The organism is Winogradskyella undariae (assembly GCF_013285155.1).
Taxonomy (GTDB): domain Bacteria; phylum Bacteroidota; class Bacteroidia; order Flavobacteriales; family Flavobacteriaceae; genus Winogradskyella; species Winogradskyella undariae.
In genome coordinates this window covers 171,807-261,864 of the sequence record NZ_JABTEL010000005.1, presented here as the reverse complement: position 1 = coordinate 261,864, position 90,058 = coordinate 171,807, and the positions used below count along the sequence as shown (strand labels likewise).

Below are 90,058 nucleotides of genomic sequence, written 5' to 3'. Positions count from 1 at the left end.
AACGGAAATTATTTCACAGCAACAAATGGTGGTGGAACTCAATTAAACCCTGGTGCTTCAATCACAACTTCACAAACCATTTATATTTATAACGAAATCGGTACGGCTCCTAATAACTGTGATAACGAATCAAGCTTTAGTGTAACTGTAAGCGGAACTCCTAATGTTGATACGATTACAAATCAAACCGTATGTTCTGAGTACATTTTACCGACTTTAACTAACGGAAATTATTTCACAGCAACAAATGGTGGTGGAACTCAATTAAACCCTGGTGCTTCAATCACAACTTCACAAACTATTTATATTTATAATGAAATCGGTACGGCTCCTAATAACTGTGATAACGAATCAAGCTTTACTGTAACTGTAAGCGGAACACCTAATGTTGATACGATTGCAAATCAAACCGTATGTTCTGAGTACATTTTACCGACTTTAACTAACGGGAATTATTTTACTGCAACAAATGGTGGTGGAACTCAATTAAACGCTGGTGCTTCAATCACAACTTCACAAACCATTTATATTTATAATGAAATCGGTACGGCTCCTAATAACTGTGATAATGAATCTAGTTTTGAGGTTACAATTTCATCAACACCAAACGTAGATACACTTTCTAACCAAACGGTATGTTCAGAATATATACTGCCTGCACTTACGGATGGAAATTATTTTACAGGAACTAACGGAACAGGAACTCCACTTTTTGCGAATGATTCAATTTCTTCTTCACAAACCATTTATATTTATAATGAAGTTGGTACGGCACCAAATAACTGCTCTAATCAATCTAGTTTTTCGGTTACTATTTCATCTACATTAAATGTAGACACAATGCCAGACCAAATAGCATGTTCTAAGTATATTTTACCAGAACTCACCAACGGAAATTATTTTACAGGAACTAACGGAACAGGATCACCGCTTTACGCTAATAATACCATTTCAGCTTCTCAGACTATTTATATTTATAATGAAATTGGGACCACTCCTAATATTTGCTCTAACGAATCTAGTTTTTATGTTACCGTAAACGATGCTATAGATTTCACCTTAGACCAATCTAATATTTCTATAAGTAACGCAACTTTAATTGTTACTATGTTAGACCAAAGTATAGATTATAACTACGCTGTAGATTACTCTAACATCCAGACTTCAAATATTTTTAGTGATCTTTCACAAGGTAGTCACACATTATATGTTACGGGTGAGAATAGCTGTATTATTAAATCACTTTCTTTTGAAATTGAATCTGAACTCTTTATTCCATTATTTTTCACGCCTAATGGAGACAGAATGAATGATTCATGGACTGTTATTGACAAAAATAATATGGTAGAAAAAATTCTTATTTTTAACCGTTATGGTAAACTTTTAAAACAATTAATCCCAAATAATTATTCATGGGACGGGTTTTATAACGGACATCTATTAGAATCTAATGACTACTGGTATCTTATCACCCTAAAAAACTCAAAGGAAATAAAAGGACATTTTGCTTTAAAACATTAAACACTTGGTGTAATTAACTTGTATCAATCTTTTGTTTTTAACATCATTGTAACGCTTACAGCATTTAAAGTCTAAGTACATTATTGTAACTTTGCTTTATGCGATTTAAAATTGAGTCAGAATTTAAACCAACAGGTGATCAGCCACAAGCTATTAAAAAACTAGCAAAAGGCATCACAGATAAAGAAAAGTACCAAACACTTTTAGGTGTTACAGGTTCTGGTAAAACATTTACCGTTGCCAATGTTATTGAAGAAGTGCAACGACCAACATTAATCTTAGCACATAATAAAACCTTAGCAGCACAACTTTACTCTGAGTTTAAGCAATTTTTTCCAGAAAATGCCGTTGAGTATTTTGTATCTTACTATGATTATTACCAACCTGAAGCATACATTCCTGTTTCTGGTGTTTATATAGAAAAAGATTTATCTATCAACGAAGAAATTGAGAAGATGCGTTTAAGTACCACATCTTCCCTACTTTCTGGTCGTCGTGATGTTATTGTTATTGCATCTGTATCTTGTTTATATGGTATTGGGAATCCTGTGGAATTTCAAAAAAATGTAATTTCTATAGAACGAGATCAAGTTATTTCTAGGACTAAATTATTACATCAATTGGTTCAAAGTTTGTACTCTAGGACAGAAGCTGAGTTTAAAAATGGTAATTTTAGAATAAAAGGAGATACTGTGGATATTTTTCCTGGTTATGCTGATCACGCTTTTAGAGTTCACTTTTTCGGAGATGAAATTGAAGAAATTGAAGCTTTTGATGCGCGTACAAATGAGATTATAGAACGCTACGATCGTTTAAACATCTATCCTGCTAACATGTTTGTAACATCACCCGATGTTTTAAATGGAGCAATAAAAGATATTCAAGACGATTTAGTAAAACAGTTTGATTATTTTAAAGAAATAGGAAAACATCTTGAAGCCAAGCGACTTAAAGAACGTACAGAATTCGATTTAGAAATGATTCGCGAATTAGGTTATTGTTCAGGAATTGAAAATTACTCTAGATATTTAGACGGAAGGTCTTCAGGAACTAGACCATTCTGTTTACTTGATTATTTTCCTAATGATTTTTTAATGGTCATTGACGAAAGTCACGTAACGGTTTCTCAAGTTCATGCCATGTATGGTGGTGATAGAAGCCGAAAAGTGAATCTTGTAGATTACGGTTTTCGTTTACCTGCGGCCATGGATAACAGACCTTTAAAATTTGAAGAGTTTGAAGCACTTCAAAATCAAGTTATCTATGTTTCGGCTACTCCAGCAGATTACGAAATGCAAAAAACAGATGGAGTTTATGTTGAACAAATAATTCGTCCTACAGGCTTATTAGACCCAATTATTGAAGTTAGACCAAGCTTAAATCAAATTGATGATTTAATTGAAGAAATTCAAAATCGTGTTGAAAAAGACGAACGTACTTTAGTAACTACCTTAACCAAAAGAATGGCTGAGGAGTTAACAAAGTACTTAACTCGTATTTCAGTCCGAACAAGGTATATACATAGTGATGTAGACACTTTAGAACGTGTAGAAATCATGCAGGATTTACGAAAAGGAGTCTTTGATGTTTTAGTTGGAGTAAACTTACTGCGTGAAGGTTTAGATTTGCCAGAAGTTTCTTTAGTTGCTATATTAGATGCCGATAAAGAAGGTTTTCTACGTTCTGCACGCTCATTAACACAAACCGTTGGTAGAGCAGCAAGAAACCTTAACGGAAAGGCTATTATGTATGCTGACAAAATTACCAAAAGCATGCAAAAAACAATAGACGAGACTAATTACCGTCGCGAAAAACAAATTGCATATAACACCAAACATAACCAAGTACCAAAAGCTTTAAATAAGAGTTTAAATAGTGCTCTAACCCAAAATTCTGTGAGTACTTACAGAACAGAATTAGATGCAAAAATAGCTGCAGAACCAGAAAGTGATTATTTAACTAAAGGTGAACTCGAAAAGAAAATTAGAGAAAACCGAAAACTTATGGAGCAAGCCGCAAAAGCTTTAGATTTTTTAGAAGCAGCACATTTTAGAGATCAAATTACAGCTTATCAGGGTAAGTTAGAGAAGGTGAAATAGTTACGCAACATTTGAAAAAAGAAAAGGAAAAAGAAAAAGAAAACGAAGATGATACGAAATTACTGGAATGAAGAATGGAAAGAAATCGAATTTGATGACAAAATTTCGGAAAAAGAAAAATTTAAAATATCAAATTACGGTAGAATTATAAACTGTAAAACAGATGAGGAATTTATTGTCAAAGAATATTTTATAAACGGATATCAAAATTTACCTCTTAAACAAAAAAAGAACGGAAAACAGACTAGTAGATACGTTCACAAACTTGTTGCGGAACATTTCCTAGAAAAAAATAATGGAATCTGTGTTATTCATTTAAATTATGACAAAACCGATAATCGAATTGAAAACCTAAAATGGGCTACTAAAAGAGAAAAAGAACTTCATCAATTTAACAATCCAAAATGGGAAGGAATTGTTAAAAAAAGAAGTAAAAATATTGGAAAATTAAGTGAAGGAAAAGTAAAGATCATTAAACGTCAATTAAAAAACAATAGAACAAGAATCAACATTATTGCAAAACGTTTTGGAGTATCTAATACGCAAATTAATAGAATTAAAACAGGAGAAAATTGGAGTTCTGTAACTGAATAAAACACTGATAAAGACATTCTTAATCAAAGTATTAAGCTGATAAGTTATCATATATTTAATTAGAATTTTTAGATGTAAATTATAATATTGATAAGAAAATATGATTGAAAAAGATCATATAATGCGACTTATTCAAACATTTTTTGATGTTATCAATAGAATTGTAAACAGTATTGATAATGATGATATTGAAGGAGCCAAAATACAGTTAAATAATTTGTATGGATTATTAGGGAACAAAGAAGATTACTTTCTTAATACGAAATATGAAGAAGTAATTGAGTTTTTAAATTAAAAGATGGAAATTATTTAAGTTGAGTTTTAGCTGAATTAATTTATTTAGATGCCACAATTGAATCTAAAAAAAATCACAAAATTGAAAAATTAGAAAAATCACAAAAACTATTTCAGCATTGCATTGACTATTCAAACGAATACTCTTTTGAAATAAATAATAAATTAATTTTAATTAATAATGAACTTGAAAAAATAGAATGATTAACTTCACTCAAACAGCATAGACATTAAACAATTAAATATCAATATCCTATATATTAATTTACTATTTTAGATTAAAGATTAAAACAACTTCAGCTCAGTAATTAAATTATAAAGAAATATGGAAAACATTATTATAGGTGCAATTATATTAGTAATCATTTTTTCAAATTTATTCAACACATAAAAACGTTAATAAATTAGTCAAACAAACAGAAGAGTTAAAAGAAAAATAGGTGATTAAAAAAATAACATCTAAAATCATTAGTTCAAAACCGAATAAAATGAACAAATTATCAACAAATAGAAACTTAATAATTGCGAATTTTACAGTTGTATCTTACTTTATATTAATTGGGCTCATTAGTATGTATAAAATAGATGCTGTTTTAATTAGCGTTTTTAAAGAGATATTTACGATACCCTTTTTAATTGCACAAATAATATTATTAGTAATTGGAACACTATTTTTAATTAAAAACAAAAAAAGTACATTAACAATAGTTAGCTTTTTGTCATTAGTAATTTGCTCTATTATAACAATCAATAGTTTCTTCTAAATAAGACTTAAAAAGTTACTGAATTAAAAAAATAGAGATCTAGTACTAATTATACTGTACCTTAAAAATATCAATTAAAAAATCTGCTGGTACCATTTTATTTGGAAAGCTCTCCATTAAATCAAGAACTCTATTTATAGAATCATGGCTTAACCCCATACGTAATCCAAAATTATGAATTTTAACCAATTGCTTAGGTGCTACTTTATGATCTAGATTCATTAAAAGAACCAATCTATGAAACTGTACAATACGCTCACTATGCGATTTAAGATGCAAATAAGTTACAGGATGCTCAAATAAATATTGAAAATCTTCTTTAGAAATATCTAATTGCTTCGCGATACTATATAAAAAATTATATTCAATAGAATTTACACTATCTTCTGTCTGTGCAAATGCAATCATCTCAGAAAGTAAACTCAATTTCTCAACGCGATTCGTCATAATTATAAGGGATTAAATTATACTGTAAAGTTACAGAGGTCCATTATTTTATTGTCGTTGATATAATGTATCTTGTCGAAAAATTAAACGTACTTAGTCGATTTTATTAAACGTTTATCAAATTAAAACAGTAATTATACAATAAAAAAACAGTTTATTTTTACTATATGATTAGTGTTTAAACAAAATAAACAACACAACCTAAAATACTGAAAAACAATTATTTAACCAAAAAACTAACTAACTATAAATTCAATATTTTTAATCAAAATCATTTAACTATATTTACTTATATTATGCGAGAATTATAAAAAAGCAGATTTCGCCTAGCTTGAGATAAATATTTATAATGGTAATAATCTAAATATGATTTCTATAATAGTTAGAAATCAAAATTAAAATTTATGACAAATAACGACATATTTAAAAAACTAAGAGTAGCTCATAAGCTAAGAGATGATGATATAGTAAAAATCTTAGAATTAGTAGATTTTAGAATTTCTAAAAGTGAATTAAACGCTATGTTTAGAAACGAAGACCACCCGAAATACATGGAATGTGGAGATCAAATTTTAAGAAATTTCCTTAATGGATTAATTATTCATTTAAGAGGTCCAATGCCTAAAAAGAAAGATTCTAATAAACCTAAATAAAAAAAGAGCAACATTAAAATGTTGCTCTTTTTTATTTATATATCTACAAGGTTAAAAACCTTTTAGAAAATAGCTTATGCTAATACTTCTTGCACTTTATCTGCAGCTTCTTGGAATTCAGTTGCACTCATTACATCTAAACCAGAATTATCAATTAATTCTTTAGCGATGTCTGCATTTGTTCCTTGTAAACGTACAATGATTGGTACACTAATGTTACCCATGTTTTTGTAAGCATCTATTACACCTTGTGCCACACGGTCACAACGTACAATACCTCCAAAGATGTTAATTAAAATAGCTTTAACTGCAGGATCTTTTAAAATAATTTTAAAAGCTGCTTCTACTCTAGCTGCATCAGCAGTACCACCAACATCTAAAAAGTTAGCTGGCTCACCACCTGCTTGCTTAATTAAATCCATAGTTGCCATAGCTAAACCAGCACCATTAACCATACAACCAACATTTCCGTCTAAATCAACATAGTTTAAACCTAAAGCACCTGCTTCAACTTCAATTTGATTTTCTTCACGTAAGTCACGTAATGCAGCTAAATCTTTATGTCTGTATAATGCATTAGCATCTAAAGTTACTTTAGCATCTACAGCCATTATTTTACTATCACTTGTTTTTAAAACAGGATTGATTTCAAATAAAGAAGCATCAGATTTATCGTAAGCAGTATATAATGCTGTAACAAATTTTGTCATTTCTTTAAAAGCAAGTCCAGATAAGCCTAAGTTAAAAGCTATACGACGCGCTTGAAAAGGTAAAATACCTGTAGCAGGATCTATTTCTTCGTTATGTATTAATTCTGGTGTTTCTTCAGCAACAGTCTCAATATCCATTCCTCCTTCAGTAGAATATACAATCATATTTCTACCTGTAGCACGGTTTAATAATACAGACATGTAATATTCGTTTGGCTCAGATTCACCTGGATAATAAACATCCTCAGCAACTAAAACTTGGTGCACACGCTTTCCTTCCGCAGAAGTTTGAGGTGTAACCAAATCCATTCCTATAATTTGTCCTGCAATTTCTTCAACTTCTTTAAGGTTTTTGGCTAATTTTACTCCACCACCTTTTCCACGTCCACCTGCATGAACCTGTGCTTTAATCACATGCCATCCTGTTTCTGTTTCAGCTGTTAATTGCTTAGCTGCTTCAACAGCTTCTTTAGCACTTTGAGCTACAATACCGCGTTGAATACGTACTCCAAAACTGCTTAATAATTCTTTTCCTTGATATTCGTGTAAATTCATTTTAATCAGAAATTTATTGGTCGCACAAAAATAAGCATACTAATAGTTTTTAGCAATAGTTTTTATTATTGATTTAAACTACTGTAAATTTGCAACATAGCAGTACATTTATTTTTATCTAACTAAGTTAAACTTTATATTTTTAAGTCTTTTATCACAGAAAATGCTTTATCTACTAAATAATCCTCAACAACTACCGTAAATTCATTTGTTGTAGATACCACTTCATATAATGTTATATTTTCCCAAGCCAAACGCTTAAAAATTTGATAATACAAACCTACGATTTTAGAATTACCATTGGGCAGATAAATACTAATTGCAGATAACTTATCTTGTAATCCTATTTGTGTTTCATTTTTAAATATCTTTAAAATACTTTCTTTTTCGGTAGTAGAAATAATAATATTACTTTCAAACATTCCGCGAGTAAAGGCGTAAAATATTTGATTATTAGCACCTATTCTATCTAATATTTTAGAATGACTTTCAATAAGTGTTTTTGAATTTTGAAATGTAAAATCACTTAAATTTGAACGTACCGTAATATCTCCTAATTGATTAAAAATCTTTTGTAAACGACTCTTATTTTCAAAATTTAAGGGTTGTTGAAACCTTCTAAGTGCCATCATTATAGCACCATCTTTAACCGGTTTTCGTAACATTTTTGAAATTGGCTCATTTAAATCTTTAGCTAAAGCCGAAAAATTAATAATCTCTCGAGATAAGCCTTCTTCTAAAAATGGACTAGAGACAATAATCTCTTGAACACAGGATGCAATTGTTTTCATTTGTTAAATATATAACATTTTGTGTAAAAATAGATATTTTTTTACATTTATATGTTTTAAATAAGGATTACATTTACTTTTGTCCAACTAAAATCAATAATATCTAATAAAAAGATGGAACAAAACACCTTATTACAAATTGCGAAGGATTTCGGAAGTCCGGTATATGTATATGACGCTGAAAAAATCGAATTTCAATACAAACGATTAACTAATGCATTTAGTAAGGTAAAGCACTTAAAGCTAAACTACGCTGTTAAAGCACTTTCTAATATTTCAATCTTAAAGTTATTTAATTCTTTTGGTTCTGGTATAGATACCGTTTCTATACAAGAAGTTCTATTAGGACTTAAAGCAGGTTTTAAACCTGAGAAAATTATTTTTACACCAAACGGTGTTTCTTTAGAAGAAATTGAAGAAGTTGCTAAACTTGGCGTTCAAATAAACATAGACAATCTATCTATATTAGAACAATTTGGGACTAAGCATCCTAAAACTCCTGTCTGTATTCGTATTAACCCGCATGTTATGGCTGGTGGAAACACTAATATTTCTGTTGGACATATTGATAGTAAATTTGGAATTTCTATTCACCAAATTCCACTTTTACTTCGTATTATAGAGAATACCCAAATGAATATTAATGGTATTCACATGCATACAGGAAGTGATATTTTAGATATTGATGTATTTTTATATGCAAGTGAAATTTTATTTGAAACTGCTAAAAATTTCAAAACCTTAGAATTTATTGATTTTGGATCAGGATTTAAAGTACCCTATAAAGATGGTGATATTGAAACTAATATTGAAGAATTAGGTGATAAATTATCGAAACGTTTTAACCAATTCTGTAAAGAATACGGAAAACAATTAACCTTAGCTTTTGAACCAGGTAAGTTTTTAGTCAGTGAATCTGGTGTCTTTTTAGCAAAAGTAAATGTGGTTAAACAAACAACCTCTACTGTTTTTGCTCAGATAGATTCAGGATTCAACCATTTAATAAGACCAATGCTTTACGGTTCTCAGCACGAAATAGAAAACATCTCTAACCCAAAAGGACGCGAACGTTTTTATTCTGTAGTTGGTTACATATGCGAAACAGATACTTTTGCCAATAATAGACGAATCCCAGAAATAAACGAAGGCGATATTATTTCCTTTAAAAACGCTGGTGCTTATTGTTACTCAATGGCTAGTAACTATAATTCACGTTACAGACCTGCAGAAGTTTTATTATATAAAGGAAAACCTCATCTTATAAGAAAGCGTGAAACTTTTGATGACATTTTAAATAACCAAGTTGAAATCACTATTTAAATAATATGAATAACGTTAATATTAATTGCGTTAATTTTTTCTTTTTTTAGAGCATAAGAGTAGGTCGTTTACAACTATATTTGATTAGTTATAAAACCCTATACACATGAAACAAATTGCGCCTAAAATTATCCGTCAAATATTCATTTTACTATTAATCATCCTCTCCGGAAGTTTAATCTTTAGTGAAATGCTACCCTATTTGAGTGGTGTTTTAGGCGCAATTACATTTTATATTTTACTCAGAAAACCAATGAAAAGCCTTGTAGATAAGTATAACTGGAAGTCTTCATTAGCAGCACTAATGCTGATGACGGGATCTTTTTTTCTTATTTTAATTCCGCTTTCTGGATTTGGTATTATGTTAGGTAATAAAATATCTGAACTCTCTAAAAATAGTGGAAAAGTAATTGATGCTTTTAAAGAACAAATTGGACGATTTAAATTTAAAACAGGTATTGATATTAACTCTCAAATAGATACCGAAGGAATAACGACATGGCTATCTGATGGATTACAAAATATGGCTGGTAATACATTTAACTTGTTTATTGCCATTGGTATCATGTATTTTATACTTTATTTTATGCTAACGAATCGGAAAGAATTAAGACAATCACTGCGTGATTATATTCCTATGAACACAGATAATTTAAGTGAGATTGGCACTGAAATACAAGCTATGATTAGATCTAATGCCATAGGTATTCCGCTAGTAGCCATTGCTCAAGGTGTCATTGCTTTAATAGGATTTTTAATATTTGGCATTGAAGATCCTTTCTTTTGGTTTGTAATTGTTACTATTGGATCTATGATTCCTTTTATCGGAACTTTTGTAGGTATTATACCCGTATTTATATTAAGTCTTTCTTCTGGTGACACATTTCAAGCATGGGGTGTATTACTTTACGGAATTATTGTCGTGGGTACTACAGATAATATTATTAGATTATATGTACTACAAAAACTAGATGATGTTCACCCTTTAATCACATTAATCGGTGTTATTATTGGTGTGCCTTTATTTGGATTTATAGGTCTAATTTTCGGACCACTTTTAATCAGCATATTTATGGCTTTAGTTAAAATTTACACCAAAGAATATGGCAAATCTGTTGAGGGTCAAACCAAAGAGCAGCTATAAAAAAATTAATCCCTTAGTTTACCTGTAAAATGGTTCACTTTTTCATTTATTGGATTACCAGTAATTCTTCTGTAAACGACCAATTGGCCACAATGCCAAATAGAATCTGCTATTGGACCATTAACTTGGTTCCAAAATGGAATTTCTCGTTCGCCAAAAATGATTTTGTATTGAGAAATGTCTTCACTTGTTTTTAAAATATCAGAAGCTATTTTTAGATTGTTTAATATTCTAGTACGTAATTCGATATAAGATAATTCTTCTTTTTCATTAGAATTAGACTTCTTTAATGTTGAATTTACTATACGTTGAGATAAACTATAAATATGTTCTATAGTCTCTTTTGCAGACATACAATCTTCATTTGCCCTATAAGACAAATCTTTTACTGATAAATTATCTGTAGCCCAATAAAACCGAAACCCTAAAGCATCAACCATACGCGCAGCCATTGTTCCTGCTGTAAATTTATCAGCATATTCTGGCATTTCTGAATATGGAAGTTCTTCTTTGTTTTTACTCATTTTCTAATCTCGCTTTATAGTCATCTATTTTAGCTTTTTCTTTTACTGGTAATTCGGGCTCTTTAATATCTGTATATTCTTTAAGTGTATCATAGAGAATTTTAGCTACAATATATCTTGCCGTTGGCTTATTGTCAGCAGGAAGATTATACCAAGGCGCATGTGGCTTTGATGTTTTATTAATAGCATCTTGATAACAACTTTGGTAACTATCCCAGCAGGCACGTTCTTCTAAATCATCTGGTGAAAATTTCCAGTTTTTATTGGGTTTGTTTAAACGTCTTAACAAGCGACTCTTTTGCTCTTCTTTTGAAATATTTATAAAAAATTTAAAAATGATAGTGCCGTTGTCAGCAATATGCTTTTCGAAATTATTAATTTGATCGAATCGTTTCTCCCAAAAAGAATCATCTACATCCTTAACAGATGTTATATTAGGAAGATTCTCTGACATTAAATATTCTGGATGTACTCTTGTAACCAGTACATTTTCGTAATGCGTTCTATTAAAAATCCCGAATTTACCTCTTGCAGGCAAAGCCTTGACGTGTCTCCAAAGATAATCGTGTTTTAACTCTAAATCTGTTGGCTTTTTAAAACTATGAGCAATAATTCCTCTAACATTAAATTCTTTAAATACTTCACGAATTAAACTGTCTTTACCCGCAGTATCCATTCCCTGAATACAAAATAGAACAGAATACTTACCATGCGCATACATTGCATTCTGAATTTCAGCTAAATCTTCGCTTACTTTTCTTAATTTCTTTTCTATCTTTTTTTCACTTGACTCTAAATCAAATGTTGTGGGTAAATCTTCAATCTTAATTTGAGATGATATTTTAAAATCTTCAATCTTAATATCCTTCATAATCAGTATGTTTTATTTTGAAGCAAAAGCTTTTACATCACTTTCACTAACTTCATTTCCTCCTAAAATAATGAGACGTTCAATAACATTTCTCAACTCCCTAATATTACCTGTCCAATCATAATTTTGAAGTAATTTAATGGCTTTATCAGAAAATGATTTTTCAATATTTCCGTGTTCTTTAGAAATCTTTTTAGCAAAATAATTTATTAATAAAGGAATATCTTCTCTTCTTTCATTAAGAGAAGGAACTTCAATTAAAATAACAGCTAATCGGTGGTATAAATCTTCTCTAAAGTTACCTTCTTCAATTTCCTTTTTAAGATTCTTATTAGTTGCTGCTACAACTCTAACATTGACTTTAATGTCTTTATCGCTTCCTACACGTTGAATACGACTTTCTTGTAAAGCACGTAAAACTTTAGCTTGTGCAGACAAACTCATATCGCCAATTTCATCTAAAAATATAGTTCCACCATTTGCTGCTTCAAATTTACCTGCTCTATCTTTTGCCGCCGATGTAAACGCTCCTTTAACATGGCCAAACAATTCACTTTCTATAAGTTCGCTTGGTATTGCAGCACAATTAACCTCAATCATAGCGCCTTTAGAACGGTCACTTTTTTGATGTAACCAGTGTGCAACGAGTTCTTTTCCTGTTCCGTTTGGACCTGTAATTAAAACACGTGCATCAGTTGGTGCTACTTTATCAATCATGTCCTTAATACGCGCTATCTTATCACTCTCACCAATCATCTCGTAGTTTTTGCTGACTTTTTTCTTTAGCATTTTATTTTCTACTACAAGCTCTTTTCGATCTAAAGCGATACGAACAGTATTTAATAATCTATTAAGATCTGGTGGTTTAGAAATATAATCAAAAGCACCCAAGCGCATTGTATTTACTGCCGTGTCTAAATCACCATGACCAGAAATCATAACCATCGGAATTTCAGGCTTTATTTTTTTTGCTGCCTCTAAAACTTCAACACCATCCATTTTTGGCATTTTGATATCGCATAACACAAGGTCGTAATCGTTCTTTTTTATTTTCTCAATTCCTACTAAACCGTCTTCTGCTTCTTCTACTTGATAGGTGTCATTTTCTTCAGATAAAATTTTAACTAATACACGACGTATTGCTGCTTCATCTTCAATTATCAATATTTTTGGCATAATTATATTTTAAATTTTATTCCTGTTCTTAAGTAAAATGAATTTGAATCATTTAACGGATAGACTTCATCCCTATCTTCATTTCTAAGTACATTTTTAAACCTAAATGTGTGTCCACTGTATACATAAAGAACTAAATGTTTTGAAAAACAATATTCATATCCCAAACCAGATAAGGCAACAGACATTGATATATTATCTACTTTTTTTCCATTAATTTCTAAAGGGCTTTGTAAATGTGCTAAGTAACCGTCTAAGCCAACAAAAACTTGAGTCATACTTTTTTCACTAAAATAATGCTTTAAATTAGATTTTGGAACACCTAGATTAAAAGACCAAGACTCATTAACACGTCTAAAATAACTAACAAAAGGCAATGGAAAAGGCGTTCCCGCAGTTGAATTATAGGTTATTCCTAGAATTAAACGATATGGTTTCTCTGCCGTTTCGTCTCTTCTTCTATCATTAATGGTAAAAATACCTCCATTAAGAAAAATATCTTCATTAGTGATCTGATGCGTTAATGTTGATGCTATACGTGGATTAAATTTAATTCCATACCTCCAAAACTCACTTGTTTTAAAGGTATAAGCGATATTTAAATCTATAACATTGAGTGTTTGAAATAAAGAACTATCAAACGGATAATTATCTTCAAGGTTTAAAATAATTCTATTATACTCTGCTCCAAATACCAAATAATTATCTTTCTTAATTTCAATTGGATAATTAACTAAAGCCCTCAATCGTGTGTACTGATCTTGAGATTTACTTTTAGGAATAAATGAATATTCTAACCGAGCTAAATCAGTAACCTGACCTATAACAAGTTTTGAAAAACTTAAGGTTAATACTATAATTAAAATCTTAAAAGACTTCATACTCATGAATTAAATGTTTCTTTTTCTATGATTCATTACTGCTATTAATAATATGAATATCTCGCTGAGGAAATGGAATAGCAATATTATTTTCTCTAAAAAGACGATCAATTTCAAAACGAATATCACTTTTAGGAATCTGTGCTGTAAAACTATCTCCTAATGTAAAAACTAATTTAAAATCTAAAGAACTATCTCCAAAATTTGTAAAAACGACCGTCGGTGGTGGACTAGGTAAAATTTTAGGGTGTGTACTTGCGGCCTCTAATAACAACTTTTTTACCAACTGCACATCACTTCCATAAGCAACGCCAACCTCTACACTTTCGCGAGTTGTAGTTCCATTTTGTGTCCAATTATAGAGTGAATTGGTTAAATAAAGATGATTTGGTATTATTAATACTTTATTATCTATGGTTACTGCTCTTGTAGTTCTTAGTTTAATTTCTATAATTCTACCGACTTTACCTTCAATTTCTATAATATCATCTACATGAACAGATTGATCTATTAAAATAAAAATACCAGAAATAATATCTTGAAATAAAGTCTCTAACGCTAACCCAATCCCGATTAATAAGGCTGCAGATGCTGCAAAAACAGCAGTAACATTAACACCAACACTACTTAATGTTACAAAGAGAATTATTACATATACTAACCAACGAAAATAACCGTAAACGACATTAAACTTTCCTTTGTTCTCACTAGGAATGTTTCTAGTAATGATTTTAAGAACAATTCTTAAAACAATTGTAGTGATAAAAATAGCGGTAATAACAATGATAACATCAAGTATTGAAATACTGATATTTTCACCAATTGTCATATTTTTATTGAGAAATGCCTTAGTCGTTTCCCAAGCGCTACTCTCCGTAATCGTTTCACCAATATGTTCTAAATCTTGAATCATAGATTAATATTTCAACCATTTAAAAAGTTCTTTGTAGGTTGGTTTTTTTCCGTACATCAAAATTCCTACTCTATAAATTTTAGCTGCAAACCAAACGGCAAAAACAAAGCTTGCTAGTAATAGCACTAATGACAAAGCTTGTTGCCAAAGTGGCACACCAAACGGAATACGCATTAACATAACGACAGGTGACGTTAATGGAATAAAAGAAAAAACCGTAGATACTGTTCCATGAGGATCTTCTATAACTGTAAACACACCAACATAAACAGCCAACATAAGAGGCATTAAAATTGGTAACATAAATTGTTGTGTATCTGTTTCGTTATCAACAGCAGCGCCAATAGCAGCGTATAATGAACTGTATAATAAATATCCACCTATAAAGAAAAACAAAAAGGCAATAACCAAGTTTGCTAATGGAAGATTACTAATGGCATTAATTAAATTTTCTGCCATAACTTGTGGGTCACTAGCCTGCATAGCTTGATTTACCATTTCTTGTTGCGGTGACTGCACTTGCGCTAAATCTATACCGAAAATAGCAGAAACAACAAACATTAAAACGGCTCCTAAAATGACCCAAATTACAAATTGCGTAATTCCGGCTAATGAGGTTCCTATAATTTTCCCCATCATTAATTGAATTGGTTTTACAGACGAAATAATAACTTCTATAATTCTACTTGTTTTTTCTTCAATAACACTACGCATAATCATGTTACCATAAATAATGATAAACATAAAAAGTAAATATCCTGCAGCACCACCAAAAGCTAGCTTTACAACATTGTCTATTTTAGAACTTTTTTCTCCATCAAAACTTTCTTGTGCAATATCAATATTAATTTGAGAAGCTTCTATTTGTGCTAAAGAAACTCCGTCTAACTCCAATTTCTTTTCTTTAAGTCGTTTTTCAATCTGACGTTCTAAACCAGATATAACACTTAATGAAGGTGAATCTTCAGAATAAAAATTTACATGCCCTGTAACATCATCTAGAGAATTTGTTTTAGAGATATATAAAAGTCCATAATCTTCCTTCTCTTTCACTAAAACAATAGCGTCTTCTAGACTTAACCCATTAAGATTGGTATAATTTGTATGTTCTGAATCTATAAATACATCTTTTAAATATCCTGTTTCATCTAAAACCGAAATGGTACGTTCCTTTTCATTATTTAGCTGTGATAAATAAGCTACAACTGCAATAAGCGCAATCATTATTAAAGGACTTAAAAACGTCATTACAATAAATGATTTGTTTTTCACTTTTGTAAAATACTCGCGTTTTATAATTAATGGTAAATGATTCATTATTGATTGTTGTTTACAGTTTGAATAAAAATATCACTAGCAGATGGAATCACTTCAACAAAGTGATGCACTTCTGATTTTGAGGTTAAAAATGACAATAAATCATTTGGTGATGTTTGTTCATTTATTTTAATATTCAATTTTATATCATCATTCAAGTTTTTAAAAGTTGCCGGAAGCACTTCAAATTTATCTTGAATTTCTAATAACACTTTTTCTTTATTTAAAGACTCTAATCCAACTTCGAATGTATTGGTTTTATACTGACGTTTAATATCGTTTAACTTTCCGTCTAAAACTTTATTAGATTTATGAATTAATGCTATATGATCGCATAGCTCCTCTACAGACTCCATTCTATGCGTCGAAAAAATTACGGTAGCTCCTTCGTCTCTAAGTTGTAAAATTTCGTCTTTAATTAAATTGGCATTTATAGGATCGAAACCTGAAAATGGCTCATCAAAAATCAATAGCTTAGGTTGATGAAGCACCGTAACAATAAATTGTATTTTTTGTGCTTGACCTTTACTTAACTCTTGAATTTTCTTATTCCACCAGTCTCCAATTTCTAGCTTATCGAACCAATATTTTAACCGGTCTTTTGCTTCCGTTTTAGTTAAGCCTTTTAATTGTGCTAAATACAAACACTGCTCGCCTACTTTCATTGATTTATATAAGCCACGTTCTTCTGGCAAATAACCAATATCTCTAACATGGTCTCCTTTTAGCGGTTGGCCATCTAATAAAACAGAACCAGTATCTGGCATTGTAATTTGATTTATAATACGTATCAAAGTGGTTTTACCTGCCCCGTTTGGGCCAAGTAAACCAAAAATGCTGCCTTTTGGCACAGCGATAGACACTTCATTTAGTGCTTTAAAACTTCCGAAACTCTTAGACACGGAATTAGCAACTAATAAGTCATTCATATTAATCTAAATTTTAGAGGTATGGTTAGTCTGTAAATATATTAAATGTTAGAGATTCTAAAATAAGAAAGTGCTACTATTTATTTAAAGTACTAATAATTCTTTCACTCCTATAAAAGTGAAGCTATAATTTAAACAATATATTTTAGATCTAACGAAAAAAGCTTTCTGAATAAAAAGAACTCATAAAACACGATAAATCGCTAGTTCGATTTAGAATCGAATTGGTAAAAAAACAAAACCCACCCTCATGGTTAGATAAGGATGGGAAAAAATTGCTATGAAAAAGAAAAATTACCGCTAATAAGATTAGCGATAATCAAATATACTAATTTTTATTCAATAGAAGTAGTTTAAGAAAACATATCTTTCACCTTTTCAAAAAAAGACTTATCAGTGCTTTCTGGCTTAGGCTCAAAATGCTCATCATCCTTCATACTTTCAAAAAAGGCTTTTTGCTTCTTATTTAAAGTCTTTGGTGTCCAAACATTTACATGCACTAGTAAATCTCCACCTCCATAGCCATTAATGCTAGGAATACCTTTACCACGTAATCTTAATATTTTACCAGACTGCACACCTGGCTCTATCTTAATTCTAACTTTACCTGTAACAGTATCGATCTCTTTAGAGTTACCTAAAACGGCATCTGGCAAACTAACATACATATCGTAATGTAGATTATCACCTTCTCGTTTTAAAGTAGGATGCTCTTCTTCTTGAATTGCTACTAATAAATCTCCTGCTATACCATTTCCGGGTGCATCATTACCTTTTCCGGTAACTTTAAGCTGCATTCCATCAACAACACCTGCTGGTATTTTAACTGTAACCGTTTCTTCTGAAACTTTTAAACCATGTGCATCTGCATCTGCTGGTTTTTTGTCTATAGACTGTCCTGCTCCTCCACAAGTAGGACAAGCAGAAGCTGTTTGCATTCTACCTAAAATAGTATTGGTTACTCTAGTAACTTGACCAGAACCACCACAAGTACTACAAGTTTTATAAGTAGTCCCTGGTGCTTGTATTTTACGTTTTACTTTAATTTTCTTTTCAACACCGTTAGCGATATCTTCTAATGATAATGTAACACGGATTCTTAAGTTACTTCCTTTAACAACGCGTTGTCTTCCGCCACCGCCAAAGCCGCTACCGCCTCCAAAGCCACCGCCTCCAAAAATATCACCAAATTGACTAAAGATATCATCCATATTCATACCTCCTCCACCGAAGCCTCCTCCGAAACCTCCGCCGCCACCGCCGCCATCAAAAGCTTGGTGTCCAAATTGGTCATAACGCGCTTTCTTATCTGCGTTACTTAAAATCTCATAGGCTTCTGCTGCTTTTTTAAACTTTTCTTCAGCTTCATTATCATCTGGATTTTTATCTGGATGATATTTTAAGGCCATTTTACGATAAGCTTTTTTTATTTCGGCATCAGATGCTCCTTTACTTATTCCTAATATGTCGTAATAATCTTCTTTCATCAACTAATTTATTCTTGATATTTTGTAAAAAAACGGTGAACCTTGTTATTCTCTATTATTGTCCGATTACAACTTTAGGAAAACGAATTATTTTATCACCTAATTTATAACCATGCTCTACAACATCAATAATTTTACCTTTTAAATCTTTTGAAGGTGCTGCTATTTGAGTTATAGCTTCATGAATATCTGCATTAAAAGTATCGCCTTGTCTTACTTCTATTTTAGTTAACCCTTTATTCTCTAAAGTATTAACCAATTTATTATAAATTAACAAAACTCCTTTTCTTAATTCTTCTGCTTCTTTATCTTCCTCTATATGAGATAAAGCACGTTCAAAATCGTCTAATACAGGAAGCATAGCCACTACGACTTCTTGACTTGCTGTCTTAAACAGTTCAATACGCTCTTTGTTAGTTCGTTTTTTATAATTTTCAAACTCAGCAAATAATCGCATAAACTTATCTTTTTCTGCGACTAACTGATCTTGAAGTTGCTCTTCTACCGATCTAACTTCATTTTGCTCTACTGAATCTGCTTCTGCAGTAGTAGAATTTTGATCCTCTACATTAGGATCTTCAATATTTGTATTTTTATCTTCTTTACTCATTTTGAGTTCGTTTTTTGCTTTCAATAGTATTGGCAAAAGTACTGCCATTATTATAATAATGTCAAAATGTCATTAACATTTCTTTATCTCACTTTAACCTTTGTTTTTATATCTTCGTATTTTTAAACGAAATCAAATAAACACAAAAGATGAAGACTAATTTTTTAAGGATTTTTACATTAATTACTTTTATTGCATTTACAAGTTGTGGTGATAAAGCAAAAGAAGCCGACACCAAACAGGCTGAGGATGTTGCAGGTTCTAAATCCGATATTGTTACTTATAAAGTAGATACCGACAAATCTGTAATTGAATGGAAAGGTTTTAAACCTACAGGTTCTCACAATGGAACAATTGCAATTAAAGGTGGAAAAATAAGCACTAGTGAAGGTATTGTAAAAGGCGGGAAATTTGTTATTGAAATGAATGGTATTATTGTTAAAGATATACCCGTTGAAGAAGAGGGGAATGCAAAATTAAAATCTCATCTTGAGAGTGCTGATTTTTTTGATGTTCAAACATACCCAAATTCAATGTTTGTAATCACAGGCTTCAAAACAAATAATGAAAGCGTGATGATGCTTTCAGGTAATTTAACGTTAAAAGAAACGACAAAAAACATAAGTTTCCCTATAAAAATAAAATCTATTGATGACAATTCAATTATGATCCTTAGTGACTCATTCACAATAGACCGTTCTAAATGGAATATCAAACATGGATCAAAATCATTTTTCGATAATTTAGGTGATAAATTTATTAATGATGAAATTGAATTAAAAATAAATTTGACAGCTACAAAATAGTAGTGTAAAGAAAATAAGTTTTAGTAAAAATGCAATCATTAAAATGATTGCATTTTTTATTCTTAATAACTTATTCTATTTAATAATTATTTAAAACTTCTATTAAAAAAAGAAAAACACCTATTTCTAGGTGTTTTTTTTCACTTACTGATTATAAGCTTTTAAATTCCCCTAAAATTTATAGACTATCAGTAAGACTAACAAAAATATAATTGTATTAATCTTCAACTAAAAATTTAGTAGCAAATAATATCTTCTCGTTAATTTGTTGGCTTAAATAAATTGATATTATTCCATTTTATAAATCTACTAACTATACTTAATCAAAAAAATACCCAATAACGGGTATTTTTTTATTCAACTATAAAATGAATTATTATCTATATAATGGAATTTTAAGACCAACATACACATCTGTAGTTTTAGAGCTACTAGATAAAAGATTTGTAAATACAGAACCAGAACCCACAGTTAAAGGTCCTAAACGAAGACCTCCACCAAAAGACACATCTCCATACTGTCTAAAACTAAGTGGTGCATAAAAACTAAACCATCTTGTTTCTAATCTTGGAGCTAACGTTGCAGTATTAAGAACAGATGTACTTAACTCCGATCCTTTTTCTACCATAGATAAATCTGCTTGAGCACTTACAAACCATTTTTTTGATAACCTATAATCTACAAGTAAATGAAGTGCCGTTGGTAATTTTATTTTTGCAGTTTCGGTTGTTTCCACTCCTAAGTAATTATTATCTAAGAACTCTTCTATATCCTCCTCATAATTTGCTGTACTTGCTGAGGCATCTAAATTATATCTACTTACTTTAGCTTCATCATAACTAATAGATCCAATATCTGTAATAGAAACTCCCACCTTAAGTTTATATTGGTTTTCATTAATTGAAAAATTATTATTAATTTTCTCTTTATACCACTGGTATGTAAAACCAATATCTAGACCTACACCTGATGTTAAATTACTAAAATCTAAATCGTCTGCTTCAAAATCTTGACTTGTACCATAATTAAAGTTCCCTTGAGTTACCAATGTTTCTGAATTTGCAGAGAATTGACCTTGCAAGCCTGGACTACTCATAAACGCACTACCTGCACCTTGTAAGTATTTTAAAGTAACACCACCTTTTAAAACATGATTTGGTTTTTCAATTAAGATTCTTCCATAAGCCAAACCTATCTCTGACCAAGCGTGTATCGTACCATTTAAGTTTTTTGAATCGAAATTAAAATCATCATTAACATCAAAATCATCAACAACAGCCTCATATAATTCACCGTTTATATGATTTATATTCATATTAGCTCTAACTCTAGTAACTAAACCAATACTATTTTTTTTATTTATGTTAAACATAAAGGAAGGTCCTAAAACATCTACATTAAAAAAGAAATTATTAGCATTACTTGGAAACTTTTCACTGTCTTCTTCAAAATCGAAGCCACCATCAGAACTCATGATATCGCTAAGATTAATTCCGAAATAATCACTACCTCCAAAGACACTTGCAGATAATAAATTAACGTCGGCTCTTAAATTAGAACCAACAATACTAGATGGATTGTAAATAATACCGTGAACACCAGAATAATTATCTATAGAATGGCCAACATAGCTTTGTCCATAAGATAAACTCATAGTTAATAGAAAAACCGACAAAGTTAATAATTTTGTGTATTTCATAATTTAGTTTAGGTTGATTGACGGCGAAGTTAGAATTATAATTGATTTTAAAAAATATTATTTTTAACATGTAACACACACGTTATCAAAAATCCAACAATTATATAAAATAAAAAATACCCGATATTGGGTATTTTAATGATATACAAAAAGAAATAAAAAAAGGCTTAAAATTTATATTTTTTTTCTATTGCAAAACGCATCAATTCTCCTTTGCCTTGAAGTCCTAAAATTTTAATCATATTTTTTCGATGTGTATCTACGGTATATATACCTATAAACAATTCGGTTGCAATTTCCCTAGAGGTTTTACCTTGTGCCACTAAATTTAAAATTTCAATTTGTCTTTTTGTTAATAATCCTTTTGTCTTTTTATTACTGTTGTTTTCTGCTTCAATTTGAATATTTGAATCAAAATAAGTTTCTCCATTATAAACTGCACGTATCGCCTTTAAAACCTCATCTAAAGGTGAACTTTTCAACAAATACCCTGAAGCACCAGCATCTATCATTTGTTTAATTGCTGCTTTTTGATCGAACATGCTAAAACCTAAAATTTTAGTATGTGGCAATATTTTTTTTATTTTATTAGTTACAGCAATACCATCCATTTTAGGCATTCTGATATCAGTAATAACAACACTAGGTTCTTTTAATTGTACTAATTTTAATAGTTCTTCTCCATCATTTGTAGTCCCTACGATTTCGATATCCTTTTCCCTTTCTAAAAGTAATTCAATCCCATCAATAAAAGATTGATGATCTTCTGCTATTGCAATTCTTATCATACTGGTATATCTATTATTATTGTAGTACCATTATTAATTTCTGACTCAATTGTTAATTGTCCTTCTAAATGCTCTACACGCCTATCAATACTACTAATCCCCATACCTTTTGTAGTTTTTGATAATTGTTTGGAATCAAACCCAACTCCATCATCTTCAACCATAATATTAAGATTATTTTCGTAATTAGTTAAATGTATAATAGCATGAGTTGCCCTAGCATGTTTTATAATATTTGTTACCAATTCTTGAATAATCCTAAATATCAAAATTTCTATTGCATTCTCTAAACGTTGATCTAGACCAAAACTTTGAACTTCAAATTTTAATTCATTTTTACTTGATGCATTTTTTGCTAATTTTTCTACAGCAGGAAGAAGTCCATCTTTAGCCATCACACCTGAATTCTTTAAATGTGCCATAGCTCGAGTTTCATTGTAGGCGTTATCTAAAAGTAGACTTATCTTTTTTTCTAAATCTTTAGAATCTTCATCATTAATTTGATGTTTCATTAAATATTCGAACTGTAATCTTGCCGCTGCTAAAGTAGCACCTACACTATCATGCAAATCAGAAGCAATACGCTGTCTTTCCTTTTCTTGACCTCTAATCATTGCATTAATTGATGAGATCTCTAAACCTTTTAAAAGTTTTTCTTTTTCTGCAATTTGTTGTTGTCGTTCTTCTTTTGCCTTGTGTTGTTTTCGTTTCGAATTTCTATAAACTATAAACGTTAAAACAGAAAGGATCAATAAACTAACTCCCCAAGCTAATACTAAATTTGTTTTCTCATTTTTGTGCTTAATCCCTAATTTTAAAGTATTGTTTATATTAATTAGACTGTCTTGTGTTCTATGATTATCAATTTTTATTTTCTCTAAGGTTTGCACAGTACTAATATCATCAATAGTCGTTCTTTGATCACTTCTTAAATCTTGATATTTAATAGTTAAATCAAAATCTCGTTTTCCTTTATAAGCCTGAAAAAGGAAAAAATAAGCACCATCTATCATAGCAAGGCTAGATATTTTTTCAGCATAAAAAAGAGATTCATTAGCTGCTAAGATGATATTATCGTAATCTTTCTGCTTATAATAACCAAGAGCTAAAACATTATTTGCATGAGCTAAAATATTATAATTCCCAATAGAGTTCCCTATTCTTATTGCATCTTCGGTATATGATCTAGCTTTTTCAAATTCTTTTTTTTGAATGTAAGAATTACTGATATTAATTAATGCTAAAGCTTCTTTTTGTTCATTTTTAATCGCTCTAGACAATTTTAAACTTTCCTCATAATAAGTGATCGCTTTATCAGACTTGTAACGCCAACCATAAATATTCCCAATATTAACTAAAGTCTGAGCTATTAGAATAGTGTCTTTAATTGATTCACTTAACTCTAATGAGTGTTCGTAATATTTTTTTGCTTCATCAAGGTTATAAATCTTCCTATAAGAAACGCCTAAATTATTGATAGCATTTGCCTGACCTCTAATATCATTTAATTCTTTATAAAGCTTTAAACTCAATCCAAAATTCTTAGAAGCTTTGGTATTATCTCCAAAAATATGCTCTATTCCCCCTAAAAGTATTAACGCATCTGCTTTTTGTTTTTTTAAGTTTCTAGCTTCTGAAAAATCAAATAAATCTAATGCCATAGCATAAGCACTATCTGTTTTGCTTTCAAAATAATTTTCAGTTATAAAATCATTGTAAGCATCTGCTCTTACAGCGTCCTCTAGCTTGGTGTTTTCCCAAATAATTAATAAAGAATCCTTTGATTGTATTTGACTAAAACAAAAAAAAGGAAATAGAATAAGACAGAGGCTAATCTTGATATTAGTGACGTTTACTTGCATTAAATCTGTAGGGTTTTAGAATTTCCTCAGTTAAAAACTTTAATTATTTAGTTTGAATAAAGATATAATAAAACTTTATCTCAAAAAATAAATCACTAAAAACCAGATAGTTTTATAACAAAAAAAAATTACAACACAAATATCCAATATAAATACACAGCATAATATACCCAATAAAAGGTATATTTTTAGAAAAGAAATTATAAACAAGAATTGAATTAAAGCGCAATCCAATCCACGAGTTCTGACTACATAAAAATAAACTTAATAGCTGAAATCATACCTATAAACCCAAGAAAAGCAAGAAGAATCCAAATGGTACCTTTATAATATTTTTTATGAAGTTGAAAGTCTTTACGATATTGAAAAACAATAACAATCACAAATGCAATAAAAAATAATATTCCAAAAATCAATTGACCAGTCGTAAACATCTTCTTATTTTTATGCAAAAATAAGGATTAGTATACTAATAAACCACAACTATGCAAGACAAAATAGATGCAGTAAAAGCATTTCATACCGCCTTTAAAATAGGACATCGCGAAACACCTAAAGCTGACTTAGGTCTAGACAAAAACGTACTGCGCCATGAGCTAATGCGCGAAGAAAATGAAGAGTACCTTGAAGCAGCAAAAAACAATGATTTAGTGGAAGTAGCGGATGCCTTAGGTGATATGCTTTATATTTTATGTGGCACAATTATAGAACATGGCATGCAACATAAAATTGAGGAAGTTTTTGATGAAATACAACGTAGTAATATGAGTAAGCTAGGAGCTGATGGACAACCAATTTACCGTGAAGATGGCAAAGTACTAAAAGGCCCCAACTACTTTAAACCACATATAAAAGAGATTTTAGAATCATAAAAAAAGCAGCCAATTGGCTGCTTTTTTATTTATTTTGTTTGAAGTTTATTTTACTTCATATCTCCAACCATGTTTATCTTCAGATAAATTATGTTGAATATCTAATAATGTTTTCTTAAATAATTTAGCATAAGAATCTTCAATTTCAGGGATTTCAAATAACTCATCCTTATGTTCAAATGCAGAGATTACACTAATAATTGCTGCTGTACCAGTTCCAAAAACTTCTTTAAGACTTCCATCTTTAGATGCTGTTTTAATTTCTTCAACAGTAATACGTCTTACTTCACAAGTAATCCCCATATCTTCAGCTAACTGAAGCATCGTTTTACGTGTAACTCCATCTAAAATTCTATCACTTGTAGGCGCAGTAACTAATTTATCACCTATTCTAAAAAACACATTCATTGTTCCTGCTTCTTCCAAATAAGTGTGAGTACTAGCGTCTGTCCAGATAATTTGTTGAAAACCTTTTTCTTGTGCTAAACTTGTTGGGTAAAACTGAGCTGCATAATTTCCTGCTGCTTTTGCAAAACCTACACCACCATCTGCAGAACGACTATATTCTTCAGCAATTAAAACACGTATTGGCGTGTTATAATAAGATTTTGCTGGCGAACAAATAATCATAAATCTGTAATTATTTGCTGGTGAAGCAGAAATTGCAGGTTCTGTAGCAATTACAAACGGACGTAAGTATAACGAGTTTCCAACGCCTGGCTTAATCCAATCGCTATCTAATTTTAATAAAGTTTCTAATCCTTCAAAGAAATAGTTTTCAGGAAAAGCTGGCATTGCCAAACGAGCTGATGATTTATTAATTCTTTCAAAATTTTGCTTTGGTCTAAATAGAAAAACTTTACCGTCTTCATCTTTATAAGCTTTCATACCTTCAAAAACAGCTTGCCCATAATGAAAAACACGAGCTGAAGGTTCATAAGACATTGCTTGATATGGCATCACTTTTGGAGTTTGCCACTTGCCGTCTTCATAATCACAGACAAACATGTGGTCTGTAAACAAACGACCGAAGTCTAAGTTGCTGAAATCTACCGTGTCAATTTTAGAAGTTTTAGCTGTTTCAATGCTAATCTTTTCTGTGTGCTGAGCCATAATTATATATGATTTTCAAACAAAAGTACATAATCAGCACCTTTAATAAAAGGTTATATTCCCTTAAATTGACTAAATTTGTAATTCGATAACAATTCAATTCAAAATCTATTAATAATGAAAAAAATCATTTTACTTTTAACGATTTGCTTAACTATTTTTTCTTGCAAAAACGAATCTAAGACCGTGAAACCTACCGCTGAAGACACAAAACCTGAAATTACTTATGCTTCTTTTGGTAAAGAAATTACAGATACAGATGCCTTAACTGCAGAGCGTATGATGGAACATTATAAGAACTTAAAAGCTGGAGATACTGTTAATTCTAAAGTAAAAGGAAAAATCATTGAAGTTTGTTCTAAAAAAGGATGTTGGATGACTTTAGATATGGACGGAGAAAACCAAGTCATGGTTAAATTTAAAGACTACGGATTTTTTATGCCATTAAATGCTGAAGGAGATGTTGTAATTAACGGTAAAGCTTTTGTTAGCGAAACGTCTGTTGAAGAATTAAGACATTACGCAGAAGATGCAGGTAAAACTGAAGATGAAATTGCGGCAATTACAGATCCTAAGTTTGAATATGGTTTTGAAGCTGATGGCGTTTTACTTAAAAAATAAATACATCTGTTTTTTATTTCTTTCCCTTTTTATACTGTCAAGCTGTAAAAATGAAGAAAAAATAACAGAAGAACCTATTAAAAAGAACGTTGAATACGAAATGTATCAGCGTTCTGAAATGGCAGGTTTTATGAATGCCATGTACGCTTACAATGTACAATTAAAAGCACAAATTATCGCAGGAGAAACACCAAGCGCTTTACCTTTAGACTTAATGAAATTGCACTCAGCAGAAATGAGCAAGGGCACATCTAGAACTAAAAATTGGCAAAGCTTTGTAAATGTTTTTATAGAATCTCAACAAGCTGTTGTAGATACAATTTCAAACCTTGAAGTGAAAGAACGTTACAATGCAGCGATTAGCAATTGTCTTAATTGTCATAAAACGGAGTGCGTAGGACCTATCCCGAAGATTAAAAGATTACTGATTCAATAATTTTGAAACATTTAAATACAGTATCATTAAAACACTGTATATGTTACATGTGATTGAAAAGAAATACACATAACGAAAACACATGAAACGTAATATTATTACCACATCAGACGGTTCTAAAACCATACAGATAGAAGAATGGAATGAACAATATCATTCTATTCATGGTGCCATACAAGAAGCAAACCACGTTTTTATGAAACATGGTTTGCTTTATTATTCTGAAAAATCAGATAATAAGCTTACAGAAACCAATACTGAAGAAATCGGTATTTTAGAAATAGGTTTTGGTACGGGGCTCAATACTTTTCTAACACTAATTGAAGCTGAAAAATTAAAATTAAACATTAATTATGTTGGTGTAGAAGCTTACCCTGTTCAATTAGAAGAGATTCAACAACTTAATTATATTGAACTTATTTCGGAAACCCATAAAGCTGTTTTTGAGAAATTACACGAAACACCATGGGAAGAACCTCATCTTATTACTTCTAATTTCAAATTAGAAAAACAACAAAAATTCTTTAAAGATATAAATGCAGAAAATAGATTTGATCTTATTTATTTTGATGCTTTTGGTGCTCGTGTACAACCAGAATTATGGACTGAAGACATTTTTAAAATCATGTACAAAGCCTTAAAAGAAAATGGTGTATTAGTGACTTATTGTGCCAAAGGAAGCGTAAGACGTGCCATGCAAGCTGTTGGCTTAACAGTAGAACGCCTCCCTGGACCTCCAGGCAAACGTGAAATGTTGAGAGCAACGAAACCATTCAGTGAATGAGTAATGAACTAAATGTTGAGAGCAACGAAACATTCAGCGAAATGAACAATGAACTAAATGCTAAGAGCAACGAAAATAACTTCAACATATAAATCACAAGCCTATACTTAATTTTACGTCACTTCGAGTGAAATTCTTTTTTTAGAATTTTGTATCGAGAAGTTTTCAAAGTAAAAAAGTCTTGATTTTAATAATACCTTAAAGCAATTCAACCTCTCTAAAGTGTTCCTATATATTACCATATAAAGTATATACTACTGATTACCCAAACGTTAAATCAAAACTAAACTCCATACACAAAGGAGATAGCTTTTGTACCTTTACAAAAAAAGGAGAATGACGGTTTTAATAACAGGAGCCACAGGTTTAATAGGACAAGAAATTGTAACACAATGCCACGAAGCGGGTATTGATGTTCATTATCTTACAACTTCAAAATCTAAAATTAGCAAAGAATCAAACTATAAAGGTTTTTACTGGAAGCCAAAAGACAACGAAATTGACCATCTTTGTTTTCAAGGTGTTGACGCTATTATAAATTTGGTTGGTGCTTCTATTTCCAAACGCTGGACAGACAGTTACAAAACGGAAATTCTAGAAAGTAGAACAAAAACAGCACAACTTTTACAAAACACTATAAAATTACACAATTACACGATTAAGCAAGTTGTTTCTGCGAGTGCTATTGGTATTTACCCAACAAGTTTAGTTCATTATTACGAAGAAACTAATACCGAAATTTCAGAAACATTTTTGGGTAAAATAGTCCACCAATGGGAAGCGGCAGTAGATGGTTTTGAATCTTTAGGTAGTAAGGTCGCAAAAATTAGAATTGGCTTAGTTTTAGCAAAAGATGGAGGTGCATTACCCGAAATAACAAAACCAATAAAGTTTGGAGCTGGTGCAGCCTTTGGAAGTGGAAAACAATGGCAAAGCTGGATCCATGTTGAAGATTTAGCCGCATTATTTGTATTTGCAGTACAACAAAATTTTGAAGGAATTTATAATGGTGTAGCACCAAACCCTGTAAGCAATAAAGAATTTACAAAAGCAGCTGCACGTGTTATGGAATGTCCCTTAATATTACCAAATATTCCGAAATTTGTTATGAAAACCATATTAGGGGAAATGCATATTTTATTATTTGAAAGCCAACGTGTCAGTTCTCAAAAAATAGAGGCTGAAGGTTTTGATTTTAATTTTCCGAATCTAAAACCTGCTTTAGAAGATTTATTATGATCTTTCAGAATTAAAAAATATCACTTCACTTTTATTTTCATCATATTACTCTGTAAATTTCTAAAAAGATAATTTCTACTTTGAAATAATTTTATATATTTACATCATTTTAACATATGTGCTATTTCACATGTGTAAAACATAGAACATGGATAATTATATTAAAACCTTTAAAGCTTTATCAGACCCAACAAGATTAAAAATTGTTTGGTTGCTTACTAATATAAACGAAAAAATTTGTGTTTCAGAAATTGTAGAGGTATTAGAAGAATATCAATATAATGTATCTCGCCATCTAAAAGTTTTAAAGAAGGCCAATTTAATTGAAGAAGTAAAAGAAGGTAAGTGGGTTTTTTACTACTTATCACCTATTAAAGATGAGTTTAGTCATATCATAAAAAATTCCATTAGCTCTATACCCGAAAAAGAAATGATTAAAGAAATGACGAAATGTAAAGCACTACTATCACATCGAGAAAAAAAATAAACTAATTTAAATAAGAATTGCTTTTTTTTACAATATCATATGTGATTTAACACATATGTTAAATATAACCTTTAATTAAACTTAATATTATGAATGAGAAATTTAATTTAGCTTTAAATGAATTTATGCACGTGGGCATAGCACTATTATTAATAATAGCCTTGGTATCTGTACTTACTGGTTTGGTAAGGGCATTTATTCCGCAAGAGAAACTACAAAAAAGATTAGCAAAAACAGGAAAGTATAGCGGGCTAATGGGAGCTTTATTAGGTATACCAACTCCATTTTGTAGTGCATCAATGGTACCTGTATCTATGGGTATGATAGAAATGGGAGCTCCATTTGCAATGGTTTTCTCTTTCTTACTTTCGGCACCGTTAGCAAACTTTGTCGTTGTCGGTTTTATTTTAGGGGTTTTTGGGTGGAAAATTGCCTTAGTCTATTTCCTTATTGTATTTATAGGCTCTGTATTAATTGGAACACTGGTAGGTAAAACATCTATAAAAAATGAAGTAAAATTAATTAATATAAATTCTAAGAAATTTAGTTCTAAACCAACAGTAACCAACTGTAGTTCTACCATTATTGAAGAAGAAAAACAAAATGAATGTAGTAATAACACAAAAGAAAAGCACAAATCCTCATCGTGTTCAACTTCAACTTGTAATGAAATAAATGAAAAAAAATCAAAATATAAAGAAGCATTAAAATTTGGATGGTCTTTATTTAAACGCATATTCCCTTACGTTTTAATTGGTGCTTTAATTAGTGCTGTTTCAACAATTTTTGTAACGGATACATGGGTTCAAAAATACTTAGGTAATGATAGTCCATTTGCTATTCCTATTGCTGCAGCTGTAGGAGTACCATTATATCTACGTATTGAAATGGCAATACCAATATTAAAAGCACTGATTCTAAAAGGGATGAGTATGGGAGCTGCAATGGCATTAATCATAGGTGGAACTGGTGCTAGTTTACCAGAAATAGCCATCATTTCTTCAATGTTAAAACCAAAAGCAATAATAGCATTTATACTTTCAGTAATGCTTATGGCAATTGTAGGTGGGTATATATTTTATTTTTTCTTTTAACGCAAACAGATACAATGAATACTATTTCAAAATTAATTAAGCAGGTACTTAATAACTGCCCTTATACCATAGCTGGTAAAAAATGTATTAGATTAATTAACGGAAATAAAAATGTTTCTAAAAAATATCTAACAAAAACATTGAAATATAGAAACGGTATAAAAACTGGTCGTAATATTTCCTTAGTTGGTATTTTTTGTCCTTTTTTTTGGTATGCTCTATTAACAGGAATGAATCAAAAAATTATAATATTAAATGCAATACATTCCTCTATTGTTATAACAATTGGGATTATAATTGTAATTATAAATTATTCGATACTACTTTATCATAAAAGAAGTGCTTAACTTTTTAAATTATACTACACCTTAAATTTTTAAAATTTAAAGTGTAGTATTTTAAAGTATATAATTTTCGCCAAGTGTAATTGAATAATCTACAATACGTTTCACTATTTTATTAGGATCTTTAAGACGCCAATTAATAAACAAATCGACATTATTAGGTAACTCTATAAATCTTACGTTTTGATTATTGGCAAACTTAAAAGAATAAGGCAAAATAGAAATGCCTAGATTTTTAGCAACGAGATTTAAAATTACACTTCCAAAATCGGATTCAATTGTTGTCTTAGGTTCAAAGTCACTCGCACTAAAAACACTACGCAATAAAGTTGAAAAATAGGTGTTATTATGCAATGCTGAAATGATAAAGTTTTCATTCTCAACCATTTTTAAATCCGTAAAATTATCTTGAGTTAACCAATGATTTATAGGAACTACTAGACAAATTGATTCTGAATATAACTTTTTTGACATGATGGTCGGGTTCAATATTTCATCCCGACTTATAGCAATATCAATATGGTAATCTAAAATTAATTTTTCGTGATTTAAATCGGTAGGCTCTGTTAATTCAATTTTTAAATCAGGCATTTCTTCAGTTAAAACATTCATCAACCGAGGTAAGAAACCCGATGAAATAGAACCTGGGTAAGCAATTGATATACTGCCCGAAGCCCCAATATCTATTTTTTTTGCTTGTATATGAATTCGGTCTAATTCATTAATTGAATCCGTCCAATGTTCTCTAAGAAATTTACCCGCAGCTGTAAGTTTTACATTTCTTTTATCGCGTTCAAAAAGTTGAATTCCTAATTCATCTTCTAAAGCTTGAATTTGTCTACTTAAGGTCGATTGTGAAATTGAAATCTTCTCTGCTGTTTTCCAGAAATGTAACTCGTTAGCAAGTTCTAAGAAATATTTTATTTGTTGAATCGTCATGATTAATGCATTTATCGCATTAGTTAATCAAAAATATGTATTTTTTAAGTTGTACCAAAGCATTTCCTTTGTCGAAACTTAATGTTTGATTCTAAATAATTTTGATCATGGGAATAGAAAACTTTATCACTTTTATATTTACAGCTTTTATTTTTGTAATAACACCAGGTATTGACACAGTTTTTGTACTAAACAAATCTATAAGTCAGGGTAAGAAATCGGGAATACATGCAGCACTTGGCATTAACTCAGGTGTATTAGCTCACACGTTATTTGCAGCATTAGGCTTATCTGTTTTAATTTCCAAATCAGACTATGCGTTTACAATTATTAAATATTCAGGAGCTGTTTATTTATTATACATGGGGATTTCTAGCCTTATAAATAATAAATCACTTATCACTTCTGAATCAAATAAAAACCTACAAACTAAGAGAAAAAGTGATTTTTGGTCTGGATTTATAACCAACTTATTAAATCCGAAAGTTGCATTATTCTTTTTAGCTTTATTTCCTCAGTTTATAAACCCTAATGACTTAGAGAATCCTATTCCTTTCATTCTTTTAGGGATTACTTTCTCTGCTATTGGAATTATTTGGTATTTATCTTTAACCTTATTTGCTGGACTATTTTCTCAAAAATTTCAAGAAAATCCTAAAGCTGGTTTATGGCTTAATAAAATTTCGGGTTGTATATTTATTTTAATGGGACTTATGATTGCTTTAACCTAATAACGGAACTTTAGTTTTTATGAATCACATTATCAATCGCATAAGAATTATCCTTAACATGATGAATGATATAAGCAACAAAACCAATATGTATAAATTGTGCTGTTATGGCACCCCAGTTTTCAACGAGTGTAGAACCAAAAACAAGTGACAACAAAACAATGCCAATAGCAATTGCTGAGATTCTCGTAAATAAGCCTAACAAAACACCTAATCCAAAAATCAATTCTGCTATCGGTAAAACATAGCTAAATGGTACCGTTAATAGTTCAGGAAGCATAGAATTTTCAAAAGAGGTTACTAAGCCTTCACTAAATTCCTGAAGTTTAGGCATACGAACTAATCCGTGACCGAACATGCTTAATCCTAAGGCTAATCTTATTATTAAATAGGAAGTTTTATTATGCATTATTTAGTTTTTTTGATTAAAACAACTTATTAAAACTCTTGTTTTAATAGTGAAGCCTCTAATTTAGTAATAAAAAAAATCGAATACAAAATTCGATTCTTAAGTTATTAGAAAATGAATTAATTGGTCTGTTTATTGCTCACTTTTCAATAGTTGAATAATTTCATCATTGCCTTGCATTTCTGCATGATTTAACGCTGTTTTTCCTCTGCCATCTTGGATAGATAGATCAGCATTTTTATTCAATAATAATTTAGCAATTTCTGTATGACCAAAAGTACTTACATAAATAAGTGCTGTAGCTCCATTATAATTTTGTTGGTTAATTGCAGCTCCATTTTCAACTAGAATTTCTGCAATATTTAAATATCCTTTAAAGCAAACTCCCATTAAAGCTGTGTTTCCGGATAAATCTTTAGCATTAACATCACTTCCGTTTTCTAATAAATAAGTAACAATTTCGTCATGTTCATTATATGCAGCAAGAATTAAAGGTGTAAAACCTTTGCTATCTGCAGTGTTGATAATTGCATTATTTGAAGTATATAATGCTTTAAGTTTTTCTAAATCCCCATTTCTAGAAACTTCAAAAACAGTTTGTCCGTAACTCCCTAAAGTAAAAATTAATGTAAGAGCGAGTAAAATATTTTTCATTGTATTTTTTTTAAAATAAATAGAGAGGTCGCACTGGCAGCTCCCCCTCTACTCACCAATCATGTACTGTTATTTCTTCATAAAATCTTTAGCAGAAAAACCCAATGCTTCTGCAATACGCATTCCATAATCTCTATCTGCCTGATAGAAATAACCAATCATTGTCATCTGGATATTTTTATCTGTAACCTGACCTAAATCACCACTTAAGTTTTTAATCAAATTGTTTTGTTCTTTCTTAGTAAGCGATCTGTAAAAATCACCTGCTTGAGCAAAATCATTTGTTTTAGTAATTTTCTTTTGCGTGATGGTTACATTAGTAAGCGTCGTTTCTGATTGCTTATATTGAGTATCTTCAGATAAAGATGCTTTACTACTTGGTTGGTAGTTAACATCTGGATTTTCAAATCTTTTATTACCGGCACTATTCCAGCTATCTGAATTATAGTTTTTAGGATCTTCTAGCGGTTGGTTAATTTTTAATTGTTGAAAATTTGGTCCTAATCTGTGTCTTTGTGTATCAAAATAAGAGAATAAACGACCTTGTAGCAACTTATCTTCTGATGGCTCGACTCCTGGAATTAAAGCTCCTGGTGAAAAAGCAATACTTTCAACTTGCTCAAAATAATTTACCGGATTTTGATTTAAAGTCATGGTACCAATCTTAATTTTTTCAATTTTATCTGCTGGCCAATCTTTGGTAGCATCTAAAGGCCAAAAATCAAAAGAATGAATATCTTCAGGCTTTATCATTTGCACATATAAATCCCATTGTGGGTAATTTTTATCAGCAATATCTTTTCTTAAGCTAACTGTTGCATGTTGCCAATCTTTTCCTTGTTGAATTGATGCTTCTTCAGCAGTAAGATTTTTTTCACCTTGTTTAGATATCCAAGAGTACTTTACATAAGTTACTTTTCCTGCTTTATTAATCCATTTATAGCCATGTACGCTACTTCCGTTCATAAATTGGTAGCCTTTAGGAATTCCTAAATCAGTCCACAATCGTGTAATCATATGTGTCGCTTCTGGTACATGAGAAAAGAAATCGAAAAAACGATTTGGATCTTGTTTATTTGTTTCAGGTGAAGGCTTTAAAGAATGCACCATATCTGGAAACTTAATTGCATCTCTAATAAAAAAGATAGGCAGGTTGTTACCAACAATGTCATAATTACCTTGTTCTGTATAAAACTTTACTGCAAAACCTCTTGGGTCTCTTGCAGTTTCAGGTGAACCTTTTCCGTGTATTACAGTAGAAAAACGTACTGCTAAATCTGTCTTTTTTCCTGCTTCAGCAAATAATACAGCTCTAGTATAATCTGACATGTCTTTTGTTGCTTCAAAATACCCAGATGCTCCAGCTCCTCTTGGGTGCACAACACGTTCTGGTATACGTTCTCTATCAAAAGCGGCTAATTTTTCTACTAAATGAATATCTTCTAATAAAACGGGACCATATTCTCCAACTGTTTTAGAGTTTTGGTTGTCTCCAACTGGTGCACCATTATTAGTTGTCATTTTCTTCTCACTTTGCGAGAAACTTACCAATCCTATTGATAAGATGACTAAGGTTGTAATTATTCTTTTCATCAATTCTTTTTTATTTGTTAATGCAAAAATGGACAGAATCACGATATTAATCAAATTAATAATTTATATATTTACATTAATAAAATCTATATAATGACACTTCAACAATTAGAATACATCATCGCTTTAGACACCTATCGGCATTTTGTAACTGCGGCAGAAAAATGTTTTGTAACGCAACCTACTATTACTATTCAAGTTAAAAAGCTAGAAGATGAAATTGGATTTTTAATATTCGATAAGAGTAAGTCACCTTTTAAACCTTCAGCTTTAGGCGAATTATTTATTAATAAGTCTAAAATAATTTTACGAGAAGTTAATGAGTTAAAAAATATGGTGAGTACCGAATTAGATAGCTTAGTGGGCGAATATAAAATAGGCGTTTTACCAACGGTTTCACCTTATCTAATTCCTTTAATTTCAGGATCTTTTGCTGAAAAACATCCAGATACGATACTTATTATTGAAGAAATGCAGTCCGATCAAATTATCTCGGCATTACAAAAAAAAGAAATTGATATTGGTATTTTAGTAACACCACTTAATGAACCTTTCATCAGAGAGATTAAATTGTACAATGAACCTTTTGTATTTTACGGACAGAAAGGAACATTTAATGACAAGAAAGCGGTTTCTGCCAGTGAAATTGAAAACTTAGATAATTTGTGGCTTTTAAAAAATGGGCACTGTTTTAGAAACCAAGTTTTAAATATTTGTTCTCAAAGTACAAACCCACAGAATATTCAATTTCAGAGTGGATCTATAGAAGCTTTAAAGAAAATGGTAGATAATTATGGTGGATTTACTTTAGTCCCTGAAATGGCCATTAATAAAAACGACAGCGGACGCAATATTAATTTTACAGAGCCAAAACCGATACGCGAAGTAAGTTTAGCAGTGCATCATTCGTTTGCAAAGGATAGTTTAATTGATGCGATACGTTTAGAGGTTTTAGACAAAATACCTAAAGGATTTGTGAAGAATGATCGCTTTATTAAAATTAATTGGCGTTAAGATTTCATATAAAATATGAATACCTATTAGAAACTATTGTCTAGGCAAAAATCTTATAGTATGGTTTACTACGTGAAACATCCTTTTTGGTAATGAATAAAAAAATCCCCATAAATTCTATTAAAGAATCATGGGGATAATAAACTTTATAATTCTAATTATTAATTCTCAATAATTAGTTTTGATAATGCTTCAGGATAACCACGCTCAATAGTTAATTGCGAAGCTAATTGATCAATGTCTTCTTTAGAAACTTGATCTAATAAAGCGTTTTGATTTGTTCTTTTAGCAATTACAGGAATAATTTTTTCTTCTTGAATCTTAGTTATAATTTGATTGGCAACAGTCAATGCAGAAGATGCTTTAACAATTTCGCTTCGAGCATAAGATTTATAAGGAAAACTAACTTCCCCTACTCTTAAGCTTGGGTCATCTCCCGGTATTTGCTGTGCACCAAAAAGAGGCGGACCACCAACAGTAGCAGATTTAAACGACGGAACAAATTTTGAAACAGACTCGATTGCATTTTCTGTTCTAGTATTGATATCATCTGTTTTCCAACCACGAAATAATTTCTGATTAATGTCTTCTCCAAACTGAGGCTGTGCTTCATTAGTCTTAGACTGTATTAATCCATCTTTAAATAGCGTGATATTTTCTGTCATGCCATGAATTTGATAATAATCATCACTATAAGGTGTTAACTGCACCATACCATGTGGTGTACCACGTTCTCCATGAAAAATAAGTTCAGGTATTAATCCGGGTATCGGCTGCCATTTAGATACATAGGCCGCTTTAAATTCAATTAAACGCTCTGTGTTAATATGTAACGATTCATCAAATTTACCCGTTTTAAATCCACAAGAATTCACCAAATAATTTACTCTATAAACTTCATCTTTTGTGTAAATTTCCCAATTATAATCTACATTTTCATTTCTGACATCTTTAATATCAATTACTGAAGTATTAAGCTTTAAATTACAATTTTCGGTTTTATTTAAAGCCAATTGAGCTTGAGCTGCTAACCTAAAAAGATTCCACCCATATTCTTGAACTAAAGTTATTGGAGTCTTTAATTTTTCGTAATCAACTAATTTAATTGTATTAGAAATCCACTCGTCAGGAGTGTTCGGTCTTTCAACATTAGGTTGTTCTGCTAATTCAATTAAATCTTGTTTAGAATAAATTTTATAATAATCATCTGGGCTACCAAGAATTTCATTTAATGGATCTTCATCTATTAATGTTTTGTAGTACGCTACCAACATGTCTAGACGATTTTGAATGATATCTACAGCATATTTTTCTGATTTAGGAATGCTAATAAATGTAGGTCTTTTGTCTATAGATTCTGGAAATAAGCGTGCCATATCGATGGATTGCTTCATTAATATTCTACATTGCTCATCAGAAATATCGGGATAGAGGTTTCCACCTGCATGCAAGTGGCAAAACGGAGGTCCGTTTACAACACTTTTTTCTTGTTCAAATAAAATATTATCTATTCCGTATTTGGCCAACTCTAAAGCTGTAACTACACCCGAAACACCTCCACCTATAACACCAACATTATAAATTTTATTCATCTTAAAAAAGTTCTTGTAAATCTGCAAAACTATCGACCACTATTGTTGGGTTATAATCTGCAATATTTTCGTTATAATTATAGCCATAGCTAACACCAATACTTTGCATGTCTGCATTTTGAGCTGCAAGAATATCATTTTTAGAATCGCCAACCATTATGGTTTTCTCTATACTTGTGTTATTCTCTTTAATTAAGTGAATGAGAGGTAGTGCACTTGGTTTCTTTTCAGATAAAGAATCTTCACCAATCCAATTCTTGAAGAATTTTCTAATTTCTAATTTATCTAAAATAGGCTGAATAAAATCGAAAGGTTTATTAGTACATATCGCCATTTTATAGCCTTTTTCATCTAAATAATTCAAAGTCTCTAAAACACCAGGATACATAAAAGTATCTATACAAGTTACTTCTTTATAAGCCGATAAATAAATATCAAAAGCTTCTTCTAACAAAGTTTCTGAGAGCTCTTTGTTCTGAATTGAATGCTCTAGAGATCTACGCACCAAAGGTTTTGCTCCATTACCAATAAAAGGAGTCACTTGTTCAATTGTTAATGGCGAATAATTATAATATGCTAACATTTTATTTATGGCCAAAGTAAGATCTGGAATACTATTAATTAGTGTTCCATCAAAATCGAATATAATAAGTTCTTTTTCTTTAAAATTCACGATGCTAATTTTAAGACAAAGATGCGGAAGTTTTAATATACTTTTGAGTATTTATGTTAATATTAGGAACTATATTTTCATTGATTACTATTACAAAGGAATCAAAAAAGCAAAGCGATATAAAATAAATTTTATATCGCTTCTGTTATTTATAGATAATTCTATCAATTAAAATTACACTGTAAAAAGGCCATCTATAGAAAGGTAGCGTTCTCCTGTATCGTAATTCATTGTCAATATTATTTTTTCGTTAGGTATTGTTTCTAATTGTTTTCTAACAGCAGCTAAAGATGCTCCTGTAGAAATACCAACCAGAATACCTTCTGTTTTTGCTATATTTTGAACTTCAGAAAAGGCTTCTTCTTTTGTTATTTTAATAGCTCCATCAATTAAATCTCTATTAAACGTTTCTGGAAAAAATCCTGGACCAATGCCTTGTAAAGCATGTGGCCCTGGTTCTCCACCCGAAATGACTGGTGAATCGCTAGGTTCTACAGCAAATACTTGTAAGCCTGTAAATTTTTCTTTCAACACTTTAGACATACCTGATATATGCCCACCAGTACCAACACCTGTAATTAAATAATCAATACCTTCTGGGAAATCGTTAGCAATTTCTAAGGCGGTTGTTGTTTCGTGTATTTTTGGATTTACCATATTTGTAAATTGAGAAGGCATCCACGCATTTTTGTTATTTTCAACAAGCTCTTTCGCTTTTGCAATCGTGCCTCCTAAACCTAACTCTTTTGGTGTTAATACTAATTTCGCCCCGTATGCAGCCATTAAAGCTCTACGCTCAACAGACATAGATTCTGGCATGACTAACGTAAGCTTATATCCCTTTACTGCGGCTACCATAGCTAAACCAATACCTGTATTTCCTGATGTAGGTTCAATGATTTCCGTATCTTTTGTTAAAATATTTCTTTTTTCTGCATCTTCAATCATTGCTAATGCAATCCTATCTTTTATGCTACCGCCTGGATTAGATTTTTCAACTTTCATCCAAACATTTGCATTCGGAAATAATTTATTTAATTTCACTACAGGAGTGTTACCAATACCTTCTAAAATATTATTGATTTTCATAATTAATTATTTTTATTTTTTAAATAATTCAAAATGAGTTTAGTCTGATAAATAACATCTTTTTAAACTCATAATTTTTAGAGTTATAAAATTAATGCTTTTAAGTGGTAACAAGTAGTGATTGGGAATATCTTAAGATTTTTAGAAGTAGATTTTAAAGGAGAAAACTTAATTATTAAGATGTATTAAATCAAAAATTCACCAACCTACATTTATAGTATTGCAACTCTGTGTTTTTAATCTGTATCTGTAATATTGATGACGATAACCTCATTTGTTCTTTTATCAAATAATACTATAGAGTAATCTCAAGGAACATGAAAAAACCATGCTGAATCCTCTAAGTGATATGTGAATCTGTTTATCTCATTAAACCTATCATCATACTCATCTTTCACAAAATTTATGGCCGTTTTCCAAGCGTCTTTTACTTTTAAATTTCCATAAGCACCACCGTGGTGTAGTAATCTAGAAATGATTCCTGATAAATCAAAAATATCACTAGACCATTCCTTTTCTTCACAATTAGGTTGATCGTTTTCAATTTCTAAATCAGCTCGGCAATTAGCTAATTCTGGTCTATTAAAAAATCTTTTGATAAAAAATATTTCACTTAGCCTATTTCTAGAAGCAAACCATTGGAAGCAATAATGGTCTGATATTGAATATTTGCGAAGCTGGATACCGCCATTAATATGTGTTTTAGAAAATTTAGCTCTCATTTCTTCAGCACTTTTAGACCAATCATTTAATTCGGTAATAGTAATGTCTTCCCACATTTGAACAATTTCTAGATCCGTAGGAACTTCAGAAGTGTAATTTACTTTTAGTCTATTTGTCATATGGATTGCGCTGAAGCGGTATGTACTATTTATTTTAATACTATTTTACTCTTCGCATTTATTTCGATCCCAATGTTCTTTTAAGAACTTATTAAACACTTGTTCTTTCTGTAAGTTATCACTTGCAATAAACTCGCCACCATAAGGATTTTCTATATGCCCACAACCAATCATCGTTTCTCCGCTTAATTCATATTCTGTTTGTCCTTCGAACATTATTATTTTCAATATACCAGGGTCCATTCCGCCACGGCACATTAAAGCATATGTCATCGTTATTTCAGTTATTCCGTCATTGTCTAAATCCGTGATTGTTGTTGCTTTTGGTGTAAAACCGACAGAGAAATCTTCACCAAAACACTCGATATAATCATAAACTCTCCACTTTTTTTTAAACACTTTTTTAGAATTACTTTTTTCAAATAAATAGACGTATAATTCAGATTTGTCATGAAGCTTAAATTCAGTTGAATTTTTATTATAATCTTTCCATTTGAAACTTCCAAAGACTGTTTGAATTAAAATATTTTCTCCGTTAGAATCTGTCCATTTAAAGGCTTCTACAACGGTTCCTCTAAAATCAAGAGATTTAGGTATTTCATCATAATCGAGATGATCAATTTTAATTGATTTATCTGAGTTCTGTTTGTCCAAAATTCCTAACCCAATGTAAGGTTCTAATGTTTTGACTTTTTCTTTATTAATTTCAGTTTGACCAAATACAGAGTTTGAGATTATGAAAAATAATAAGATTATTAATGTGTGTTTTTTCATTTTTAGTTGTTATTTACAGCTATAAATATTACTCGTTTATTATTTTATTTCTATGAGATAAGCCCCATTCTCTCATTGTTTCAATTACTTTATCTAAAGATTTTCCATAATCTGTAAGACTGTATTCAATTGAAGCAGGTATTGTATCAAACACTTTTCTGTTTACTAAACCATTTGTTTCTAATTCTTTGAGTTCTTTAGATAACATTCGAGGTGTTATTCCTTCAATTTGACGTTCTAATTCTTTAAATCTATGAATTTTAAAAGAAAGTGCTATAATGATAGGTAACCTCCATTTTCCGCCAACGATATCTATAACATCGCGAACAGGAAGGATGAATTTTTTACATTCTGTTGGTGTATAAATATCCGTTTCATTCTTTTTTTTATTCATATTTAAAATTGACTTTAGAAGACATACTGTACTAGAGTATATTGCTATACTTTAGTATAGCAGTATATTTTGTATATCAAATTTAATATAAATTTGCCTTTAATAATAAAATAATATTAAATATGAAAAAGACACTAATTATAAGTTATACTCCAAGAGAAAACTCAAATACAAAACGAATGCTTGATTTCTTCATTGAAAATAATCAAGATAAAACAGAGATAACGTTTGTTGATTTAGCAGCAGAAGCTCCAGATTTATTATTAAAAGAAAATTTGAATCTTTATGTCAATCGAAATTTTGGTGGTGTAGCACTTACAGAAGAGGAGCAGAGTGTTTTAGCAAAAAACGATAAATTTAGGGATCAATTACTAGCTACAGATTTTGTAGTATTGGCAAGCCCCATGTTTAATTTTTCAGTCCCAGCAACCATAAAAGCTTGGTTTGATGCCGTTATACAATCAGGAAAAACCTTTACATATACAGAGACAGGCATTAAAGGGTTATGTGAAAATACTAAAGCTTTGATATTAATGACAAGTGGAAGTGATTTTGAAATTGAGCCTTATAAGAGCGTTAACTTTGCAACTCCGTTTTTACTTACAGCTTTTGATTTTATGGGAATTACTGCTGAAGCTATTAATAAGTTTGGAATGATACAATATGCTGATAAATCTGAACAAATGATAGAAGAGGCAAAAGAAAACATTAGAACTATTAGCTACAAATGGTATGTTTAGTGCAAAATTTTGTGAAATTTAGTTTAATGTCATTTTAGAAGAATAAACAGTAAGATGTTTATATATGAATAATGGTGTAATTAAGCACACAATTAAATACAAATTGAATATAAAGTCCTCAAATATTTTATTGCTTAGGATAAGGGTTAGTAATAAATTATATTGAGGATTATTTAATATCTTTTTTGTGCAATGAACCTAAGCTAATATTCTTCTAACAATTGTAAATACAAATTCGCTGTAAGAACCTAGCTCTGATGATACTGTAATTTCACCTCCTAAACTTTCTACAAGATTTTGTACCGTAGATAAACCTATACCGTGTCCTTTTTCTCCAGTATTATCTAAATGCCCTGTCGTAACAAATAATCCAAAAATAGTTTCAATTTTGTCTTTTTCTATTCCTCTACCGTTATCACGAACTTTAAATTCATAAAACTTGTCATCAACGCTTGCTTCTATTTCTATAATAGTTTTTTCTTTATCACTATACTTAAGACTGTTACCTATTAGATTTATAAAAATCTGCTGCAACGCCGTACTGTTACAATTAATATCAATGTTTTTTTCAGGAGTTAAGATTTCACAGTTATCTTTAATACTCATTAAATCTATAACGCCTTCTAACAAATCATTAATTCCAAATTGTTGGGTATCATCGATATCGTATGAGATGCATTCGTAATGATCTAATATTTTTGTAATATAATCGCTCATAGAAAGGGATGACTTTTTTAAATAATCTAAATATTCTTTTCCCTTGTCATCGATTAAGTTACTATATTTCTTTTTTACAATATCTGAAGTAAGTATTAAATTGGCCAATGGCATTTTAAGGTCATGCGATACTACAGCTGCAAACTCTTTAAGAAGTCCGTTATGTTTTTTAAGGCTTTCTTTTGTTATCGTTAATTCATTATTTTTTGTCCGTAATAATAAGAGTCTTTCAACTTGAGCCCCTAATTTCTTTAATGCCTCTTTTTGTTCGTTATTAAGAGAATTGGGTTTATGATCTATGACACAAAGTGAGCCTAAAGGCACTCCGTGTTCTGTTTTTAAAGGTATGCCTGCATAAAAAACCACAGGCTTTTCCTGCTCTGTTAGCGGATTATTTATAAACCGTATGTCGTTTCTTGCATCTGGCACTTCTAAAATATCTAAAGGATCTAGAATGGCATGCGCACAGAAGGATACATCTCGTGAAGTTTGGCAAGCTGTCAATCCTTTTTTTGATTTAAACCACTGTCTATCTTTATCTACTAGTGAAATCAGTGAAACAGGTGTACCACAAATAAAGCTTGCAAGTTCTGTGATGTTATCATAATCATCATCAGCAACTGTATCTAAAATTTTAAGACTATTTAAAACTTTTAGGCGCTCCGTTTCGTTGTCTGGTAATTTAGCAGAAATCATTTTTTATATTGATTGATTTATCGAAAATAAAGTAAATCATTTTCTTATTTATTGAAATTTTTGTTCAATTGAATGAGACTTCAAATTGAAGGTAACGTTTTTTTGTGTATCGTTAATTAAATAGATTAGTAACCAAGTTAACAAATAACAACTTAATACACAATTTACTTTGCTCAATTAAACAACTAAAAAACATTTAATTACTCTATGATCCGTATGTATTTTTTAAGCCGGTAATTTGTTAGCCTTTTTTATCTTTTAAATATTTCAAAAAATCAACAAGATGTTGTTCTGAGTGATTTTGCATTAAATCTTTAAAACACCATTTTGCATATTTCTCACTCGCATTCTCAAATTGCCATTTAATTTCTAACATATCCTTAATGATATCACTTAAATCGTCAATTGCATCACCTGTCACCAAGTACGCATCTGGTATTATTAAGTGAGATTCAAAAACTGAATGATACCAACCAATATCAGGAAAATTTGCCTCAATGTTTTTCTTTATTGAGTCATAATCAAAAGTCGGATCACCTTCAAAATCTTCATCATCAAATTCTACGTCTAGATTAAGATATTCAGAATAAATCCCTATTAAGAGTTGTTGAATTTCAAGTTCTTTATTAGCCGACTGGACTTTATCATTAAGTCCAAATTCTGTAATTCTATTTATGAGTTTCTCTAAGTTTTTCAATGCTTATTTTAAATTTGTTTCAAATGGTTACAAGGATATAAATATACATGATATTCATCATTATTTTTAGAGAAGATGCATTTGTATAATTAGGATTCTGTTCTAATAAAAAAAGCCATTCTGCAATACTGCAAAATGGCTTTCAAAACTAGGGGTACTCTTTAACTAATTAACTAATTCCATCCACCACCTAAGGCTTGGTAAATTTTTACGTTGGCCAAAAATTGATCTCTTTTGGTTTCAATAATTTCAATTTTAGAATCTAAAGCTTCTCTTTGTGTCATTAAAACTTCTGTGTATTCTGCTCTTGCAGATTTAAAAAGTTGTATTGACAAGTCAATAGCTTCTGTCATGGCATCTACTTGTTTGGCTTTTAAATCATAATTTTCTTTTAAATTATTAATATTAGAAAGCTCATTGGCTACTTCCATATAACCATTTAAAATAGATTTTTCATATTCAAAAACGGCTTGTAATTGTCTACTGTTTGCATTACTATACTCTGCTTTTATAGCATTTCTATTAATTAATGGACTTACAACATCGCCAACTAAAGAGTACAAAAGGGATTCTGGTGTACTTGTTAAATATTTTGTTTTAAAAGCCTGTAATCCAACACCTGCTTGTATACCAATAGAAGGATAAAAATTAGCTTTGGCTATTTTAACATTTAACTTTGAAGCTGCTAATTCATATTCTGCTTGTTTAATATCCGGTCTATTAGCCAAAAGCTGTGACGGAATACCGGCTTGAATAGCATCAATAGGACGTCCTATAAAATCATCAGAATCTCTATCTATGGTCTGAGGATAACGACCTAAAAGAAAATTGATTTTATTCTCAGTTTCTACGATGCTTTGACGGATTTCAAACTTATTACTTTGGTTTTTATAAACCTCAGCTTCAAAACGTCTTACAGCTAACTGTGTAGCTCTTGCTGCTTGCTTTTGTAATCTTACCATTTTTAAAGCATTTTTCTGAATCTCTAAATTCTGCTCTATAATGTTTAACTGATTATCTAAAGCTAAAAGCTCGTAATACGAATTTGCAATTTCCGAAACGATGTTGGTCACCATGAAATTCTTACCCTCGATAGTGCTTAGATATTCTAAAACCGCTGCTTTTTTACCGTTACGCAGTTTTTTCCAAACATCTAATTCCCAAGACACATTTAAGCCTACAGAAAAATCAGTTAAAGGCTCAGGAAACTCTTCGCCATCACGAATATCTAAATTATGCTCTACAGCACCATCTCGAGTATATTCTCCTACTTTTTCAACTTCAGCACCAGCATACACATTTACAAAAGGTAAGTATTCTCCTTTTCTCACCTTAACCTCATTATTAGCCATCGAAATTTTCTGTAGCATAATGTTAAGCTCTTGGTTATTGGCCAAAGCCGTATCAATTAAAGCTATCAATTTTGGATCAGAGAAAAACGTTTTCCATTGTACAGTAGCGACATTAGAGGAATTTGATGTTTCATTTTTATACTGCTCTGGCATTGCCTTATTTTCTTCTCTTATCGCTTTTTGTGTTGGCACACAAGAAAAAAGTAACAACAAGGCGAGAACACCAAATAATTGTGATTTTCTTATCTTTATTATATTATTCATCGTCTTTATTTTTACCAAATTTTTTGAAAAGTTTTGTGAGTTTACTAATGTTTTCAGCATTAACTTCACTTTGATTAACAGCTTCACTTGCATGCATCATTTCTTCAGAAATAGGCTCACTAGCTTCATCTTTAATCAAGGTTTTACCTTCTGCCATTTTAGCAAAAATGTAATACAAACCAGGAATAATTAAAACCCCAAATAAAGTTCCTATTAGCATACCTCCTAAAGCAGAACTACCAATAGTTCGGTTTGCAATAGCACCAGCTCCTGAAGCTATGATTAAAGGAATTAATCCGGCTATAAAGGCGAATGACGTCATTAAAATAGGTCTAAATCGGGCTTTAGAACCTTCAATAGCAGCTTCTAAAATTGTAGCTCCTTGCCTTTGTTTTTGTACAGCAAACTCTATAATTAATACAGCATTTTTACCGAGTAAACCAACTAACATTATTACACCAATCTGTGCATAAACATCGTTAGCTAATCCCATACCTTTTAACATAATAAACGATCCAAAAACCCCAATTGGTAAGGATAAAATAACAGCTAAAGGCAATAAGAAACTTTCGTATTGAGCGGCTAGTACAAAATATACAAAAATGAGCACCACTAAAAAGATGTAAATAGATTCGTTACCCCTTTGGGCTTCATCAAAACTTAAACCTTCCCAAGCAATATCATAACCTTTTGGTAATTGTGTTGCAGCAACTTCTTTAATGGCTTTAATAGCATCATCACTCGTAAATCCTGGTGCAGGCAACCCTCTAATTGAAGCTGAATTGTAAAGGTTATAACGTGTAATTTCGTTAGGCCCTAATTTCTTTTCAATACTCATAAAAGCAGAATAAGGCACCATTTCACCTTCTTCATTTTTTACAAATAACTTCTCAAGATCCGTAGGTAAGCGTCTATATTCTGGTGCAGCTTGCGTGTACACTTTAAAGAAACGACCAAAACGAATAAACCCTTGCTCGTACGTACTACCAATTAAAATATTAAGGTTTTCCATGGCTGCACCAATAGTAACCCCTTTCTGCATAGCAATTTTATTGTTTATTTTCAATTCGTATTGCGGATAATTCGCAGAGAAAAATGTAAATAAACCTGAAAGTTCTTCACGTTCAGATAAAGCTTCCATGAATTCATTATTCACGCTTTCAAAATGATGATAATCTGTTGAATTTGTCTTATCTAATAAACGCATTGCAAAACCTCCTGAAGATCCGAATCCCGGAACTGCAGGTGGTTCAAAATATTCTATAATGGCTCCTAAATCTTTAGTTTTTTCTTCAAGCTCTTCCATGATTTCATGAACAGAATGCTCACGATCAGACCAAGACTTCAAGTTAATTAAACATGTACCTGCATTAGACCCACGTCCTTCTGTCATAATCTCATAACCCGCTAAAGAAGAAACAGATTGAACACCTTCAGTATCTTCACATATTTTTTGAAGTTTCTTAGCCACTTCATTAGTACGCTCTAAAGTTGCACCTGGTGGTGTTTGAATAATTGCATAAATCATTCCTTGATCTTCGTTAGGAATAAATCCTGCTGGTAATACTTCATTTGTAAAGAAAATACCCGCACAGAATGCTAATAATATTCCAAAAGTAATGAAGCGTCTAGCTACTATTTTATTTAAAATCGTAACGTAACCACCTGTTAGTTTATCGAAACCTCCGTTAAACCAATCAATAAATTTATCTAATGGAGATGTGCGTTTTTTACCATGATTATTTTTTAATAACATCGCACAAAGCACAGGTGTTAACGTCAATGCAACAATGGCAGAAATTACAATAGAACCCGCCATGGTAATGGAAAATTGTCGGTAGAAAACCCCAACAGGACCTGTCATAAACGAGATAGGAATAAATACAGAAACCATAACCAAAGTAATGGCCACAATAGCTCCACCAATTTCACCTAAAACTTCAGAAGATGCTTTGTATGGTGTAAGATTTTCTTCGTGCATTTTTACGTGGACGGCTTCTACCACCACAATAGCATTATCAACCACAATACCAATGGCTAATACTAAGGCGAAAAGTGTAATAAGGTTAATGGATAACCCAAACATCTGCATCACAAAAAAGGCCCCAATTAAGGAAACAGGAACAGCAATAATAGGAATTAAAGTTGAACGCCAATCTCCTAAAAATAAGAACACCACAATAGCTACAAGAATAAATGCATCTCTTAAAGTATCTATAACTTGATCGATTGAAGCATCTAAAAAATTAGAAACATCATAACTAATTTGGAAATCAATTCCTGGTGGTAAATCAACTTCTAATTCGTCTAGTTTTTCTTTTACAGCATCAATAACATCACTACCATTACTACCAAAGGTTTGTTTTAAAACAATAGAAGCTGAAGGATTTCCATCTAGGTTAGAGTAAATATCAAAAAATTCACTTCCTAATTTAACATCTGCAATATCTGCAAGGGTTACAACCTGGCCTTCTTTATTGGCTTTAATAATAATCTCTTCGTATTGCTCTGGTTCGTTATATCTGTTTTGATACGTTAATACATACTCTAAAGATTGAGCAGTTTTCCCAGAACTACGACCTAAACGACCAGGTCTCGCCAAAATACTTTGGTCTTCCATGGCTTCTAATACTTCTTCTGCAGAAATATTATAAGCACGCATACGATCTGGTTTTAACCATACTCGCATTGCATATTTTCTACTTCCTAAAATCTGAGCACTTGCAATACCATTGATACGCTGTATTTCTGGAATAATTTTAGTGTAAGCATAGTTATAAAGAAACTTTTCGTCATTGTCTTTATTTTCACTCGATAGGTTAACGTACATTAACATACTTGGCTGAACAGGAGTAATAATAACACCTTCACGTTGTACCAGTTCTGGTAATAACGGCATCACCTGATCGACTCTCGTTTTCACCCTTACTACGGCTTCATTAGGATCTGTACCGGGTTCAAAAATAACACGTACCGTTCCTTCACCTGCACTTGTAGCATCTGAAGCAATGTAACGCATATCTTGTACACCATTAATTGCTGTTTCTAATGGGATTAATGTTGAATTTACTAATACATCAGCACTAGAACCTGGATAAGCAATAAAAATATTGACCGTTGTAGGTGCAATTTGTGGGAATTGAGATATAGGTAATTGCTTTATAGCAAGGCCACCTATAAATATAATGATCACCGAAATGACAATAGCCAAAACGGGTCTTTTTATAAATCTTTTAAACATAATTTTTATAGATATAGTTAGATTTACTCTGCGTAAAGCGCTAGGTTAGATAGTACAGTAACAGGATCTACAGTTTTTGTATGAATTTCTTCTTGATCTCTTACCATTTTAATACCTTCTAATAAGATGGTATCGTTTTCAGTTAAACCTTTATCTACAATAAATAAATGTGGTAATTCTGCTCCAATTGTAATCTCTCTTTGATGAACAACATGATCTTTATCAATTACAAAAACATATGTTTTATCTAAGATTTCAAAAGTAGCTTTCTGTGGTACTAGGATTACGTCTTTGAAAGGAACAGTCATTAAGATACTTCCTGTTTCTCCATTTCTTAAAATTCCATCAGGATTTGGAAACGTTGCTCTAAAAGCAATATTACCAGTTTCACTATCAAATTCTCCTTCAATAGTTTCAACAATTCCTTTTTGATTAAAACGCTTGTTATTCGCCATTAAAAGCTCAACATCTTTGTTGTTCTTTTTGGCTTCACTTGTAATGTAATCTAAATATTCAGCTTCAGGAACATTAAAGTAAACCCACATTTTACTGTTGTCAGATAAAGTGGTAAGTAATTCTCCTTCGTCTAAAAGACTTCCTTCTCTAGCTTCTAAATGATCCATAATACCATCAAAAGGAGCTTTGATACTAGTAAAACCTAAATGGGTTTGCGCTAAATAAACTTCGGCATTGGCTTTGTCTAATGTTGCTGTTGCCATTGCTAATTCGTTTGGAGAAACAACATTACCGTCTGCTAATAATTGTGTGTTTTCTAGTTCGATTTTTGCAACTCTAGATTCTGCTTGAGCACTTTGTAATTCTGCTTGATAGATGTTTGGCATAATCTGAAACATCTGTTGTCCTTTTTTTACGTGTTGTCCCTCATCTACGTAGATATTCTTTAGGTATCCTTTCTCTAAAGCTCTTAATTCAATATGCTTTATAGAATGAATTTGACTCACATAATCCTTTGTAATCGTTGTGTCTTTTTTTATCGGATTAGTAACTAAAAACGTTACTTCTTCGTGTTTTTCTTCTTTGTGTTCTTTACAACTTGCTAGACCTAAAAGCATAACTAGCCCTGTAAAAACGGTTGTTTTTTTTATGATATTCACGTGTTTAAATATTTTATAAAATGATATAATTAATGAACAAAGCCCATAGGAAATGCTCTTCTAGAGTTCTGGTCTAAACTCTAAAAACTAAAAATTAGTAACAGACATTTTGAAGTGGTGTCTGTATTATATTATCAAATTATAAAAACTTGGAATTGTATATGAAGCCTAAGATTAGCTTCATGGATATCACTTTGAGGGCGATATATATTTCTTTCTAGATGATTAGAAGAATGCTCAAAGACTAATGCATTAATAAAAGCTATTTCTAGAATATCTTTATAATACAATTTCTTTACTGAAGCTTCTTCATCTTCGGCATTATTACTTTCAATAATCTCAACATATCTTCTATCATCATTATTTTTATGATGACTAATAAAAGTTGTTTTATTAAGAGCTTTACCTAATTTAACCGCAGAATTTATCGATACACTTAAATGGTGTATTGCAGAATTGTAAGCTTGACTACTATTAACCTCATTGGCTTGTAAATGTCCAAATATACTTAGTAGTAAAACAACAATTAAAGATAGATATCTACGGAAAGTGTTTTTCATTTCAGGACTCAAAACTATAGTATTAGATTAATAATACCAAAAGAGTGTTGTTTAAAATTTTTATAAAACACATAATTAACTTTTTTTAACAAACTTACATACTACATAAATTAAGCTATTTAAACTTTATAACTGATAGCTTCGAAAAATAAAATTAATATAACTTCTTAGTTTTCAACTTACTCTCAAAAGAATATTTTAAACCGACATTTATATAAAAGCTGTTTGGTATATCAAAATCATAAACCTCATCATTATTATAATCTGTAAATTGTAAACTGTTGTAAACGGTATACCCTCCGTCTAAAGCAACATCAAAGTTTTTCCATAGTTCTAATTTGTAGCCTAAACCCAATATTGCACTTGTCTGTGTTAACATACCGGTATAATCATCTTTGTATACTTCTAAAACATCATTCAAATTACCTGTGAAACCAGACAAAGTAGCAAAACCTTCAACTTCATGTTTTTCTGCAAAAGACCATTTAACACGAGAATCTGGTACACCTATTTTATAAGCCCAATTCTCATCTATTCTTTTGGTATATGAAATTACAGGTATCGGATAATTTAAACCATACTTTATATCATAAACAGCTCCAAATGTCCAAATAGAATTATTTGCTTCACTATATTTTTCAAAAGTAATCAGCCCATTAAAAAATAAATCTTCAGACTTTATTTCGTTTTCACTAAAATTTGAAGAGACCTGAGATTCTCCCATTAAATTAAAAGCCCAACTATCGCTTAAACTATGTTGGTAATTAAGTTTCAAACTAAAAGATTTAAAATTGTCTATTTCACCAGTTTCAAAAGGAACATCTTCATCAATAAAATCAAAATTTACACTTTGAACTTTACCTCCAATACTTAATTTATTCTTTTCAGTATTAATTATAGGGTAATTTAAACCTGCTTCTAATTTAGTTACACTACTAACATCAGAACTTGGCAAAAACTCTGATTTTACATAAATACCATCTGCTTCTTGAGCATACGCCATGCTAGCACCTATTACTAACATAAGAATTAATACTTTTTTCATATTCTCTAATTAAGGTTTTAAAAAAGAATGCTTAAAATCCATTCTTGTAGAATACAAAAGTGTTTAAAACAAGACACGAAAACAATTGTAATAGATAAACAGGAATACTTCATAGAACAAAATGGCGATTTTATCTACCAAAAAAAAATCAGGACTACAAATCCATTAATCGCTTGTAAACACTAGGATTATGAAGAAAAAAAATTAACGAAACTTTATATAAAAGAAGGCAATAAATTTAGTTTCATACTTTTTTTGGCTAGAATAACCAATCCCTATTCTAAGTAGGACTTAAACAATTATAATTTAAACACAAAAAAGCACCTACATTTCTGTAAGTGCTTTTTAAAATTAAAATTTTTATAAATTAATTTACATCAGGAAGGTTATTATAAGCCTTACTGTAGTTTAACATTTGTTCTGTAAATGTTTTTGGCTGTGTTACTTTAATTGCAGTAATTTCACCAGCATCATTTGTATCAGGAACTAAAACAGGGTTTACAAAACCACTATAAGGTGGTGAAGGAAATTGTTTATTACGTTCTAAAACCTCAGCATGTAAAGCTTGATCTACTTTTACACCATAACCTTCTACTAAAGCTTCAACAGCTGCAAAATCACCTTCAGATTTAATACGTTGTGTTTCTCTTAATAATTGACCAAAAAGCTCATGTAACTTTTTATAATCATTAATGTTATAATACGTTTTTCCGTCTCTTGTAATTTTTTCAATGACGTTATCTGCTTTTCCTTTTTCAAAAACCCAAGCCGATACCCATTGTCTATTTCTCATGTGAGCTTCCTCAACATCATCACCAAGATTTAAACGAATCAATTGCGTCATTAAACCATTTCTGATGTAACCATCATAAGCCGCTTTTCCTACTTTTTCCCAATCTTCAACTAAACCTAATTCTTGTAATTTAGAATCGTATAAATAATATAAACCAACTAAATCTGCACGTCCTTCTTCTAAAGTCGAAGCATAATTTTTAAGCGTTTCTTTAGTTTCACCTACTCCAGGATTTAATTGCCCTGATGCATGCCCAATTACTTCGTGTAATGCGGTGTGTAATTTGTCTGCTAATTGTCCGTATTCTTCTTCTAAAAGAATTTCCTCTTCATCATTCGCAAATTCTTCTAAACGACCAGTACCTCCTGCATTATTGTATGCATTGATAATGTTTCCTAAAGACACCGATTTACTTCCTACTGCAGCTCTAATCCAGTTAGCATTTGGTAAATTAACGCCAATTGGTGTGCTTGGAGAAGAATCACCTGCTTCACCAGCAACGTTTACAACTTTGTAAGTTACACCGACTACATTTTTCTTTTTATGCTCATCCATTAAAGGCGAATTATCTTCAAACCACTGTGCGTTTCCAGAAACAACAGCCATTTTCTTAGACATATCAAAATCATTAATCTGAACTACTGTTTCGTAAGATCCTCTGTAACCTAATGGATCGTTATACACTTCAATAAAACTATTGATATAATCTACATTTCCATCCGTTGCCGCTGTCCAAGCTACATTATAATCATCCCAAGTTTGTAAATCTCCTGTTTTGTAATACTTAATTAATAATCCTAAAGCGTTTCCTTGCGCTTCATTTTCTGCAACACCTTGGGCTTTTTCTAACCACTTTACAATTTCATCTATAGCAGATCCGTACAAACCACCTGATTTATAAACACGTTCTACTAAAACTCCGTCTTCTTTAACTAATTGAGAATTTAAACCATAAGATAATGGCTTCTTTGGATCTGGAGACACTTTAGTTTTGTAAAAAGTTGCAACATCTTCGTTTGTTACATCTGGTCCGTAAAAATTAACTGCAGATTCTAATACATTATCTACACCTTTAGCCTGGTTTACTTTCTTAGCATCCTTATCATTAAATAACACGTCAAATGCTTCACCTTCTAAAGTAGTATTGGTTGCTGTTAATAATTCATTTAAATAATCTTTATCAAAATCCGGCTTTAATTTAGCGTTAGAATAATGGTGATGTATTCCGTTACTAAACCAAACACGTTTTAAATAACTTTCAAAATTAGACCAATTTTCTGTTGTTTTATCACCATCAAACGTAGTATATACGTTTTCTAGCGCATGTCTAATTTTAAGATTATATCTGTAATTCTGATCCCAAATAATATCACGACCTGCAAGACCTGCTTGTGTTAAATAATACACTAATTTTTGCTCTTTCAAGCTTAAATTTTCCCATCCTGGAATCTGATATCTTAAAATTTTAATATCTGCAAATTCCTCTACATTGACATCCAAATCCGCTTCAACAGTTTCAACGTCTTTAACGACCTCTGTTGATTCTTCTTTTACATCGTTCTTACATGCCACAATTAACAAGGCAAAAAGACAAATTTTAAATAATGATTTTAAATTCATTTGATTATTTTTTTGTTATTCACAAATGTAATACTTATATCACATATCATAAAATGACTATCTTTGAAAAACCACTAAATATTCCCCCTAAAAATGAAAGCTTTAAAAAACATCTTATTGCTAGTGTTAATCCTAGTTATTGGCCTTTCAATATATATTGCAGTACAACCAAATTCTTTTGAAGTAACACGTACAAGGACGATAAAAGCACCTCAATCTGTAGTCTATGATAACGTGATTGATTTTAAAAACTGGGAGTCTTGGAGCCCGTGGACAGAAGCAAAACCAGAGATAAAGATTACATTAAGTGATAAAACAGAAGGTATTGGTGGTTCTTACAGCTGGAATGACAATGGAGAACTTGGAAATATGACGACAACAGCTACTATTCCTAAAACTTCTATAACGCAAGAAGTGCAATTTGGAGATTTCCCAAAATCAGAAGTTGATTGGACATTTGAATCTAACAATGATGGATCTACCGATGTCACTTGGTCTATTACTGGTAAAAATTTACCCTTTGCTTTTAAAATGTATGCCGCTTTTTCTGGAGGAATGGAAAAACAAATAGGCCCAGATTACGAAAGAGGTTTAGAAAAACTAGATAGTATTGTACAAGCCGAAATGAAAGTTTATAGTATTAATATTGAAGGAGTAACTCAGCATAGTGGTGGTTATTACTTATACAACACGGCTTCTTGTAAATTCAATGATTTTAAAGAGAATATGAAAACTTCTTTAGGGCAAGTTGGTTCTTATGCTATAACACATAATATCACTATGGCAGGAAAACCATTTGTTTTATATCATAAATGGGATGAAGAAAATGATGCTGTTATTTTTTCTGCGGCAATACCTACTAATTCTCGTATTATTTCTGATGAACCTCATATATTAACAGGACAATTAGAATCTTTTAGAACCGTAAAAACAGTTTTAAATGGGGATTATATAAATTTAAAAGAAGCTTGGGATAAGACTATGGATTACATTGCTTTTAACAATCTAGAAATGATTGAAAATGGACCAATGATTGAAACTTATTTAACAGATCCTAAAAATCAACCAAACCCTGCTAAATGGATTACTGAAATCTATATTGCTGTGAAATGATAATTGAAAATTTTTCAGTAAAACCATGAACAAAAAATAGATTTTAAATTTTATTTTTACAACACACAAAAGTAAACTCATCTTAATAGAGTTTATGGACTCTAATTGTTTCTTAAGGTTACAAAACCAAGAAACCGAATAACAAAAACTCAAATTTTGAATAGAATAGATCAAAAATTAAAAGAAGACCACAAATTATTATCTATATATTTTACTGCTGGTTACCCAAATATTAATGACACGGTTACAATTATAGAAAATCTTGAAAAAAGTGGCATAGATATGTTAGAAATAGGATTGCCTTTCAGCGATCCATTAGCTGATGGACCAACAATCCAAGCTAGTTCTACAAAAGCTTTAAATAACGGAATGACAACAGCATTGTTATTTGAACAGTTAAAAGATATTCGTAAAACAGTTTCTATCCCTCTAATCATCATGGGATACTTTAACCCTATGTTACAATATGGTATTGAAGCCTTTTGTGAAAAATGTGAAGAGATAGGAATCGATGGACTTATTATTCCAGATTTACCTGTTGATGTTTATAATGAAGAGTATAAATCTGTTTTTGAAAAACATGGTTTAGTTAATGTGCTTTTAATTACACCTCAAACATCAGATGAACGTATTCGCTTTATAGATTCGGTTTCTAATGGTTTTATTTACATGGTAAGTTCTGCTAGCGTAACAGGAGGCAATTCTGGTTTTGGTAATACGCAAACAGATTACTTTAAACGTATTGCAGATCTAAAATTAAAAAATCCTCAAATTGTTGGTTTTGGTATCTCGGACAATGAAACTTTTACACAAGCTACAGAACATGCAAAAGGTGCTATTATAGGAAGTGCTTTTATAAAACACTTAACTAAAAACGGAGCGACTAATTTTGATGCTTTTGTATCTTCAATTAAAACTAAATCTTAAAACACTTTAACGTTTTCGCCCTAGGTTTTATGAAAGCCTTGTGAGAGAAAACAACTCTAATTTGTTATATTGATGTGAACCAAAAAAACAAATTATGGGAATTATAAAAGACGAAAAAAAGTTTAGAAGAAAAACGAAACAAACAAATCCTACAAATCTGACAGGAAATATCAATCAGAAAACCAATTCTTTTGATATTAACCCCAATACAATAAAAGAGCAACAAACAAAAAAGTAGTTGTCAAAACATAAAAATCATCAAGTCTATTCTTATCTTTGAATAGACTTTTTTTATACAATGAAAATACTCAACGATTGGCGATTAATAATTTTACTTTGCCTTACATTAGGACTAGTACCATTTTTCCCAGAACCTCATCTGCTTGGTAAAATACGCTGGATTGCAGGTGGAGCAAATGGCATGACTCCTAAAGATTATTTTGATGTCCTATTTCATGGATTCCCATTTATATTATTGATCCGATTTGTCATTTTAAAAATCACTACAAAAGATTCTAAAGTTGACAATTCGTCAAAATAAAAGATTACCTAAAAGCAACTAAAATTATGTCATTAAATATTGTTTTAATAGAGCCTGAAATCCCAAACAATACAGGTAACATAGGCCGTTTGGCACTCGCTAGTGGTTCTGTTCTACATTTAGTAAAACCTTTTGGATTCGAAATTGACGATAAACGTCTAAAACGTGCAGGCCTTGATTATTGGCAACATTTAGAAGTCATCTATTACGATAATATCGAAGAGTTCTTCGCTAAAAATAACACTGCTAAAATGGTTTTCTTATCCAGTCATGGCACAAAAGATCATTGGGATATTGAATTTAAAGATGATATGTTCTTGGTATTCGGAAAAGAATCTGTTGGCTTACCTAAACCACTTATTGAGCAATATAAATCTCAACTTTTTAAAATACCTCTTTATAGTGAGTCAATTCGAAGCTTAAATTTAGCTAATTCTGTTGGTATTGTTGTCTATGAAGGCTTAAGACAAATAAAATAATTTAGCTTACATACTCGTGCAATTCTTATAATACAATTTACACCATCTATTTTTTTAATTTCTCAATAAGCTGCTAAAAACCCCTTATTAATCATTAAAAAAATTAAATAAATTAGGAATTAAAAAACACGTTTAATCCTCTAAAAACTAGAGATAAAACAATTCTATTTTAAATCGTTTTTGTAACTTTTACTCCAATAAAAAACAAAAACTTGAAACACTCCAAAACTTATAATTTTTTCTCAGAATATGGTCAAATTGCGCTTGGTATTGTATTAGCTAGCGTTGGCTTAAAAGCTTTTTTATTACCTAATGGTTTTATGGATGGAGGAGTTACCGGGATAGCACTATTAGTCAACAGACTTATTGGTGTAGATATATCAATGCTGTTAGTCATTTTCAGTTTACCATTTTTAATTCTAGGATATTATACCGTTTCTAAACGCATTGTCATTAAATCAATACTTAGTATTTTAAGCTTTGCTCTATTAATTCATTTTGGAGATTATGACACTATCACAGATGATAAATTACTTATTTCCATCTTTGGTGGATTGTGCCTAGGAGGAGGAATAGGAATTGCCATCAGAAACGGAGCCGTTTTAGATGGATCTGAAATTTTAGGAATCTATCTCAATGATAAATTTGGATTAAGTATCGGTAGAGTCATCCTAATGTTCAATATTGTTTTGTTTAGTATCACAGCTTTAGTTGTTTCTGTAGAAACAGCCCTCTACTCTATCCTTACTTACATTGTAACCGCAAAAGTGACAGATTTAACTATTGAAGGATTTGAAGACTTTATTGGGGTTACCATCGTCTCTAACGACTATGCAAAAATAAAACATGCCATTATGATAGAACTTGGTGTAGGCTTAACAACCTATAAGGGCTCTAAAGGATTTGGGAGTAATGGATCTCAGCAAGATTTTGATATCATCCACACTATTATCAATAGAATTGATATTAAAAAAATGCACCGAATAATTGAAGAAATAGATGATAAAGCTTTCATTGTTGAATTTGATGTGAACAATGTTAAAGGTGGAGTGCTACGGCATTATATAGATAAGAAAAAAGGTAAAAAATTAGGTAAATTATGAAATACCATATAATTATTAATAGCGTAAAAACAGTAGAAAAATTAAAAAATGCTTGGAGTACTGAAGACTATCGTACTTTATTAGAAAAATTTGGATTAGAAGACATATCAAATGCTACAGAACAAGAATTATTAGAATTCTTAGCGATGGCTATATCTGATTTTGAACCCAATGAAGCTGCTGCAATTGTTTTAGAATATAAGCTATCTGAACAACTGAATGAGAATCAAATCGATCAGCTTTCTCACGAAATGTTACTCGATAAGATATCTGAAGAGTATCCCGATATTTCACTACATCACCAACTTTATAACATTAATCAGTTATTACACAAAGCTTACAATGGAACATTTCCAAATACAAAAGCTACAGTAATAGAATTTGAAATTACTCCAAACGAAGACATCACCAAGGAAGTTATTTTAAAATCATTTGAAAAAACACTAGCCAATAACAATGTTATCAAAAGGTTATTCTCTAGTCAACTTGCAGGTGAAGAAGCTTTTGATGAATCTGAATCTATTATTTGGGATTTAACGGCTACAGGAGAAAACTCATACATTCTAACTACATCTGAATATTGGATGAGTAGAGACGAATTTAAAGATGCAGAATTTGATGCTGTAGTAATTCCGTTTGAAGAAGAGGAAAACTAATCTTTTTTATTTTTCTTTAAATAACTTAAATACATCTGTTCAACCTTAGTTCTAGCCCAAGGCGTACGTCGTAAAAATTTTAAGCTAGATTTTATAGAAGGATTATCTGTAAAGCAACGGATCTTAATCTCGTACCCCATGTATTCCCAACCGTAATGAGCCTGTAAATCTGTAATGATTTGCTCTAGTTTTATTCCGTGAAGCGGATTATTGAGTTGTGTAGACAAATTATAGAGTTTTAACTAATTCTTTAATCTTAACTGCTTTTTCAAAATGATTTAACTGATGTGTTTTTATCCACCAAGTTGCTGCTTCCATCAATAATACAGGATTGTCATTTTTATTTTTAAAAAAAGCATAAAAGGAAACCCCAACATTGGTTCCCTTTTGTGCTATTTTTTTATCACATACTTCTAGTATGGTATTTTTTAAATCAGAAGTCATATATTAACGTCTACTGTCATTACTTCGACTACGACTTTTACTCTTATTTCGATCTGAACTTGAACTTTTAGGCTTACCAGAGTTTCTTGAATTAGAACCTCTACCACGACCTTGATTTCTATTCTGACCTGGTTTTATAGGTTCAGTTGAAGCATTCGGATCGGGTTCAAAACCCTCAACGATTTCAACTTCAATCTTCATACCAATCAACTTCTGAATATCGCGTAAGAAAGTAGTTTCATCTGCACTTACTAAAGAAATAGCTTGTCCGCTAGCTCCTGCTCTACCTGTTCTACCAATTCTATGAACGTAGTCTTCAGAAATATTAGGCAATTCAAAATTGATAACATGTGGTAATAACGGAATATCTAAACCTCTAGCTGCAATATCAGTAGCCACTAAAACTCTAATAGAACCATTTTTAAATCCGGCTAAAGCTTTTGTTCTAGCTCCTTGACTTTTATTTCCATGAATAGCGGCAGCAGTAATCCCTGCACTAATCATCTTTTTACAAAGGTTGTTAGCACCATGTTTTGTTCTAGTAAATACTAAAACTTGTTTCCAGTCACCTTCAGAAATCAACTTAATAATAAGTCCGGTTTTCTTTCCTTTAGCAACACGATATACTTTCTGCTCAATAACCTCAACAGCTGTATTTTCTGGCGTAGCCTCAACTTGAACAGGATTATTAAGAATAGAATAGGCTAATTTTTTAATATCCTTAGAGAACGTTGCCGAGAACATAAGGTTTTGTCTCTTTTTAGGTATTAGTTTCATTACACGTTCTATATCGCGTAAAAAACCCATATCTAACATACGGTCTGCTTCATCTAAAACAAATATTTCAACATGTTTTAATGATAATAAACCTTGACTTTCTAAATCTAATAAACGTCCTGGAGTTGCGACTAAAACATCGATTCCTTGACTTAATTTATTAACTTGTGGTTTCTGATTTACACCACCAAATATTACAGTACTTCTAATATTTAGAAACTCACTATATTCTTTTACATTAGCATGAACTTGTGCTGCTAACTCACGTGTTGGCGTTAAAACTAAAGCTCTAATTGGTCTGTGTCGTTGCTCAGAACCATTAGTAGAAAGATTATGAAGTAACGGTAAAGTAAAACCTGCTGTTTTCCCTGTTCCTGTTTGTGCTGAAGCTAAAACATCTTTTCCTTCTAATACTGGAGGAATTGCTTTTGCTTGGATTGGTGAAGGTGTTTCGTATCCTTTTTTTTGGATAGCTTTAAGTATAGGCTCAGAAAGGCCCAATGATTTAAATGACATAAATAGTGTTTATGAAGCAAACGCTATTTATTTAGGTCACTCCTTTAATTAGGTGCGAAGTTACAGTTATTTTGTCCCAACTCGACGAAATACCCCATTTTATTGCAAATACTATGATTTACGCCATTGTTTAAGTTTAAGAAGAGGATTCGTCTCATGATTTTTAAAAGCATGAATAGCGCTGCTAATAATTAAAATCGCTGCACTCACAAAAGCAACATACGTAATAGTCTCTACTGTTAATTTATTAGCATTCCCTATACCTATTAACGCCCAAGCACCAACTAGAGCAAACTCTCTCATATTTCGTTTCCAAGTCACTAGTAAATTAATAACTACAGCTATAAAAATCATTACAATTGTCCAAGTTATATGAGCGTACCCTAAACCACTCCAATCTATTTTTATTAAATAAGTAGAAACATTAGCAATACTTGCCACAGTAACCCAACCTGAATAAATAATAAACGGCCACCAAACAAAAGCAATGATAGGAAACGGTTCATCATCTAATTCCATTCTATTATTCATTACAATTTTTAATAGCGAAAAGAGCAATAAAAAAATAAAGATACAAGACACACCTGTGTATTCATAAATCCAAGCAAATACCCAAAGTGAATTAAAAAGACAAGACCATATAAACCACCATCCTGTTTTTAACACAAAATCATCGTTCTTAACTTTCACAAATAAACTTCTACCTTGATAAATAGCAAAACCTAGAAGTAACAGATAAATTATTCCCCAAATAGCAAATGTATAACCTGCAGGTGTAAATAATGATTTATAGCTATTAGAAACTTCACCTATTGTAGTGTTATTTAATAGCCCTGTATTAGACAGGTAATTAATAACTATTGTTGCAACTAGAGCAATACCATTACCTATTTGTAAAACTTTTTTCATTATACTTATATTTTAAATTGAAATAAAAAACATTCATTATATCAGCTTTTATATGCTTTGATTCTGAATGCATTTATCATTTTATTTTGCGTTTGGCCTAAAGAATTAATTAGTCTCCATAAAGTTAATTTTGTATGTTTAACTGTGAGATAAAACTAGTACATAAATCTAAAGAAATATCATGAAAACCTTAATCTATATCATCCTATTATTACCGCTATACATTATAGCCCAAGAACAAACTAGTTCAGAAAAATTCTGGAAACAACTAGAAATACATTGTGGAAAAGCATACCAAGGTAAAATTACGGCAGGCGGTGCTGAAGGTGACGGTTTTACAGGTGAAAAATTAGTGATGCATGTGCGATCTTGCGAAACCAATACAATTAGAATTCCTTTTTTTGTAGGTGAAAATAAATCGCGAACCTGGGTTTTACAAATGAATGCAGATAAGATAATGAGCTTAAAACACGATCATCGTCATGAAGATGGTTCTGAAGAAAAACTAACTCAATATGGTGGCACAAGTGCAAATGAAGGACTACCAAATCTTCAAATGTTTCCTGCTGATCAACATACTTCAACTATTTTACCAGCAGCGTCAACAAATATTTGGTGGTTTACTATAGATGAAACAAGCCTAACGTACAACCTTCGTCGCATAGGATCTGACCGATTATTTACAGTTCAATTTGATTTAACTAAAACAATTGAAACACCAAGCGCTCCATGGGGAAGTGAGGATTAAAATATAATGCGGTATCATTTCTAATTATTTTACGCTCTAAAATATTTAAACTAACTTTCGATAATTATTACTTAAAACAAGTAAAGTGATGTTTTATATTTACGCATCATCACTTAAAACACTATTATTATGATAAAAAATCATTTTAAAATCCTTGCAATAGGATCATTATTAGCCATCTTTTCTGCCTGTAAAAACAATGTTTCTAGCACAGGATCTACTACATCAGAAGATGAAGTTGTTATAGCCGTTAAAAGTGATAACTTTTTAAAAGAAGGATTAGTGGAACCTATTACAATTGAAAGCAGAGAACTTTCTGATGGTACTACTGCTGATTGCTATAAAATTGTTGTGACCTCAGTACCCACAGATCATGATATGGGACCATGGTGTCCAGATAACATATCAGACGATGCTTCAGCAGGTGGCATTTGGTTAAGTGATGGAAAAGTCTATGATGTAGATGGTACGTTTGTTAAAAACTTAGCTACTTTTTATGACGATGATACTTGGATGTTATACGACCAAGAAACTGGTAAAATTACAAAAACAAGCACAAAACAAGAATGCGAAGATGCAGCAAACCCTAATGTAGGAGAAGAATATCAAAATTATTGTGTAGAATGCTTACCGTCTTATGTAACCGGAATAACGCACACTTACTACATTCCTATAACTCCGAAGAAAGCAAAATCGGCTTACAGTTTTTCTAGAGGCCCTCAAGGTGGTGGAGGTCTAGGGGGACCACCTCCAGGACATGAAAGACCTAAAAATGGAGAAAGACCTGAAAGACCAGAAGGACATGCTGGTCCACCACAAAATAATTCAACAATGCCATCTAATAGAGGCTTAGCGTTTAATGGTGTAATTTTTAATGCTCCCGCTCCTGTAGATAACATCTTAAGCGCATATACTTTAGCACCTTTTGATGATGCAGGCGGACACATCAATCTGCACGAAGGTTACCATTACCATGCTGCAACAGGTATTTCTACAAAAATAGAGCAAGAAGATAAACATGCTGCAATGATTGGGTATGCCTTTGACGGTTACGGTATTTTTGAAAATACAGATAAAAATGGAAATGAACACTCCGATTTAGATGAATCTAGAGGTCATTATGATACCATTAGAGGATACCATTACCATGTAGATAAAGCAGGAAACAACAATTTTATAGACGGCTTACGAGGTGAATATGCTTTATAGAATTCCTTTAATGAAAATACTTATTTTTTGCTGTATGTTGGTGAGCAATTTTATTTTTGCTCACAGTCCTGATTTTTCTAATATTATTATTTCTAAAACGGAAAGTGGACAAATCATTTTACAAGTCAACACCTCACTAACCGCTTTTCAACAGGAAGTAAATTACGTTAATGGAGAAGGTGCCTATAAATCACCTAAAGATTTTCAAAACTTAGTAATTGAACATTTTTATAATAATTTTTCTATTATTATAAATAAAACAGACACTTTACAGTTTAAGAATCCAAAAGTATATTTAGGTCACGAAACTAAATTAGTCACTGAAATTATTGGACTACCAAAAACTGTTAATTCTATTTACATTAATAATAAATTATTTAAAGATATTCATCGTAGTGCATCAATCATTATATTCTTATTAGAAGGTTTTCCTAAAGAAAGACACACCCTAAACCGTTCCAATAATTACGAATTAAATATTAGTTTGAAAAATGAGAGCTGGGAAAATGTAGCGATTGGTGAAACGCCTCCTAATTTATCATATCTCTTATATCTCTGTATTTTAATTATAATAGTCTTAATCTTCTTTTTTATTCGAAAAAAATTCAACTAACAACAGTAGTTTTCTAATACATTTAAATAACCTAAGCCATTCTTAGATCTAAACTTTTATCTTTACTTATAAATTACTCACATACTTTAATTTACAAAAACACAGTATTCACGGGAATTAATAGACCTTAATTCATCTTCAAAAATATTATTTAGATTTATTATAAATAATTTGGTTAATAAATATTACATAAATACATTTGCCAAAATTAACTATTTATATTAAGTCTAAATAAAGCGTAAGATGAAAAATATTTTATCCAGTTTAATACTCATTATATTATTTACACAACTAGGTTTTGCTCAAAACGCAAGCCTATCTGGTACAGTTACGGATAATAACAAAACCTCACTGATTGGTGTAAACTTATTAATTAAAAATACCACAAAAGGAATACAAACTAACGAGAATGGAACATTTGAAATAACAAATATTGAAAATGGAGATTACACACTTTCAGTTTCATACATTGGATTTAAAACAAAGGAGATTGAATTTTCAATTTCTAATAACGAAAACTTAACGCTAGATAATATCATTCTTTATGAAGGAAATGAAATCTTGGAAGAAGTTGTTTTAGATGTGAATCGAAAAAATAAATTTTCACGAAAAACAAGTGCCTATGTTTCTAAAATGCCTTTAAAAAATATTGAAAACTCTCAGGTTTACAATACAATTACCAATCAATTATTAATATCTCAATCCGTTAATACTTTTGAAGACGCCTTAAAAAATGCGGCAGGTATAACTAAACTATGGTCATCTACAGGAAGAAGTGGTGATGGTGCTGGTTATTATTCTAGTCGTGGTTTTGCAGTACAACCACAATTAGTCAATGGTGTTGCGGGTATTACAAACGGATTCATTAACCCTTCAAACGTAGAACGTGTAGAGGTTATTAAAGGACCTTCTGGTACATTGTTTGGTAGTTCTGTAACTTCTTATGGTGGTTTAATAAACATCATTACAAAAAAACCTCATAGCGGAACAGGTGGTGAAATAACAGTTGCTGGTGGTTCTAACGATTTTGCAAAATTTAATGCAGATATTAACGTTAGTCCTACTGATAAATTATCTTTTCGTATCAATACAGGTTTTCAGCAAGAACATAGCTTTCAGGATGCTGGCTTAAAAAAATCAGTATTTATAGCCCCTTCAATTTCTTACAAAGTTAACAATGACCTTACGCTTAACTTTTCTTATGAAGCATCAGATAATGAACAAACTAATGAAACTTTCTTATTCTTAAACCGTTATGCTCCGTTAGCGTTTAATTCTATTGAAGAGTTAGATTATAACACAGACTTATCTTTTACAAGTAATGATGTTACTATTAATAACATAACACAAAACTATCGTGGAGAGGTTGCTTGGAAAATTTCAGACCAATGGTCTTCTCAAACCTTAATCTCAGGTGGTTTAGCAAAATCATTAGGGTATTATACTTATTTATGGAATGGCTCTGATGCACTTTTTAATTTATATGCTCAGGATACGGACTCGAGAACTAAAACAATTAATCTTCAACAAAATTTTACAGGTACTTTTAAAATTGGTGATTTAGAAAATAAATTATTAGTTGGTGCAGATTATCTAGATTATAACATTATTAACAATAGCTCTAATTGGGGTTATTTACACACTATAAATATTGATGGAGATTTAGTTTATGGTGAACCAGAAATTAACGAAGAAAACTTAAGCGCTGCTTTAACAGGCTTAGGTTATTTAGATAGCGATATTCGTCAAAATGTATTTGGAGCATATGTTTCTGATGTTATTAATATTCTACCTTCTTTATCTGTAATGGCTAGTGTACGTTACGATAGATTTGATTATCAAGGAGACAGAAATACAAACACTGATGATGACAATGAATATACAGAATCTACATTCTCACCAAAATTTGGAATTGTTTTTCAACCTATTATTGATGAATTATCAATTTTTGCCAACTACCAAAATGGCTTTTCTTACGTCAACCCTGAATATATTACAGATTACGATACTGGAGATGTAACATTACAAGCTTTTGATGTTGAACAAGCCAATCAATTTGAAGTTGGAGCAAAATCGAACCTTTTCAATAATAAATTAGAAGCGACTTTAAGTTATTACAACATTAATGTAGACAACGCATATTATTGGGCAACAAAAACGCAAGATGTAGAAGTTAACAGTCAAGGTGTTGAGCTAGAAGTAAATACCAACCCAATAACTAACTTAAACATTCACTCTGGGTTTAGTTACAACGATTCTGAAATAACAGATTCACCTAGTGCAACTGAATTGGAAGGAAATCGTTACGGAGAATCTGGTGCAGAGTTCACATACAACTTTTGGGCAGACTATAAATTCTTTAAAAACTTTGGTATAGGAGCTGGGTTTAACGGTCAATCTGAATATGATACTATGACGGATTACAAAGCTGTTACTGGTAGTTTTTATATTCCTGCTTATACCATATTTAACGCTTCTATTTATTATGAAACGAGTAAGTTTAGAGTTAGTGTAAAAGCAAATAACATTACAGACGAAACTTATTTTTCTGGTTGGAGTACAGTAACACCTCAGCAAAAGCGTGTATTATTAGGTACTTTCTCATATAAATTTTAATTAACTCATACTTAAAGAGCAAGCTTAATTTGTAAGTTTGCTCTTTTTTAATTTAAAAAACAATATGTCCGTAAAAAAAATCATTTTTCAACTACATAAAATTTTAGGTTTAGCAACCGGACTCGTCGTATTTGTTGTTGCTATTACGGGCTGTTCTTGGGCATTTAGAGAAGAAATTGAAGGATTATACGACGATTACAAATATGTTGAACCACAGGATGCAGCTATACTGACGCCCACCGAAGCTAAGGATTATGCTAAAGTGGTTTTTCCTAATAATACGATTCATGGAACAGTTTTTAAAAAAAATAAAGACGCTATAGAAGTCATTTTTTATGATGCTGAACCTGAATTCTATCAAAGTGTATTTCTTAATCCATACAATGGAGAAGTCATACAAGTAGATGACCATCTTACGGGTTTTTTTGCTTTCATTTTAAAAGGTCATACACGTTTATGGTTACCTAAAGAAATAGGCGAACAATTGGTTGCTGCTTCTATCTTAATTTTCATTCTAATTATTATATCTGGATTTATTATATGGATCCCTAAAAAGCGTAAAAATTTAAAACAACGTTTAAAATTTGATTGGAAAAAGACAACACGATGGAAACGCAAAAACTTCGATTTACACACTGTTATTGGATTCTACATCTGTTCATTAGCTTTGATAGTCGCGTTTACAGGTTCTGTTATTTCTTATAATTGGTTAAAGTATGTTGTATATAAATCTGTTGGTGGAGATAAAGTTCCTGCATTTATTATTCCGGAAAATAAAAGTGAAGCATTAAGCGATAACAGCACGATTCCGATGGACTATCTTATTGTAAAACTTCAAAAAGAATCGCCTGAAGCTGTAGCCTACGAATTACATTATCCTAAAACTGAGGACGAAAGTATCTACGTAGAAGTTTCTAATAGCAAAGGTCTTTATTACGATTCCGATTTTAGATTTTTTGATCAAAATACTTTAGAAGAAATTGAAACACCAGCCATATACGGAAAGTATAAGGATGCTAAATTTGCAGATAAAGTATTACGAATGAATTACGATATTCATATTGGGGCCATTGGTGGTATTGTTGGAAAAATCATAGCCTTTTTAATTAGCTTATTAACCGCAACATTACCTGTAACAGGGTTCTTGTTATGGTATGGAAGAAATTATAAAAAGAATAAAAAATAACTAAAACTGTTTCCTAACTTATTTTAGAGAAGACAACAAACGCTCTACCTCAACAATAGTACTTCCGTATAACTTTTGGTTAGGTTTTGTTAAGCTTTTAGATTCCATAGAAATTTCATTTAACAACGCCTTTCCTTCGGAAGCTTTATTGTTATCTAAATAAAACTTAGCAAGCTCTAAACGTTCTGCGTAATTAGAATACGGTCTATCTATGGTTTTTAATTGCACTTCTGCCTCTTCTCTTTTACCCAATTCATTTAAAGCTAAACCATAACAGAACTGTTGCTTTGAACCTTTAAATTCGTGCTTATCCTTTATCAATTCAGCTTGAGTAATTACAGCATTATAATCACTTAATTGAAAATAACACAAGATCAGTTTTTGTCTCGCATATAAAGGATCTTGAACCGTATCTTCTAAAGTTATGTTATAATTAAGAACGGCTTTATCAAAATCTTTATTTGCATAATAAGCATCTGCTAAATCAATTCTGTTGGTATAGGTGTCAATAAATTTTAGCTTAGCTTCTAGGTCTTTAATCCGTTTTGTAGGATTTAAAACGGTTGTAATTTCCTCTTGTATTTTTTGAGTGTCATTTCTATTATACACCTGAGTGATAATATATATTAATGGCCCCAATATGGGAACAATAAATATAATGAGATACCAATAAAAAGGTTTGTTATTTTTAAAAGCATGATAGATGCAAAACGCTTTAAGCGCTAAAAGTAAGAAGTAATACATAGCTGCAAAATTAGCTATTTATATTCACTTTATCTGGTAAACACCAACTCATTTTCTGAAGACAACGCATCGCTAAAACCATAATTCTCATAATTAAAAGCTTTAATATCATCTACCGTTTTTGCATCTGTATCAATAATATATCTGGTCATTAATCCTCTTGCTAATTTGGCATAGAAAGCAACAATTTTATACTTGTCGTTTTTAAATTCTTTGAAAACAATATTTACAACAGGTACTTTTAAAGCTTTAGTGTCAACTGCCTTAAAGTACTCGTTACTTGCTAGGTTGATAAAGAGTTCATCGTCTTCTAATTCTTCATTCAACGCCTTGGTCACCTTCTTTTGCCAGAATTCATACAAATTCTTGTTTTTACCTACAGGCAATTTAGTTCCCATTTCTAATCGGTAAGGTTGCACTAAATCTAAAGGTTTTAAAATTCCATATAAACCTGAAAGAATACGTACAGTATCTTCTACTTTATCTAATTTCTTCGTATCAATTGTATAAGCATCTATTCCTCTATAAACATCTCCACTAAATGCGTAAATAGCTGGTCTGGCATTGTCTTGGGTAAATGGTAATTCCCAATCTTGATTTCGTTCAAAGTTTAACTGCCCTAAGTTATCTGAAATGTGCATCAGCTCTGATAAATCCTTTGCTGATTTCTTTTTCAAGACTTTATTAAGCTGATCTGCTTCTTTTAAAAATTGACCATCCGTCGTTTTGCTAGTTGGCAATTTTGTTTCGTAATCTAAAGATTTTGCTGGTGATAATACTAATTTCATATATAGTGAACTGCAAAAGCAGGTGTTTTATTAATGGTTAAACTATTTTCTTTCTCTATGTAAAAATACAATCTATATGAAAGAATTTCAAATATTACTGAACACTAATCTAGATAACGATATAAGTATTTCCTATCGAAATAATAAAAACATAGAAAACATCAATAACACCAAGGAATGTACTTTTTTATTTTTGAAGAAATAAATTGAAGAAGATCTATTTGAATGATACGCTTCTATCACATTCAAAATAATATATATAAAAAAACATCTCATTTTTTCTATTAAGCTTTAGAAACTTGTGCAGAAAAAATGAGATGCTGATATAAATAAAATGGTGTATCGGTTTCTACCTAAGCATCCATATGCCTTGCATAATGGCGCCATTTCTCAATACATAAGGTCATATCCTCAGGAACTTCAGATTCAAACCTCATAAATTCATTTGTGGTTGGATGTACAAAACCTAACGTCTTAGCATGTAGCGCTTGTCTTGGCAAAATTTTAAAACAGTTATCTACAAACTGTTTATATTTTGTAAACGTTGTTCCTTTTAAAATACGTTCACCACCATAACGCGCATCGTTAAATAATGTATGTCCAATATATTTCATGTGCACACGGATTTGGTGTGTACGTCCCGTCTCAAGCTTGCAACTCACTAAAGTAACATAACCTAAACGTTCTATCACCTTATAATGTGTTACAGCATGTTTTCCTTGCTCTTCATCATCGTCTACGAAAACAACGTTTTGTAATCTATTTTTTGGATGGCGACCAATATTACCTTCAATAGTTCCTTCATCTTCTTCCATATTACCCCAAACAATAGCAACATATTCGCGCTCACTTGTTTTCTTAGCAAATTGACTAGAAAGATGTGCCATGGCTTGTTCTGTCTTAGCAACCACTAATAATCCACTGGTATCTTTATCGATTCGGTGTACTAAACCTGGTCTTTCACTTGAGTTATTTGGTAAATTTTCAAAATGAAAAATCAAGGCATTAATTAAAGTCCCAGAGTAATTACCATGACCAGGGTGTACTACCATTCCGGCAGGTTTGTTCACCACTAACAAGTCATCATCTTCATAAACCACATCGATATCAATATCTTCTGCAACCAAAAGATTTTCATGTGGAGGATGCTCAAATTTTACAGTAATAAAATCATTAGGCTTTACTTTGTAATTCGATTTTACGGGAACGTTATTTACAAAAATACTACCGTCTTTCGCGGCAACTTGAATTTTATTACGTGTTGCGTTTTCAATAAAATTCATTAAGTATTTATCGATACGAAGTGGTTGTTGACCAGCAACAACTTTAAAAGCATGATGCTCGTATAATTCGTTTTCTGCATCGTCTGAAATTTCAGGAATATTTGGCATTATATAAATTTAAAGTTTACCGTTACCCACTACTAAGTCAATCTTAGAAGTTAATGGTAATAATGTGCCTGGCTTTAATGTTTCTCCGTCATGTGACATAGAAATAACACCTTCACCAATGGCATCTTTATAGGTTATTTTTCCAATTGTAAACTCTAAGGCTTCTAATTGAGGTTTTGCTTGTCTAAAGGTTCTTTTCAAAATATTTGGCACTTCAACCTTTCTGTAACCAGAAGGATTTAAGATTAAATAAATTTTTCTATTCTCCTTAACATTAGATCCTGCTATTGGGTTTTGTTCAATTACAGAATACTTTGGGTATTTTGGATTATAATTTGCAGAATCTTGAATTTCTAAAGCCAAATGATTATCCTTTAACTCTATCCCTACAGTTTCTAAGGATTTACCTTTTAAATCTGGTACAGTTATAAACTCACCATGATTGGTGGTTATACTCAACCATTTTAAGGCTATAAAACACAAAACTACAACAGCTACAAGAGCTAATGCAACTTGTTTAAAAAAAACTTTACTGGTAAGAAACTTAATAAAACTCATATGCAAATAATTGTTGGCAAAACTAAGAAATAATAACGACACATATCTAAAATACGTACGAACAACTCATTTAGTTTATAAAAAATATATTATACATTTACACACGGGCTTTTTTAAACTGAAAGATGAAGAAAAATATTGCAATTATAATGGGCGGTTATTCTAGCGAATACAAGATCTCCCTTAAGAGTGGTAACGTGGTTTTTAACACTTTAGACAAAAATAAATATAATGCTTACCGCATTCATATCTTTAAAAATAAATGGGTATTTGTTAATGATTTGGATGAAGAATTTCCGGTAGATAAAAATGATTTTTCTGTTTTAATAAACGAAACTAAGATAAAATTCGATTGTGTTTTTAATGCCATTCACGGTTCTCCCGGCGAAGATGGCTATATGCAAGCGTATTTTGAATTGCTAAATATACCACAAACGAGCTGTTCTATGTATCAAGCCGCATTAACGTTTAATAAACGTGATTTATTAGCAACGCTAAAACCTTTTGGTATTAAAACGGCTGAAAGTTATTACTTAAATTTTGGTGATGTTGTAGATGAAGACGCTATTGTAGCCAAAGTTGGTTTACCTTGTTTTGTAAAAGCAAACAAAGCTGGTAGTAGTTTTGGTATTTCTAAAGTTTATAAAAAGGAAGAATTACAAACTGCTATTGACAATTCATTTAAAGAAGATAATGAAATTATTATCGAACAGTTTTTAGATGGTGTAGAAGTTTCTGTGGGTGTAATTACTTACAAAGGAGAAACTCTCGTTTTACCAATCACCGAAATTGTATCTGAAAATGACTTCTTTGATTACCAAGCTAAATATGAAGGGAAATCTCAAGAAATTACACCTGCTCGTATTTCTGATGATTACGCAAATAGAGTAAACATTGAAGCTAAAAAAATCTATGAAACTTTAAAAATGAAAGGCTTTTCTAGAAGTGAATTTATCTTTAAAAATGATGAACCTTATTTATTAGAAGTAAATACAGTTCCTGGTCTTATCAATGAAAGCATTTTACCTCAACAAGCTGCACAAGCCGGAATAAGTATGCAAGATTTATTTGATAGTGCAATTAAAGAAGCTCTGAAATAATAATTATCTTTGAATCTATAACGTCTATTTATTTAACGTAAACCACAAAACATTATCACCGATGAAACGAGCCATATTCCCAGGATCTTTTGACCCGCTAACCAACGGACATTACGATATTATAAAACGCGGTATTAAACTTTTTGATGAAGTTATTGTTGCTATCGGTATTAATTCTGACAAGAATTACATGTTTTCATTAGAAGAAAGAAAACAATTTATTGAGAAATCTTTTGAAGACGAACCTAAAGTAAAAGTAGTTACTTATAAAGGGCTAACTATTGATTTCTGTAGGGAAGTTAATGCCGAATTTATATTAAGAGGTTTACGAAATCCGGCTGATTTTGAATTTGAAAAAGCCATTGCTCATACCAATAGAAAACTCTCTAAAATAGAAACCGTATTCTTATTAACCTCTTCTAAAACTTCTTTTATATCCTCTTCTATTGTACGTGATGTGCTTAGAAACAATGGAGATTATACGGTTTTAGTACCAGAAAGTGTCCGAGTTTCTGAAAGCTAAATAATTTCGAGTTTTATATATTCAACCTTCAAAAAAATAAACGATGAAAAAGTTAATCATACTCTATTTTCTTTTTCCTTTATTTTGTTTCGCTCAACATAGTGACTTCATCCATATTGATCAATTTGGTTACAGAACAAATGCGACTAAAGTTGCTGTTATTAGTAATCCGCAGATTGGTTTTAATAGTGATTTAAATTACACACCAAATAGCACAATTGAAGTTCGAAATGCACTAACAGATAATATTGTTTTTTCAGGTACGATTCAACAATGGAATAATGGAAATATACATTCGCAATCTGGCGATATCGGTTGGTGGTTCGATTTTTCATCTGTAATAACCAATGGCAGCTATTATATTTTTGATACTTCTACTAACGAATCTTCAGCAATATTTGAGGTTAATGATACTGTTTATGATAATATTATTAAAACAACCTCTAAAATGTTTTATTATAACAGAGCGGGTATTGAAAAAGCTGAACCTTATGTTTTAGCTCCTTATGTAGATGCTATTTCTTTTACTCAAGATACAGCTGCTCGCGATATTTATGACCAAGATAATACAACAACGACAAAAGATATGAGCGGTGGCTGGTTTGATGCAGGCGGTTATAATAAATACGTAACCTTCACAGAATCTACAGTACATAATTTATTATGGGCCTTTACAGAGAATCCTCAAATTTTTGGTGATGATTTTAATATTCCTGAATCGGATAACGGAATTCCAGATCTTATAGATGAAATAAAATGGGAACTCGACTGGTTACTAAAAATGATAAACACAGATGGCTCTGTACATATAAAAATGGGGAGCAGAAATTATAACGAAAACACTAGCACGCCACCAAGCATCAATACAAACACCCGATATTACGGCCCTACCTGTACTTCTGCAGCCATTTCAACGTCCTCTGTACTCGCACATGCTTCTAAAGTCTTAAGTCAATTTACTAGTTTAACAACTTATGCACAAACTCTAGAAGATCAAGCAATTTTATGTTGGAACTGGGCTTTACCTTATTTAAACACGGACACACTTCAAGAAAACTGTGATGATGGTGCAATTGTTGCTGGTGATGCAGATAAAACTAGAGAAGAACAACGCCAAATGGCTATTACAGCAGCTATATATCTCTATGCTTTAACGGGCAATAACACATACGATCAATATTTAATTGACAATATTGATGACTCAGCTGTTATTGCTGATGGTGCATGGAATAATTATAATATTTCAAATATTGATGCCTTATTACATTACACGACTTTAAATACGGTAAATACGGCTTTAAAAACCACTATTATTAATTCTGCTCAAACGGCTGCTTCTAATAATTATAGCGAGTATTTTCAATTTAACACGTTAGATTTATATAGAGGATTTACTAATGATTGGATCTACCATTGGGGAAGTAACCAAGCAAAAGCTAATACAGGAAATCTTAATTTAATTTTTAAAAAATATAATATTAACACCTCTAGCACTTCAAGCTATAATCTTAAAGCAAAAGAAATGCTTCACTATTTTCATGGTGTTAATCCATTAGATCTTGTTTACCTAAGTAACATGAATAGTTATGGTGCAGAAAATAGTATTAAAGAAATCTACCACACTTGGTTTTATGATGGGTCTCAATGGGATAATGAAGACATTACAGACTATGGACCCGCTCCAGGCTTTTTAGTTGGAGGTGCTAATGGGGATTATACTGCTAATACTAATTTAATTCCGCCTTATAACCAACCTCTTCAAAAAAGTTACTTAGATTTTAATACTGGTTATCCTGACAACTCATGGGAATTTAGTGAACCAGCCATATACTACCAATCGGCTTATATCCGATTATTAGCAGCTGTATCTCGCATGGAAGAAGACGACACCTTAAACAATGATGACTTTACAATATTAGAAAAGACGCTTAAATTGGTACCAAATCCATCTAAAAATACTTTTAAAATTGAAACACCAAATTTTAATTATGCAAACGTAAATATTATTAATTTGAATGGACAAAAAGTATTAGAATTATCAAATTTTGAAACTAGAAAACTTATTGATGTTTCAAATCTGGCTGATGGATTGTATATTGTTTCCTTAGAAGTAAATGGACAGCTTACTAATTTGAAATTTATTAAAAATTAAAAGCACTTTCTTAAGCCTCTATTTTGAATCTTACTCAAAATTAAAAAAAGGATATTCATGTTGTAAATCTTCAATATCAACTTGAAGTTTCTGCAAAAAAACTAGATGAGCTTCAGAGTTGGGATTAAATGGCCGATGTGCTTTTTTAGCTTGAATGGTAGAAATGATTTTTGAGGTTTTCAGAGCCTCATCAGATAACCATACCGTTTTAAATTTCTCCCAGATATAATCTATAGCCAATTGATTTGGGTGAATCATATCAGCATTATAAAACCTGTAATCTCTTAATTCATCCATCATAATTTCATAGGAAGGAAAATAATACAAATGTTGTCTGGGTTCTACAACTTGATTAATCGCCGTGATTAAATGAGATTTACTCAATGTATTTTCTACAAAACCATCTTTAGTATGTCTAACAGGAGATACGGTAAATAAAAACGAAACTTTAGGATTAATACTTTTTACTAAGCTGATAATTCCTTCTAAAGATTCTGAAATTTGATCTACTGAAAGTAATTCTTTTAAAAATTGTTTTTGTGGTAATTTATGGCAATTCGCAACAATTTTATCAGATTCTATATGTCTATAAACCCAACTTGTTCCTAATGTAATTACAATATGTGTTGCATTAAGCAAGTCGTTACAAGTCTTATCTAGTTGAGAATTTAAAACTTTTAATAATTCTTCTTTTGAGGTTTGATTTAATTTTGAATGAGCATCTAAACAAAACCATTGTTCATTATAAAACTGTAAATCTTCTTCTGTGTAATAATCCTTATTAATTGCTCTTGTTATAAGATTTTCAATCGCTAAAGGATGAAATAATATCCCAAACGGATTAACTACTGTTTGAAATTTATGATACGTAAACTTGTTTCCAATATTCTCAGAAAAACACGAACCAAATAACAGCAATCTAGAGTTATAGTCTATTTGATTGTATTGCTGTGGTTGTAATGGTATTTGTGTTTGTAGTTTCATGTATTCTCAAAAAAGTCGCAGAGACGTAAAGGTTTATCCTATTATTTACTATTCATATTATTGTTACACAGAGATTCGCAGAGTCTCACTGAGTTTCACAGAGAGAGTTGTGATAAAAACATTATCTTCCATTCTATGCTAAACAATATATCCCTCTGTAAATCTCTGTGCTTTTCTCTGTGTATCTCTAAGTAATTTCTATTTTACAAATATCCCTTAGCAGCCTCTAAAGCAGCTTCTATTCCTGCAGGATTTTTACCTCCAGCGGTTGCAAAGAAAGGTTGTCCTCCACCTCCACCTTGGATGTGTTTTCCTAATTCTCTTACAATAGTACCCGCATTTAAGTTTTTACTCGCTACCAATTCTTTAGAAATGTAACATGACAGAATTGCTTTCCCATCATTCTCAGCTCCAAATAATAAAAATAAGTTATCAAACTGACTTCCTAATTCAAAACAAACATCTTTAACTCCGGCAGCATCTAAATCTAATTTCTTAGCTAAAAACTGAACACCATTAATTTCGGTTAATTCATTTTTAAGCTCCCCTTTAATATTCTTTGCTTTATCTTTTAAGAATCCTTCAATTTGTTTCTTTAATTCAGTATTTTCATCTTGAAGGCTTACTAAAGCTTTTACAGGTTCTTTTACATAATTTAGCAAGGCTTTCATTTGAAGAAAAGCAGAGTTATTATCGGTATAATAATCTCTAACAGATTTATTTGTTATCGCTTCAATTCGTCTAATTCCTGCTGCAACAGCTCCTTCAGAAACTATTTTAAAGTGCCAGATATCTGCTGTATTCTTTACATGAATTCCTCCACATAATTCCATAGACTTCCCAAAACGAATCGTCCTTACTGTATCTCCATATTTCTCACCAAATAATGCCATTGCACCTTCTTCAATAGCTTTTGCCATAGGAACATTACGTTGCTCTTCTAAAGGAAGCTTTCCTTCTATTCTGGCATTTACAAAATCTTCTATTTCTTGTAATTGCTCTGAAGTTACTTTTGAAAAATGAGAAAAATCAAAGCGTAATGATTTGGGTTTTACTAAGGATCCTTTTTGTTCAACATGCTCTCCTAAAACGGCTCTTAATGCTTGGTGTAATAAGTGTGTCGCAGAGTGATTACTAGAAGACAATGCTCTGTGTTCTGCATTAACTACCGCCTTAAAACCTTCATTAATATGCTTTGGTAAATTTTTAGTTAAATGGATAATAACATTATTCTCCTTTTTAGTATCTAAAATATAAACCACATCGCCATGTGCATCTTGCAACGCTCCTTGCTCTCCTACTTGACCACCACCTTCGGCATAAAACGGTGTTAAATTAAATACCAATTGGTACATTTCACCATCCTTTTTAGAAGTCACTTTTCGGTATCTCGTAATTTTCACATTAGCCTCTAATGCATCATAACCAATAAATTCTTCAACATCATCTTCTGCTAAAACCGTCCAATCTTCCGTAGAAGTTTCACTTGCAGAACGCGATCTTTTTTTCTGTTTTTCTAATTGTTCCTTAAATCCTTTTTCATCGAGTTTTAAATGCTTTTCAGAAAGAATTAAAGCCGTTAAATCTATAGGGAAACCATAAGTATCATATAATTCAAATGCTTTTTCACCAGAAACAGTATCGCCTTTAGTTTCTTCTACAACTCTATTTAATAAAACTAATCCTTGATCTAAAGTTCTAAGAAAAGAAGTCTCTTCTTCTTTAATTACATTTTCAATTAAAGTTTGTTGTGCTTTTAACTCTGGGAATGCATCTCCCATTTTTTTACTCAATACATCTACTAAACGGTAAATGAAAGGCTCTTTTTTATCTAAGAAAGTAAAACCATATCGTATAGCTCGTCGTAATATTCTACGAATCACATAACCAGCTCCTGTATTACTTGGCAATTGACCATCAGCGATAGAAAACGCTACAGCTCTTACGTGATCTGAAATGACACGAACAGCTACATTTATTTCCTCTTGTTCTTTAGGTAAATTGCTCGATTTCCCTACGTATTTTTTATCTGTAATGGTTTCTATTTCACGAATAATCGGTGTAAAAACATCAGTATCGTAATTAGATTGTACATTTTGTAACACCATACATAAGCGCTCAAACCCCATTCCCGTATCAATATGTTTATTTGGCAATGCTTCTAAAGAACCATTGGCTCTTCTGTTGTATTGCATAAATACCAAATTCCAGATTTCCACAACTTGCGGATGATCCATATTCACCAAAGATTTCCCATCTACTTTTGCTTTTTCTTCAGCAGAACGGATATCGACATGGATTTCACTACAAGGTCCGCATGGTCCTTGATCACCCATTTCCCAGAAGTTATCTTTCTTGTTTCCTTTTAAAATACGATCTTCAGAAATAAATTGTTTCCACAGATCATAAGCTTCCGTATCCATTTCTAAGTTATCAGCATCATCGCTTCCTTCAAAAACAGTAACGTATAAAATATCTTTGTCTATTCCGTAAACCTCAGTAAGTAACTCCCAAGCCCAAGCAATTGCTTCTTTTTTAAAGTAATCACCAAAACTCCAATTCCCTAACATTTCGAATAAAGTATGGTGATACGTATCGTAACCAACCTCTTCTAAATCGTTATGTTTACCCGAAACACGTAAGCATTTCTGAGAATCTGTCATTCTATTTTTCTTAGGTTCTGCATTTCCTAAAAAGTACTCTTTAAAAGGCGCCATCCCAGCATTAACAAACATTAACGTTGGATCATCTTTTAAAACCATTGGTGCAGAAGGAACAACAAGGTGTTGCTTTCCTTCAAAGAAACTTAAAAATTTAGAACGTATATCTTGAGACTTCATATATTGAAATTAGATCTTGTTTTTAATTAATTGTCAAAAATGCAAAACTATTTTTTTATCTTTGGACGTTAGGCTAATTAAAAAGCTTATTTACTGCCTTTATTAGATGCAAAAATAGTATAAATTCAAACATGGCTAAAGTAAAATATTATTATGATTCTGAAACGCTTTCTTATCGTAAAATAAAGCGTAAAAAATCAACAACAGTTAAGTATGTAAGTGTGTTTTTAACTGCTGCTGCGCTCTTTGGATTTCTTTTTGTCCTTATTGCTAGTCAATATATTGAATCGCCAAAAGAACGAGAAATGGCTCGAGAATTGCAAAACATGGAATTGCAATATGAGTTATTAGACAAACGCATGGACGATGCTATTGCCGCATTAGAAAATGTTGAAGAACGCGACAATGCTATTTACAGATTATATTTTGAAGCCAACCCAATACCAACAGAACAAAGACGCGCTGGTTTTGGAGGAATTAATCGTTATAAAAAATATGAAGGCTTTGATAATTCGCAATTAATTGCAGAAAGCAATAAACGACTAGATATTTTAGAAAAAGCAATTGTTGTACAATCTAAATCTTTAGATGAAATAGCGAAACTAGCTGATCATAAAGAAAAATTTCTTGAAGCTATTCCTGCAATTCAACCTATAAATAATGTAAATCTAACACGTATGGCTTCTGGCTATGGTTACAGAACTGATCCATTTACAAAGGTTCGTAAGTTTCATTATGGTATGGATTTTACAGCACCTCGTGGAACACCAATTTATGCTTCGGGAGATGGTGTTATAAAACGTGCGGATAACAGATCTACAGGTTATGGAAATCATATTCGTATTGATCATGGTTATGGCTATGTCTCATTGTATGCCCATATGTACAAATATAATGTTAAGGTAAATCAACGTGTAAAACGAGGAGATTTAATTGGATTTGTTGGTAGTACAGGACGTTCTGAAGCCCCACATTTACATTATGAAGTTTTTAAAGATGGGGAACGCATTAACCCTATTAATTTCTATTACGGTAACCTATCAGCTGAAGAGTATGATATCTTATTGAAAAAAGCATCATTAGAAAATCAATCTCTAGATTAAGATGTATATAGATTTACCAGATAAACTTTATTATAGCATTGGGGAAGTTTCCAAAGCTTTTAACGTAAATCCATCACTTATCCGTTTTTGGGAAAAAGAATTTGATGTTTTAAAACCAAAGAAGAATGCAAAAGGTAATAGAAAATTTACTCCAGAAGACATTAAGAATCTTAAATTTATTTATCACCTCGTAAAAGAAAGAGGATTTACATTAGAAGGTGCAAAAACACACCTCAAAGAAGAAAAGAAACAAGCTTTAGAAAAATTTGAAATCATAGAAAAGCTTGAAAGTATAAAAGCACAATTAAACAAAATAAAAAATCAACTTTAAAACTAAATTATCATGAAAAAATGGTTAGTTCCTGTAATCGTAATCGCAATATTAGCTTTTGGTATTTACAAATGGGCTGTAGGATTTAATAATACAGCTGTAACTTATGAAGCCAATGCTAAAACAACATGGTCTAATGTAGAAAGCTCTTACCAAAGACGAAATGATTTAATCGGTAACTTAGTAAAAACGGTACAAGGTGCTGCTGATTTTGAAAAATCTACTTTAACAGCAGTCATTGAAGCAAGAGCAAAAGCAACTTCTACGACAATAGATGCAAGTGGACTAACAGCAGATAATATGGAGCAATTTCAACAAGCTCAAAGTGGCTTAAGCGGAGCATTATCTAAACTTTTAGTTTCTGTAGAACGTTACCCAGAATTAAAAGCAAATCAAAACTTCTTAGAATTACAAAGTCAGTTAGAAGGTACAGAAAACCGTATTAACATTGCTAGAGATCGTTATAATGAATCTGTAAACATCTATGATATCCATATTAAAAAATTCCCTGGATCAGTTTTGGCAGGATGGTTTGGTTTTGAAGAAATGCCAAGATATAAAGCTGACGCAGGAAGTGAAAATGCAGTAGATGTTAATTTCGACTTTTAATAAAATTTAATTATGCCAAATATTGAACTTTTCTTGACTTCTAACGAAGAAGCTGAAATTGTTGAAGCTATTAGAATTGCTGAAAATACAACCTCAGGTGAAATCCGTGTACATATTGAACAGAAATGTGATATCGATGCTTACGAACATGCACTAGAGGTTTTTCATCTTTTAAAAATGAATAATACCCAACAAAGAAATGGAGTATTAATTTATGTTGCTATAGACAATAAATCTTTTGTCATTTTAGGCGATCAGGGAATTAACAATATTGTTGGTGCAGATTTTTGGAATTCTACACGCGATAAAATTTCTAATCAATTTAAATCTGGTAATTTTAAACAAGGTTTAATTGATGGTATAACAGAAGCAGGAAAAGCACTTTCTCAACATTTCCCTTGGAATGATGATGACAAAGACGAGTTAGATAATTCAATTTCTAAAGGATAATGCAACAATCAAAACACATTTTATTTCAAGTTTTATTCGTTTTATTTTTAGCTAGTCCTTTAATAGGAATGGCACAATACGACATTCCTGAAAAACCAGAATTTCAAACAAGTGTTTACGATGACGCTATTCATCTATTATCAGCTGAACAAAAAAATAACTTAGAACAGAAACTTATACGTTATTCAGACTCTACCTCAACACAAATTGTGGTGGCAATAATTAGTTCTACAAATGGTGAATACATTAACTATTTGGGAGCACAATGGGGTGAAAAATGGGGAATTGGTCAAGCAGATAAAGACAATGGTATTTTTATTCTTTTAGCTAGAGATGATCGAAAAATAAACATTAGCACTGGTAAAGGTACCGAGCATCTTTTGACTGACGCGATGAGTAAGCGGATTATTAATAATGACATTATACCTTACTTTAAACAAAATGATTATTACGGCGGATTAAACCGTGCTACAGATGCCATATTTGAAGTCATGACTGGCGAATATAAAGGCACAAGACAAACTACAGAGAGTGATTTTCCTCCTCAAGTAATATTTTTCTTAATCATTATATTCATCATTTTTGTTATTGCTATTTCTAAAAGTAGCCGTGGCGGAAACGGTGGTAACGGCGGAAACCGATCTGGCAACAGAGGACTACTCGAAGCTATAATTTTAAGCAATATGGGACGTGGAAGTTATTCTAAAGGATCTTCAGGTGGTTTTGGAGGTTTTGGCGGTAGCTCTGGCGGAGGAAGTTTCGGAGGCGGCGGCTTCGGCGGTGGTTTTGGAGGCGGAAGCTTTGGAGGCGGTGGTGCTTCTGGAGGATGGTAGTTGAGCTAAAAACTACTTGTCACAAATATTAATAACATATATCAATGCCATTAAAATACATTTTTAAGCTTCTTATTTTGATGCTTTTATTTTCGAGTTGCAAAGGAAAACAACCAGAAACAACAGCTATTTCTTCGTCATTTCCTTTAAACGAATCTCAAAGTAGAGTTGTAGACTTATCAAATTTATTTTTAAATATTGAAAAAGATTCTTTAACACAAAAAATTCTTCAATATGAAGAAGAGACAACCAATCAAATTGCAATTCTAACCATAGATTCAATCCCCCAAAATAATACTATTCAATATTATGGAACTCAAGTTGCAAATTCTTGGGGAGTAGGACAAAAAGATAAAAACAATGGTCTTTTAATTACAATTTCAAAATTCGATAGACAAATGGCAATCTCTACCGGAATTGGAACAGAACAAACAATTACGGATAACGACTGTAAAATCATTATCAATCAATTAATGATTCCTGAATTTAAAAACCAAGACTATTATAAAGGTGTTGATAAAGCTATAGATTCTTTAATTCTGCTTTGGGATTAATCAAAAAAGATAACTCCACTATCATCTGTTTCTCCTTTACTACCTAAACTATTAAACTTATAACTTAAGCTTAGCATAAAGTATTGTCTTAATACAGTACTCTGCTTGTCTTCAATATAATCTTGAGTTGCCGTACGACTAGCATTGGTGTTTTGATTTAATAAATCGTACACTTTTAATGTAACAACAGCTTTATCTTTAAACATGCTATAAGCCAAAGTTGAATTCCAAAACCAAGCACTTTTCTGAAAACCATCAGCAATATCAGGATTGTAATTAAAGCTAATGTCATTTCGCCACTCAAAGTTTTTAGGTAAAAAAGTAGCCGTTCTAACTCCTGCATTATGACTTGTAAATTTACGATCATCAAAAGCCTCTATATCATAAGCCGTATTAGTAAAGTTTATCTGATAATAAGGTTTAAATTCTAACACTTTATCCCATATAAAATCTAAACCTAATCTAGGTGACACTCTATCTGACTTACTTGCGTATTTAACATCATTATTAAAATTAATACTTTCGGATATGTTATAATTTGCTCTCAATTTTAATTTAATAGTTCTTAATGTATCAATTTTAAAATCTTTACTATAATCTCCCCATATACCAAAATTATAATTACCATCTACATTAACATAAGTCGTAGTTCGCTTAAGTGTTTCATTATTTATAGTAGTTTTAGACACCACTTGATTATCAGAAACACTAACATTAGCTCCCACATAAAAACCTGTACGTTTTTGCCAATCAAATCCGTTATATCCAAGATAAAACTCGTGGTTATTTGAAGGTTCTAAATTAGGGTTACCAATTATAGTTTGAAGCGGATTTGATACATCCTCGTAAGCTTGAAGTTGCCTCAATCCTGGCGGCTGATTATCTAACCAATAATTAACATAAATAGAAGACTTAGGACTAAACCTATAGTTTAGATAAGAATCTACTTCTAGATTTTCAAAATCGCGTTCTACATTAAATTCTGGTCTTAATAAATCTTGATTTTTTAAAGTTCTAATGTTGTAACCTAAATCGAAACTCCCTGATAATTTTTCACCTCTATAAGACAAACCTACTGACGGTATACTTCTATAATCTGTATATTGAAAATCCGTACTTAAATTGGTATTAAAATCTGTAAAGTCTTGTGTACTATTATTGAAATCGAAAGTACTCTCTCTATTATTATCTTTATCTCTAGCGTATTCATAATCAAAATTTAAGAAAAACTTCTTTGATACTATTGGTAATCTATAAGATAATTTTGCAGAAACACCATAGCTATGCTTTTCTCCATCTGTGAACTGATTTCTATCTATAATTTCTGGATTACTACCAAAAATCTCTGTATTAGATTCTAAAAAGTCATCACTTTCTTGTTGATTAACACTCGTTTCTAACTCAGCCTTAATAAAAGCACCTCGACTCCCTAATCGCTTAGTTATAGAGATATCATTAGAAAATCTTCTTACATCACTCTCTACATTTGAGTTAACATTAGATTGATTTGTTAATAACATATCTTCGTCTAAACTTTCTTCGTTACTTAGATAACGTGTTCTAGATTTAGAATAACCAAAAGAAGGTTCTATATTAATTTGAAAGGTCGAATCCGTTTCTATTTCGAATTCTAAATTAAAAGAATGATTATCCGTATCATTATCTGATCTAGAATTTGAATTGGTAAAATATCTTGAATCAGATAAAATAGTCTCACGTTCAGATGACGATTCATTTTCAGAATTACTTGATGAGAAAAAATAATCTGCAGACACATCTGTTTTTTCTCCTATAACATCAGCATAGTTAACACCTGCATTTTGAGATGTTGTAATGCCCTCACCTCCTCCAAAAGAGCGACCGCCTAAGCTAAAAGAACCGTTGCTACTAAAAGAAACACCTCCTCCTCGTCCAAACATTTTTGAGATTTCACCGAAACTAAATCCTGGCGAGTTTGTATTATTCCCTCCTGCAAGCACACTTACTCTTCTGTCATTATCAAAAAGATTAACCATGCCTGCAAACTCGTAACGATCATCTGTACCTGCACCTGCGGATACACGACCAAAAACACCTTTATTATTCTCCTCTTTAATAGTAAGGTTAATGGTTTTGTTTTCTTGATCTCCTTCTTCTCCTGTAAAAGCTTCTGACTTTGTTTTAGTATCTACAATTTGAATTTTTTCAATAATCTCCTTAGTCAAATTCTTAGTTGTAATTGTTGGGTCATCACCAAAAAAGGGTTTACCATTTACTAAAATTTTATTTACAGGTTTTCCATTTACAGTAATTTTCCCTTCTTCATCCACTTCAACACCTGGCAATTGCTTTAGTAAATCTTCAACATTGGCATCTTTTTTTGTTTTAAAAGATTTTACATTAAATTCTAAAGTATCTTTCTTTATAGTTATTGGAGCTGTAGATTTCACTAAAACTTCTCCAAGTTGATTATCTAGAGACATTGAGATTATTCCTAAATCTATCTTCTCTTTATTTATTTCTACTTTCTTAAAGTAAGTACCGTAACCAACATATGATACATAGAAATTTAATGCTTGGTCGTATGTTGAATTTTCAATTTTAAACTTCCCATTTTTATCTGTAATAGTATAAGTGACCACTGAACTATCTTTTACACGTTCTAAATAAACTGTAGCAGACTCTAAAGGTAATTGTGTGTCTTCTGCTTTTAATGTTCCTGTAAGTTCGAATGATTTTTCTTGAGAGAATGCATGTAATGCAAATAAGAATGCTAATACTAAGGTTAGTTTCTTCATGTAGATTGATTGATTGATTGATGATTTTCTAGGATAAAAACGCAAGAAAGTTATAAATGGTATTAAAACTCTTAAAATTATTATAAAATAACACTCTAAACAACTAATGACAAACACTTATCATAAAATATCATTTTAACATAACCACTATAAACAGACTGTACTTAAAATAAAAAATTCCTCCTGAAAATCATTTCAGAAGGAATATATTATATCATTATGATGTATAAGAAATTTTATTTCTTTCTCATGTAAACACTTACAGGTACACCATTAAAATCAAATTCATCACGCAACTTATTTTCAAGAAAACGCTTATAAGGTTCTTTTACATATTGAGGTAAATTACAGAAAAATGCAAATTGTGGTTGCGGTGTTGGCAACTGCATAATGTATTTAATTTTTACAAATTTCCCTTTATATGCTGGTGGTGGCTGATTCTCTATTATAGGTAATAAAGTTTCATTTAACACACTTGTTTTAATACGTTTTGTACGGTTTTGATAAACCTCAACAGCTGTTTCAATAGCTTTAAAAATACGTTGCTTATTTAATACAGATATAAATACAATTGGCACATCTGTAAATGGCGCCATCTCTTGTCTTATATGTTGCTCAAAAGCTTTAGCTGTTTTTGTATCCTTTTCTATTAAATCCCATTTATTAACAAGAATTACAATCCCTTTTCTGTTACGTTCTGCTAACCAGAAAATATTTTGAACTTGGCCATCAAAACCACGAGTTGCATCTAAAACTACTAAACAAACATCACAATGCTCGATTGCTCTAACACTACGCATTACAGAATAGAATTCTAAATCTTCCTTTACTTTAGATTTACGACGAATACCTGCCGTATCTACTAAATTAAATTCAAATCCAAAACGATTATATTTTGTATCGATAGAATCTCTAGTTGTTCCTGCAATATCTGTTACGATATAACGCTCCTCACCTATTAATGCATTTATGAAAGAAGATTTTCCTGCATTTGGTCTTCCTACTACAGCAAAACGAGGCAATTCATCTTCTTCAACTTCTTCTACTTCTGGTAAAGCCTTTACAACAGCATCTAATAAATCTCCTGTTCCACTTCCATTGATACTCGCAATAGTATAATATTCCCCTAAACCAAGAGAATAAAATTCAACAGCATCTTCAGCACGTTTGTTGTTATCAACTTTATTTACGACTAAAAAAACAGGTTTATCTATTCTTCTAAGCAATTTAGCAACATCTTCATCCATACCAGTTACGCCAGATTCTACATCCACCATAAAAATAATGGCATCAGCTTCTTCAATAGCTAACTCTACTTGCTTATCTATTTCTGCTTCGAAAACATCATCACTACCAAGGACATATCCACCGGTATCAATTAAAGAAAACTCTTTCCCATTCCAATCCGACTTTCCATAATGACGGTCTCTTGTTACACCACTAACGGCATCTACAATAGCTTCACGTCTTTTAATAAGACGGTTAAAAAATGTCGACTTCCCTACATTTGGACGACCTACTACAGCGACAATATTACTCATTGATTTTTATTTAAGTCTACAAAGATACTATATCCTTATCTCTTATAGAGCACTATTTATGACTTTTCACTCCTTATATAGCATAAAGAATTTTTATTGCATAAAAAATAAATTAAAAAACCAAATAAAAATTATTAATCCCCTCTTGATAACATGTATTAATTTAGGAAAGTTAGCTTAATTTTTAGTAATTTTATCACCTATAATAAACAGGTTTTTTTTACACATTTTTTAATGATTGTATAGATCTATTTTTTTTTAGGAACAGCCCCAATTCCTACAGATTTATCATAACCTACAATAATAAAAACACACATTATTTATCACCTAAAAAATAATGTGTTACGCCTAATAATTCAAAAAAAATAATGAAGAGATTACTTACACTTATCTTAATTTTAGCTTTCAATTCTTATGCACTATTTGCTCAAGAGGACTACAAAGAGCATGTTGTTAAAGAAGGGGAAAATATCTACATGATATCTAGACAATATAGAGTAACTCCTAATTCTATTTTTAAGCTTAACCCAGGATCTGAACAAGTAATTTATGTAGGAAGTATTTTGCGCATACCAAATTCTTCCTCGACTAACAATAACTCAAGCAACAATAAACCTACAGTTACAAGTGGCAATAACGACACCGTAAAAAATTATGTAGTACAAAAAGGAGACACAAAATTTAGCCTTTCTCGTCGTTTCGGTGTCAGTATTAATGAATTAGAACAACAAAATCCTCATATTAGAAATATGCTCCAAACAGGGCATATTATCAATTTAAATAACACTAAAACCGAAGCAGAAGAAACGACTTCAACCATAAAAGAAACGGTTATTACAGAAACAAATACCACGACCCCTTCTATTACAACCGACACTACCACTATCACGGAGGTAAAAACAAAAATCAAAGGATATAAAGACTACGTAATAAAACCAAAACAAACACTTTATAGTCTCTCTATGATGACAGGGATGTCTACGGAAGATTTGATTACCCTAAATCCAAAATTAAAAACAGCAGTTGTTACAGGAGATATAATAAAAGTGCCTACCAATATAACGCAAACTAATGATGTAAAAAACACATTAAACAATTCTGATTCCACTAAAAATATTGAGACAGAAAAGCCACCAAAAATTATAACCAACAATAACGAGGCTTTATATGCTAATTTAGTTAAAAACACAGCTAACGGAATTTATTTTTATACTCCTTTTTCAAGCGATGAGCTAAGTTCTCCTGAGGGGCGACAAAAAATACTAGAAGTTAGTACTGACTATAAAAAATATATTGATTTTTTCCAAGGAGCTCAAATAGCAATTGATTCTGCTAAAGCTTTAAAGCTTGAGTTTGATGTTACTTTAATAAAAAAGAATATAGCAGAATCTAAATTAACAGTTGACAGTCCTTACAACAAGAATGTTATTTTAGTTCCATTTCTAGATGGTGGCTCACAATTTCCAGAAATTAAATCTGATAAATCTGTTTCAATTATTGACATAAAATCGAATCTAAACAGTAGTGATAATATTAATATTTATAAATCTATTCCGTCAGACACTATTCAGAAAACAAAGACTTTAAATTATTTGGCCAAACAGAATGCTAATACAATTGTGGTTAGCGATTTAGATGAAGCTAAAAATAAAAC

The 90,058-nt window shown here is 31.2% G+C and carries 87 protein-coding genes (1 of these 87 running past the window's edge); 41 read left to right on the top strand and 46 right to left on the bottom strand.

The features are described from left to right. From HSX10_RS09710 to HSX10_RS09695, 4 genes are all read left to right on the top strand, one after another. The coding region (locus HSX10_RS09710; protein WP_173588018.1) for a T9SS type B sorting domain-containing protein at nucleotides 1-1,521 on the top strand (1,521 nt) is incomplete at its 5' end. Nucleotides 1,522-1,619: 98 nt separating this feature from the next. Then, a complete protein-coding gene (uvrB, locus tag HSX10_RS09705) occupies nucleotides 1,620-3,620 on the top strand; it encodes an excinuclease ABC subunit UvrB (protein WP_173588017.1) in 2,001 nt (666 codons plus the stop codon). Between the two features lie 48 nt (nucleotides 3,621-3,668). Continuing rightward, a complete protein-coding gene (locus tag HSX10_RS09700) occupies nucleotides 3,669-4,214 on the top strand; it encodes an HNH endonuclease (RefSeq protein WP_173588016.1) in 546 nt (181 codons plus the stop codon). A 100-nt stretch (nucleotides 4,215-4,314) separates the two neighbouring features. Further along, nucleotides 4,315-4,509, top strand: a complete 195-nt coding sequence (locus HSX10_RS09695; protein ID WP_173588015.1) for a hypothetical protein — start codon at nucleotides 4,315-4,317, stop codon at nucleotides 4,507-4,509. Nucleotides 4,510-5,317: 808 nt separating this feature from the next. Here HSX10_RS09695 and HSX10_RS09690 read toward each other — a convergent pair. Then, nucleotides 5,318-5,719, bottom strand: coding sequence for a TerB family tellurite resistance protein (locus HSX10_RS09690; protein WP_173588014.1), 402 nt, complete (start codon nucleotides 5,717-5,719; stop codon nucleotides 5,318-5,320). A 404-nt stretch (nucleotides 5,720-6,123) separates the two neighbouring features. Here HSX10_RS09690 and HSX10_RS09685 point away from each other — a divergent pair, with 404 nt between their 5' ends. Continuing rightward, nucleotides 6,124-6,372 (top strand): DUF1456 family protein, encoded by a 249-nt coding sequence (locus HSX10_RS09685; RefSeq protein WP_173588013.1) that lies wholly within the window; start codon nucleotides 6,124-6,126, stop codon nucleotides 6,370-6,372. A gap of 74 nt (nucleotides 6,373-6,446) precedes the next feature. On the opposite strand, the gene sucC is transcribed toward HSX10_RS09685, so the two are convergent. Beyond that, on the bottom strand, nucleotides 6,447-7,637 hold the full coding sequence (gene sucC, locus HSX10_RS09680) for an ADP-forming succinate--CoA ligase subunit beta (RefSeq protein WP_173588012.1): 1,191 nt from the start codon (nucleotides 7,635-7,637) through the stop codon (nucleotides 6,447-6,449). A gap of 134 nt (nucleotides 7,638-7,771) precedes the next feature. Continuing rightward, nucleotides 7,772-8,428, bottom strand: a complete 657-nt coding sequence (locus HSX10_RS09675) for a hypothetical protein (protein WP_173588011.1) — start codon at nucleotides 8,426-8,428, stop codon at nucleotides 7,772-7,774. 114 nt (nucleotides 8,429-8,542) lie between these two features. Here HSX10_RS09675 and lysA point away from each other — a divergent pair, with 114 nt between their 5' ends. Continuing rightward, nucleotides 8,543-9,748: a diaminopimelate decarboxylase gene (lysA, locus tag HSX10_RS09670; RefSeq protein WP_173588010.1), complete on the top strand. Its 1,206-nt coding sequence runs from the start codon at nucleotides 8,543-8,545 to the stop codon at nucleotides 9,746-9,748. Between the two features lie 106 nt (nucleotides 9,749-9,854). Next, nucleotides 9,855-10,892, top strand: coding sequence for an AI-2E family transporter (locus tag HSX10_RS09665; protein WP_173588009.1), 1,038 nt, complete (start codon nucleotides 9,855-9,857; stop codon nucleotides 10,890-10,892). 5 nt (nucleotides 10,893-10,897) lie between these two features. Here HSX10_RS09665 and HSX10_RS09660 read toward each other — a convergent pair whose 3' ends face one another. From HSX10_RS09660 to HSX10_RS09620, 9 genes are all read right to left on the bottom strand, one after another. Further along, nucleotides 10,898-11,416 (bottom strand): DinB family protein, encoded by a 519-nt coding sequence (locus tag HSX10_RS09660; RefSeq protein ID WP_173588008.1) that lies wholly within the window; start codon nucleotides 11,414-11,416, stop codon nucleotides 10,898-10,900. Continuing rightward, the gene (locus HSX10_RS09655; RefSeq protein ID WP_173588007.1) at nucleotides 11,409-12,287 is read right to left on the bottom strand and encodes a PPK2 family polyphosphate kinase; all 879 of its coding nucleotides are present in this window, start codon (nucleotides 12,285-12,287) and stop codon (nucleotides 11,409-11,411) included. The genes HSX10_RS09660 and HSX10_RS09655 overlap by 8 nt, the downstream gene beginning before the upstream one ends. Nucleotides 12,288-12,299: 12 nt before the next feature. Beyond that, nucleotides 12,300-13,463 carry a sigma-54-dependent transcriptional regulator gene (locus HSX10_RS09650; protein ID WP_173588006.1) on the bottom strand — a complete coding sequence of 388 codons (1,164 nt, stop codon included), beginning with the start codon at nucleotides 13,461-13,463 and terminating at the stop codon, nucleotides 12,300-12,302. Nucleotides 13,464-13,465: 2 nt separating this feature from the next. Beyond that, on the bottom strand, nucleotides 13,466-14,344 hold the full coding sequence (locus HSX10_RS09645) for a DUF6268 family outer membrane beta-barrel protein (RefSeq protein ID WP_173588005.1): 879 nt from the start codon (nucleotides 14,342-14,344) through the stop codon (nucleotides 13,466-13,468). A gap of 25 nt (nucleotides 14,345-14,369) precedes the next feature. Then, nucleotides 14,370-15,257 carry a mechanosensitive ion channel family protein gene (locus HSX10_RS09640; protein ID WP_173588004.1) on the bottom strand — a complete coding sequence of 296 codons (888 nt, stop codon included), beginning with the start codon at nucleotides 15,255-15,257 and terminating at the stop codon, nucleotides 14,370-14,372. Between the two features lie 3 nt (nucleotides 15,258-15,260). Beyond that, nucleotides 15,261-16,574, bottom strand: a complete 1,314-nt coding sequence (locus HSX10_RS09635) for an ABC transporter permease (RefSeq protein WP_173588003.1) — start codon at nucleotides 16,572-16,574, stop codon at nucleotides 15,261-15,263. Next, nucleotides 16,574-17,503 (bottom strand): ABC transporter ATP-binding protein, encoded by a 930-nt coding sequence (locus HSX10_RS09630; protein ID WP_173588002.1) that lies wholly within the window; start codon nucleotides 17,501-17,503, stop codon nucleotides 16,574-16,576. Before HSX10_RS09630 ends, HSX10_RS09635 begins: the two co-directional genes overlap by 1 nt. A 353-nt stretch (nucleotides 17,504-17,856) precedes the next feature. After that, complete coding sequence (gene dnaJ, locus HSX10_RS09625; protein WP_173588001.1) at nucleotides 17,857-18,990, bottom strand: molecular chaperone DnaJ; 1,134 nt, start codon at nucleotides 18,988-18,990, stop codon at nucleotides 17,857-17,859. Between the two features lie 55 nt (nucleotides 18,991-19,045). Further along, nucleotides 19,046-19,600, bottom strand: a complete 555-nt coding sequence (locus tag HSX10_RS09620) for a nucleotide exchange factor GrpE (protein ID WP_173588000.1) — start codon at nucleotides 19,598-19,600, stop codon at nucleotides 19,046-19,048. 149 nt (nucleotides 19,601-19,749) lie between these two features. Between HSX10_RS09620 and HSX10_RS09615 the strand changes: the two genes are divergently transcribed. Further along, on the top strand, nucleotides 19,750-20,406 hold the full coding sequence (locus HSX10_RS09615) for a YceI family protein (RefSeq protein WP_173587999.1): 657 nt from the start codon (nucleotides 19,750-19,752) through the stop codon (nucleotides 20,404-20,406). A 376-nt stretch (nucleotides 20,407-20,782) separates the two neighbouring features. Here the strand turns inward: HSX10_RS09615 and HSX10_RS09610 are convergent, their stop codons facing one another. From HSX10_RS09610 to HSX10_RS09600, 3 genes are all read right to left on the bottom strand, one after another. Continuing rightward, nucleotides 20,783-22,105: a DUF5723 family protein gene (locus HSX10_RS09610; protein WP_173587998.1), complete on the bottom strand. Its 1,323-nt coding sequence runs from the start codon at nucleotides 22,103-22,105 to the stop codon at nucleotides 20,783-20,785. 167 nt (nucleotides 22,106-22,272) lie between these two features. Continuing rightward, a complete protein-coding gene (locus HSX10_RS09605) occupies nucleotides 22,273-22,893 on the bottom strand; it encodes a response regulator transcription factor (protein WP_173587997.1) in 621 nt (206 codons plus the stop codon). Beyond that, the gene (locus tag HSX10_RS09600) at nucleotides 22,890-24,755 is read right to left on the bottom strand and encodes a tetratricopeptide repeat-containing sensor histidine kinase (RefSeq protein WP_173587996.1); all 1,866 of its coding nucleotides are present in this window, start codon (nucleotides 24,753-24,755) and stop codon (nucleotides 22,890-22,892) included. The genes HSX10_RS09605 and HSX10_RS09600 overlap by 4 nt, the downstream gene beginning before the upstream one ends. Before the next feature lie 485 nt (nucleotides 24,756-25,240). Here HSX10_RS09600 and HSX10_RS09595 point away from each other — a divergent pair, with 485 nt between their 5' ends. Then, nucleotides 25,241-25,627, top strand: coding sequence for a pyrophosphohydrolase domain-containing protein (locus HSX10_RS09595; protein ID WP_173587995.1), 387 nt, complete (start codon nucleotides 25,241-25,243; stop codon nucleotides 25,625-25,627). Nucleotides 25,628-25,672: 45 nt separating this feature from the next. On the opposite strand, the gene HSX10_RS09590 is transcribed toward HSX10_RS09595, so the two are convergent. Further along, nucleotides 25,673-26,740 carry a branched-chain amino acid aminotransferase gene (locus HSX10_RS09590; RefSeq protein ID WP_173587994.1) on the bottom strand — a complete coding sequence of 356 codons (1,068 nt, stop codon included), beginning with the start codon at nucleotides 26,738-26,740 and terminating at the stop codon, nucleotides 25,673-25,675. A 117-nt stretch (nucleotides 26,741-26,857) separates the two neighbouring features. Between HSX10_RS09590 and HSX10_RS09585 the strand changes: the two genes are divergently transcribed. From HSX10_RS09585 to HSX10_RS09555, 7 genes are all read left to right on the top strand, one after another. Continuing rightward, nucleotides 26,858-27,361 (top strand): DUF4920 domain-containing protein, encoded by a 504-nt coding sequence (locus tag HSX10_RS09585; protein ID WP_173587993.1) that lies wholly within the window; start codon nucleotides 26,858-26,860, stop codon nucleotides 27,359-27,361. Then, the gene (locus HSX10_RS09580) at nucleotides 27,339-27,797 is read left to right on the top strand and encodes a hypothetical protein (protein ID WP_173587992.1); all 459 of its coding nucleotides are present in this window, start codon (nucleotides 27,339-27,341) and stop codon (nucleotides 27,795-27,797) included. Before HSX10_RS09585 ends, HSX10_RS09580 begins: the two co-directional genes overlap by 23 nt. An 82-nt stretch (nucleotides 27,798-27,879) precedes the next feature. Continuing rightward, complete coding sequence (mnmC2, locus tag HSX10_RS09575) at nucleotides 27,880-28,581, top strand: tRNA (5-methylaminomethyl-2-thiouridine)(34)-methyltransferase MnmC2 (RefSeq protein WP_173587991.1); 702 nt, start codon at nucleotides 27,880-27,882, stop codon at nucleotides 28,579-28,581. A gap of 336 nt (nucleotides 28,582-28,917) precedes the next feature. Then, on the top strand, nucleotides 28,918-29,820 hold the full coding sequence (locus tag HSX10_RS09570; protein WP_173587990.1) for a TIGR01777 family oxidoreductase: 903 nt from the start codon (nucleotides 28,918-28,920) through the stop codon (nucleotides 29,818-29,820). A gap of 148 nt (nucleotides 29,821-29,968) precedes the next feature. Beyond that, nucleotides 29,969-30,307, top strand: coding sequence for an ArsR/SmtB family transcription factor (locus HSX10_RS09565; RefSeq protein ID WP_173587989.1), 339 nt, complete (start codon nucleotides 29,969-29,971; stop codon nucleotides 30,305-30,307). A gap of 89 nt (nucleotides 30,308-30,396) precedes the next feature. After that, on the top strand, nucleotides 30,397-31,401 hold the full coding sequence (locus tag HSX10_RS09560) for a permease (RefSeq protein ID WP_173587988.1): 1,005 nt from the start codon (nucleotides 30,397-30,399) through the stop codon (nucleotides 31,399-31,401). A 14-nt stretch (nucleotides 31,402-31,415) separates the two neighbouring features. Beyond that, nucleotides 31,416-31,748 carry a hypothetical protein gene (locus HSX10_RS09555; RefSeq protein ID WP_173587987.1) on the top strand — a complete coding sequence of 111 codons (333 nt, stop codon included), beginning with the start codon at nucleotides 31,416-31,418 and terminating at the stop codon, nucleotides 31,746-31,748. Nucleotides 31,749-31,799: 51 nt separating this feature from the next. Here the strand turns inward: HSX10_RS09555 and HSX10_RS09550 are convergent, their stop codons facing one another. Next, nucleotides 31,800-32,684 (bottom strand): LysR family transcriptional regulator, encoded by an 885-nt coding sequence (locus HSX10_RS09550; RefSeq protein ID WP_173587986.1) that lies wholly within the window; start codon nucleotides 32,682-32,684, stop codon nucleotides 31,800-31,802. Nucleotides 32,685-32,791: 107 nt separating this feature from the next. Here HSX10_RS09550 and HSX10_RS09545 point away from each other — a divergent pair, with 107 nt between their 5' ends. Then, entirely contained in the window at nucleotides 32,792-33,415 is a 624-nt protein-coding gene (locus HSX10_RS09545; protein ID WP_173587985.1) for a LysE family translocator, read from the top strand. Nucleotides 33,416-33,425: 10 nt separating this feature from the next. Here the strand turns inward: HSX10_RS09545 and HSX10_RS09540 are convergent, their stop codons facing one another. The 3 genes from HSX10_RS09540 to HSX10_RS09530 all read right to left on the bottom strand — a co-directional run bounded on the left by HSX10_RS09540 (nucleotide 33,426) and on the right by HSX10_RS09530 (nucleotide 36,071). Continuing rightward, nucleotides 33,426-33,824: a DoxX family protein gene (locus HSX10_RS09540; protein ID WP_173587984.1), complete on the bottom strand. Its 399-nt coding sequence runs from the start codon at nucleotides 33,822-33,824 to the stop codon at nucleotides 33,426-33,428. 132 nt (nucleotides 33,825-33,956) lie between these two features. Continuing rightward, nucleotides 33,957-34,478: an ankyrin repeat domain-containing protein gene (locus HSX10_RS09535; RefSeq protein ID WP_173587983.1), complete on the bottom strand. Its 522-nt coding sequence runs from the start codon at nucleotides 34,476-34,478 to the stop codon at nucleotides 33,957-33,959. 69 nt (nucleotides 34,479-34,547) lie between these two features. Next, nucleotides 34,548-36,071: a catalase gene (locus HSX10_RS09530; RefSeq protein ID WP_302476789.1), complete on the bottom strand. Its 1,524-nt coding sequence runs from the start codon at nucleotides 36,069-36,071 to the stop codon at nucleotides 34,548-34,550. Between the two features lie 93 nt (nucleotides 36,072-36,164). Between HSX10_RS09530 and HSX10_RS09525 the strand changes: the two genes are divergently transcribed. Then, complete coding sequence (locus HSX10_RS09525; protein ID WP_173587982.1) at nucleotides 36,165-37,085, top strand: LysR substrate-binding domain-containing protein; 921 nt, start codon at nucleotides 36,165-36,167, stop codon at nucleotides 37,083-37,085. 161 nt (nucleotides 37,086-37,246) lie between these two features. On the opposite strand, the gene HSX10_RS09520 is transcribed toward HSX10_RS09525, so the two are convergent. The 6 genes from HSX10_RS09520 to HSX10_RS09495 form a co-directional block, all read right to left on the bottom strand. Then, nucleotides 37,247-38,677, bottom strand: a complete 1,431-nt coding sequence (locus tag HSX10_RS09520) for an FAD-dependent oxidoreductase (RefSeq protein ID WP_173587981.1) — start codon at nucleotides 38,675-38,677, stop codon at nucleotides 37,247-37,249. A gap of 1 nt (nucleotide 38,678) precedes the next feature. Next, nucleotides 38,679-39,350, bottom strand: coding sequence for a phosphoglycolate phosphatase (locus HSX10_RS09515; protein WP_173587980.1), 672 nt, complete (start codon nucleotides 39,348-39,350; stop codon nucleotides 38,679-38,681). Nucleotides 39,351-39,524: 174 nt separating this feature from the next. Then, on the bottom strand, nucleotides 39,525-40,439 hold the full coding sequence (cysK, locus tag HSX10_RS09510) for a cysteine synthase A (protein ID WP_173587979.1): 915 nt from the start codon (nucleotides 40,437-40,439) through the stop codon (nucleotides 39,525-39,527). A gap of 308 nt (nucleotides 40,440-40,747) precedes the next feature. After that, nucleotides 40,748-41,281: a hypothetical protein gene (locus HSX10_RS09505; RefSeq protein ID WP_173587978.1), complete on the bottom strand. Its 534-nt coding sequence runs from the start codon at nucleotides 41,279-41,281 to the stop codon at nucleotides 40,748-40,750. A gap of 45 nt (nucleotides 41,282-41,326) precedes the next feature. After that, on the bottom strand, nucleotides 41,327-42,055 hold the full coding sequence (locus HSX10_RS09500; RefSeq protein ID WP_173587977.1) for a M949_RS01915 family surface polysaccharide biosynthesis protein: 729 nt from the start codon (nucleotides 42,053-42,055) through the stop codon (nucleotides 41,327-41,329). Nucleotides 42,056-42,083: 28 nt separating this feature from the next. Then, a complete protein-coding gene (locus HSX10_RS09495; protein WP_173587976.1) occupies nucleotides 42,084-42,449 on the bottom strand; it encodes a winged helix-turn-helix transcriptional regulator in 366 nt (121 codons plus the stop codon). Nucleotides 42,450-42,571: 122 nt separating this feature from the next. On the opposite strand from HSX10_RS09495, the gene HSX10_RS09490 reads away from it, so the two are divergent. After that, nucleotides 42,572-43,189, top strand: coding sequence for an FMN-dependent NADH-azoreductase (locus HSX10_RS09490; protein ID WP_173587975.1), 618 nt, complete (start codon nucleotides 42,572-42,574; stop codon nucleotides 43,187-43,189). A gap of 198 nt (nucleotides 43,190-43,387) precedes the next feature. Here the strand turns inward: HSX10_RS09490 and HSX10_RS09485 are convergent, their stop codons facing one another. The 8 genes from HSX10_RS09485 to HSX10_RS09450 form a co-directional block, all read right to left on the bottom strand. After that, on the bottom strand, nucleotides 43,388-44,602 hold the full coding sequence (locus HSX10_RS09485) for a GAF domain-containing sensor histidine kinase (protein ID WP_173587974.1): 1,215 nt from the start codon (nucleotides 44,600-44,602) through the stop codon (nucleotides 43,388-43,390). A gap of 241 nt (nucleotides 44,603-44,843) precedes the next feature. Beyond that, entirely contained in the window at nucleotides 44,844-45,299 is a 456-nt protein-coding gene (locus HSX10_RS09480; protein WP_173587973.1) for a DUF5063 domain-containing protein, read from the bottom strand. A gap of 173 nt (nucleotides 45,300-45,472) precedes the next feature. Continuing rightward, nucleotides 45,473-46,915 (bottom strand): TolC family protein, encoded by a 1,443-nt coding sequence (locus HSX10_RS09475; protein ID WP_173587972.1) that lies wholly within the window; start codon nucleotides 46,913-46,915, stop codon nucleotides 45,473-45,475. Next, complete coding sequence (locus HSX10_RS09470; protein ID WP_173587971.1) at nucleotides 46,908-50,156, bottom strand: efflux RND transporter permease subunit; 3,249 nt, start codon at nucleotides 50,154-50,156, stop codon at nucleotides 46,908-46,910. The genes HSX10_RS09475 and HSX10_RS09470 overlap by 8 nt, the downstream gene beginning before the upstream one ends. Before the next feature lie 23 nt (nucleotides 50,157-50,179). Next, nucleotides 50,180-51,262, bottom strand: coding sequence for an efflux RND transporter periplasmic adaptor subunit (locus tag HSX10_RS09465; protein WP_367651263.1), 1,083 nt, complete (start codon nucleotides 51,260-51,262; stop codon nucleotides 50,180-50,182). A 143-nt stretch (nucleotides 51,263-51,405) separates the two neighbouring features. After that, entirely contained in the window at nucleotides 51,406-51,831 is a 426-nt protein-coding gene (locus HSX10_RS09460) for a hypothetical protein (RefSeq protein ID WP_173587970.1), read from the bottom strand. A 154-nt stretch (nucleotides 51,832-51,985) separates the two neighbouring features. Next, nucleotides 51,986-52,876, bottom strand: a complete 891-nt coding sequence (locus HSX10_RS09455; RefSeq protein WP_173587969.1) for a DUF6268 family outer membrane beta-barrel protein — start codon at nucleotides 52,874-52,876, stop codon at nucleotides 51,986-51,988. A gap of 367 nt (nucleotides 52,877-53,243) precedes the next feature. Further along, entirely contained in the window at nucleotides 53,244-55,289 is a 2,046-nt protein-coding gene (locus HSX10_RS09450) for a dipeptidyl-peptidase 3 family protein (protein ID WP_173587968.1), read from the bottom strand. 93 nt (nucleotides 55,290-55,382) lie between these two features. Here HSX10_RS09450 and HSX10_RS09445 point away from each other — a divergent pair, with 93 nt between their 5' ends. The 7 genes from HSX10_RS09445 (at nucleotide 55,383) to HSX10_RS09415 (ending at nucleotide 60,108) form a co-directional block, all read left to right on the top strand. Beyond that, nucleotides 55,383-56,402 (top strand): SRPBCC family protein, encoded by a 1,020-nt coding sequence (locus tag HSX10_RS09445; RefSeq protein ID WP_173587967.1) that lies wholly within the window; start codon nucleotides 55,383-55,385, stop codon nucleotides 56,400-56,402. A 156-nt stretch (nucleotides 56,403-56,558) separates the two neighbouring features. Then, a complete protein-coding gene (gene trpA, locus HSX10_RS09440) occupies nucleotides 56,559-57,329 on the top strand; it encodes a tryptophan synthase subunit alpha (RefSeq protein ID WP_173587966.1) in 771 nt (256 codons plus the stop codon). Between the two features lie 94 nt (nucleotides 57,330-57,423). Next, entirely contained in the window at nucleotides 57,424-57,567 is a 144-nt protein-coding gene (locus HSX10_RS09435) for a hypothetical protein (RefSeq protein WP_173587965.1), read from the top strand. A gap of 60 nt (nucleotides 57,568-57,627) precedes the next feature. Then, the gene (locus HSX10_RS09430; RefSeq protein WP_173587964.1) at nucleotides 57,628-57,870 is read left to right on the top strand and encodes a hypothetical protein; all 243 of its coding nucleotides are present in this window, start codon (nucleotides 57,628-57,630) and stop codon (nucleotides 57,868-57,870) included. A gap of 26 nt (nucleotides 57,871-57,896) precedes the next feature. Continuing rightward, a complete protein-coding gene (locus tag HSX10_RS09425) occupies nucleotides 57,897-58,349 on the top strand; it encodes a tRNA (cytidine(34)-2'-O)-methyltransferase (RefSeq protein WP_173587963.1) in 453 nt (150 codons plus the stop codon). 212 nt (nucleotides 58,350-58,561) lie between these two features. Further along, nucleotides 58,562-59,452, top strand: coding sequence for a YitT family protein (locus tag HSX10_RS09420; protein WP_254453221.1), 891 nt, complete (start codon nucleotides 58,562-58,564; stop codon nucleotides 59,450-59,452). Then, nucleotides 59,449-60,108: a hypothetical protein gene (locus tag HSX10_RS09415; protein ID WP_173587962.1), complete on the top strand. Its 660-nt coding sequence runs from the start codon at nucleotides 59,449-59,451 to the stop codon at nucleotides 60,106-60,108. The genes HSX10_RS09420 and HSX10_RS09415 overlap by 4 nt, the downstream gene beginning before the upstream one ends. On the opposite strand, the gene HSX10_RS09410 is transcribed toward HSX10_RS09415, so the two are convergent. The 4 genes from HSX10_RS09410 to HSX10_RS09395 all read right to left on the bottom strand — a co-directional run bounded on the left by HSX10_RS09410 (nucleotide 60,105) and on the right by HSX10_RS09395 (nucleotide 62,754). Further along, nucleotides 60,105-60,335 (bottom strand): VF530 family protein, encoded by a 231-nt coding sequence (locus HSX10_RS09410; RefSeq protein WP_173587961.1) that lies wholly within the window; start codon nucleotides 60,333-60,335, stop codon nucleotides 60,105-60,107. The two genes, HSX10_RS09415 and HSX10_RS09410, sit on opposite strands and share 4 nt — an antisense overlap. 1 nt (nucleotide 60,336) lies before the next feature. Beyond that, entirely contained in the window at nucleotides 60,337-60,552 is a 216-nt protein-coding gene (locus HSX10_RS09405; protein WP_173587960.1) for a DUF6500 family protein, read from the bottom strand. A 3-nt stretch (nucleotides 60,553-60,555) separates the two neighbouring features. Continuing rightward, a complete protein-coding gene (locus HSX10_RS09400) occupies nucleotides 60,556-61,845 on the bottom strand; it encodes a DEAD/DEAH box helicase (protein WP_173587959.1) in 1,290 nt (429 codons plus the stop codon). A gap of 111 nt (nucleotides 61,846-61,956) precedes the next feature. Then, the gene (locus tag HSX10_RS09395; RefSeq protein ID WP_173587958.1) at nucleotides 61,957-62,754 is read right to left on the bottom strand and encodes a TspO-related membrane protein; all 798 of its coding nucleotides are present in this window, start codon (nucleotides 62,752-62,754) and stop codon (nucleotides 61,957-61,959) included. A 181-nt stretch (nucleotides 62,755-62,935) separates the two neighbouring features. Between HSX10_RS09395 and HSX10_RS09390 the strand changes: the two genes are divergently transcribed. From HSX10_RS09390 to HSX10_RS09370, 5 genes are all read left to right on the top strand, one after another. Continuing rightward, nucleotides 62,936-63,502 carry a hypothetical protein gene (locus tag HSX10_RS09390; protein WP_173587957.1) on the top strand — a complete coding sequence of 189 codons (567 nt, stop codon included), beginning with the start codon at nucleotides 62,936-62,938 and terminating at the stop codon, nucleotides 63,500-63,502. 129 nt (nucleotides 63,503-63,631) lie between these two features. Continuing rightward, nucleotides 63,632-64,711, top strand: a complete 1,080-nt coding sequence (locus tag HSX10_RS09385; RefSeq protein WP_173587956.1) for a YHYH protein — start codon at nucleotides 63,632-63,634, stop codon at nucleotides 64,709-64,711. Between the two features lie 10 nt (nucleotides 64,712-64,721). Then, on the top strand, nucleotides 64,722-65,324 hold the full coding sequence (locus tag HSX10_RS09380) for a hypothetical protein (protein WP_173587955.1): 603 nt from the start codon (nucleotides 64,722-64,724) through the stop codon (nucleotides 65,322-65,324). A gap of 243 nt (nucleotides 65,325-65,567) precedes the next feature. Further along, nucleotides 65,568-67,940 (top strand): TonB-dependent receptor, encoded by a 2,373-nt coding sequence (locus HSX10_RS09375; RefSeq protein WP_173587954.1) that lies wholly within the window; start codon nucleotides 65,568-65,570, stop codon nucleotides 67,938-67,940. A 64-nt stretch (nucleotides 67,941-68,004) separates the two neighbouring features. Beyond that, nucleotides 68,005-69,126 carry a PepSY-associated TM helix domain-containing protein gene (locus HSX10_RS09370; protein WP_173587953.1) on the top strand — a complete coding sequence of 374 codons (1,122 nt, stop codon included), beginning with the start codon at nucleotides 68,005-68,007 and terminating at the stop codon, nucleotides 69,124-69,126. Nucleotides 69,127-69,144: 18 nt separating this feature from the next. Here HSX10_RS09370 and HSX10_RS09365 read toward each other — a convergent pair whose 3' ends face one another. The 4 genes from HSX10_RS09365 to HSX10_RS09350 all read right to left on the bottom strand — a co-directional run bounded on the left by HSX10_RS09365 (nucleotide 69,145) and on the right by HSX10_RS09350 (nucleotide 72,607). Beyond that, the gene (locus HSX10_RS09365) at nucleotides 69,145-69,870 is read right to left on the bottom strand and encodes a hypothetical protein (protein WP_173587952.1); all 726 of its coding nucleotides are present in this window, start codon (nucleotides 69,868-69,870) and stop codon (nucleotides 69,145-69,147) included. A 29-nt stretch (nucleotides 69,871-69,899) separates the two neighbouring features. Then, nucleotides 69,900-70,658, bottom strand: a complete 759-nt coding sequence (yaaA, locus tag HSX10_RS09360) for a peroxide stress protein YaaA (RefSeq protein ID WP_173587951.1) — start codon at nucleotides 70,656-70,658, stop codon at nucleotides 69,900-69,902. A gap of 353 nt (nucleotides 70,659-71,011) precedes the next feature. Continuing rightward, nucleotides 71,012-72,049 (bottom strand): RluA family pseudouridine synthase, encoded by a 1,038-nt coding sequence (locus tag HSX10_RS09355; protein ID WP_173587950.1) that lies wholly within the window; start codon nucleotides 72,047-72,049, stop codon nucleotides 71,012-71,014. Between the two features lie 9 nt (nucleotides 72,050-72,058). Further along, on the bottom strand, nucleotides 72,059-72,607 hold the full coding sequence (locus tag HSX10_RS09350) for a PASTA domain-containing protein (RefSeq protein WP_173587949.1): 549 nt from the start codon (nucleotides 72,605-72,607) through the stop codon (nucleotides 72,059-72,061). Nucleotides 72,608-72,732: 125 nt separating this feature from the next. On the opposite strand from HSX10_RS09350, the gene HSX10_RS09345 reads away from it, so the two are divergent. The 3 genes from HSX10_RS09345 to HSX10_RS09335 all read left to right on the top strand — a co-directional run bounded on the left by HSX10_RS09345 (nucleotide 72,733) and on the right by HSX10_RS09335 (nucleotide 76,382). Next, nucleotides 72,733-73,707 carry a D-alanine--D-alanine ligase gene (locus HSX10_RS09345; protein ID WP_173587948.1) on the top strand — a complete coding sequence of 325 codons (975 nt, stop codon included), beginning with the start codon at nucleotides 72,733-72,735 and terminating at the stop codon, nucleotides 73,705-73,707. Between the two features lie 61 nt (nucleotides 73,708-73,768). After that, nucleotides 73,769-74,230 carry a pantetheine-phosphate adenylyltransferase gene (coaD, locus tag HSX10_RS09340; RefSeq protein ID WP_173587947.1) on the top strand — a complete coding sequence of 154 codons (462 nt, stop codon included), beginning with the start codon at nucleotides 73,769-73,771 and terminating at the stop codon, nucleotides 74,228-74,230. 43 nt (nucleotides 74,231-74,273) lie between these two features. Further along, nucleotides 74,274-76,382 (top strand): glycoside hydrolase family 9 protein, encoded by a 2,109-nt coding sequence (locus HSX10_RS09335; RefSeq protein WP_173587946.1) that lies wholly within the window; start codon nucleotides 74,274-74,276, stop codon nucleotides 76,380-76,382. Nucleotides 76,383-76,412: 30 nt separating this feature from the next. Here the strand turns inward: HSX10_RS09335 and HSX10_RS09330 are convergent, their stop codons facing one another. Beyond that, nucleotides 76,413-77,366 carry a GSCFA domain-containing protein gene (locus HSX10_RS09330; RefSeq protein WP_173587945.1) on the bottom strand — a complete coding sequence of 318 codons (954 nt, stop codon included), beginning with the start codon at nucleotides 77,364-77,366 and terminating at the stop codon, nucleotides 76,413-76,415. 203 nt (nucleotides 77,367-77,569) lie between these two features. Then, a complete protein-coding gene (gene alaS, locus HSX10_RS09325; RefSeq protein ID WP_173587944.1) occupies nucleotides 77,570-80,206 on the bottom strand; it encodes an alanine--tRNA ligase in 2,637 nt (878 codons plus the stop codon). A gap of 131 nt (nucleotides 80,207-80,337) precedes the next feature. Here alaS and HSX10_RS09320 point away from each other — a divergent pair, with 131 nt between their 5' ends. The 6 genes from HSX10_RS09320 to HSX10_RS09295 are packed head-to-tail and all read left to right on the top strand — an operon-like array spanning nucleotide 80,338 to nucleotide 84,086. Then, nucleotides 80,338-81,309, top strand: a complete 972-nt coding sequence (locus HSX10_RS09320) for a M23 family metallopeptidase (RefSeq protein WP_173587943.1) — start codon at nucleotides 80,338-80,340, stop codon at nucleotides 81,307-81,309. A gap of 1 nt (nucleotide 81,310) precedes the next feature. Next, the gene (locus tag HSX10_RS09315) at nucleotides 81,311-81,640 is read left to right on the top strand and encodes a MerR family transcriptional regulator (protein ID WP_173587942.1); all 330 of its coding nucleotides are present in this window, start codon (nucleotides 81,311-81,313) and stop codon (nucleotides 81,638-81,640) included. A 12-nt stretch (nucleotides 81,641-81,652) separates the two neighbouring features. After that, nucleotides 81,653-82,249 carry a LemA family protein gene (locus HSX10_RS09310; protein WP_173587941.1) on the top strand — a complete coding sequence of 199 codons (597 nt, stop codon included), beginning with the start codon at nucleotides 81,653-81,655 and terminating at the stop codon, nucleotides 82,247-82,249. Nucleotides 82,250-82,261: 12 nt separating this feature from the next. Continuing rightward, nucleotides 82,262-82,699, top strand: coding sequence for a TPM domain-containing protein (locus HSX10_RS09305; protein WP_173587940.1), 438 nt, complete (start codon nucleotides 82,262-82,264; stop codon nucleotides 82,697-82,699). Further along, a complete protein-coding gene (locus tag HSX10_RS09300; RefSeq protein ID WP_173587939.1) occupies nucleotides 82,699-83,532 on the top strand; it encodes a TPM domain-containing protein in 834 nt (277 codons plus the stop codon). The genes HSX10_RS09305 and HSX10_RS09300 overlap by 1 nt, the downstream gene beginning before the upstream one ends. A gap of 44 nt (nucleotides 83,533-83,576) precedes the next feature. Then, on the top strand, nucleotides 83,577-84,086 hold the full coding sequence (locus tag HSX10_RS09295) for a TPM domain-containing protein (RefSeq protein ID WP_173587938.1): 510 nt from the start codon (nucleotides 83,577-83,579) through the stop codon (nucleotides 84,084-84,086). Here the strand turns inward: HSX10_RS09295 and HSX10_RS09290 are convergent. Both HSX10_RS09290 and der read right to left on the bottom strand, forming a co-directional pair. Further along, nucleotides 84,083-86,863, bottom strand: coding sequence for an outer membrane beta-barrel protein (locus HSX10_RS09290; protein WP_173587937.1), 2,781 nt, complete (start codon nucleotides 86,861-86,863; stop codon nucleotides 84,083-84,085). The genes HSX10_RS09295 and HSX10_RS09290 overlap by 4 nt on opposite strands. A gap of 236 nt (nucleotides 86,864-87,099) precedes the next feature. Further along, entirely contained in the window at nucleotides 87,100-88,404 is a 1,305-nt protein-coding gene (gene der / locus HSX10_RS09285; protein ID WP_173587936.1) for a ribosome biogenesis GTPase Der, read from the bottom strand. A 368-nt stretch (nucleotides 88,405-88,772) separates the two neighbouring features. Here der and HSX10_RS09280 point away from each other — a divergent pair, with 368 nt between their 5' ends. Continuing rightward, nucleotides 88,773-90,058, top strand: the 5' portion of a protein-coding gene (locus tag HSX10_RS09280; protein WP_173587935.1) for a LysM peptidoglycan-binding domain-containing protein. Its footprint extends 568 nt past the window's final position; the window shows 1,286 of its 1,854 coding nt (coding positions 1-1,286); its start codon is at nucleotides 88,773-88,775; the stop codon falls past the right edge of the window.

Bases quoted from the DNA above. Each gene is read 5' to 3' on its own strand.
- HSX10_RS09550 (WP_173587986.1), bottom strand. From the start codon at position 32,684: ATGACGATTCAACAAATAAAATATTTCTTAGAACTTGCTAACGAGTTA.
- HSX10_RS09505 (WP_173587978.1), bottom strand. From the start codon at position 41,281: ATGACAAATAGACTAAAAGTAAATTACACTTCTGAAGTTCCTACGGAT.
- HSX10_RS09290 (WP_173587937.1), bottom strand. From the start codon at position 86,863: ATGAAGAAACTAACCTTAGTATTAGCATTCTTATTTGCATTACATGCA.
- HSX10_RS09615 (WP_173587999.1), top strand. From the start codon at position 19,750: ATGAAGACTAATTTTTTAAGGATTTTTACATTAATTACTTTTATTGCA.
- HSX10_RS09350 (WP_173587949.1), bottom strand. From the start codon at position 72,607: ATGAGTTTTATTAAGTTTCTTACCAGTAAAGTTTTTTTTAAACAAGTT.
- HSX10_RS09630 (WP_173588002.1), bottom strand. From the start codon at position 17,503: ATGAATGACTTATTAGTTGCTAATTCCGTGTCTAAGAGTTTCGGAAGT.
- HSX10_RS09380 (WP_173587955.1), top strand. From the start codon at position 64,722: ATGAAAATACTTATTTTTTGCTGTATGTTGGTGAGCAATTTTATTTTT.
- HSX10_RS09370 (WP_173587953.1), top strand. From the start codon at position 68,005: ATGTCCGTAAAAAAAATCATTTTTCAACTACATAAAATTTTAGGTTTA.
- HSX10_RS09635 (WP_173588003.1), bottom strand. From the start codon at position 16,574: ATGAATCATTTACCATTAATTATAAAACGCGAGTATTTTACAAAAGTG.
- mnmC2 (WP_173587991.1), top strand. From the start codon at position 27,880: ATGAAACGTAATATTATTACCACATCAGACGGTTCTAAAACCATACAG.
- HSX10_RS09355 (WP_173587950.1), bottom strand. From the start codon at position 72,049: ATGCCAAATATTCCTGAAATTTCAGACGATGCAGAAAACGAATTATAC.
- HSX10_RS09555 (WP_173587987.1), top strand. From the start codon at position 31,416: ATGAATACTATTTCAAAATTAATTAAGCAGGTACTTAATAACTGCCCT.
- HSX10_RS09490 (WP_173587975.1), top strand. From the start codon at position 42,572: ATGAAAAAGACACTAATTATAAGTTATACTCCAAGAGAAAACTCAAAT.
- HSX10_RS09545 (WP_173587985.1), top strand. From the start codon at position 32,792: ATGGGAATAGAAAACTTTATCACTTTTATATTTACAGCTTTTATTTTT.
- HSX10_RS09570 (WP_173587990.1), top strand. From the start codon at position 28,918: ATGACGGTTTTAATAACAGGAGCCACAGGTTTAATAGGACAAGAAATT.
- HSX10_RS09445 (WP_173587967.1), top strand. From the start codon at position 55,383: ATGAAAGCTTTAAAAAACATCTTATTGCTAGTGTTAATCCTAGTTATT.
- alaS (WP_173587944.1), bottom strand. From the start codon at position 80,206: ATGAAGTCTCAAGATATACGTTCTAAATTTTTAAGTTTCTTTGAAGGA.
- HSX10_RS09345 (WP_173587948.1), top strand. From the start codon at position 72,733: ATGAAGAAAAATATTGCAATTATAATGGGCGGTTATTCTAGCGAATAC.
- HSX10_RS09425 (WP_173587963.1), top strand. From the start codon at position 57,897: ATGTCATTAAATATTGTTTTAATAGAGCCTGAAATCCCAAACAATACA.
- HSX10_RS09565 (WP_173587989.1), top strand. From the start codon at position 29,969: ATGGATAATTATATTAAAACCTTTAAAGCTTTATCAGACCCAACAAGA.
- HSX10_RS09415 (WP_173587962.1), top strand. From the start codon at position 59,449: ATGAAATACCATATAATTATTAATAGCGTAAAAACAGTAGAAAAATTA.
- HSX10_RS09645 (WP_173588005.1), bottom strand. From the start codon at position 14,344: ATGAAGTCTTTTAAGATTTTAATTATAGTATTAACCTTAAGTTTTTCA.
- HSX10_RS09395 (WP_173587958.1), bottom strand. From the start codon at position 62,754: ATGAAAAAAGTTTTACAAATAGGTAATGGTATTGCTCTAGTTGCAACA.
- HSX10_RS09640 (WP_173588004.1), bottom strand. From the start codon at position 15,257: ATGATTCAAGATTTAGAACATATTGGTGAAACGATTACGGAGAGTAGC.
- sucC (WP_173588012.1), bottom strand. From the start codon at position 7,637: ATGAATTTACACGAATATCAAGGAAAAGAATTATTAAGCAGTTTTGGA.
- HSX10_RS09665 (WP_173588009.1), top strand. From the start codon at position 9,855: ATGAAACAAATTGCGCCTAAAATTATCCGTCAAATATTCATTTTACTA.
- HSX10_RS09590 (WP_173587994.1), bottom strand. From the start codon at position 26,740: ATGGCTCAGCACACAGAAAAGATTAGCATTGAAACAGCTAAAACTTCT.
- HSX10_RS09535 (WP_173587983.1), bottom strand. From the start codon at position 34,478: ATGAAAAATATTTTACTCGCTCTTACATTAATTTTTACTTTAGGGAGT.
- HSX10_RS09700 (WP_173588016.1), top strand. From the start codon at position 3,669: ATGATACGAAATTACTGGAATGAAGAATGGAAAGAAATCGAATTTGAT.
- der (WP_173587936.1), bottom strand. From the start codon at position 88,404: ATGAGTAATATTGTCGCTGTAGTAGGTCGTCCAAATGTAGGGAAGTCG.
- coaD (WP_173587947.1), top strand. From the start codon at position 73,769: ATGAAACGAGCCATATTCCCAGGATCTTTTGACCCGCTAACCAACGGA.
- HSX10_RS09405 (WP_173587960.1), bottom strand. From the start codon at position 60,552: ATGACTTCTGATTTAAAAAATACCATACTAGAAGTATGTGATAAAAAA.
- HSX10_RS09495 (WP_173587976.1), bottom strand. From the start codon at position 42,449: ATGAATAAAAAAAAGAATGAAACGGATATTTATACACCAACAGAATGT.
- HSX10_RS09430 (WP_173587964.1), top strand. From the start codon at position 57,628: ATGAAAATACTCAACGATTGGCGATTAATAATTTTACTTTGCCTTACA.
- HSX10_RS09600 (WP_173587996.1), bottom strand. From the start codon at position 24,755: ATGCAAGTAAACGTCACTAATATCAAGATTAGCCTCTGTCTTATTCTA.
- HSX10_RS09650 (WP_173588006.1), bottom strand. From the start codon at position 13,463: ATGCCAAAAATATTGATAATTGAAGATGAAGCAGCAATACGTCGTGTA.
- HSX10_RS09320 (WP_173587943.1), top strand. From the start codon at position 80,338: ATGGCTAAAGTAAAATATTATTATGATTCTGAAACGCTTTCTTATCGT.
- HSX10_RS09620 (WP_173588000.1), bottom strand. From the start codon at position 19,600: ATGAGTAAAGAAGATAAAAATACAAATATTGAAGATCCTAATGTAGAG.
- lysA (WP_173588010.1), top strand. From the start codon at position 8,543: ATGGAACAAAACACCTTATTACAAATTGCGAAGGATTTCGGAAGTCCG.
- HSX10_RS09470 (WP_173587971.1), bottom strand. From the start codon at position 50,156: ATGTTTAAAAGATTTATAAAAAGACCCGTTTTGGCTATTGTCATTTCG.
- HSX10_RS09450 (WP_173587968.1), bottom strand. From the start codon at position 55,289: ATGAATTTAAAATCATTATTTAAAATTTGTCTTTTTGCCTTGTTAATT.
- cysK (WP_173587979.1), bottom strand. From the start codon at position 40,439: ATGAAAATCAATAATATTTTAGAAGGTATTGGTAACACTCCTGTAGTG.
- HSX10_RS09690 (WP_173588014.1), bottom strand. From the start codon at position 5,719: ATGACGAATCGCGTTGAGAAATTGAGTTTACTTTCTGAGATGATTGCA.
- HSX10_RS09365 (WP_173587952.1), bottom strand. From the start codon at position 69,870: ATGTATTACTTCTTACTTTTAGCGCTTAAAGCGTTTTGCATCTATCAT.
- HSX10_RS09520 (WP_173587981.1), bottom strand. From the start codon at position 38,677: ATGAATAAAATTTATAATGTTGGTGTTATAGGTGGAGGTGTTTCGGGT.
- HSX10_RS09305 (WP_173587940.1), top strand. From the start codon at position 82,262: ATGCCAAATATTGAACTTTTCTTGACTTCTAACGAAGAAGCTGAAATT.
- HSX10_RS09675 (WP_173588011.1), bottom strand. From the start codon at position 8,428: ATGAAAACAATTGCATCCTGTGTTCAAGAGATTATTGTCTCTAGTCCA.
- HSX10_RS09540 (WP_173587984.1), bottom strand. From the start codon at position 33,824: ATGCATAATAAAACTTCCTATTTAATAATAAGATTAGCCTTAGGATTA.
- HSX10_RS09525 (WP_173587982.1), top strand. From the start codon at position 36,165: ATGACACTTCAACAATTAGAATACATCATCGCTTTAGACACCTATCGG.
- HSX10_RS09375 (WP_173587954.1), top strand. From the start codon at position 65,568: ATGAAAAATATTTTATCCAGTTTAATACTCATTATATTATTTACACAA.
- HSX10_RS09385 (WP_173587956.1), top strand. From the start codon at position 63,632: ATGATAAAAAATCATTTTAAAATCCTTGCAATAGGATCATTATTAGCC.
- uvrB (WP_173588017.1), top strand. From the start codon at position 1,620: ATGCGATTTAAAATTGAGTCAGAATTTAAACCAACAGGTGATCAGCCA.
- HSX10_RS09485 (WP_173587974.1), bottom strand. From the start codon at position 44,602: ATGATTTCTGCTAAATTACCAGACAACGAAACGGAGCGCCTAAAAGTT.
- HSX10_RS09455 (WP_173587969.1), bottom strand. From the start codon at position 52,876: ATGAAAAAAGTATTAATTCTTATGTTAGTAATAGGTGCTAGCATGGCG.
- HSX10_RS09585 (WP_173587993.1), top strand. From the start codon at position 26,858: ATGAAAAAAATCATTTTACTTTTAACGATTTGCTTAACTATTTTTTCT.
- HSX10_RS09500 (WP_173587977.1), bottom strand. From the start codon at position 42,055: ATGAAAAAACACACATTAATAATCTTATTATTTTTCATAATCTCAAAC.
- HSX10_RS09390 (WP_173587957.1), top strand. From the start codon at position 62,936: ATGAAAACCTTAATCTATATCATCCTATTATTACCGCTATACATTATA.
- HSX10_RS09695 (WP_173588015.1), top strand. From the start codon at position 4,315: ATGATTGAAAAAGATCATATAATGCGACTTATTCAAACATTTTTTGAT.
- HSX10_RS09580 (WP_173587992.1), top strand. From the start codon at position 27,339: ATGGCGTTTTACTTAAAAAATAAATACATCTGTTTTTTATTTCTTTCC.
- HSX10_RS09335 (WP_173587946.1), top strand. From the start codon at position 74,274: ATGAAAAAGTTAATCATACTCTATTTTCTTTTTCCTTTATTTTGTTTC.
- HSX10_RS09435 (WP_173587965.1), top strand. From the start codon at position 57,424: ATGGGAATTATAAAAGACGAAAAAAAGTTTAGAAGAAAAACGAAACAA.
- HSX10_RS09315 (WP_173587942.1), top strand. From the start codon at position 81,311: ATGTATATAGATTTACCAGATAAACTTTATTATAGCATTGGGGAAGTT.
- HSX10_RS09660 (WP_173588008.1), bottom strand. From the start codon at position 11,416: ATGAGTAAAAACAAAGAAGAACTTCCATATTCAGAAATGCCAGAATAT.
- HSX10_RS09655 (WP_173588007.1), bottom strand. From the start codon at position 12,287: ATGAAGGATATTAAGATTGAAGATTTTAAAATATCATCTCAAATTAAG.
- HSX10_RS09560 (WP_173587988.1), top strand. From the start codon at position 30,397: ATGAATGAGAAATTTAATTTAGCTTTAAATGAATTTATGCACGTGGGC.
- HSX10_RS09610 (WP_173587998.1), bottom strand. From the start codon at position 22,105: ATGAAATACACAAAATTATTAACTTTGTCGGTTTTTCTATTAACTATG.
- HSX10_RS09685 (WP_173588013.1), top strand. From the start codon at position 6,124: ATGACAAATAACGACATATTTAAAAAACTAAGAGTAGCTCATAAGCTA.
- HSX10_RS09295 (WP_173587938.1), top strand. From the start codon at position 83,577: ATGCCATTAAAATACATTTTTAAGCTTCTTATTTTGATGCTTTTATTT.
- HSX10_RS09595 (WP_173587995.1), top strand. From the start codon at position 25,241: ATGCAAGACAAAATAGATGCAGTAAAAGCATTTCATACCGCCTTTAAA.
- HSX10_RS09605 (WP_173587997.1), bottom strand. From the start codon at position 22,893: ATGATAAGAATTGCAATAGCAGAAGATCATCAATCTTTTATTGATGGG.
- yaaA (WP_173587951.1), bottom strand. From the start codon at position 70,658: ATGAAATTAGTATTATCACCAGCAAAATCTTTAGATTACGAAACAAAA.
- HSX10_RS09530 (WP_302476789.1), bottom strand. From the start codon at position 36,071: ATGAAAAGAATAATTACAACCTTAGTCATCTTATCAATAGGATTGGTA.
- HSX10_RS09400 (WP_173587959.1), bottom strand. From the start codon at position 61,845: ATGTCATTTAAATCATTGGGCCTTTCTGAGCCTATACTTAAAGCTATC.
- HSX10_RS09330 (WP_173587945.1), bottom strand. From the start codon at position 77,366: ATGAAACTACAAACACAAATACCATTACAACCACAGCAATACAATCAA.
- HSX10_RS09300 (WP_173587939.1), top strand. From the start codon at position 82,699: ATGCAACAATCAAAACACATTTTATTTCAAGTTTTATTCGTTTTATTT.
- dnaJ (WP_173588001.1), bottom strand. From the start codon at position 18,990: ATGAAAGAAGATTATTACGACATATTAGGAATAAGTAAAGGAGCATCT.
- HSX10_RS09460 (WP_173587970.1), bottom strand. From the start codon at position 51,831: ATGAAAAACACTTTCCGTAGATATCTATCTTTAATTGTTGTTTTACTA.
- HSX10_RS09310 (WP_173587941.1), top strand. From the start codon at position 81,653: ATGAAAAAATGGTTAGTTCCTGTAATCGTAATCGCAATATTAGCTTTT.
- HSX10_RS09475 (WP_173587972.1), bottom strand. From the start codon at position 46,915: ATGAATAATATAATAAAGATAAGAAAATCACAATTATTTGGTGTTCTC.